Here is a 110,829-nt window from a genome sequence, read left to right as displayed (position 1 = left end):
TTATCGTGGGCATCGTTATTGCCTTCGTCGTTGCCGAACCGATCCTTCAATTCTTGCTCGAACCGATTGAAGCGACATTGCGTGAGCTGGGCGATCCAAGCCCGACGATGCAGTACACCTCTCCGCAAGAATATCTGTTTACCTTGTTCCGAATTTCGATGGTGTTTGGCTTTGTGTTGGCGTTCCCAGTCATCGGGTACCAGCTGTGGCGCTTTGTGGCGCCTGGGCTTTATTCCAAAGAAAAGGGCGCGTTCCTGCCCTTCCTGATCGCATCGCCACTGATGTTCTTGCTTGGCGCATCGTTCGCACATTTCGTCGTCACACCGCTGGCGATGGCGTTCTTCCTTGGCTTTGCGGATGTTCCATCCCTGATTGCCGACCTGATGCGTTCTGTTACAGGCGATCTGCCTGAGAACGTGCCAGAAGCTGCGCCTGTGGCCGAGGGCATTCGCATTACCTTCTTCGGTAAGGTGAACGAAAGCCTCGATATCACGCTGAAATTCATCATGGCCTTTGGCATGTGTTTCCAACTACCTGTGCTGCTAACCCTGATGGGCAAGGCTGGTTTGGTCAGCGCTGAGGGCCTGCGCAACGTGCGTAAATACGCGGTTGTTGGTATTCTGTTGCTTGCCGCATTGGTGACGCCCCCAGATATTATCACGCAGGTGATTTTGTTTGTGGTGGTCTACGGTCTTTACGAAATCTCCATCTTCCTCGTGACACGCGTTGAGAAAAAGCGCGAAGCGAAATTGCGGGCCGAAGGTCTGTGGTTTGAAGACGAAGAAGAGGGCGAAGACATCGATGAAAACGATGAGGCCAACACGTGAACGATGAAGTCTTAGGACGCATTGCAGCGGCGCTGGAGCGATTGGCCCCAGCGCCGGCTGCTGTCCCAGACTTCACTGCTTCTGCCTATGTTTGGCACGCTGGCCCAGACCGTCTACAGCCCGTTGAAACGGTGAACCGTGTTGACCTGTCTTTGTTGGTCGGCATCAACCGATCCCGCGACACGCTTCACGAGAACACGGTGCAATTCGCCAAAGGTTTACCTGCTAACAACGCGCTTCTTTGGGGCGCGCGTGGTATGGGGAAGTCTTCTCTTGTCAAAGCGATACACGGCGACGTTCAGGCGACCCACAAAGACCTGAAGATCGTTGAAGTTCAACGCGAAGACCTGCCCAGCATTGGTCGCTGTCTGGCGCTTTTACGTGGTCGTCCTGAACGGTTCATCATGTTCTGTGACGACCTTAGCTTTGGCCATGACGATGCCCATTACAAATCGCTGAAGGCGGTGCTTGATGGTGGGATTGAAGGGCGGCCCGAAAACGTTGTTCTTTATGCGACCTCCAACCGCCGCCATTTGATGCCGCGCGACATGATCGAGAACGAACAGCAAACGGCCATCAGCACGTCTGAAGCTGTTGAGGAAAAGGTATCCCTGTCGGATCGCTTCGGGCTGTGGTTGGGTTTCCACCCCTGTGATCAGGACGAGTACCTTGCGATGATCCGCGGCTATTGCGATGCGCACGGTGTCACGATTGACGATGAAACCTTGCGCGCGGAAGCCATTGAATGGCAAGCGACGCGAGGGAGTAGGTCCGGTCGCGTCGCTTGGCAGTATTTTGTCGACCTAGCAGGTCGTAAAGGCATTAAAATATAGCCTTGCGGGTCGTAAGGGTGTGTCGATTTAGGGCAGGTAGTCCGCCGGATCGACGCTTTCCAACCCATCACGCACCTCAAAGTGCAGGAAGCTCGGTGAGCCTTCCGCAACAGAGGCCATGCCCTGTCCCTGAGACACGCTATCGTCCTTGGACACAGTCAGATTGCTGACATTCACGTAGACCGTCAGGATGTTTCCTGTGTGGCGGACAACGATAATCTGGGCGCCATTGGTGTTCTGCGTGATCGCGGCAACCGTACCCGCAGCTGCGGCTTTAACGGTTGTGCCAGCTGGCACACCGATGTCGATGCCTTCATTGCGACCTGCATTGTATTCGCGAATGATTGATCCGTTTACCGGCAGAATGAACGGTGCGCTCGTGGCTGGCGACGGGGTCGTCACCTCGCCGATGTCAGGCGCAGGAGGGGCTACTGGCGCAGTTTCCGGCGTTTCTGGTGTCACATCAACGGGCGGTAGTGGCACTACAGCGCTTGGCGGTGTCGGTGTCACGGATCCAGTGCCTGGTGCTTCGACGACGGGGGCCGCTGCGGCTGCAGGGCTAGGTGGTGTTGCACCTGCAACAGGGATCAGCAATTGCTGGCCTTCGCGAACTGTCAGTTCACTGCCAAGACCGTTCCATTCAGCCAAGGCTGCGACTGGCACATCATAAAGACGCGCAATCTGGAAGGCCGTTTCGCCACGTGCAACGCGGTGCAGGCCAGGCTCACGGCCAGTTTGCGGCGCAGGCGTTACAGCAGCAGGCGTTGTCGTTTGCACACCTGCGCGGTCGATCGCGTCAGACGCCAGCGAAGTGACATTCACTTCGGGTGGTTGGATCGGGCCGCTGGTGATCGCGCCCGTCGCAGGGGACGGTTCAGCAACGCGGGCAGGGAGGGCCACAACTTCGTCGCGGCGCAACGGAATGTCGGCATCTACGCCGTTGAAGGCCGCCAATTCATTTGCATCAAGGTTCAAACGACTAGCAATCTGGCGCACGGTTTCACCGCGTTCGGCCACAACCACTTGATAATTCGGATAAGAAATAACGCCGCGATCATCAGGGCGTGGGCGCGCGGCGAGGTTGCGCGCGGCGTCTGTGGTGTCAAACCCACCGCCCAAGTTGCGCATATCCCAGTCAAAATTTTGACCTCGGATGTTGCCGTCTTCATCACATGCGGCAAGCGCCAGTAGCGCGACCGATGCGAACATTACACGCCGTGAATTTGGAAAACGCGGGTTGCCCATGACTTGCTCCTCAAATGTGTCGGGTCTTTTGCCCAACTTTTTCAGCCTTATAACGCTAATTTAGTCTTTTCCCAAGCCCTCAAGCAGGGGAACGAAGCGCACTGGGCGTAATTCCTCGTATTCGAAGCCTGTTTCAGACCGTGTGACGCGGATAAGCGTCTGCACGGAGTCCGACTGGCCAACAGGTAAAACCATAATCCCACCCACCTTGAGTTGAGCCAAAAGTGGTCCCGGTGGGTCCTCTGCTGCGGCTGTGACAAGGATACGATCGAACGGTGCTTGGTCGGGTAGCCCGTGCGATCCATCTGCGGTAAATGCAGTAAGGTTCGTGATATCAAGGGCTTGAAATACATTGCGCGCTTCGTTCATCAGCGTTTTATGGCGATCAACGGTGTAAACGCGCCGTGCAAGGTGGCTGAGGATGACGGCCTGATAGCCTGATCCTGTTCCGACCTCGAGAACTTTGTCACGCGGATTTATCTGCAAGGCCTGCGTCATTAACCCAACCACGGACGGCTGGCTAATCGTCTGGCCACAGGCAATCGGCAGCGGCATGTCTTCATAGGCGCGATCGGCAAAATGGCCCGTCACGAACATCGCGCGGTCGGTTTTTTCCATCGCGGTCAGGACACGTGCATCTGTCACCCCCTTTGATCGAAGGGCGAACAGGAACTGCATCTGAAGTTCGGCGCGGGTGCTCATGGCGTTCATGTCAAACGATCCGTCAAGTCATCAAGCAGGTCATGCGCGGTAAGATCAGCCCGCATCGGCGTGATTGAGGTGTACCCATCAAGGTTGGCAGTGACGTCTGTGCCAGCGCCCGTCGGTTCATCTTGCGGCCCACCGGTAACCCAAAGAAAGCGGCGGCCATTTGGGGCGACATCCGGTTTCATGCCAAAGCGTGTGTTTTCGCGAAACCCTTGGGACGCCACACGCATGCCTTTGACATCGGCGGCTGCGACGGGTGGGAAATTGACGTTGTAGAAGACTTTATAGGCGTCCGTGGTCCAGATGCCTTTGTCTAGAATGGCGCGGACAGTCGCGGCACCATGTTTGGCGGCCGCTTCAAAAGGGTCATCTAGGCCTTTGTTTTCGGGGCCGAAAAACTGGCTGAGGGCGATGCCTTTCACGCCTTGGATTGCGGCCTCGATGATCGCGCCGATGGTGCCGGAATAAAGCGTGTTGTCGGCGGCGTTGTTGCCACGGTTCACACCGGACAGGATCAAATCAGGCTTGGCATCCTTCATCACGTCGTAAAGGCCAGCCAACACGCAGTCAGCGGGGGAGCCTTCGGCGGCATATCGGCGATCAGACAGTTTGGCGATCATGGTGGGGGCGGCGTAGCTGATGCAATGGCCAACGCCGGATTGCTCAAACGCAGGGGCGACTGTCCAGACTTCGCCACTCGGTCCCGCAACCTCATGTGCGATTGCCGTAAGCGTAGCCAGACCTGGGGCGTTGATACCGTCGTCGTTGGTAATGAGAATACGCATGATTTGCCCCTTTTTATGCCTTGTTAAGACAGGGGACAGAGTGCGGCAATGGTCCAACGCAGATAGGATGCAAGCACCCCTAAAGGCGTTGCATCAAAGACTCGCGTTCGACCTATTAGGCGAGGATGTCCGGCAGCAGGCGCGCGGCCTCGGATTTTGGGTCCGCCAAGGGCGCGCGGTCTTCACCGGGGTAAAACCGTGCACGGGTGGCTGTTGGCATCGGATTTGGCGTCAAAACCTGAACCCGTGGGCCGGTTTTGGCGGTTTCGATTTCCCAAGACCGCGCCAGCGCGATTTGCGCGGCTTTCGTTGCGCCGTAGCTGCCGAAAAAGGCTTCACCGCCGCGTGCATCGTCAAAGAAGACGGCCTTACCGTCCGCACCAAGCAACGGCGCGACATAGGAGATCATCCGTGATGTAGACGTGATGTTAATGTCGGTGGATTTGGCGAAATCCTTGGGGTTGATGTGGCTTGCGGGGGTCAGCGGGGCTGCGTGGATGGCAGCGTGTACCCACAAATCAAGGCTGCCCCAGCGATCAAAGATCGAGCGGCACAGCTGTTGCATCGCCGCATCCGTTGAGATGTCCATCGGCGCAAGCGTGGCATCGCCGCCAATGGCCTTGATGCGATCATCGAGGTCTTCGAGCGCGCCTGTCGTGCGGCCAACTGCGATGATGTGGTGAGTAGGGGCAAGGGCTTCCGCCAATGCCGCGCCAAGACCGCGCGATGCGCCTGTGATGAGTGCTGTTTTCATGGCGTCTCATTAGGTGTGTGGGCGGCGCTTTGCAATCCCGCGAGCCGTGTTTAGACGGGCATCATCAGGCGGCGAATAGTCGCGTCTGCGTCCCGCAGCAGAACGTAGGTGTCCGTAATCGCGACGACTTCGCCCAAGGGGGTCGCATCTGCAACGGATGCAGTCGTGATGGTTCCGTCGGGTGAGCGCAGCAATGCACGCGGCCCGTCGCCGCCGCTAAACAACCCCAAAAGTTGGGGTTTGGACAGATCGATCGCATCGAAATGCGTCGCGCTTTGTGCAGTTTCTGGGCTTGTGGTCTCGGTCGACATTGATTTGGCCTTTGATAATCCAAAGGCGCAGGTAATGCTGCGATGCAGCAATGTCGAGCTTTGCAGCTTAACGTCGGCGTAAACTAGCCGATGATGCGGCGCGGTGCGCCATCTGCAGCGAAGCACCCCAGACGCAATCAGGGGCGTTTCAAAGTTAGATTTCTTAGTTAAAGTAAAGGGTTACTCGGCAGCGGTTTTCATCTCAAATCCCTGTTCCAGCATATCTGCCGGCTTCACGGGGTATTCGCCACTAAAGCACGCATCGCAATACTGCGGTGAGGCATTATCGCGTTTGGCCTGACCAACAGCGCGGTACAGCCCGTCGAGCGAGATAAATTTCAGCGAGTCGACACCAAGATGCGTGCGCATTTCTTCCTCAGTCATCGTGGCCGCCAACAGCTTTTCGCGCTGGGGCGTGTCGACGCCATAAAAACACGGCCATGCCGTTGGTGGGGACGCAATGCGGAAGTGAACTTCGGCTGCACCCGCTTCAAGGATCATTTCCTTGATCTTGCGGGACGTGGTGCCACGCACAACGCTGTCATCCACAAGAATGATGCGTTTGCCCTTCACCAGCGCACGGTTCACGTTGAGTTTCAGGCGGACACCCATGTTGCGGATGCTCTCGGATGGTTCAATGAACGTGCGGCCCATATATTGGTTACGGATGATGCCCATCGCGTAGGGAATACCTGATTCAAGACTATACCCGATCGCCGCAGGGGTGCCGGAATCCGGAACAGGGCAAACGAGGTCCGCATCAACGGGGTTTTCTTTTGCCAGCTCGCGTCCAATGTTTTCGCGTGTTTCATAAACAGAACGGCCGCCAAGAATTGAATCTGGGCGGCTGAAATAGACGTGTTCGAAAATGCAGAAACGGGACTTGGCGCGGCGGAATGGGAAGTGGGATTCAACGCCTTTGCTGTTGATAACAACCATTTCGCCCGGTTCAATCTCACGCACGAAGGTGGCGTTGATGATATCCAGTGCGCAGGTTTCAGACGCCAGAACCCAACCATCGCCAAGCTGTCCAAGAACCAATGGGCGTACACCCAACGGATCACGACAGCCGATCAATTTGGTGCGGGTCATGGCGACGACGGAAAACGCGCCTTCAACCTTGCGCAGGGCTTCTTCCATACGATCCGGAATCTTTTTGCCCATAGACCGCGCCATCAGGTGAATGATGCATTCACTGTCAGATGAGCTTTGGAAAATTGAGCCGCGTTCGACCAGTTCTTTACGAAGGGCCAGCGCATTGGTGATGTTGCCGTTGTGCGCAATCGCAGCACCGCCCATGGAAAATTCACCAAAGAAGGGCTGCACGTCGCGAATTTGCGTCGCACCCTTAGAGCCAGCCGTGGAATAGCGCACATGGCCAATTCCGATCGGGCCGGGCAGGGTGGCCATTGTTTCTGCGTCGGTAAAGTTGTCGCGGACATATCCGAAACGGCGCGCTGAACTAAAACCGTGGGCGAAGTCGTGGGTGACAATGCCACCCGCTTCTTGGCCGCGGTGTTGCAGGGCGTGAAGGCCAAGGGCGACGACAGAGGCTGCGTTTTCAACCCCCACGGCGCCGAAGACACCACATTCTTCTTTTAATTTATCGTCATCAAAAGGATGGGCAGGGGGCATTTGGTCGCGAAGGCTCATGGGCACGGGGGCAGCTCCGAATCCGAGGGTTTGCGTTGAGGGGGGTTTAACCCTTTGTCGTGAAAGTGTCACGTAAGGATAAAGAAGAAAGTAACTTGGGCTTGGCTGTTGGCTATTGGCAACGCTAGGGTCACCCAAAAGCAGGAGGTTTTATGCTTGGACTAGTCGTAGCAGCGATCATGGCGGGATCATTTTTCATGCCGTGGATGTCAATTTTCGGGGAAGACATGAGCCCCTACAGCATGCTGGGTGACAAAATTTCGCTCACGGACCTGCCGTGGCGGGGCTGGGCGTTCTTTGCAAGCTTTGCTCTTGCTGGCTTAGCTGCGGTTGCCATTATTTTGCAGCGCTCAGCAGGTGTCTTGATGTTGGTTGCTGGCGGGATCCCATTTGCGCTCATCGCTGAGACCGTCCTGAACGCACGCGGCCAAGCACAAGAAATGGGATTGCCATTGCCAGAAGGCGGCAACCCGATTGAGGCATTTCGCAAAATGCAGGACTTCATCGAACTCGGCGTTCCTGCCTATTTCGTGTCAGCCGCTCTACTGGTTGTGATCGGATTGGCCCGCGCAGTTCGCGGGCGCTAGGCCTTAGTTTTCAGCGGGTGCCGCTTCGACTTCTTCAACAGGCTCACCACATTCACCAACGAGTTGTTCGTATTGCGTTGTGATCCAGCCGAGTGCGGCTTCTGGGTCGCGCTCTTCGATGCTGCCCGTCATATTTGAGAACACTGCAATCGCGCGGCTGTTTTCGACCATTGGGATGTTCTGGCTTTGCAGAACGGTTGAATAGACAAAGAACGCCACAGCGACCAACAAAATGCCGCGCAATGCGCCGAACAAGAACCCGAGGCCCTGGTCCAAGCCGCCCAAAACGGATCGCTGGATCAACGATGAGAACAGTGGCGTAAAGATTGAGACAATCACAAGAACCACAGCGAATACGGCAGCGAAGGCTGCAATCACGCTGAGTTCACAGCTGTCACCGATAAAATCGCCAACAACGGGGATCTGACGCACGAGTGGTGTGACTTGATCCGCAAAGATGAATGCCATGACCGTGGCAACGATCCAGCCCATGATGGCCAGTGCCTCGCGCACGAAGCCGCGTGAATAGGCCAGCAGTGCCGACAGAATAATAACAATGGCGACCACGCCGTCGATGATGGTGAAATCGCCCATGAATTTGTCGCCTTGTCTTGCTGTGCGGGGTTATCTTTCCCCGAATACTTGTTCCACGAAGCTGTGCAAGTCACGCATTTCACGCATCGTTACACCGCTATCCCCGCCACGTTTCGCACGAACCGGAGTAATAGCGGAGGTAAAACCAAGTTTTGACGCTTCTTTCAACCGATTTTCCGTCTGAGGTGCGGCCCGTAGGCCACCAGAGAGGCTTAATTCGCCAAAAACAACACAATCTTTAGGTAGCGCCGCGTCTTCACGGGCGGAAATTAGCGCAGCGGCAACGGCTAAATCAGCCGCTGGTTCGGTTACGCGCATGCCGCCAGCGACGTTTAGGTACACATCTAGGCCGGTAAACGGCACACCCGCACGGGATTCGAGGACAGCGAGGATCATCGCAAGACGCGAACCGTCCCAGCCAACAACCGTACGACGCGGTTGCGAATGGGGGGAGGGCGAGACAAGCGCCTGAAATTCACACAGCATGGGCCGCGAGCCTTCGATGCCTGCAAAGACAACGGATCCCGGTGCTGGGTCGCCGCGTTCTGACAAGAACATCGCAGACGGGTTCTTCACCTCAGCCAGTCCTTTGCCCGTCATTTCAAACACACCGATTTCATCGGCAGGGCCGAAGCGGTTTTTGACAGCGCGTAGAATACGGAACTGGTGACCGCGTTCGCCTTCAAAATAGAGAACCGTATCGACCATATGTTCCACAACACGCGGGCCCGCGATGGTGCCTTCTTTGGTGACATGTCCTACAAGAACCACGGCAATGCCGTTTTGCTTGGCGAATGTTGTCAGCTCATGCGCGGCGGAACGGACTTGGGACACAGACCCCGGCGCAGCCTCAACCGTATCGAGCCACATGGTTTGGATGGAATCGATAATCACGAAGTCGGGCTTTTCAGCTTCGAGCGTCGTGAGGATATCGCGCAGGTTGGTTTCGGACGCCAGTTTCACAGGGCTTTCCGTTAGGCCCAATCGCCGCGCACGCATTTGTACTTGGGATGCAGATTCCTCGCCCGAGATATAAAGCACCTTCAACCCGTTGCGGGCAAACCGTGCGGCCGCCTGCAACAGCAATGTTGATTTCCCGATACCTGGATCACCGCCGACCAAAATCGCTGAGGCCTTAACCAAACCGCCACCCAAAGTGCGGTCCAGCTCACCTACACCAGACAGGGTGCGCGGTGGCTCGGCCTCAAGCGTGGCGAGGTCAGTGAGGTTGATCTGCTTGCCACGCCCGCCACCCATCGCCTTTTTAGACTTCGGGCCGCCAGTCAGGGGCTTAACTTCTTCGATGGTATTCCATGCTTCGCAGCTGTCACAGCGCCCCGACCATTTGGTTGTGGAAGCATTGCACGCGGTGCAGGTGAAGGTGATATCTTTTGCCATGTTCACGTTTTATTCTATTTTAAATGTAACGCAAGAGCGTGGTTGAGATCAGCCTGCGATGTTATCGCGTAGGAATTCCAACACGGTGGGGGATGTCAGTGCAACAAGGTGGTTGTTTTCCGCATCGCGGATATCTGTCAGATCGACGACGCGGAACCCCAAGGCTTCGTAGGCTGCTACGTCGTCTACGTCTGCCCCAACACGGTTTTGGGCTTGTGCCAAGCGCGCAGAGACAAACAACGCACGATCACGGCCCGAAACCACAAGCAGTGAGTTTTTGGGAAGCGGTGAGATATCGTTCACTTGCGCGTTAAACACATCAGGCGCGATATCGGGCTGCAACAGGATCAAGCTGTCCAACACCACGGGTTGGTTTTTCAGGCGCATCCGCACCAAGGCTTCCATTGCCAACATGCAACCGAGCGAATGGGCGACGAGCGTAATCGGCCCGCCCCAAATGCGTCCCAACCGCACAAACAAGTCTTCCAAGGCCGATCGCGATTGCAATGCGCTGTCACGGTCAAACAGGTATCCGCTGGCGGTAGACGCAGATGGCCAAACGAAAGACAGTTGCGGCCCGCGCATGCCGGTATCTTGTACCATCTGGGCCTGCCGATAGACCGCCTCAGCCGACGTGTTGTTAAATCCGTGCACCCAAATCACCAACGGATCGCCGCCAACTGGGCCAAGCGCGCGTTTGATGTCTTGGTCCGACGTCACCTGTCGTTGGCGCGATAGAGCAAAGGCATTTTCGCCCTCGACGGGAACCTCTCCGGGGATGCGGTTACGCGGCACGGCGACATCAAGGTCGTAAAAGTTCAACCCGTCGATATGTTCCGAGCTCTCAAAGGATGCGCGGTTGGTTGCCATCAAGATGGGTTGATTGTCGAACACCCCACCGATGATGGGGGCGGTAAACAACCCGCGCGCGGTGCAACCGGACATCAAGGCAGCCGAGCTCGTGGCGATAAATGCGCGGCGGTTCATCATTGTTGGATCGCTTTAAGGTGGCGGGCCGTGAAAATGGAAATCAGGATCGACGCCAGAACGCAGCCAGTGAACAGATACAGCCCCCAGCCGCCCTCAACCGTCACGCGGCCCGCGCCTTTTACGACAACCACATAGAGCGCGATGAGGAAAATGTCGGCCATCGCCAGTTTTCCCAAGTAGCCCAACACGGGTAGCACTTTGGCCTTCAACAGGTCAAAGTGCACCAAGGCCAAGCCGATGGTCTTTAGGTAGGGCGCGAAGATTGCAAAGAACGTGACGATTAGCGCAAGGATCGCGTCGCTTCCCCAGAGGCTTTGCAAACCTGAGATGACCGAAATCTCGTCCATGCCAAAGATTGGCAGCAGTGCCGCACGCAAAAGCGGGGCGAACCATGCGATTGGAAACAGGATCAGCAGGGCAAGATTGGCGATGCGTAGAATGTTGAGCATGAAGCGTCCTTTGTCGTTGCCGACTATTTGACGGTCTCAGCCCGCGCTCGCAAGGCTTAGTCGTCGGCGCAAGGGATACGATCAGCGGTTTGTGTCCCAAGCACACGGTCCAGCAGGCCTTCACCATCACGCACAGCTTGCTCTGCGCCATCAGAAATCCGCGCGTCTGCCTGCGCACATAGCTTTTCGGCGAGAGATGCTTCGTGGCGTTGGGATGTTACCCCGCTAAAGATTGCGCCAATCACCAAGGCCAAGAAGATGAGCGCCACAATGCCCGCACCGTGACGGGTCGGCGGGGTCGTGACTGGGCCAGCGGTGTGTGCTGGGGCCAGCTCGTCTGGTTTGAAGGCATGCATGGTGGGGTCGGGGTCATAATAGGTGACGTCCCATTCGCTCATCGTTAATCCGACGAGGCAGGCGATTAACGCGAATATGATAACGGGCCATTCGTAAAGCAGGGTCAGCCAAGGTGTGGCAAGGGCGGGCACCGCTGCGCGCATCACGCCGAAAGTCAGATAAATGACCATCACGACCGTTAGTGCGACACCCCAGTTGCGCACGGTTTCCGCGTGGCTGGCGATCCATGTTTTCGAAAATCCGAAACCGATCAAACGCATAACCACGCGCATCACACCGATCGTAAAGCGGATGAAGAGTGCCGCGAGGTCGGCTAGAAATTCCACGCTTTATTCGGCGGCAGGCTTTTGTGGCAGCGGAACGATCTCGGCGCTTTCTTTGCCAAGCGTGTAGCCCAGCGATGGCAGGGTTGCTTCAAGCTGTTCTTCAAGTTGCGACAGTTGGGACGCAACAACGCTTTCTTCCAGCTCAACCTGTTGGGACCATTTGCGAATGTCGCGCAGGTTGTGATGGGCTTCAACAATTAGCTGCTGCTGACGCTCGGCTTCTTCCTGACGCTGGCGCAGGAATGTCTTGGCGCGGCCAACTTTCTCGTCGTTGTAGATGTCGGACAACTCGCGGGACTGATGGGACATCTGCGCGGCAATTTCCAAGACGGATGGCTCAAGGCTGTCCAGATCAGGGTGGTCGCGCAGGTAGGCGAGGCGCTCACGTACAGCGTCAAATTCAGACGACATTGTGAAAATCCCAGAACGGTCCGCAGTGTGGCACAGGTGATAGGCCCGTGCGACGTCTTCCATGCTGAGTTTGAAGTTGCGATGCGACCGTTCAAGAGACATGATGCGACCTGCGCTGGGCATAAAGAAGAACAGCGATGCAAGGATGAAGGTCACAACGATCTGGGTGTACATTCCGGCAAGCGGCACAAAGACATCACCAAACGTGGCAGTGAACGTCAGCCATGGGGCCAAGCCGAATGCGCAAGCGGCAGTATACGCCAGCGCAGCAAGTCCGATCACGAGGATCAGGACCATAGAAATCGAATGCAAAACACGGTGGCCACTTGCCACCAAAGAACGATCAGACACGTTCACCCCCAGGCTGTTATGTCACTACAAAAAAGTTAACGCTATCTTAGGCGGAAAGCTGCCTAGGACCCAAGGGGAAAAACCTGAAAATAGCAGCAGGGTCAGGAAAACCGGAACAATAACAGGTGATTGTGAGGATTGTCTTGTGAAACAAGCTGATTCTGCACGGGGTCGATCAACTGAGAATCTCATGATGATGTAGGTGTGATCGTATGTGTGTCATATATACAGTGTCGCTCACCGTACTTAGTTAAAATGCCTGTTGTGGCGACAATGTTGCGATTCGCGTTTTGGGTGCATCGAACCCTAAGGGGGGCGCCCTCGAGAGCGAGGGATATCAGAACGTTAAGGTTTCATAGACCTAGGTTTGTGTTTGAAAGCTCTATCGCAAAGTAGCCGGCGATCAAGACCAGGATGATACCGAGAATTAGAAGAAGCCCTGGCCATCCGTACTGCCCGGGCGTCTTTCGGCGATACATTCCAATGCCACCGACCAACAGAAAGAAAAGCCCCAAGGGGCCGCCTAAATAAATCACTCCGATGACTATTATTAATCCCATCTAACGCCCTTTCCGCAGGCCTAAAGCGACCAATTAGCTTGCCCCATTACATTGACATACAGGCCGAACGCAACTGCGCCACAAAGAAGGATAACGACACAAAGGATCAAACAAATGCGCGCCCAGCGTTTGCCACGCGGCCACCCTATGTAAATTAGAATGCCCAAGGGGACGATGAGCGCAAGCGTGAGATAGTCCAAGTCCATTAGCGCACGGCCTCAATGGGCCCTTCAGCACGGCCGTGGATGAACTGATCAACGTAGGGATCATCAGACGTATCCATGTCACCGACAGGGCCGGTCCAGCGGATTTTACCCGCGTGAAGCATCGCGATTTTATCGGCGATGGCACGCACGGAGGTCATGTCATGGGTGATCGTGATCGCCGTTGCACCCATTTCGGTCACGATCTCACGGATCAAATCGTTGATCACACCTGCCATGATTGGATCAAGGCCGGTTGTGGGTTCGTCAAAGAAGATGATCTCGGGCTCAGCGGCAATGGCGCGGGCAAGGCCGACGCGCTTTTGCATGCCGCCTGAAAGCTCGGCAGGAAGGCGGTCAGCGACATCAGGTGTCAGCCCAACACGGCGCAGTTTTTCGATCGCGATTTCACGCGCTTCATCTTTAGGTTTCTTCAACGAGCCCCGCAAAAGCCGGAAGGCTACGTTTTGCCAAACGGGAAGGCTGTCAAACAGCGCAGCCCCCTGAAACAGCATCCCAAACCGCGCCAAAAACGCGTCGCGGTCGCCTTTGTTCACGTCCTTACCATCGACAGCGATTGTGCCGGTTTCAGGTGTAACTAAGCCCAAAATCGATTTGATCAGAATGGATTTTCCGGTGCCAGATCCACCGATCACAACCATGCTTTCGCCCTTGCGAACGGACAGGTTCACACCGCGCAGGACGTTGTTAGACCCAAATGATTTGTGGACGTTTGTAAGCTCTATCATGCGGAGAAAAATGCCTCCGTCAGTAGGAAGTTCGCCGCCAAAATCAGGATGGCGGCGGCAACGACGCTAGACTTGGTTGCCCGTCCAACGCCCATCGCGCCACGTTCTGAATTCATGCCGTAGTAACACCCCATCAGGGCTGCGATGAAGCCAAAGACGGCGCCTTTCACAAGCGATGAAATAATGTCGAGTGGTTCAAGAAAATCGGCGGTGTTTTGTAGGTAGGCAGCCGCGTTAAACCCAAGGCGTTCTGTGCCAACGATGAAGCCGCCATAGATGCCAATGATATCGCCAACGCCAACCAGCAGGGGCATCACCAACGTCGCCGCCAAAACGCGGGGCAGGGTCAGGTACTTCATCGGGTGGGTCGAAAGTGTGACCAACGCATCGATCTGCTCGGTCACTTTCATGGTCGCGATTTCAGCCGCGATTGATGACGTAACACGTGCGGCGATCATCAAACCGACTAGAACAGGGCCGAGTTCACGGACCATGCCGATAGCAACGATTTGCGGGACCACGGCCTCGGCACTGAAACGCGCACCGCCGGAATAGATTTGCAAAGCCAACGCGCCGCCTGTGAAAAACGCCGTCAGGCCAACAACTGGAAGAGAGAAATAACCGATCTGCAACAACGCATTACCGAATTCGCGCCCATAAAATGGCGGACGTACCAAATGGCTTACGGTCTGTCCTGTAAATACGGCCAAACGTCCGATTGCGGCCAAGAACCCCAAAACGGCTGCGCCAATTGAGGCCAGAACTGCGCTCATCCGCCAGCGTACCGACGTTGATAGCGTGGGCCGAGCGACGTGAGGATTTCATATCCGATGGTTCCCGCACGTTCCGCCAACGCATCCACAGTTTGATCTTGGTTCAAGACGGACAGGACACCGGGAAGTTCCGGCAAGTCGGTTACGTCTGCAGTGATCAAATCCATTGATACGCGGCCAACCAATGGCACCGCTTGATCGCCATGCCACAGGTTCGCGCCACCAGACAACGCGCGAATTAAACCATCGGCGTAACCACCTGAAACCGTGGCGATTTTTGAAGGCCGTTTCGCCGTCCAAGAGTTTGCATAGCCAACGGTTTCGCCAACTTCGACGTCGCGCACTTGGATCACAGGAAGGTCCAGAAAGGCCACGGGCTGCGCATCCGTAAACGGCGCACCACCGTACAAGCCGACCCCAGGACGGGTCATGTCGAAATGGTATTCAGGGCCTAGCAAAATGCCACCGGTCGCAGCCAAAGAGCGCGGGACTTCGATCCCGTCGGTCATGAGGTGGAATTGCTCAAGCTGTTGGCGGTTCATCGCGTGGTCTGGCTCATCGGCGCAGGCGAGGTGCGACATCACTAGACGGCAATTTTGCGACAGGGCGATTTCGGCAACGGATGCCCATTCCCCAATCTCAAGCCCAAGTCGATTCATGCCGGTATCAAGTTGCACGCCAAACGGGTGTTCGGGCAGGGCTTCAAGGTGGCGGGTTAGCTGGCCGACGGTATTGACCAACGGGGTCAACATCATGTCGCCAATCATGTCGGTGTCGCCGCGCATGTGCCCTGAGAAAACGAAAATTTCCACATTCGGGCCGACGGCTTGGCGCAATTCAACGCCTTCCTCTGCAGCAGCAACAAACAATCGCTTTGCGCCGGCTTTAATCAAAGCGCGGCCCACTTTCGCAACACCCAGACCGTAACCATCTGCCTTTACAACGGCAGCGGTTTCCACGTCTGTCATGCCATCAAGGGCGCGCCAATTGCTGGTCAGCGCATCTAAATCAACTGTTAAAAAACCTGTACTCATAAGCCGTTCATGCCAGCCCGCGCGAAGGGGGGCAAGTGGGGTTTAGAATTCCTGATCGCCGTTCTGCTGCCACGGTTTCACAAGGTTGCCAAAGCGGGTGAATTCCGGCGTGAACGACAGCTCAACCGTGCCAATTGGACCGTGACGTTGCTTGCCGATGATGACTTCGGCCTTGCCGTGCAGTTCTTCCATTTTGGCGACCCAACCGGCCATCGCTTCCATGTTGCTGTCTTCGGGCTTTTCACGCTCGGTATAGTATTCGCCACGGTACACGAACATCACCACATCGGCATCTTGCTCAATCGAACCAGATTCACGCAAGTCACTGAGTTGTGGGCGTTTATCTTCGCGGTTCTCAACCTGACGTGACAGCTGGGACAGGGCGATCACTGGGATTTGCAACTCCTTGGCGATGGCTTTTAGGCCCATCGAAATCTCACCGATTTCCTGCACACGGTTTTCAGACGTACCGCGCACCAGCTGCAAATAGTCCACGATCAGCAAGTCCAAACCATGTGTCCGCTTTAGGCGGCGCGCGCGGGCGGACAATTGGCTGATCGGAATGGCGGCTGTGTCATCAATATAAAGGGGGCAAGATTCCAGCTGTTTGGCGGCATCCACGAAGCGGCGAAATTCGCCTTCGGTCATGTCACCTTGGCGGATCTTGTGGGATGAAATTTCGGATGCTTCCGCGAGGATACGTCCGGCAAGCTGTTCGGCCGACATCTCGAGTGAAAAGAACCCGACAACGCCGCCATCAACGGACCCTTCAGTGCCATCGGCCAGTTTGCCCTTTTTATACGCCTTAGCGACGTTGTAGGCGATGTTGGTGGCCAGCGACGTCTTCCCCATAGAGGGACGACCGGCGAGGATCAGAAGGTCAGATTTGTGTAACCCACCGAGTTTATTGTCCAAATCGATAAGGTCTGTGGCAACACCCGCCAAACCGCCATCACGCTGATAGGCAGAGTTAGCGACGTTTACGGCATCTGTGACGGCCTTAAGGAAAGACTGGAAACCGCCTTCGGTGCTGCCTTGCTCGGCCAGCTTATAAAGCGCTTGTTCGGCTTCAACGATTTGTTCTTTGGGTTCGCTATCAACGTCGACTTTACCGGCTTTGGCTGCAATGTCTTGGCCAACGGTGATCAGCTCGCGGCGCACCGCGAGGTCGTAGATCATTTGCGCGTAGTCACGGGCCGCAAAGGCGGAAATCGCCGCACCCGCAAGGCGCGCGAGGTAGGCTGGGCCGCCAAGTTCTTTCAGGCCTTCATCGTCTTCAAGAAACGCCTTGAGTGTTACAGGGGAGGCGAGGTTGTTTTTGGCAATCCGTGCCGCAGCCGTTTCAAAAATGCGGGCATGGACGGGGTCATAAAAATGATCAGGCCCAACAATCGCGGACACGCGGTCAAAGATGTCGTTGTTGGTCAGGATCGCACCCAGAAGCTGTTGTTCAGCCTCAATGGAATGGGGGGCGGAATCGACATTGGCCTCAAGCGTGCCTGTCGCATTAAATGTCGAAATCTCGTTCATTTTTGTCCCCTCAACCCGCGATGCGCCGCTCGGGTGTCATACAAAACGCGTGGACCCAGCGCAAATTGTATAAAGCTGTGGATAGGATGTGAGAGCGACAATGCCACAAAATGCAGTCCGCGCAAAGCGCAGACCGCAAGATATTGTGGTTGGTTGTCCAGAATTTCCGTTAACTCTTTTGCAAGAATTAAGCGTGTGCTGCCGACCATGCTGCTGGATCACGCAAGTAGGCTTCGACTTCGGTCAATGTTGCCGCGTCGAAAGATTCGGATGCCTTGGCTTCCGCCAGCACGTCCCACCATGTGCACAGGTGTAGCAATTGCACACCATGATCGGCGAGGTTTTGTTCAACGCCTTCAAAGATACCGTAATAGAAAATGACGGCCGTCGCGTTACAGGTCGCGCCAGTTTCACGGATCGCGTCAACGAACGACAGCTTTGAGCCGCCATCGGTGGTCAGGTCTTCAACCAAAAGCACGCGCTGGCCCTCAGACATGACACCTTCGATACGCGCATTGCGACCGTAACCCTTTGGTTTCTTGCGCACATATGTCATCGGCAATGCCAAACGTTCTGCCATCAACGCGCCAAACGGGATGCCAGCCGTTTCACCACCAGCGACGTTGTCAAATGCCTCAAATCCACATTCACGCATGGTTGTGACGGTCAGAAAATCCATCAAAGTGCTGCGGATGCGCGGGAAAGAAATCAGCTTGCGGCAATCCACATAGGTCGGGGCCTTCTTTCCGTTCGAGTGGGTGAACGGTTCTGCGGAATTGAAATCAATCGCGCCGATTTCGATCAACATACGTGCAGTCAGGCGGGCAATTTCGGCTTTGTCGGGAAAGGATGTAGGGATCATGTCAGTCTCTTCAGGTAAGAATTATTCGACGCGCCAATGCAGCGGGAAGCCGGGGTTAAACACGGTGACTGGGCCGTCAGCCGTATCAACGTGATCTGGGTAGTCGACAGGATCGCCCTTAACCAAGGTTACAGTGTCCTCGTTCGGTTCTAACCCGTAGTAGCGCGGACCGGCGAGGGATGTGAAGTTCTCAAGCTTGTCCATTTTTCCAGCTGCATCAAAGACTTCTGCGAGGCAGGACATCGTGTTGATGGCTGTAAAACAACCCGCACAACCACATGGCAGCAGCTTGTTGGCGTCTGTGTGTGGCGCTGAGTCCGTGCCAAGGAAGAAGCGCTTGTCGCCAGAAATCGCGGCCTGAACCAGTGCGATGCGGTGCTTTTCACGTTTCGCAACGGGCAAGCAATAGTAATGCGGCTTGATCCCACCCGCGAGGATGTGGTTGCGGTTGATGATCAGGTGGTGCGTCGTGATCGTCGCGGCAAGGTTGGATCGACTGTCGCGCACGTAGTCCACAGCGTTCTGCGTCGTCACGTGTTCCATGATGACTTTCAGGTCGGGCACCTTCTTGCGGATAGGCTTGAGGACTTTGTCGATGAACACGGCTTCTCGGTCAAAGATATCAATGTTCGGGTCCGTTACTTCGCCGTGTACGCACAGGGGCAGTCCCATGTCGGCCATGCGTTCTAGCACGGGGCGCACTTTATCAAAGTCGGACACACCAGAGGCCGAGTTCGTGGTCGCACCTGCAGGGTAAAGCTTTACGGCGGTGATGATGCCATCGCGGTGCGCGATTTCCAGATCATCAGCGTCGGTTTCTTCCGTCAGATAACAGGTCATCAACGGGCGAAAGGGCGTGCCATCGGGCAGGGCGGCCATGATCCGTTCGCGGTAGGCGGCGGCTTGCGCACCTGTCACCACGGGGGGGACAAGGTTTGGCATAATGATCGCACGGCCAAAATGGTTTGCTGTATGGGGCGCGACGGCCTGCATCATGGCACCATCACGAAGGTGGAGGTGCCAGTCGTCAGGGCGCGCAATCGTTAGGCGGTCTGGGCTTTGCTTGGACATACTGCCCATTACACCGCGAAGGGGGAACTGACCAGAGGGTTCCCCTTGCCAAAACCGCACCGGTTTGCAACAGCAGTATCAACACCACTATATAACGGAGATAGAAATGTTCGGTTTTTTGATTGCAGTCGTCGGGGGCGCCGTAACGCCAATGATCGAAGCACCCTTGGCGCGCCCAGTGGCACGCATGATGGGTGAAAGCTTTGATGTGAAAGACACAGAGCTGCGCACGTTGGCCTTTATGATCGCGATGATCATTGCTGGCGTTCTGTGCGCAGTCTTCAGTTCAGGTTCCGCGCTGGGCCTCGCGGTTGGTGGCGCGCTTGGATATTTTGGCATGCGCCTTTTGCGGACTGCGCAGCGAATGATCGAAAACAAGCGTAGCTAAACGCTCACGCCTCGCGCCTCGAGTTCGGCAAGCTTTTTGCTGAACGCGGGGCGCCCGCCCACTGCATCCATATGGCGGCACAGTCGCATGAGTAAGCTCTCGTGTTCTTCATCTGCATCCAAGCGATGCATAATGGTCCGCAGATAGGGGCCATAGCTTTGCCGCGCGCGCCATAGAGTTGCGAAGGTAGCCTGGTTCAATTCATTTTCCATCGCCAGCTCGATAATTTCGGGCAGTACGTCCATCGCGTTCAACGCGCGATCGGCATTTGGGCCGAGGTACGGGCAGGAAAGGTGCGTGGTGTTTTCACCTGGAAAGAGCGAGGCGTGCATCGCGTCTTCGATGATAGACGGATCATGAATGATCGATACCGTCTCTGCAGTTTCCACCATCATCGGCGCGTAGCCAAATCGGGTTTTGAAATCTAAACGACGTGCTTCGATATAGCGCTGGTCCCAACGGGCAAGCGATGGATCAAGTGTGGCTTGCGGCTGAATAGCCAGAACACGTGCATCAGGTGCAGCTACGGAATAGGCCGCGGCCGCATAGCCAGCTGCGCCAGATCCATAAAACAAGATCTGATCAAAATCATCAAAGAAGCCATCGTCGATCATGCGGTCAAAATAGCCAAATACGGCTGGGTGGCGGAACCAATCGGGCCCAGCTTCCGCGAGCAATGTAAGGCTAGACCAACCGTGGCTTTGCACGAAGCTCCAGCCCAGTGGGGCGCTGTCATCGTTGTTTTTACGCACAGTTGCGACCGTTTCAAACGTCACCAGCAAGGTGCGGCCTGCATCGATCAAAACCGCGGTATGGTTTGGTCCAACAGATTCCACATGGCCGAATTCATCGGCGACTGTCTCAAGCTGAACCGTCCATTCCGAGCGGTCCAAATTGTTGAGATTATAGTCAAATGCTGTAGCTAGATCTTTCATTCAGGCAACTCAGTCAAAGGGTGGTCCCACACACTGGGTTGCGTGTTAGGGGCGCATTGCGGCGCAAATTGGAAAGGGTTTGGGCGAATATGAGAAGTCATTAGAAAAACGCCTGTAGGCCGGTTTGGGCACGTCCAAGGATCAGTGCATGGACGTCGTGGGTGCCTTCATAGGTGTTCACGGTTTCTAGGTTCACCATATGGCGCATGATGTGGAATTCGTCTGAAATTCCGTTGCCGCCGTGCATGTCACGCGAAGCGCGGGCAACGTCCAACGCTTTGCCGCAGTTGTTGCGTTTCATCAGGCTGATCATTTCTGGTGCTGCTTTACCTGCATCCATCAAACGACCTAGCTGCAAAGCTGATTGAAGCCCGAGTGTGATCTCGGTCTGCATATCCGCGAGCTTTTTCTGGAACAGCTGGGTTTGCGCCAAGGGCTTGTTGAACTGCTTGCGATCCAGTCCGTAGGTGCGCGCTGCGTGCCAGCAGAATTCAGCAGCCCCCATCACACCCCACGCAATGCCGTAGCGGGCGCGGTTCAGGCAGCCAAACGGACCTTTCAGACCCTGAACATTTGGCAACAACGCGTCGTCGCCAACCTCAACACCGTCCATCACGATCTCGCCCGTTACAGACGCGCGAAGCGACATCTTACCTGCGATCTTTGGTGCACTCAGACCTGTCATGCCTTTTTCAAGGACAAAGCCACGGATTTTGCCGTCGTGTTCTTCCGACTTGGCCCAGACCACAAAGACGTCCGCGATAGGGGCGTTTGAAATCCACATCTTGGAACCGGTGATCTTGTAGCCATTCGCCGTTTTCACTGCGCGGGTTTTCATACCTGCGGGGTCGCTCCCCGCGTCAGGTTCGGTCAAGCCAAAGCAACCGATTAACTCACCAGACGCCAAGCCTGGAAGATACTTTTTACGTTGCTCTTCTGATCCATAGGCATGGATCGGATACATCACGAGGGACGACTGAACCGACATCATGGACCGGTAACCACTGTCCACGCGCTCTATCTCACGTGCGACCAAACCGTAGGTGACATAGCCCGCGCCCAAGCCGCCGTATTCTTCGGGGATCGTCAAGCCAAGCAGGCCAGCATCGCCCATCTCACGGAAGATACCAGCGTCGACAGCTTCGTCGCGGTAGGCATCGCGGACCTTAGGTTGAAGCGTGTTTTGTGCGAATTCAGCTGCCGCATCGCGCAACATACGTTCGTCTTCTGTCAGTTGGTCTTCAAGACGCAACGCATCTGTCCAATCAAACGCAGACAGGTCAGGGCCATGCCCTGCATTTACTGCTGACGACTCATTCATTTTTAACCTCACCCCAGTTAAGAATTAACTTATCGCGCCAATTTGGTCCGGACAATGAGCACGTCGCGTGAGCAAGAAAACAAATGGAAATTTGAAACAATTACGAGGGATTCCTCGGTTTGGGCCCAATTTGGAAACAATTATTTTGCAGCACACACCCTTAGCGTGTGGGAGAGGCTGGCAAAGCCTCTCTTGAGCTACTAAGTAAACAAGCCAGTTTAGAAGAAAGCTATTTATGCGCGGTCTGACCAAAACATCTGAAAATCTCGACGGTACAAAAATCCAAGGATTGAACGTTATCAAACGCGTCGTTCCGTACCTGTGGCCTGATGACCAACTTTGGGTGAAGCAACGTGTTGTTGCCGCACTTTCGGTGCTGTTTCTTGCTAAGTTGATCGCCGTTGGTACGCCGCTTTTGTATAAAGGCGCGGTTGATGCGCTTGCGGGCGAGGGCTCTGCGTCGATGTTGGCGATTGGGGCCGTAGGCCTGACGCTGGCTTATGGCTTCGCGCGTTTGATGAACGTGGGCTTTCAGCAATTGCGCGATGTGATTTTTGCGAAGGTCGGGCAGCGGGCGCTGCGGGCGCTGGCGCTTGAGACATTCACGCATATTCACCGCCTGTCGATGCGTTACCACATCACGCGTAAAACCGGCGGGCTTAGCCGGATCATTGAGCGTGGTGTTAAGGGCGTTGAATTCCTGCTGCGTTTCTTGTTGTTCTCTATCGGGCCGTTGTTGATCGAACTCGTTATGATCGCGGTGGTTCTATTTTTCTTGTTTGATGTCTGGTACTTGGCAGTCGTCGTCGGGACCATTGCTCTCTACATCTGGTTCACCTTCACCGTTACGGAATGGCGCGTGAAGATCCGCAAGGTCATGAACGACCAAGACACGGACGCGAACCAAAAGGCTATCGATAGTCTGCTGAATTTTGAAACGGTTAAGTATTTTGGCGCGGAAAAGCGTGAGGCGGATCGCTATGACGGCGCAATGGAGCAATATGTGGATGCAGCTCTTAAAACCTCCTACTCATTGGCGTTCCTAAACTTTGGGCAATCGGTTCTGATTACGGGCGGCTTGGTCGCTGTGATGGTGATGGCTGCGATGGGTGTCGAAAGCGGGGCTTTGACGGTCGGTGACTTCGTTATGGTCAACGCCTACATGATCCAGATCACAATGCCGCTGAACTTTTTGGGCACCGTTTATCGTGAAATTCGACAGGCCTTGGTCGACATGGGTGCCATGTTCGATTTGTTAGAACAACCGAGTGAAGTGACCGACAAACCGGACGCAAATGTTCTAAATGTGCAAGGCGGCGAAGTGGTTTTTGATGGTGTTTTCTTCGGATATGACGCGGAACGCCCGATCTTGCGCGGGGTTGATTTACCTATCGCGGCGGGACAGACGGTTGCGATTGTTGGATCATCGGGTTCGGGGAAATCAACCATCGGGCGGTTGCTGTTCCGCTTTTACGATGTCGGTGATGGTGCGATCCGTATTGACGGGCAAGATATCCGCGATGTGACCCAAGTCAGCCTGCACGAACAGATCGGCGTGGTGCCGCAAGACACCGTGCTGTTCAATGACACGATCCGCTACAACATCGCCTATGGGCGTGAAGGCGCAAGCTTTGAAGAGATCAAAGCGACAGCGAAGGCGGCCAAAATCCATGACTTTATCGAAAGCCTGCCGGATGGGTATGAGACCACCGTCGGGGAACGTGGGCTAAAGCTGTCGGGCGGCGAAAAGCAGCGTGTCGGCATTGCGCGCACATTGCTAAAAGACCCGCCAATCCTGATTTTGGACGAAGCGACAAGTGCGCTCGATACTGAAACCGAGATGGAAATTCAAAATGAACTCAAGGGTTTGGGTCATGGACGAACCGTTCTAACCATCGCGCACCGCCTGTCCACCATCGCAGATGCCGACCGCATTGTGGTTCTTGAGAACGGTGTCGTTGTGGAACAAGGAACGCATGACGACCTTCTCGCCAAGGGCGATCGCTACGCCCATCTTTGGAACCGCCAGCAACAGGATGAAGACGCGGCTTAAGCGGCGATCACCCTGATCAGCTCGCGGTGATGCGTGACATTTTGTAACCGGCGTAAAGCAATGCGGTTCCGGCTGTTTTGTTGACCGTTGCGATGATCCAACCGGGCATAGTTCCGCGTGTCAACCGATCTCCGAGCAACCCATAAGCGGCATAAATCGCCAGGTCGATGCACAAAGTTACGCCACCCATGATCAGCAATTGCCAAATCAATGGGCGGTCGACGTCGATGAATAGCGGCAGGATCGCCGCGAAATAGAGCAGTGCTTTGGGGTTGGCGAACTCAATGATAAAGCCTTGCAGATAAAGTGAATAAACGGTTCTCGGTTTGCCAGACTTAACAACCAATCCGCCTGATTTTGACAATAGCGCCATGAGGCCAAGGTAGATCAAATACGCCACGCCGACCCATTTAATGATCGAAAATACAGTATGGGATGCCACAATCAGGGCGGCGATGCCCGTGGCAGACAAAGCGAAATAGACGACATTTGCGGAGGCGATCCCTGCCGCACCAGCGATTGATTTCAGGGCCCCGTTTGATGCGCCCTGACTGGCTGCCGCCACTGCAGCGGCGCCGGGGGCCAGCACAACAAGGACAGTTGTGATAAAAAACAACGTAAAAGTCTCAAACGCCACGCCCGTCTCCTGATTGAGGTACCAGGATAGGTTAGGAGCTATGTCAGAGCGCTGCAATCATGCGCACCATGACGAATTGTTATGTCAACTATTCGGCGGCTTTTAGGGAGGCTTCAACCGGAACAGGCAGAGCATCCGGATCATCCCAGATAATCTCTGGCGCTTTAACCCGTTTGGCCTCACGTGACAGTGCCCAGTCTTGTGCGGCACGGCTTTGGCGCCCCATTGAGAGTTTGGACAAAAGCTGTGCACCCCAACGTGCATATGTCGTGATCCAGACTCGTAGCGCCAACATGGAAGGCGTGAACACTAGCGTCAGAACCGTTGCGATACCAAGGCCGAACACAACGGCCGTGGCCAATTGCTTCCACCAAAGCGACGTCGGGCTGTCGATGGAAAAGCCACCGCCAATGAAGTCCAAAGATAGACCGAACATCATCGGTGCAAGGCCCGCCATGGTGGTGATGGTCGTCAGCAGAACAGGCCGAATACGATCTTCCGCGGTGCGCGTGATCGCCTCGGTGCGTGGCATGTAACGTTCATATTCTTGGTAGGTATCAATCAGCACGATGTTGTTGTTCACAACGATCCCCGCCAAGGCCACGATGCCTGTACCCGTCATAATGATCGAGAACGCCTGATCCATAACCAACATCCCGATCAGCACACCTGTGGTGGACAAGATCACCGCCAGCAGAACGAGGACCGAATTATAGACCGAGTTAAACTGTGCCAGCAAGATGATGAACATCAGCCCCAACGCACCTGCAAAGGCTTGCATAAGAAAGGCTCCGGATTCGGCTTGGTCTTCCTGATCGCCTGTCCATTCATAGTTTACGGACGCGGGGAGCGGGTTGGTTTCGAGCCATTCGGTGAGGAGTTCGATACGTTCGTTGCCGTTCACGGCGACGGGTGTCGCATCGCCATCGGTGATCGCTGTTTGAACGTCTGCGATGCTGGCCGCATCAAGCAGTTCGACCAGTTCAAATAGAGTACCGTCAGATGCTTCTATTGTGCGCGCGGCATCAACGGTGCTCTCACCGTCTTGTACTTCGCGGAACAGGCCGAGCACGGATAGGGTTTCGCCTTCGCCAACTGTGAATTTTGTAAGGTTCGCTTCAACATCCGCCTTCACATCAAAGTAGCGGTTCTGGTCGATCCGGTCGATCTGGGCCAGTTCCGGCACGGGGGTGCGGGTGATGAAGTTAGACAGCGGCACGAGGCCGGACGTGGTGCGCACACGCAAGCTGTCGAGCGTGGATAGCACGCGGTCCGCTTCAGGCAAACGCACGCGGATTTCGATTTCCTCATCCGAGGTGTCCACCCGCATCGTGTCGAGTAAAATACCGCGTGTCACAAGTTGCACCATGCCGCCAACAGTTGCGACGTTGGCACCGTAACGGCCTGCCTTTTCAACATCGACCGTGATTTCCCAATCGATGCCGGGCAGGGGGCGGCTATCCTCAATGAGGGTCAAACCGGTCGTGTCGTCGAACTGCGCACGCACGGTGGCAGCCGCAGATTGGAGGTCGTCCCAGTTGCCGCTAGTCAGGCGCAGATGAACGGGTTTTGCCGCACCGGGCCCACGCGACAGGTTGAGGATTTCAGTGCGAATTCCGGGGAGAGTTTCAAGTTCCGCCTGAAGACGCGCCATGATGACGTCACCGTCCAAGGTCGCCAGATCAATGTCATTGGCACGGGCAAAGGCGGGGCGATCGTCCCAAGGAACGAGTTCCAATTGCAGCTGGCCGATGGTGTCTTTAGGGCTTTCGCCGCCGCCAGTGTTCTGGTTCAACCCGCCTGCACCAGCAAAGGCAAAGACGGACTGTATACCCGGTTCGGCAAGGGCCATCGCCTCGGCTTGTGCGACGAGAATATCCTTTTCCGCAATGCTAAGGTTGCCACGTGCTTGGACGTAAACAATGGCCTGTTCAGGTTCTGAATCAACGAAGAATTCAACGCCATTATTGTTGGCCCCAAAGAAGCCGAACACTGACATCACGATGAAAACGATCCCTGCAATCGATACGATTGGCATGATCGGATTGCCCGCAATGAAATGAATAAAGTGCCCAAAGATCGAACGACGGTATCCAGCTTTAATGTTCTTGGCGGGGCGCTCGATCTTGGATGCGCCGACAGTGATGGAAACCGCAATGCCACCCAGAAGGAACAAGATCATTCCGGGAAGGGAGGCAAAGAAGCCACCGTCGTTAATCTGTGCGCCTGTCAGATAGCCAGGGTTCAATGTCATCATCGCGCCGATGAACACCATCATGATCGCAGGGAAGATCAGAGCGACATTCACCAACCACGGCAAACGTGCCTTTAGAAGGTCAGAAGTGTTGCCAAATGCGCGGCTCATCCGGCCTGTGACGCCACCCAGAACGGGAAGGTAAATCAGTGCAACGACAAGGGATGCGGACAACACGAAAATGATCGTGACAGGCAGCATGCCCATGAATTGTCCCGGAATGCCGGGCCAGAATAGCATTGGTAGGAAGGCACACAGCGTGGTGGCTGTGGACGATACGATGGGCCAGAACATGCGTTTGGCAGCGTCCGTGTAGGCTTCCATCGGGCCTGCGCCCTCTTTCATGCGCTTATCGGCGTATTCCACCACAACAATTGCGCCATCCACCAGCATCCCCACAGCAAGGATCAAACCAAACATGACGATGTTTGAGATGGTGATTTCCATCACGGCAAGGAACGCGAAGCACAGTAAGAACGACGTCGGGATAGCAAAGCCAACCAGCAGCGCTGGGCGTGTGCCAAGGGCGGCAAGCACCACGATCATTACCAGTGCAATCGCCGTCAGAACTGAGCCCTCAAGTTGACGTACCATGGAATCCACGTTGCGCGATTGGTCGTTGGACACGCCAACCTGTACTGAATCGCGCAGGTCTTGAGGCCATGTGGCAAGTTCCGCGTCAATCACATCACGGACTTCTTGCGCCGTATCAATCAGGTTGAAACCACGACGTTTCACGACCTGAAGCGCCACTGTGGTGGTTCCGTTAAACCGCGCGGTGCTGCTGCGGTCTTCAAACGTCAGGCGGATTTCTGCAAGATCGCCAAGGGTGATCACGCTGTCACCGTTGGTCTTGACGGGCAGAGTGTAGATGTCGCGTGGCTCATCAAAGCTGGACGGGATTTTGACAGCGAAGGACCCTTGCGCCGTTTCGACTTCGCCCGCCGCGATCAGCAAGTTGTTCTGCGTCACAACGTTGATCAGCTCACCCGCGGTGACGTTGTAGGCCTCAAGCTTAAGCGGATCGATGATCACTTCGATCATCTCATCGCGCTGGCCGGTGAGGGAAGCCTCAAGCACGCCGTCGATACCTTCGACCACTTCTTGCAAGTCTTCGGCCACGCGCACAAGCGTGCGTTCAGGAACGTTGCCCGTCAGGTTAACGATAACGATTGGGAACTCGGAAAAGTTGATTTCGTTGATGGAATAGGTGTCAGCACCTGAAGGGAACTGACCTTCAGCGGCGTTCATCGCATCGCGGATGTCGGCCATCGTGTCTGTCTTGTTCCAGCCGAAATCGAATTCCAGCGCAACGCCTGCATATCCTTCGGCGGCAGTTGCCGTCATATTTTCAAGACCATCTAGGTCTTGCAGCTGCGCTTCCATTGGTTTGACAAGCAGCGTCTCGGAATCCTCGGCGGAAATGCCGGGGAAGGGGACCGAAACAAATACGATTGGGATTTCAATGTCTGGCTCACCCTCTTTGGGCAGACCGAAATAGGCGAGGCTACCTGCCAAAAGCGACAGGATGATAAACGCAATGACCATCCGCGCACGCGCGGCGGCGACGTCGATGATTTGTATCATCCGTCAGCCTCCTGCATCGTCGGTTCAACCGGCACGCCGTCGGTCACGTATTCTTGGCCAACGACGATGACATCAACCGTTTCGGGCAGGCCTGTGACCCAGATGCCATCAATCGTGTCGCGCATGACGCTAATTGGAAGGAAACGGGCGATGTTGCCTTCACCCACGACGCGCACGCCAATGTTGCCGTCATTATCCAACGTCAATGCAGAGCCAGGAAGCAGGTGCGCTTTGCGCCCATCGGACGCCACAAGGATCTCAGCCGTCTGTCCATCACTGATGTGAAGGTCAGCGTTGGGAACGCGAACTTCAACGCGGAAGGTGCGGGTCAATTCATCTGCTGAGCGCGACAAGAACGTCACTTCGCCAACGACCTCTTCACCTGTCGCAAGGCGTGCGCCGGCCATCGCACCAACGGTTATCTGGCCTACGTTGGTCTCTGGAACGAAACCAACCAGTTTGATCGGGTCGAGTTGGATGATCGTCGCGCATGGCGCACCGGGCTGCATGAGCGAGCCGATTTCAGTCGTGTCGCTTTCCAGCAATCCAGCAAACGGGGCGGAAATGTTCAGACGCTCAATCTCGCGCTCGGCGGCGGCGACACCGGCTTGCGCGGCCTCAATCCCAGCTTGAGCGGACGTGACGGATGTAGATGCCCGTTGAACGCCTGCGTTTGCGGCTTCGAGTGCGGCCTCGGCAGAAATAAGGCGGGTTTCGGATGCGAATCCGTCTTCGCTAAGCTGGCGGGCGACGTTAACGTTTATCTCTGCTTCGCGAACACGCGCGTTTGCTTCGATAACGGTGGCCTGAGCTTCTGGCACGCGCCCCTGTGCTTCGGCCAGACGAGCGCGTGCTTCGGCAAGGGATGCAGCACGCGTGCCAGGGTCGAGCTGGCAAAGCAGTGCCCCTTCTTCAACGAATGCGCCTTTGCGGATCGGTTCTGAAATCACGAGGCCGGAGGTTTCAGACGCGACTGTCACCTGACGCGCGGCTTCGGTGCGACCCCGCAAAATAACGGCGCTATCCACTGTTTCAGCAACGGACGTCATCGTGACGACAGAGATGCGATTAACCACTTCTTCTTCAGTTTCAATGTCAGTTGCACTTGGGTCGACTTGGGCAAAGACCATCAATGCCTCGCGTTCGAAAACGAGAGCATAAAGCGCGACCGAAACGACAGTCGCTGTAATCAGGGGCATGAAACGCATTGGACTCTTTCGTAGTGTGGGGTGACTCGCGGTATGAGAATTATGGTCTGAATTGTCTGAACTAACCAGTTCAGATTAGTGAAAGATTGACGCACCGACAAGCCTGAAATGTTAAGGGTCGTTACTTTTGTGTGCAACCTTCTGAATAGTCCGTATTTCCGCATGATTAGGGCAAGGTTCACGCGGGCCTCTTGTCCCCGCTTAGCCCTTCGCGATAAGAGGGGCGGGAAACTGCGTGAGGGCACTATGAGCAATTCTGAAAGCTTCATCGAAGAAGTCACCGAAGAGGTCCGTAAGGATCAACTGTTTGGCTATATGCGCAAGTATGGCTGGATCGCGGTATTGGTCGTTTTGCTGATCGTTGGCGGCACGGCCTATTCCGAATTCCGCAAGGCGCAGGTTACGAATGCGGCTGAGGCTGCTGGTGACGAAATCCTTGCCGCATTGGAAATTGACGACGACGCAGAGCGCGCCGCTGCCTTGCTGGCAATTGAGACAAGTGGCCCTGCTGCGGCTGTGACGGGCCTTTTGGTTGCGTCTAACCTCACAGAAACGGGTGACGTCGCAGGGGCTGCCGCTGCCCTTGAAGCGGTTGCTTTGGATGAAGAGGCTCCGCAGGTTTACCGTGACCTCGCCGCGCTGAAATCCGCAATGGTGCAAAGTGGCACGCTTTCAATTGAAGAACGTCGTGCGATGCTGTCCGGATTGGCCGTCGCGGGCGCACCGTTCCGTCTGGTTGCCCAAGAACAACTGGCATTGCTCAGCGTAGAAGAAGGCGACATCGAAGCTGCGACGACGCAATTTCTTGCGATCGCACAAGACGCTGAAACCACACGGGGCTTGCGTGAACGCGCGTTCAGCATGATTGTGGCGATGGGCGGTGACATTGATGCGCTTCTCGGCGATAGTGCGGCAAGCGACGCGCAAGACAATTAAGAACCCTCCAAAGGGCCCGAAAAGGGGAACGATGTGACAGGCAAGATTGTAACCGGTTTCAAAGCAAAGACGCTTATGGCGTTGGCCCTGACGACGTCTTTGGTCGCCTGTGGCGAGAAAGACGTAATTTTACCGGGCGAGCGGCTCGATATTCGTGGTGAAGCTGCCGAAGCGATTGTTTTTGTAAACGAAGCGCGCCCGATCTCATTGCCTGCTGCATCATTGAACACATCTTGGACGCACCGGAACGGCAACCCGACGCACCGCATTGCACATCCGGCATTGGGCGCGGCACTGTCGCCGTTGTTCGCCGTAAATATCGGGGCAGGCGACAGCCGCCGCCTTCGTATCACTGCTGATCCAGTTGTGACGTCCAACGCGATTTATACACTGGATGCACAAAGCCAAGTGGTCGCGACATCGCCAGCGGGCGCAACCCTTTGGTCGCGCAGTGTCATTCCTGCATCCGACAATCCGCGTGATGCATCTGGTGGCGGTTTGGCCGTTGCTGGAACTGTTTTGCTGGCGACCACTGGTTTTGGTGAAGTCGTCGCACTTGACGCGGCCTCTGGTGGTGAACTTTGGCGTCAGGATCTTGATGCTCCGGGTACGTCTGCGCCGACCATTCAAGGCGATCTGGCCTATGTCGTGGCCCGTGATGGCCGTGCTTGGGCGCTTGAGCTGACCTCAGGCCGTATCCGTTGGACACAAAACAGCACGCCGCCAACGTCTAACTTTGCCGGTGGTGCTGGCGCCGCGGTAAACAGCGAGTTCGCGATTTTCCCATTCCCGTCAGGTGAAGTCCTCGCGGCGTTCCCTGAAGGCGGCTTGCGTCGCTGGTCGACTGTCGTGACGGGCCAACGTCCGGGGCAGGCGGCATCAAACATATCTGACATCGCTGGTGACCCTGTGATTGATGGCAACCGCGTTTACGTCGGTAACTTTTCTGGCCGTGTTGTGGCGTTGGAAATTGCCAACGGGGGCCGTATCTGGACGGCGACAGAAGGGGCCGTTGGCCCTGTTTGGCCTGCTGGTGATTCCGTCTTTATGGTCAATGACCTTGGTGAATTGCTGCGTCTGGACGCAGACGATGGCACCGCGATCTGGCGTGTTGAGCTTCCCGGCTTTGAAGAAAACCGCGAACGCCGTCAAAAAACCCGTTTCGCACACTACGGCCCGATCCTTGCGGGGGGACGTTTGATCGTGGCCTCCTCTGATGGGCTAATTCGTCAGTTTGACCCAACGTCGGGCGCGCTGGTTGGCACCATTGAAATTCGTGGCGGGGCTGCGTCTAACCCTGTTGTCGCAAATGGTACGCTTTACGTTGTGTCCAAGCGCGGTGAATTGCTGGCTTTCCGTTAAGCGTTAAACGGTGTAGTGCGCGTCTCTAACCTTATAGAGTCGTATTCTCATGTCTTTCACACTCGCCATTGTCGGCCGCCCGAATGTTGGCAAATCCACGTTGTTCAACCGCCTTGTCGGTAAGAAGCTCGCGCTGGTCGATGACCAACCCGGTGTCACGCGCGATTTGCGCGAAGGGCCTGCGCGCCTTGGCGATCTGCGCTTCACGGTGATTGATACCGCTGGTCTGGAAGAGGCGACGGACGAATCCTTGCAAGGCCGCATGCGCCGCCTGACGGAACGAGCTGTCGAAATGGCCGATGTCTGCCTGTTCATGTACGACGCGCGCACGGGCATCATGCCTGCGGACGAAGTGTTCGCGGATATTCTACGCAAGAAGAACGCCAACGTGATCCTCGCCGCAAACAAATCCGAAGGCAAAGCCGCTGATGCGGGCGTGATTGAGGGGTTCAACCTTGGTCTTGGCGAACCCATCCGCCTGTCTGCTGAACACGGCGAAGGTTTGGGTGAGATGTATGATGTGCTGATGCCGCTGTCAGATGCGTTTGAAGAGCGCGCAGCCGCTGATGCACCGGAAACCGACGTTGATGTGGATGATGAAGACGAAGACGGTCCGCGTATCCCGACCAAAGCCAAGCCTTTGCAAATCGCCGTCGTTGGCCGCCCGAATGCGGGTAAGTCCACGCTGATTAATCAAATCCTTGGCGAAGATCGATTGTTAACTGGGCCAGAGGCGGGCATCACCCGCGATGCGATTTCCGTTCAGATGGACTGGGCTGCTGGCGAAACCAGTGTGCCTGTTCGTATCTTTGACACAGCCGGTATGCGTAAACGCGCTAAGGTTCAGGAAAAGCTTGAAAAACTGTCGGTAAGCGATGGCCTTCGCGCCGTAAAGTTCGCCGAAGTTGTCGTCGTTTTGCTCGACGTGGAAATCCCGTTTGAGCAACAAGATTTGCGCATCGCTGACCTCGCCGAACGTGAAGGTCGCGCCGTGGTTCTTGCGGTGAACAAGTGGGATGTCGAACCAGAAAAGCAGGCCAAGCTAAAAGAGCTGAAAGAAGAATTCACACGTCTTCTGCCACAGCTTAAGGGCGCGCCGCTGATTACTGTTTCTGCGAAAACAGGTCGTGGTATTGATCGCCTTCAAGAAGCGATTTTGCGGGCCCATGAAGTTTGGAACCGTCGCGTAACCACGGCAAACCTGAACCGTTGGCTGATGGGCATGACCGAAGCGCACCCGCCCCCTGCACCGGGCGGTCGTCGCATCAAAATGCGCTATGCAACACAGGTAAAAACGCGCCCACCAGGATTCGTTGTAATGTGTTCCCACCCCGACATGCTGCCGGAAAGTTATTCGCGCTATCTGGTAAATGGGCTGCGTCTTGATTTTGATATGCCAGGGACACCGATCCGCCTGCATTTCAGATCACAGGCCGATAAGAACCCGTATAAAAACAACACGAAATCAACGCCATCTCGCCTGCGTAAGCACTTGGGTAAGGCGCCAGCTGATCAGAAAAAGCGGTTCCGCGGGAATTCTTAAGGTCAGGTTTAGCTGACTTGACGTAAGGGTAAGTGCACTTCAGCCTAAGGGTAAGCTGAAGAGGGCAAGCCGATGAAACGCATCGCTATTTTTATTGATGGAACGTGGAACAGACCGGATGCAAAGCATCCGACGAATGTTGTGCGCCTGTCGCGCTGCGTTGCGTCCCATGCCGTTGGCGGGATGCCGCAGGTGGTTTTGTATTCGCCTGGTGTTGGATCTGGTCGCGGCAACAATTGGGCTGCGCGACGGATGGATCGGCTGCTGGGCGGGGCGCTTGGTTGGGGGCTGACGGACATTATCGAGGAGGCGTATCGCAACCTCGTGTTTCTGTTTGAACCGGGCGATGAGATCATGGTGTTCGGGTTTTCGCGTGGTGCGTTTGCAGCGCGGTCTTTGGTTGGGCTGATCCGGTCGTGCGGTATTCCCGCGCGTGACAAGCTGGCTGAAATCCCTGAAGCGATGCGGCGATACCGCAGCCGTGCGCCTGAAACGCACCCTGATCATCCCGAAAGTCTGGCGTTTCGCGCCGCGTTCGCACCGAACGTTTACGTGAACGAGACCGAGGCCAAATGGCGGCGCAAGAATGGAGCGCCGATCAATGATGCCGTGCGCCTTGGCATTGCCTATTTGGGTGTTTGGGACACGGTCAGCGCCCTTGGGCTGCCCGCATTTGCCCCTTTCGCGACGCGGTTTAATGCGCAGTACCGGTTTCATGATGCAGCACTGACCAGCATGGTTCTGGCGGCACGTCATGCGATTTCAATTGATGAACGCCGCAAGACATTCCCCAGTTACCCGTGGTCAAACATGCTGGATTTGAACGTTAAATATGAAAGAGAATTGATCCCGACCCACATGCAACAATGGTTTCCGGGCAATCATGGATCAGTTGGGGGCGGGGGCTCGCGCGTTGGGCTGAGCTCGATTTCGTTGAACTGGGTGGCCTTGGGGGCGCAGGCAGCAGGTTTGCGGTTGGATTGGTCTGAAATGGACCGTGTCGCGCCGCGTTTTGATGTGACCGAACGGCTGGACAACAAGTTTGGACCGGTTGGTCTGTCTGGCGCGTTGATGAGTGCGATTTCAAAAGACAGGGACGGACCGTCTGGTTTGGATGAGCTTTCTATGGCCGCGCTTGATCGCTGCGATGCCGAGCCAGAGTATCAACGCAACGCAACATTGCGCCAGATTTATCATGAAGTTCATGGTGTTGACGACGCGCAGCGTGACGCTATCCGCAATGCACGAAAGTGGGCAGACGGGGGCTATACCCATCTGCCCGACGAAATTTTGCGCCCACATCAGTGGCTTAGCTAAGGGAGCCGTCAGCGTTGATGTTTGTCTTGCCACCCATATAGCCGTGCAAGGCCTTGGGGAGCACGACCGAGCCGTCTTCTTGCTGGCCGTTCTCAAGAACCGCAATCAAGCAACGCCCGACCGCAAGGCCCGAACCGTTCAACGTGTGAACGAATTGCGGCTTGCCACCATCTGCTGGTTTGAAACGTGCGTTCATGCGGCGGGCTTGGAATTCGCCCGTCGTAGAAACCGAGCTGATCTCGCGGTAAGCATTCTGTCCCGGAAGCCATGCTTCGATGTCAAAGGTGCGGCGTGCGCCAAAGCCCATGTCACCGGTGCAAAGCAGAACGGTTCTGTAAGGAATTTCTAGACGTTCCAGCAAATCTTCTGCGCAACGCAGCATGCGTTTTTGCTCAGCATCGGATTCGTCAGGATGCGTCACAGACACCATCTCAACCTTTTCAAACTGGTGCTGGCGCAACATGCCTGAGGTGTCACGACCCGCACTGCCCGCCTCGGAGCGGAAGCAAAGCGAATGCGCGGTGTAGCGGCGGGGAAGGTAGGATTCATCGATGACATGGTTCGCCGCGATATACGTGAGCGGGATTTCAGACGTGGAAATCAGCCACATGCCCTCAGTCGTTTGGTAGCTGTCTTCAGCGAACTTTGGCAGCTTGTCGGTTCCATACATCGCGTCATCACGCACAAGGACGGGCGGGTTCACTTCGGTCAATCCGTTCTCAAGCGTATGAATATCCAACATAAACTGCGCGAGTGCACGATGAACGCGTGCCACGGCACCGGACATCAGCACAAAGCGACTGCCAGAAATTTTCGCGGCCGTTTCAAAATCCATGCTGGGTTTGACGCCAGCAATTTCAAAGTGCTCAACCGGCTTGAAATCAAACTCGCGCGGGGTGCCCCACGTCGAGATTTCAGAGTTGTCGTTTTCATCCGCGCCCATTGGCACATCATCGGCTGGCAGGTTGGGGATCACGGCAAGGCGCTCGGTCAAAGCCGCATCTTGTGCTTTGGCTTCGTCGTTCAGTGCGGAAATTTCCGCTTTCTTTTCAGATACAAGGGAACGCAGGCGTTCGAATTCGGCCTCATCACCACGCCCTTTCGCAGCGCCAACCTCTTTGGCGGCTTTGTTAGCTTCGGCTTGCGCGGCTTCCGCTGCACCGATCTTTGCGCGGCGCGCTTCGTCCATGGCCAACAGCTCAGTCGACAAAGGCGCATCGCCGCGGCGGGACAAGGCCGCATCAAAAGCTGCGGGGTTCTCTCGGATGGCGCGAATGTCGTGCATGGGACTGGTCCTTGATTACGGTTTAAGAAGGGTCATATGGCGTAGAGAATGCGTACACAACCTGTACACAGAGCGTATGTACATTTCATCGCCCTGTTCGCGCGGGATCACGTTGCGAATCTTGCGGCGCAAACGTAGTGTGCGGCAAATTGCGAGGGGGGTGCCTTCGCGTGCAATTAAGGAAACGACGTCATGGAAGCTTTCGCTCAATTTATCCCACTCATTCTGATCTTCGGTATCATGTATTTCTTGCTGATCCGTCCACAGCAACAAAAACTGAAACAGCATCAGGCGATGGTCGAAGCGCTGCGTCGTGGTGACCAAGTTGTGACGGCTGGTGGCCTGATCGGCAAAGTGTCCAAAGTTAAAGATGACGGCGAAGTTGAAGTCGAACTTGCCAGCGACGTGAAAGTCCGTGTTGTGAAGTCCACAATCGCACAGGTCCTGAACAAGACAGAGCCAACAGACGCATGATCCGAAGCGCGCTCATAGCCCTCGGGCTAAGCGCGGGCGCTGCTGGCGCCCAAGGAATGGTGCCAACAGCGCCAGTCGTGGACTCCTGTGGCGGCAACCGTTTGGTGCTTGCTGCAAGCTCAAACGCGAATGTCGGTGAATTGGAACACGCAGCCGAAGTTATAAGTGCGCGAATTGGCGGGCTTTACGGCGGCGTGTTCGATTTCACGGATGTTGTTGACGACAAGATCACTGTTTCAATTCCGTCAGGCATGCCGCTGGATCGGGGCGCGCTTGAGCCGCTTTTGGAGCAGGTTGAATTCGGTTTTTTGTCAGTTCTTGAATTGTCAGTTCTTGAAAGCGTGTCGCATAGCGAGATAATCGTTGCCCCCGAAGGGCATTCAGTGCTGCGCCAAAAGGGTAGCCCGTCCTTGGTGTATGTCGTCAAAGACGACCCTGTGTTGGATGGAACCGCAATTGTAGCGGCCGAACCATCGTTCGATCAAAACGGCGCGCCTGCCGTTATCTTTCGGTTTTCTGACGCGAGCAGCCAAACGTTTGGTGAATACACGGCTGAACATATCGGCGAACCTTTCGCGATTGTACTGCGTGGCGAAGTCATTTCTGCCCCGACAATCCAGTCAGCGATTTGGGGTGGCAGCGGTATTATCAACGGACTTTTCACCGTCGAAGAGGCTGAGCAGCTGGCAACGTTGATGCAAGCGGGCGTATTGCCGTTTGGGTTAGATATCCTGTCCGAGGACAGCGTTGACGGGTCCGACCCGAGTGCGGATTTCTGCCCCTAGGTAGCTCGCACGTTCGAATTTCACGCCTGCGAAGCAGCGCGTAACCCCATAATATTATGAATAAAACGCCGCGATGCGGTTGAGACAAAAGACAGGACGCCCACATGTTGAAGATTGACCTTTGGAAACGCACCGCGATTTGGCTGGTGGTTGCTTTTGGCATTATGTTTGCTTTGCCCAACGGGTTTTACAGCAAGGTTGAAACCTCAAATGATGCTGAGGCGATCTTGGCGGTTGAAGGGGCGACATCCACGCCCGAGCTTGAGGCGGATGCCGGTCTGTGGCCGTCGTTCCTGCCAGATGGGTTAGTGAACTTGGGCCTCGATCTGCGCGGCGGTGCACAGCTGTTGGCAGAAGTTAAGGTCGAACAGGTTTACGAGTCGCGGATGCGTTCCATGTGGCCAGAGGTACGCGATGTTTTGGCGGAACAGCGCGATATCGTTGGATTTGTCACTGACGAAAGCAACGTTGAAGGTGAGCTTCGTGTTCGTATTTCCGATGCTGCTGGAATGGATCGCGCGTTGGAATTGGTACGTGGTCTCGCACAGCCGGTCGTGAGTGTGACGACTGTTGGCGAGGTGGACATCGTTGTTACGCGCATGTCCGACACGGATTTGATGGTCGCGCTCACGGATGTGGAAAAGGTTGCTTCAGACGATCGTACAGTGCGTCAAGCCCTTGAAGTCGTGCGTCGCCGCATTGATGAAGTCGGGACGCGCGAGCCCTCGATTCAACGTCAGGGCGATACACGTATTTTGATTCAAGTGCCGGGAATTGGCTCAGCGCAAGATGTCAAAATATTGATTGGTGAACAGGGCGAGCTTGGGTTTCATCCTGTCGTGGGTTCCACCGCTGATCCCGAAGCGCGAGCCGGTGCGGGTAATATACTGCTACCATCACTTGACCAAGAAGGCCTGTATTACATCCTTGAACGCACAGCTGTGGTGACAGGTGATGATCTTGTCGACAGTCAACCAACATTTGATGAAAATAACCGGCCTGCGGTGACATTCCGGTTTAACCCATCAGGTGCGCGTCAGTTTGGCGACTATACCCTCGACAATATCGGATCGCCCTTTGCGATTGTTTTGGATGGTAAAGTGGTTAGCGCGCCCAACATTGCAGCCCATATTTCCGGTGGATCGGGTATTATCACAGGCAACTTTGACATTGCAGAATCCACGAACCTTGCCGTGCTGTTGCGTGCTGGCGCTTTGCCTGCTGAGCTCGATTTCCTTCAGGAACAGACTGTTGGGCCTGACCTTGGGCAAGACAGCATCAACGCGGGCGCGATTGCCTGCCTTGTCGCATTTGCGCTGGTGCTGATCTACATGGTGCTTAGCTACGGTTTGTTGGGGGTGTTTGCGAACGTCGCCTTGTTGGTGAACGTGGCGCTGATCTTTGCGTTGTTATCCTTGATTGGCGGTACGCTGACACTGCCTGGTATTGCGGGGATCGTGTTGACGATTGGTATGGCGGTGGATGCCAACGTGCTGATCTTTGAGCGTATCCGCGAGGAAAGCCGAACGGCCAAAGGGCCAGCCCGCGCGATTGAACTTGGCTACGAAAAGGCGCTGTCGGCAATTATTGATGCGAACATCACCACTTTCATCACAGCGGCCATTCTGTTCGCAATGGGGGCAGGGCCAGTGCGTGGTTTTGCGATTACCCTTGGTCTAGGGATCATCACATCCGTCTTTACGGCGATCTTTGTGACCCGTCTGTTGGTCGTGATTTGGTTTGAACGCAAACGTCCCAAACAGGTTTTTGCCGGCAAATACCTGCGCCTTGTGAAGTCTGAGACGGCGTTTGACTTCTTTAAGCGTGCTAAGATGTGGCTTGGCTTGTCGGGCATCATGGTCGTCGTGGCGTTTGTGTCCTTCATGGCGCAGGGGCTGAATTTTGGTATCGACTTCAAAGGCGGCACAACGCTGCGTACGGAAAGCACGCAAGTGATTGATGTAGCAGAATACCGTTCTGTTGTTGAAGCATTGGACTTGGGCGAGGTGACAATCACCGAAGTGTTCGACCCAACCTTCGGCGACGACAAGAATGTCGCGACTGTCGCGATCCAGACACAAGACGGCGAAGAGGCTGTGAGCAACGAAACCATCCAAGCGGTTGAGGGCGCGTTGCGTTCCATTGATCCGAATATGGCGTTCCCAGCAACGGAATCCGTCGGTCCGACCGTGTCCGGTGAGCTTATCCAAAGCGCGATCATCGCCGTTGTCTTGGCGATTGGCGCGGTGTTGGCCTACATCTGGATGCGGTTTGAATGGCAGTTCGCATTGGGTGCGGTTGCTGCGTTGATGCACGATGTGTTGCTGACGATCGGTATTTTCTCTGCGCTGCAAATCCGTTTTGATCTTGCGATTATTGCGGCCTTGCTGACGATTGTTGGTTACTCGCTTAACGATACGGTGGTTGTGTTTGACCGTGTTCGCGAAAACCTGCGTAAGTATAAGGCCAAAGACCTTAAGGACGTGTTGAACCTGTCTATCAACGAAACCCTTAGCCGGACGTTCATGACATCCTTCACCACTTTGCTGGCGTTGATTTCGCTTTATGTTCTGGGTGGCGACGTGATCCGTGGGTTCGTCTTTGCTATGATTTGGGGCGTGATCATCGGGACCTACTCGTCGATCTTCGTGGCCTCGACAACATTGCTGGTCTTGGGCGTAAAGCGTGACTGGTCCAAAGAAGCCAACAAGGTCGGCGGCCAATACGCCAACATTGACGCCTAAAGGAGCACAGCCATGCGATTGAACGAGGTTGTTTATACCGATGCCAAGCCCGTTGATGGGTATGGGGAAGGGTTTTTTCGCATTGGCGGTGAGGTCTATGAGGGGGCGCTGCTGGCGCTCCCGACGGGCATCACGCTTTGGGGCGGCTATGAGGATGTACAAACGTTGATCGATGCTGCCGGTGACATTGATGTTGTTTTTGTCGGGACGGGCGCAGAGATCGCGTATATCCCGTCCGAGCTGCGCAAAACGCTCGAGGACGCGGGGGTGGGGGTTGAGGTCATGTCGTCGCCCACAGCTTGTCGTACCTATAACATCGTATTGTCCGAAGGACGGCGCGTCGGTTTGGCGCTTTTGCCGGTCTAGCAGTTAGGCTAGCGTTGCATCATGGAATTAGCGGTTACAGATTTATCGGTTGCACGCGGTGGTGTGCCAGTGCTTTCAGACGTGTCTTTTGACGTCAAAGCTGGCGAAGCGTTGGTGCTGCGTGGCGTGAATGGCATCGGTAAAACGACGTTGTTGCGAACCTTAGCGGGCTTGCAGCCAGCGCTGTCTGGCACGGTTGATTTCCCCGAAGATACGGGCGCTTATGCTAGCCACGCGGACGGAATCAAAACCCAGCTCACCGTCACCGAGAACCTCGCGTTTTGGGCGGATGTGCATGGGGCTGATTTACCGGACAGCGTGTTCAAAACCTTCGATCTGGAAGACCTGCGCACCCGTTTGGCAGGAACATTGTCCGCAGGCCAAAAGCGCCGTGTCGGCCTTGCACGTCTAGGCGTCATTGGCCGCAAAGTGCTGTTCTTGGACGAACCCACCGTCAGCCTTGATGCGTTCTCGGTTAAGATGTTTGCCAGCTGGCTGCGGGATGAACATTTGGCACAAGGCGGCATTGCCGTGATCGCCACGCATATTGATTTGGGTCTGGACCTGCCTGAACTAGAACTTGAACCCTACAAGGCCGCTGCAGATGCAGGTGGCGGGTCCGACGAGGCGTTCTTGTGATCGCTTTGCTGCGCCGTGACCTCGCGCTAGCGGTGCGGGCAGGGGGCGGCTTTGGCCTTGGGCTGGCGTTCTTTCTGATTGTTGTCGTGCTGGTGCCTTTTGGCGTCGGACCGGAAGCCGAGGTGTTAACACGTATCGCACCCGGTATCCTTTGGGTCGCGGCGTTGTTGGCTGCGCTTTTGTCGTTGGACCGTATTTTCGCGCTGGATTTTGAGGACGGTTCATTGCCGTTGCTTGCCACATCACCACTACCACTAGAAGGCGTGGCGTTGGTAAAGGGCATCGCGCATTGGATCACAACAGGATTGCCGCTGACATTGGCGGCACCCGCGCTGGGGTTCTTGCTGAACCTCGCACCGACCGCCTATCTGTGGCTGCTCCTCTCCCTCGCGCTTGGCACACCTGCTCTGTCGATGATCGGCACGTTCGGGGCCGCCCTTACTGTGGGCCTGCGCCGTGGTGGTTTGCTGATGTCCTTACTTGTGCTGCCACTTTACGTCCCAACGCTGATCTTCGGCGCTGAGGCCGTGCGACGCGGCGCGGATGGCCTCGACCCTAGCACCTCGCTCCTCATGCTCGCGGGCATCACGCTGGGCAGCTTTGCCTTGCTGCCCTTTGCCGCATCGCTTGCGCTGCGCGTCAACCTTAGGTGAGTGGTATTGTTCATGCGCAAACAGCAGGGTAGCTAACGGATATGTCGATCTGGGAATATGCCAATCCAAAGAAGTTCATCGCGACCACGACGCCACTGGTGCCGTGGGTGATGGGGCTTGCGATTGCCTGCCTTGTTGTTGGGCTTGTGTGGGGGTTTTTCTTCACGCCGGATGATTTTCGTCAGGGATCAACCGTTAAGATTATTTACCTGCACGTGCCATCCGCGCTGATGGCGATCAATGCGTGGTTCATGATGCTGTTGGCATCCCTAATCTGGCTGGTGCGCCGCCACCATGTCAGCGCATTGGCCGCCCGTGCTGCGGCACCCATCGGTATCGTTATGACGCTTATCGCATTGATAACAGGTGCTATTTGGGGTCAGCCGATGTGGGGGACATGGTGGGCATGGGATCCACGTTTGACGTCGTTTCTGATCCTGTTCTTGTTCTACCTCGGCTACATCGCCCTGTGGGAAGCGATTGAGGACCCTGATACCGCTGCTGATTTGACCAGCGTTTTGTGCATCGTTGGGTCCGTCTTTGCGGTACTATCGCGCTACGCCGTTAACTTTTGGAACCAAGGGCTGCACCAAGGCACCAGCGTGCCTGTCGCTACGGGCGAACGCTCTGTGTCGGACGTGTTCTTCGTGCCCTTGCTCATCTGCATGGTGGGCTTTGGCATTTTGTTCCTTGGCCTTGTGCTGATCCGTACACGAACAGAAATTCGCGCCCGTCGGATGAAAGCGCTTGAAGCAAGGATGCGGTCATGATGCCTGATCTTGGAAATTACGCGACCGAAGTGATGACCGCATATGCGCTGTCAGTCGGGCTTCTGGTTGGCTTGCTTGCGCTTTCCTTACGTCGTTCGCGCAAAGTGCGTGCGCAACTGGCTGATGTTGAAGCCCGTCGGGATCGCGCCAATGTCTAAGCTGATGCTGGTTCCTGTTGTAACGTTCGCCGCAATCGGTGGCGTCTTCGCGGCCGGCATGTTTTTCGGGCAGGGCGAAGAGCTACCTTCAGCCTTGATCGGGCAACCAGCCCCAGCAGTGGAGGTCGCGGAAATCGACGGCCTTACGCCGTTCACAGACGCAATGCTACGCGACGGCGAGGTGAAGATCGTGAATTTCTGGGCCAGCTGGTGCGCCCCCTGCCGTATCGAGCACCCTAACCTTGAAACCTTGGCGGATGAGGGCATCCCGATCTACGGCGTGAACTACAAAGATTTTGATGCCAACGCAGTCGCGTTCCTCAACGATCTTGGCGACCCCTACGCCGCCGTTGGCGCGGACCCGCGAGGGGATCACGCGATTGATTGGGGCGTTTACGGCGTGCCGGAAACCTTCCTAGTAGACGGTGACGGCACGATCTTGTTGCGTATGGCATCACCCGTAACGCAACGCGAATTGGCGAACCGACTGCGCCCAGCACTGGACGCAGCCTTAGCTAATTAGCGGCTATAGCGAAGTGACATGCAGCTGAGGCCACCATCCACAAGCGCGGCTTGGCTAGTGTTCAACACCTTCAAAGAATAGCCCGCCTTTTCCAGCTTTTCAGCCGTTTTCGGATGGCCTGCTGACAAGAACACAAAATCATTCACGCGGATCGCGTTGGCTGCGGCTTCTTCGCCCGCAACGGTTTCAATGACGTTCAATCCTTTGAAAGCACCGGACGCGGCGAGGGCGGGTGTGGCCAACACAGTTCCTTCGTCCAAAAGCGAGCTTTCGGTTTTGAAGTGCAGGATTTCAGGTGGCGTTTGCAGAACCTCAAGCGTGTAACCCAAGCTCTCAACGATTGGGCGCAGGTCTTCGGCCCCTTGCACATTCGTGCGTGCCGACAACCCCAACAAAACGCGGTCATCCGTGCACAAAATGTCGCCGCCATCGACATACCCATCTGTCTTTAGATCAACGACATCGTTCATATGTTCCAAAAGCGCGGGCCGAAGCGCTGCCGCTTCGCCAAGGCGGGTTTCTGCACCCGGTCGCAGGACAATCGCTGTTCCGTTCAACACCAAGGCAGGGTCTTCGATAAAGACAGAATCGGGGAATGCTTCATCGGAAGGCAAAACATTCACGACGCAACCGGCCTCACGCAGGGCCGCGATATAGGCCCCGTGTTCAGCCGCAAACGCCATCGGGTCTGGATCGCCTTGATCGCTTGCACGTAGCCCATCAGTAACCGACTGGGCAGGAACACGGCTTAGCGCGTGGGTGAATTCAAAACTTGGGTGCGTCATCGAGTAAACCTTTTAAGATATGCCATTCAGTCAGGCTTCTTTGGCGAGATTACGCAGAACATAGTGCAAGACGCCACCGTGTTCGATGTATTCAATCTCAATCGCGGTATCGATCCGGCATTTGAGGGTGATGGCTTTCACCGTTCCGTCCGCCATCGTGATCGTTGCGGGAACTTCTTGCAGGGGGGTAACCGCATCAAGACCAGAGATCGAAACCGTTTCTTCACCTGTCAGGCTAAGGGTCTTGCGGCTGTCACCATTGGTGAATTCAAACGGGATGACCCCCATGCCAACGAGGTTTGAACGGTGGATACGCTCAAAACTCTCGGCAATCACGGCTTTGACGCCCAGAAGGTTGGTGCCCTTGGCAGCCCAGTCGCGCGATGATCCTGCGCCGTATTGTTCACCGCCGAAAATGACGGTCGGTGTGCCGGCCGCTTGGTAGGCCATTGCCGCGTCAAAGATTGACGTTTGTTTACCGTCCGGCCCTTTGGTGTAGCCGCCTTCGACGCCGTCCAGCATTTCGTTCTTGATGCGGATGTTGGCGAAGGTACCGCGCATCATGACCTCGTGGTTGCCACGGCGCGACCCATAAGAGTTGAATTCGCGCACGGGCACCTGACGTTCAATCAGGTACTGCCCCGCCGGTGAACTTTCGGCGAAAGACCCAGCAGGTGAGATGTGGTCGGTCGTGATCATGTCGCCCAAAACGGCCAGTACCTTGGCATCGTTGATGTTGGAAATAACACCCGGGTCTTTGGACATGCCTTGGAAGTAAGGCGGGTTCTGGATGTAGGTGGATTGGGCAGGCCAGTCGTAGGTTTCGGCGTCTGTGGTGTCGACGCTTTGCCACTTTTCGTCGCCCTTGAACACGTCCGCGTATTTGGATTGGAACGCCTCGCGGGTGACGGTTTTTTCCACCAGTTCAGCGATTTCAGCGGTCGTAGGCCAAATGTCCTTCAGGTAGACGGGGTTGCCGTCTTTGTCGTCGCCCAAGGGATGAGACGCGAGGTTGATGTCCATCGTCCCCGCTATGGCATAAGCCACAACGAGGGGCGGCGAAGCGAGGTAGTTGGCACGCACATCAGGGGAAATGCGTCCTTCAAAGTTGCGGTTACCTGATAAAACGGATGTCGCCACGAGGTCACCTTCATGGATCGCCGCGCTGATTTCCTTTTGCAGCGGGCCCGAATTGCCGATGCAGGTGGTACAGCCGTAGCCGACAAGGTTGAAGCCAAGTGCGTCGAGGTCGGTTTGCAGGCCTGCGGCCTCAAGGTATGCTGACACGACTTGCGACCCTGGCGCGAGGGAAGTTTTTACCCAAGGCTTTCGCGTCAGACCCAATGCTGCCGCTTTACGTGCCACAAGGCCCGCGCCGATCATGACGTAGGGGTTGGATGTGTTGGTGCAGGACGTGATGGACGCAATGACGACCTTGCCGGATTCCATCGTGTAATCTTCGCCCGTGACGGGAACTTCTTTGTCTAACGGGCGCTTGAATGTTTCTTCCATTTCGCGCCGAAACTCGACCTGCGCTGTGTCTAGTGCCACGTAGTCTTGTGGACGTTTTGGGCCAGAGATCGCAGGGACGATGGTGCCCATGTCCAGTTCAAGCGTTGAGGTATAGACAGGGTCGTAATCTGCCCCGCGCCAGAACCCGTTTTCCTTTGCGTAGGTTTCGACCAATGCAATGCGGTCCTCGTCGCGGCCTGTGTTGCGCAGGTAGCGAAGGGTTTCATTGTCGATCGGGAAGAAGCCACAGGTCGCGCCGTACTCCGGTGCCATGTTTGCGATTGTCGCGCGATCGGCAAGCGGTAGGGTATCCAAGCCATCACCGTAAAATTCGACGAATTTGGATACAACGCCGTGGGCACGTAGCATTTCAACGACTTTTAGCACCAAATCCGTGCCTGTCGTGCCTTCCATCATTTCACCCGTCAGCTTGAAACCAACAACTTCAGGGATCAGCATTGAAATCGGTTGCCCAAGCATTGATGCCTCGGCCTCGATCCCGCCGACGCCCCAACCCAGCACAGCCACGCCGTTAACCATTGTCGTGTGGCTGTCCGTGCCAACAAGCGTGTCAGGATAGGCCACTTCAACGCCGTCTTGGTCCATATCGGTCCAGACGGTTTGGCTGAGGTATTCGAGGTTCACTTGGTGGCAAATACCCGTACCGGGTGGCACCACGCGGAAGTTTGAAAACGCGGACTGGCCCCATTTCAGGAAGGTGTAGCGTTCGAGGTTGCGTTCGTATTCGCGGTCCACGTTCATCTGAAACGCACGCGGATTGCCGAATTCGTCAATCATAACGGAATGGTCGATAACCAAATCAACAGGGTTCAAAGGGTTGATCTGCTGCGCATCACCGCCAAGCGCCACAATCCCGTCGCGCATCGCGGCGAGGTCAACAACTGCTGGAACGCCCGTGAAATCTTGCATCAAAACGCGGGCAGGGCGATAGGCAATCTCGCGAGGGTTCTTGCCACCCTGTGCGCCCCATTCTGCGAAGGCTTTGATGTCATCCACAGAAACCGTTTTGCCATCCTCAAAGCGCAGCATATTTTCCAACACCACTTTCAGCGCGGCGGGCAGTTTGGAAAAGTCACCAAGACCTGCATCCGTCGCCGCAGGAATAGAATAATACGCAAACGACTGGTCCCCAACCTTAAGGGTTTTGCGTGTCTTTGCGCTGTCGTGTCCAACTGTGATGGGCATTTGTTATCTCCGAATGAAAATGCGGACGTGATTATGATGCGGATCGGTAGGTCAATTCGTGCCGATTAAGCGTTGTTTTGCTCGATCTTATTGGGGTTTTGCTGCAAATCAACCTTAACGTGCGTGTTGCTTTTTTGCGATTGTAACAGACCCATCGCAAACGCTTGATTGGCCAGAAGCCGCTGGCTGAGTTAGGCAAGGGTAACTTTGACAGGAAACCCGATGCGCCAGACCTTCTTTGCGACTTTGTCCGCTTTCGCTACATGCCTCACGATGGCGACCCCTGCAGCCGCAGATGGCCCAACAGTCGTTGAACTTTACACATCGCAAGGCTGTTCCAGCTGCCCGCCAGCGGATGAAATTTTGCATGATCTGGCCGGGCAATCTGATGTCATCGCGCTCGCGCTTCATGTTGATTATTGGGATTATATCGGTTGGGCGGATATCTTTGCCGATCCGTCGCATACACTGCGCCAGCAAAATTATGCACGCGTCGCTGGCGCAAGTTCAATTTACACACCGCAGATGGTCATTGGCGGGGAGGATCACGTAATTGGCACAAAGCCGATGGATGTGGCCAACCTGATCCGGAGACATAGCGCGAGCGAAACGGGAACCCGCATTTCGTTGCAACGTTCTGGTAATCAGTTGCAGATAACAGGGCAGACAGCGCGGGCTTTGCGCAATGGAACTGTTGTACAGGTTATTCGTTACAGTCCTGAGGAAACCGTGGACGTTCGCCGCGGTGAAAACGCGGGACGTTCGCTGACGTATTCCAACATCGTGACCCAATGGAGCGCGGTTGGTGAGTGGAGTGGGTTGGGCGACCTCAACATGAACGTCAGAATTTCCGGCAATTCGCCTGTCGTTGTGATCGTCCAAGAGCCTGGACCGGGGGCTGTTATGGCCTCAGCCATTCTACGCTAAGGCGCTTTTGCTACGCCCGTGCCGATCATGCTGTCGCGTGTGACGAGGGCGACAAGCTCATCTTGTGACATATTTTCAGTACCTTGCGGGCGCTTTGGGATGACGATGTAGCGCATATCTGCAGTGCTGTCATGAACGCGAACTTTAGTAGAGTCGGGCAAAGATACCCCAAATTCCGCGAGGACTGAGCGCGGTTCACGAACCGTACGGCTGCGGTAGGCGCGGGATTTGTACCAATCGGGCGGCAGGCCCAGCAGGTTGCGCGGGTAGCATGAGCACAGAGTGCAGACGATCATGTTGTGAATATCGCCTGTGTTTTCGACCGCGATGAGTTTCAAGGGGCCAATGTCAAAACCCATCTCGCGGGTCGCAGCAGCGGCGTCTTTCATGAGGGCTGCGTGAAAGTCAGGGTCCGCCCACGCGCGTGCAACAACCTTTGCGCCATTGCTTGGGGTGCGGGCGTCCATCGTTTCGATTTGATTGGCGATTTCCGTGGGGGTGGTGATGTCTTTCTCAACCAATAGCTCGCGGACGGCGATTTCCATGGTTTGCCAGTAGCTTAGATCGGTATCGTCATCGGCGCGGAAGGGGTGGCCGGACGGACTGAGGTGGTCGTGGTCGTGGTGATCATGTGGCATCGGCAGGCTCCAACCAATGTGCGTAGATTTCTGCATCAAGCGTATCGCAAGGGTTTTCCGCGTCAGCACCCCAGACTTCGTCCATCGTGAACCGCACACGGTGGAGCGGTTTTGCCGTGGCGGGCAACCCGTAGGCGAGGTCCTCGGGGTTTGGAAACTCTCCGAGGGAGCGTTCAATCACACCGATCTTTCCACGCAGGTAGATTGGCGTGCGAACATGGCCTGGTGGCATCATCGATTTAACGCGGACGGCTTGGGTCATGTTGGGCTGCTCGCGTCGCCGTAGGTTTCGCCACGCGCTGTAATTTCGGCCATTTTTTCGGCGAGATCGGCGGTTGTGTAGGCGCCGCCTTCGATTAGGTTTTGGTTAATCGATGCGATCCAACGTTCGTAATAGGTCATCTTTTCAAACGCGTCTTCGCCCATGTCTTCAAGGACCCGGCGTAAACCGTCGACGGTGAAATATCCTTTAGCGGCCCCGATAATCATCAGGGCGTCCACGCGTTTCTCCCACAGGGAAAAGTCATGGTTTTCGTTCGGCGTTTCCATCTCTGGAATTGGGCCGGCGGTGTCGCCACCCATATCATGCCAACGGCGAGCGGGGTTTTTCGGATCTATCATAAAGCGATGCTAGGCCTGTGATCCGCGCGAGGCCAGCACTTTAATCTTCTTCGTCTGCAACGACCAGATTGATTGTCCCTGCATCAGCGGCTGCACGAATGGCAGTGACCACGGCTGTTTGCGCATTTTCACCATCTGATGGTTTGACTTTACCAACTTCATCCATTTCTTCGCGCAGATTGTCGGCCATGCGGGTCGACATGTTTTCAAGAAGATGGGTGGCGGAGGCCGCCAATTCCCCACCGGTTTCTGTGGCGGATGCCAGTGCGCGCACGAGGTCCGCTTGGTCAATGTCGCGCAGGACTTTGGGAACGTCAGGCATTGCGAGGCGGGCAGGGATATCTGCAAAGGTAAAGATTGCCTTGCGCACGCCTTCGCCGAAGGTTGCGTCTTGGGACAAGAGGCCTTCGAGTACCTGATCGCGTGTCGTTGCGGGCGTTGAGTTTAGGATCGCGCCGATGCGGGATTCCGCACTGTCGGTAAATGCAGGCAAAGACGCACCGCAATAGTTGCTGGCAAGACCGGCGCCAATACGCACGATGGCATCTGCTTTGATATTCGTGGTGCGTGACATCGCAAACGCAATGTAGCGCGCGCGATCTCCTGGCATGAGACCCAAGAGAGTGGCGGCCTTTGGCGTCGGTAATTTTGAAAGAAGTATGGCGCAGATTTCGGGGCTTTCCGCTTCGGTTATGGGCAGCATTTCCTCAGGTGTGAGGTCAAGCACGAGGTTCCACGGATCACTTCCTGCTTGCGCGGCGGCTTCTTCGCGAAGGCGTGCGACAGTGCTGGCGGAAATACGGCCGTCGAGGGATTTTAGCGCTGCTTCAAAGCTGCCCGGGGCTGTGAGGGCGACATCGGACAGCTCGCGGGCAAATTCCTTTGCCACGCTGTTTAGCGTAGCCTTGTCTATGATATTGAGGGCACCAAGCTCACGGGTCAGGCGGGCTTGTGCCGCTTCAGGCAGTTGGGACAGGGGTAAATCCCCGCCTTCGCGCAACAAGAGTTGCACAACCATTGCAGCCTTACGGGATCGAGGGAGATCACTGACTGCGAGGGACGACGTTTGACCGGCCATAAAAGCACGCTCCTTTAAGGGGTGATCCCCTGATTAGGTGCTTAAGATGAAGAGGCGATTAATGGCGATTTGTTTGCGGCGGCTTTCAATGGAACCGGCCTAAAAGACGTCACACGTGCTGAAACCGGAAAACTCAAATCCGTAAAGAGCATACTAGGGTCGCCACATAGTTGTGGTTAACGTGCAAGGTTTGACGCGAGCGTTAGCAGCTCTTCGCGCAATTCAGCGTCCATACCGTCGTGCGCCGTGGTTAGCTCGTGGAGGGATTGCGTACACTGGGTCAATTGAGAAATTTCAGCGTCTGTGTATTCGCGATCCGGGCGCGAATAGCCGGCCATGCTTCGGCTGTTGTCCGATTCGACGGCAATTGCGACGCCGTAAGTCATACCGTAAGTAGCCGATTGCATTAAAATGTTCTGTTCGTCTTGTTCGCTTAGCTCTGACCAACGGATTGAGCCGGTCTCGGTGAACCCCCAACGCACAATAGGGTCAACCATTACGAAACCTTTTTCGGAATAGATGTCAGTCCATGCCTTTGGATATGTTTGGAACATTAATTCGGGGGATGTCAGTTTAATATGGAATGCGATTGCAGAACCAGACACCGCCAGTTTTTCAACGCTTTCCAAAAGCGTTTTGATCTTGCCAATATCTGCCATCTCGCCCTCAACTCGCTTTATGGTTGCCTGCCCCGTCCTACAACGATTAAGTAAGGCAACAAGCTTGTAACCGTATGTAAGCGAGTTGTCGTTGTAAAAACAAGATTGTTTAACCTAGCCTGCCGCTGAAAGGGCCATGCGTGTTAGAGCTGAAGTCTACGGAGGACGTTCATGAGATAGCCAAGTCAGGCTATTATATCGCGTTGCGTGTAGGGTTCGCATTTCCACAAGAAGAGGTGAACGCGCTTCCGACGCCTTGGGTCGATCATTACACCACCCACCGTTTCATGTTGCATGACCCCGTCATTCGCTGGAGCTACGCCAACACTGGCGCGGTTGCTTGGAGTGGAATTGACTTGCCTGACCCGATGCGTGTTTTACAACAAGCGCAGACGTTTGGATTACGGTATGGTGTTGCTGTTGCGTGCTTTGATGGCAACCGCGAAGGGCAACGTTCGTTTGGCACATTTGCGCGGCCGGACCGCGAGTTTGAGCAAGACGAAATGAATGCGTTGCACGCTTATGTATCGAAGCTACACCGTGAAAAAGCACCCCCTACGAATCTGACAAACGCTGAACTTGAAGCCCTGAAAATGGTAAAAGAGGGCCAACGGCTAAAGCAAATCGCCCATACATTGGGAGTTTCGGAAGGGGCGGTGAAGCAACGCCTAAGGAACGCGAAAACCAAGCTGGGTGCACAGACATCAGCGCAAGCCGCTGCAATGGTTAGAGAATTTGGCTTGATTTGAACCGGTTGAATTCGTTGCCAAAACGCTAACTTTCACGGTCTTTTGGGTTTCGTTAATTTTTTTTCCGTTGCTGGTTCGGTTTATTAGTTAACAACAGATTGATCCCGGCGCTAAATGGACTCTCCAAATAGGAGAGTACCAATGGAAAATATCACGTTTGAATTGTCGCATGTTCACCAGCACGGATCCGCATTTTTTGATTACCTGAGTTTGCGTAAAAAGTTTTTTGTTGACGAGTTACACTGGCAAATCCCGCATAATGCTGATGTCGAAATGGACCAATACGACAACCCGATGGCACGCTATTCGCTTGTTCTTGATGATGATGGACGGGTGCTTGCGGGTGCGCGTGCTATGTCCACTTCGGCGACATGGGGCGACCATACTTATATGCTTAAGGATGCGATGTCAGGAAAGCTTGAAACTATTCCGACCAATTTGTTGGATGATGTGATCGACAGCCCAAAGGTCTGGGAATGTACGCGCTTGGTGATTTCGCCCGAGGTTAAATCCATGCGGGTGCGCATACAGTGCCTTGATTTGATCGTCGGTGGGTTGATTGATATGGCCAACAAAGAAGGTGCAGATACGTTGATTTCATTATCAAATCTGTGGCTTCTACGTGCTCTTAAGCGGCTTGGTTACGGTGCCGAATTGCTGGGTGAGCCATACCAGAACGATGATGACGGGCATAAGTATGCGGTTATGTCGATTGAGGCGCGCCATAAGCAATCTACGGTCCAAGTTCCGCAAATGACAGCCGCCTAATCAAGCGACCATCTATGGGCCCTTGGGGGGCCCATAGAGGTTTTACTTTAGGACTTCGGCGTTTAGCCGAACACACGCTTGAAAATCGTGTCGACGTGCTTGGTGTGGTAATCGAGATTGAAGTTCTCGTTGATCGCTTCAACACCAAGTGCCGCGACGACCTCTTTGTCAGCGAGCAGTTCTTCACGGAAGTCTGTGCGTTCTTCCCAGACTTTCAACGCATTGCGTTGAACCATCGCGTAAGCATCTTCGCGGGATGTGCCAGCCTGTGTCAGGGCCAAAAGCACACGCTGGGACATCACCAAACCTGGGAACTTGTTCATGTTGTCGAGCATGTTGTCAGGGAAAATCAACATCTTGTCGATCACGCCTGTCAGACGGTTCAGCGCGAAGTCGAGGGTGACAGTCGCGTCTGGGCCAATGCCGCGTTCCACGGAGGAGTGCGAGATATCGCGCTCGTGCCAGAGGGCGACGTTTTCCATCGCAGGGATCACTGTCATGCGCACAAGACGCGCCAGACCTGTCAGGTTTTCTGTCAGGACTGGGTTCTTTTTGTGCGGCATCGCGCTGGAACCCTTTTGACCCATTGAGAAGAATTCCGCGCCTTCCAACACTTCGGTGCGCTGCATGTGGCGGATTTCAGTGGCGACGTTTTCGATAGAGGACGCAATCACGCCGAGTGTCGCAAAGAACATTGCGTGACGATCGCGCGGGATAACCTGTGTGCTGATCGGTTCTGGGGACAGGCCCAGCTTTTCGCAAACATGTTCTTCCACGCGTGGATCGATGTTGGCAAATGTACCAACTGCGCCGGACACGGCACCGGTTGAGATTTCGTCACGCGCAACTTTCATACGGGCAAGGTTGCGATCCATTTCCGCGTAGAAACGTGCAAACGTCAGGCCCATGGTTGTGGGTTCAGCGTGGATTCCGTGGGAGCGGCCAACACGTACTGTCATCTTGTGTTCTATCGCACGCTTCTTCAGCGCGGCGAGGAGGGCTTCGAGGTCGGTGATCAAAAGGTCAGCGGCACGCACGAGCTGGACGTTGAAGCAGGTGTCCAGTACGTCAGAGGACGTCATGCCCTGGTGAACAAAGCGCGCTTCGTCAGAACCAACGTGTTCGGCAAGGTGCGTTAGAAACGCGATAACGTCGTGTTTTGTAACGGCTTCGATTTCATCAATACGAGCCACGTCGAATTCTACATCCTTGGCTTTCCAGACCGCATCCGCGTTTTCGCGCGGGATCACGCCGATATCGGCCATCGCGTCACAGGCGTGCGCCTCGATCTCGTACCAGATTTTGAATTTGGTGGCAGGTTCCCAGATGTCAGTCATCACGGAGCGGGCATAGCGGGGGATCATTGGCGTGGCCTTTTCTATAGGTACAAAAGCAGATGGGGGCGTCATAAAGGGACTAGGCATTGGTCACAAGGGACGGCAGGGAATTGCGCAAGTTAGAAGACTTTATTGGCATGTATGATGTGTCACGCACCATTGAAGACACGCGCGCGGGCGCGACGTCGCGATTTGAAGGGCAGGCGGAGATCACATTGACCCAAGATGGGGCGTTGTATTCAGAAACGGGCGCCTTGATCATCTCAGATCAACGTTTTGAAGCCGAACGGCGGTATTTGTGGGCTGAAGAGCACGGGAAGATATTGGTCAGCTTTGAGGATGGCCGCGCATTCCATGATTTTGATCCGAATCTCGGCGGGCAAGCGAGCGAACACCTGTGCGGAAAAGACATGTATCGCGGCGGGTACGAGTTTTCCGAGTGGCCGCGTTGGGCGTTGCATTGGCGGGTTCAAGGCCCTCGCAAGGACTACGTTTCAACGACATGGTACGTAAGGTGCTAGCGTTATCATTTGCTTCGCACTTGCAGAAAGACTGCCGCTAGGGCATGTCTATGCACGAATTTGACAAAAGGAGCCGCGACAATGGCCATGACGATGAATAACCAAGCCTTGGCAGAAGCCTTTGGCCCAAGCGAGGGTACAGCCCTTCGGATCAAACAGGCAGTTCTGGTGGTGCTCGGCATCGCGTTTCTTGCGATTGCAGCGAAAATCAAAGTTCCGATGTTCCCATCCCCAGTTCCGATCACACTTGGCACATTTGCTGTGCTGACGGTCGGTGTATCCTACGGCCCACGTCTTGGTCTTGTGACGATCTTTGGCTACATGCTGATTGGTGCGCTAGGATTTGACGTTTTCGCGTCCTCGTCTGCTGAAAAGAATGGCCTTACGTACATGATGGGCGGCACTGGCGGCTATTTGGTCGGCTACGTTCTGGCTGTTCTTTACCTCGGTTGGGCTGCACGCCGCGGCATGGACCGCACAATTGAAGGCATGGCCGGCGCAATGCTGATGGCAAACGTATTGATCTACGTTCCGGGCGTCTTCTGGCTGCACCAGTTCACATCCGGTCTTGAACAGACAATGGAGTGGGGCCTGACGCCTTATGTTATTGGCGATTTGATGAAGCTGGCATTGGCCGCACTTTTGATCCCAACTGTTTGGAAGCTTGTCGGCAAGGCCCGCGGCTAAATCAACCTAACGGTTAGAAAATAGTGAGGCGCGCAGCAAAAGCTGCGCGCCTCATTTCGTTTGTTGGGTGTGTTTGTTTGGCGTGAGCCTATCGCGGGACATGCAGCGTTTGTTTTGATCGGCCCTTCGGGGAGGATATTTGAGAAACAAAAGCAAAGGCTAGGCGAGTTTGGTAATGATGTGGTTGCTGCGTTCTAAGGTTTGGTGAACGGGGCAACGGTCCGCGATTTCAAGCAAGCGTTGGCGTTGTGCATCGTCGAGATCGCCCGTCAGCGTGATTGCGCGGGTGAAGCTGTCGATTTTGGTTTTGGTTTCAGACCCGGCGTCTTGGCCGTGGACCTTATCATGTGTGACATCGACGCTGACAGAGGTCAGCGGCCAGCCTTTGCGGCGTGCATACATACGGATCGTCATTGATGTACAAGCGCCCAAACCGGCCGACAAAAGGCCGTAAGGGGTAAGGCCCTTGTTGGTACCGCCGTAGGCTTCTGGTTCGTCCGCGAGCAGGTGGTGAGGGCCGGATTGAACGTCTTGCAGGAACCCTTTGGGGTCTGCTTCGGAAACACGCAACACGCCTTCGGGAGTGCCTATGGGCGGCGCGGGACGGCGCAATGAAATGTAGCGTTTGGCCCATGTGGCGATGACATCGGCGGCGTATTCTGCGTCTTCGGCATTCGAGAGCAGGTGGTCAGCGTTGTCCAATGTTATAAAGCTTTTTGGATGTTTGGCAGCGAGGAAAATCTCGGATGCGTTGTCGATTGAAACGGTTGCGTCGCGAGGGCCGTGCAGTACCAAAAGGGCCGCGTTAAGAGTCGAGATCGCGGAGGTGAGTTTACCTTTGGCGACGTCTTGTAAGAAATCGTTGGAGATGCGGAACGGACGGCCGCCCAAGCTGACCTCGGCAACGCCATCGCGCATGATTTGGGGCAGGGCGTGGGCGAAATTATGGGTCACGTGTTCTGGATCAAACGGCGCGCCGATGGTGACGACCGCATGGATGTTGTCCAATTCCGAAGCGGCCTTCAACACCGCAGCGCCGCCAAGAGAATGGCCGATCAACAAAGACGGGGCCATGTTGCGTTTCGTAAGTTCTGCACTGGCTGCCGCGAGATCTTGCACATTTGTGGTGAAGTTTGTGTTTTCAAACTCGCCCTCGGAGTGTCCCAAACCCGTGAAATCAAATCGCAAAACGGCGATACCCATAGAGGACAGGCGACCTGCGATGCGGCGCGCTGCGGGAATGTCTTTGGAACAAGTGAAGCAATGGGCGAACAGGGCCGTTGCGAGGTGGGGCCCTTCGGGAAGGTCGAGGCGGGCGGACAGGTTTTGACCATCATGGCCGGGGAAGGTGAAGCGTTCGGTTGGCATATAGAATCCTTTGGTTGAGACAAAGGTGGACCTGCGTCATAGAACGCGCAAGAGATGTGACGGTGGCGTCACGGGAAGGTGAGAAAATGCTTAAGGTTATGGGCCGGGTATTGGTCGTTTTGGCGGCTTTGGTTTTGGCGGCTTCTTTTGCGGGGGACCTGCATGGGGTCGGGGACAGTCTGGCTGTGTTTCGATTGGCGATTCTCGTGGGGGCACTTTTTGTCTCAGCATTGGTCTGGCGTTGGCGTTGGGCGAAAGTGCTGGCCCTTGTTGCTTTCGCCATTGGGGGCATGCAAATGGCGGACGGTGCGTTTGCCTCTGTGCCGGATACGCCCGATTTTGTTCTCTATCAGAAGAATTTACTGTTCCGTGAGCGGGACCGGACCGAGTTCATCAACGATGTTCTGGCCTCAGGCGCGGATGCTGTAACCTTGCAAGAAGTCGGCCCGGCCAATGAGGCGGTTCTTGAGACGTTGCGCGAATGGTATCCATATCAATTGCTGTGCAACGACGTCAGGTTGCGCAGAATGGCGATTGTTTCGCGCACACCGTTTGAGGTGGAGGAGTGTTTCGAGCAATCTGGTGCGGCGCGTGTTGTGACGCAGGTTGGTGGGCGTTCAGTTCAGGTTTATTCGCTGCATTTGTATTGGCCTTATCCGTACCCGCAGGCGCGTCAGGTCGCGGCATTGGCCCCTATATTTGAGGCGCAAGAAACGGATTTCACGGTTGTAGGCGGTGATTTTAATATGGTCGCGTCAGGACGTAGCGTTGCGGCAATTGAAGCGGCCACTGGCACCGAGCGGGTCGGACGGGCTGCTGCGACGTATTATCTTTATGGTTACCCGCTTGCGATTGACCATGTTTTGGCCACAGGTGGCGCAGGAGCGCTCGAAACACGTGACAAGATGGGATCAGACCACCTTGGTTTGGTGGCCTCAATCGTGTTTCCTTAACGCCCCATCAACGCGTCGTCATGCGGGTAGGTGGTGAGGTTTTCGAACCCGTCATCCGTAATCAAGACCTGATCTTCGAGCTTGATTGAGAAATCCCCGCCTTCGGGTGAGACTAAGGCTTCGACGCAAAGCACCATGCCGGCTTCAAGTTCATGATCAAACGCGCCTTCGACCATTTTGTCGGGGTAGGCGACCAAAGGCCATTCATCGCACAGGCCAACACCGTGCATTAGGCAGCCGTATTTCTGTTTTTGGTATTTGTCGTGCAGCACGTGGGTATTGCGAGATAAGTCCTGAATATTCACCCCAGGTTTAAGCATTTGCATATTGGTTTCAATATGTTCCACCGCGTGCTTCATCGCCTCAATCATGTCGAGACGAGGCTTTTCATCACCAATCCACCATGTGCGTGAGATGTCGATGCAGATGCCATAGGATCCGATCAGATCGGTATCGAATGCCAGGATTTCATTGGGTTGCGTGATGCGTGGACCGCATTCTTGGAACCACGGATTGGTGCGCGGGCCGGTGGCAAGAAGGCGGGTTTCGATCCATTCGCCACCGCGTTTGATATTCTCTGCGTGTAGGATCGCCCAGATGTCATCTTCAGTGGTGGTACCGTCGCCAGCGTTTGCACGGGCGAAGTCTTCCATTGATTTGCACGCCGTTTCGCAGGCGTGATTGGCACACCGCATGGCGAGGATTTCATCAGGTCCTTTTACGGAACGTGCGTGTTCGGTGACTTCTTCGCCTTCCTCAACGGTGAACCCTCGGGCTTCAAGGGCACGCAAACCATCCACCATGATCTTATCAACGGCGAGGCGCATATTGGTGCCGGCATGGCTGCGCATGAGGTCTTTTATCTCGTCCGCAAAAGTGGACGCTGCTTGTAAGCCTTTGTTACCGTTAGAAAAGTAGAACATCGAGGCACCGGAACGTTGTTCGGCGACGAGGGGATTAAACTCACTCAGGAAGGGGGCGTTTTTGTAGTCCCACATAACCATGTGGCCATCGGCGCACAGCAGCACCGCGCGAAACGGATTGTGGGTGTTCCAAAGCTGCATGTTGGTGCTGTCAGTGGCGTAACGAATGTTGAGTGGGTCAAACATCAGCAAGCCGCCAAGGTCACGATCAACGATGTGCTGGGTTAGGCGTTTCCAACGATATTCACGCATTGCTTCAAGTTTGGGGAGGATCAGACCCGCATTAGCCCACTCATTGAATGCCAATTGCGTTGGTCCAATTTCTACGCGGTTATTGTCGTTGGGGCTGCCGTCACCAAGGGTCATTCCCTTGGTCGGGTCGATCTTTCGCGTGTCTCGAAATGGGGAATCCATGGCCAACCTCCTGTTCGTGAGGCCAGCGTGAAGGGGGAATTTCTAGCTGTCAGGTCAAAAAACGACATCTTTCAGTACGTCGCCTGCCAGCTGGATTAGCTGATGATGGCCAAAACTGCGATGCACAGAAGCGCGCCAAAGACAATCTTGCGCGGCATTGTTCTCAAAACCCGGCGAAATGGTGCAGCGATAACCTCAGCAATGCTTTGAGTGGGGGCACCGTTCTTGGAACCGCCAATTTGACTTGGCGCGTTTCGAGTTTGCCACGCACTCGGCATGGAGCTAGCGCCTGCGCGGATCGCGGAGGCGGGGAAGTCCAATTGGCGGTGAGTGCCAAAACTCATCGTTGATGAGCTGCGTTTGGACGTTTGAGCGGGTTTATAAACAAATGTACTGGTCATGTTGGCATACTTACCCATGATTTGGTCAACTAGAGGTTAACGCTGGGGAAAGTTAGCGCCCGAAGTTAGGCAATACAGTGGCAGATTGAAACTTTTGAATATCCCTACCTCACGCGTTCGCCCGCATGTTGTCCGGCTTTGAGAGATCAAAAATACGCAAATAACGAAAAAGGGCGCTCCGAAGAGCGCCCTTTCAAACCATCTAACCTATTGAATTAGCAGCTGTAGTACAGCTTGAATTCAACTGGGTGAGGTGTGTGTTCGTATTCGTACACTTCTTCCCATTTCAGATCCATGTAGCCCTGAAGCTGGTCTTTTGTGAACACGTCGCCCTGCAAGAGGAAGTCCATGTCTTTTTCCAGCTCTTCAAGTGCTTCGCGCAAGGAACCACAAACTGTTGGGATTTCTGCGAGCTCTTCTGGTGGCAGATCGTAAAGATCTTTGTCAGAAGCAGGACCTGGGTCGATCTTGTTCTTGATGCCGTCAAGGCCAGCCATCATCAATGCCGCGAAGCAAAGGTATGGGTTGGCTGCTGGATCAGGGAAACGTGCTTCAACGCGCTTGGCTTTCGGGGACTCTGTCCATGGAATACGTACGCAACCGGAACGGTTGGACGCAGAGTAAGCGCGCAGAACTGGAGCTTCAAAACCCGGGATCAAACGCTTGTATGAGTTTGTGGATGGGTTTGTGATCGCGTTCAGTGCTTTAGCGTGCTTCAGGATACCACCGATGAAGTACAGAGCTTCCTGAGACAGGTCAGCGTATTTGTCGCCTGCGAACAATGGCTTACCATCTTTCCAGATGGACATGTTCACGTGCATGCCTGTGCCGTTATCACCAGCGATTGGCTTTGGCATGAATGTAGCGGACTTGCCGTAAGCCTGAGCTACGTTGTGAACAACGTACTTGTACTTCTGAAGCTCATCAGCCTGCTTTGTCAGCGTGCCGAAGATCAAGCCCAGCTCGTGCTGGCAAGACGCCACTTCGTGGTGGTGCTTGTCGACCTTCATGCCGAGGCGCTTCATTGTGGAGAGCATTTCAGAACGGATGTCCTGCGCGTCATCGATTGGGTTTACAGGGAAGTAGCCGCCCTTAACGCCAGGACGGTGGCCAGTGTTGCCCATTTCGTACTGTGTATCTGTGTTCCAAGACGCGTCGATCGCATCGACTTCGTAGCCGACTTTGTTGATGCCAACAGAGTAGCGCACGTCGTCAAACAGGAAGAATTCAGCTTCTGGCCCCCAGAAAGACGTGTCACCGATACCTGTAGATTTCAGGTAGGCTTCTGCGCGCTCGGCTGTGCCGCGTGGATCGCGCTCGTAGCCTTCGCCTGTGTCAGGCTCAACAACGGAACAGTGAATGCAGAGTGTTTTCTCAGCATAGAAGGGGTCAAGGTACGCGCTAGAAGCATCCGGCATCAGTTTCATGTCGGATTCGTTGATCGCTTTCCAACCTGCGATGGAGGAGCCGTCAAACATGAAGCCTTCTTCGAGGAAGTCTTCGTCAACTTCGTCAGAAATCAATGTTACGTGCTGCAGCTTGCCGCGCGGGTCAGTGAAGCGGATATCGACATAATCGATGCCCTCATCTTTGATCATCTTCACAACGTCTTTGTTGGTTGTCATGTCATCAGTCTTTCGGTTGGTAGGTTGAATTAGAAAGTGTTTGGCGCAGGCTTACAGTGCTTCGTCGCCTTCTTCGCCAGTACGAATACGGATCGCCTGGCTAACATCGGAGACGAAAATCTTGCCGTCACCGATTTTGTCTGTTTTTGCCGCGGTAATGATGGCCTCAATGGCACCATCTACTTGATCATCGGCCAACACGACCTCGATCTTCACCTTTGGCAGGAAATCCACAACGTATTCAGCGCCGCGGTAAAGCTCGGTATGGCCCTTTTGGCGTCCGAACCCTTTGACTTCAACAACGCTTAGTCCTTGAATGCCTGCGTCTTGCAACGCTTCCTTCACTTCGTCCAGTTTGAACGGCTTGATGATCGCTTCGATCTTTTTCATAGCTGCGACTCCTCATTGCAGACGTGGTCTTGCTTGCACCAACCACTTTTGCGCCACGGCTACAATTCTTGACGCTGAATTCAACCCGCGACAAATTGGAATCAAACTGAGCTGCCTAAAAAATAGGCAAAGTGGCGCGTATATGTGCGAAATTGAATCGCCCCTGGCGCCACGCGATTCTTACCCTTCTTTGGCTCTGAAATACTCATTCTGCTCACGCGGATTGAGGCGGCGTGTCGGGCGAAAGGGGCTATTCATAAAGAAAAAACGCAGCTCCGTTAAGGAACTGCGCTCAAAATGGCTTTCTAGCGTGCTGGAGAAATCAACTAAATAATCGAATGCGTGTAAGCGCCCGACTAGGTCGGGTCAAACAGCGGTGCTGGCGACTTCGAGGCCGTCTGCGTAAACAATGTGCTGCTTTTCGAAAATCAGCTCATAAACGGTCATTGTTTTGGCTTCGACTTCTGAAACGAATTCACCGTCGATTAGGCGCTTCGCTTTTACGGTCGCAACATCAGCGCCAAACAGCGCCTTTGCGCGCCAATCGCGGATGTGAACCAATGTGTCTGGGCCAACGATCATGTCGTCTTCCGGGCGCGTGTGGCCCAAAGAGCCCGCTTTGATCTGGATAGACGCCACGTGAACCTTTTGGCTACGTGTCTCGCGCAGGATCGCCATTCCGCTGTCGCGGGTGATGATCCGGTCGCCGGCTTTTAGTGTTTCAACGGCTTTTTCACCGTCCAGCGTCATAACAGTGGTTCCTGCAGCAAGCCCAGCGACGTTGGCGGGCAGGGCGGTAACAGCGGCGCGGTCTTTGAATTCTTGTGTATTTCCCAGGTGCATGGCGTTTCTCGCTCTCAGCTAAATTGTCTGCCTCAATGTTTTGCCGTGAAATATGTCAACAAAACGTTACGGGTGGGACAATAATCGCGTCATTGCAGGGCAACGTTGGAATGTGAGTCTTTTTCGCCACGGCGACCTTTGTTTTGCCCCCTTGTGCGAAAGCCCTAAAAAATAACGTGAAATACCCGCGAATGAGGTGCGTTTTCCTCTCGCATCCTCCAGAACACTTTGCTAGGAAGCGCCCAACTTAAAGGGAGGGCTGTGCCTTCCCTTTATAACGAAATGCGGGTGTGGCGGAATTGGTAGACGCACCAGATTTAGGTTCTGGCGCCGCAAGGCGTGGGGGTTCGAGTCCCTTCACCCGCACCATATACTTGTCCCGACGGGGCTGATTGAGAACAAAAGATCGTCCCCTAGGGCGTTGTTGGAAAAGGAAATATCATGTCGGTCAAAGAGACCCTGAACGAAGGCCTGAAGCGCGGCTACGAGATAATTGTAACCGCAGCTGAGCTTGAAGCGACAGTTAACGACAAGCTCAAAGAGGCGCAGCCTGAAGTTGAGATGAAGGGTTTCCGCAAAGGCAAAGTGCCTATGGCGATGATGAAAAAGCAGTTTGGCCCAAAGGTTCTTGGCGAAGCGATGCAAGAATCAGTCGACGGCGCGATGAACAAGCATCTCGAAGAATCCGGCGACCGCCCTGCGATGCAGCCAGAAATGAAAATGGCGAACGAAGACTGGAAAGAGGGCGACGATGTTGTCGTGACTGTTTCTTACGAAGCACTTCCTGAAGTTCCAGAAGTCGACTTCTCCGGTATCAAGCTTGAGAAGCTGGTTGTTAAAGCTGACGACGCATCTGTTGAAGAAGCTTTGGCTTCCCTCGCGGCAACTGCGCAGAACTTTGAAGACCGCAAAAAGGGCTCCAAGGCGAAAGACGGCGACCAAGTTGTATTCGACTTCCTTGGTAAAGTTGACGGCGAAGCATTTGAAGGCGGCGCGGCTGAAGGCCACGCACTTGTTCTTGGTTCCGGCCAGTTCATCCCAGGTTTCGAAGAAGGTCTTGTTGGCGTTAAAGCTGGCGAAGAAAAGAACGTCGAAGTTACGTTCCCTGCTGAATACAACGCTGAGCACCTTGCAGGCAAAGCGGCTGTGTTTGAATGCAAAATCCTCAACGTTCTTGAGCCTAAAGCGGCTGAGATCAACGACGAGATGGCAAAGCAGTTTGGCGCAGAAGACCTTGCTGGTCTGAAGGGTCAGATCACTGAGAAGCTGCAGGAAGAATACGCCGGTGCAGCACGCGCTGTTACGAAGCGTGGTTTGCTGGATGCGCTGGACAAGAAAGTTTCCTTCGAGCTTCCACCATCCCTTGTTGAAGCTGAAGCGGGCCAGATCGCGCACCAGCTGTGGCACGAAGACAACCCAGAAGTCGAAGGCCACGATCACCCTGAGATCGAAACAACTAAAGAGCACACTAAGCTGGCCGAGCGCCGCGTTAAGTTGGGCTTGTTGTTGGCTGAAATCGGCCAGAAAGCTGAAGTTCAGGTTTCTGACGCTGAGTTCACACAGGCTGTGATGAACCAAGCACGTCAGTACGGCGACCAAGCGCGTCAGTTCTTTGAATTCGTTCAGCAGAACCCACAGATGCAGCAACAGATCCGCGCACCTTTGTTTGAAGACAAAGTTGTGGACCACGTTCTTGAAGCCGCTTCTTTGAAGGAAAAAGAAGTGTCCAAGGACGACCTGCAAAAGGCGGTCGAAGCACTCGAAGAAGAGTAAGCTTAACCACCTTCACGACATTTGGGCCGCTCCTTTGATTAGGGGCGGCCTTTTTCGTGCGCTGGTGGTTTCAAAAGGTCAGGTAAACCTGACCAAATGATCAAATTTTTGGGCTGGAACTGATTAATGGATAAGCTTACCCTTACGTCACATATATAACGGGGGACGATATGAGACTTTTCTTAATAGCAGTAATTGGTTTTTTTGGTTTTGCAGGGGCAGCACAGGCCTGTCCTGATTTTAGAATTTGGGGCAACGAGAGCTATAACGCCAGTGGGTCGCAGTTGCGTCAGCGTCAAGATTTCCGCGTTGTTGCGGGTGGCGAAAACTACGTTTGGGATTGCCGTAACATCAATCCTGGAACGGACCGCGGAGCAGGCTATTTCACCACGACGCCTGATTTCTCGTTCGATCTAAGCAACATGGGTGGCCTGCAACTGGTCATTTCCGTCACCAGCCGTTGCGATGCGGCACTGTTGATCAACACAGCGTCCGTGAACTGGTACTATGACGATGATGACAACGGGAACCTTGACCCGCGCATTGTACTGACACGGCCCGCCAACGGGATCATCGATATCTGGGTTGGGACCTATGATGGTGAATACTGCGACGCTGTTTTGTCACTTGAGACCTTCAGCCGCTAAATCCATTGACCTGTGAAATCGAAAGGCCGCTCCAGACTGGGGCGGCCTTTTACGTTTGTTGACGAGATCGTGTTTGCGCGTGGGTTCGCGGGCGCGATTTGCTGCGCTACGCTTTGTGGATGAAATACCTAATCCCTTTGCTTTCGGTGTGTGCGACACCGGTTTTCGCTGATTGCCCTGATCCGTCGATCGATGGACCTGAGTTTTCCGTGACAGGTGCCGAGTTGATCGCGCCGCAGTCATGGGACGTGCAGGCGCACGGGACGCATGTCGCACCCTGTGCTGGGTGGGATGGTGCATTTATTCAGACGGATCGTGTGGCTGGTTTCTTACCGATTGCCCCGACTGCGCAGTTCCAAATGGATGAAATGGGCGCCTATATATTGATGGTTGTTGTGCAGGCGGCTTGCGACCCTGTTTTGGCAGTGCGCAGTCAGGATGGGTTTTGGGAGTTTGGTGAAACGGCCAATGGGCGGCAAGAGGCCGTGCTGTGGGGCGCACCCAATGGCGGATTGCAGGTTTGGGTTGGCTCCGCTGAACGCACCAGTTGCGATGCGACCGTGACGTTGGAAACGTTTGATCGATAACATGTGACGGTTGACTGATTAGTAAGTCATCGCTTACACGTAAGTCATGACTTACGAATCTGCCCTTACAGCTCTTGGCGATCCGACACGTCGGAAAATCTTTGAAGCCCTCTGGAGCGCTCCGAGCACTGTTTCGGATCTGGCAAAAGGGCAGTCGGTAAGCCGCCCAGCGGTTTCTCAACATTTGAAAGTACTAGAGGCCGCAAACATGGTCAGCGTTACGCCCCAAGGGCGCAGTCGGCTATATGCGGTGCGTCCAGAAGGGTTGGACGGCTTGCGCAGTTATATTGATCGGTTCTGGGGTGATGTGCTGGGCGCTTATGGTGCCGAAGTCCGCCGCCGCACTCTCAAACATTGAAGGAAACGTTATGCTTGATCCCGTCATCAAAACCATCGAAGTGCCGTGCGGCCAGCAACAGGCCTTCGACATTTTCTGCGACATGGCGACATGGTGGCCGCTTGAAAAACGGTCCATGTCGTTGATGCGGGCAGGTGGCCCGGCGAAAGGCTTGAGCGTCGAGGCGCGTCTTGGCGGGCAGATCGTTGAGACCGCGATCGATGATGATGAACACCATTGGGGAACATTTACAAAGTTTGATGCCCATCACCATCTACAATTGGATTTCCACATGGGGCTGCCACCTGAACAGTCAGGGCAGGTTGATGTGACGTTCACACCGTTAAGCGCAACGACGACACGGGTGGAGTTGGTGCATAGCAACTGGGAAGGCTACGGCGACATGGCTGAAATGATGCTCAACGGGTACGGCAGCAGCTGGGGGTTGTTGTTCGAAGAGGCCTACGCTGGGGCATGCAAATGAACGAGCGTGCTATAAAGGGTGTTCTCGTGGCCGTGATTGGCGTGCTGGTTTTTCTGGCGTGCTCGTCAGGGGCAGCGAAAATCATGGCGATGGAACATGACGTCGCGTTTTTTGGAAAGTACGGCGTGAGTAGAACGATGTTGATCTGTTACGGCGTCGTTCAGTTTATTGCTGGTGCGCTGATCCTTCTGCCGCGCACGCGGTTCTTTGGGGCAGGGGTGGTCGCGGTGACGTTTGCCCTGTCGTTGGTGATGTTGGTGATTGAGGGCAGCGTTGGCTTTTCGGCAATTACCGTTTTGTCGTTGGTTCTGTTGGGTTGGGTGATGGTGCGCAGCTACAGAACCTGAGGTTGCATGATGCGCGAACGAAAAAGGCCGCTCCTGTAACGGAGCGGCCTTTCTATTTGGTGATCTGGAAGAGGTTACTCTTCGTCAGATGCTTCCTCGGAAGGTGCTTCAGCAGCAGGAGCTGCGTCGTCATCGCCGAAGTCGTCCATGCCAGCAGCGCCGAGATCGTCGAACAGTTCCTGAATTTCGAATTCAGCTTCTGCCTCAGCTTCAGCAGCCAGTTCAGCAACGGACTTGCCAGCAGCCTGAAGCTCAGCTTCTTCAGCAGAACGTGCAACGTTCAGCTTGATGGTCGCTGTAACCTCTGGGTGTAGCTTAACCAGCACGTCGTGGATGCCGAGTTCTTTGATCGGGTCGATCAAAGCAACCTGCTTTTTGTCCACTGTGAAGCCAGCTGCTGTTGCAGCTTCTGCGGCATCGCGTGTTGTTACGGAACCGTAAAGGTTGCCGCCATCGGACGCAGAGCGAATCACGACGAATGTTTCGCCGTCCAGCTTTGCAGACAATGCGTCGGCTTCTTTTTTGGTTTCGAGGTTGGTTGCTTCGAGCTGAGCTTTCTGTGCTTCAAACGTTGCCATGTTGGCCGCGTTGACGCGCAGTGCTTTTCCTTGTGGAAGCAAGAAGTTGCGTGCGTAGCCCTGTTTCACAGAGACGACGTCGCCCATCTGACCCAGCTTCGCAACGCGTTCTAGAAGGATGATATCCATGATGTCTGTCCTTTACTTAACGGCGTAAGGCAACAGAGCAAGGAACCGAGCGCGTTTGATCGCACGTGCCAAAGCACGTTGGTTCTTTGCACCGACTGCGGTGATGCGGGATGGAACGATTTTGCCGCGCTCAGAGATGTAGCGCTGCAGTGTACGTGTGTCTTTGTAGTCGATCTTTGGAGCGTTCTCGCCCTCAAATGGATCGGACTTACGGCGACGGAAAAATGGTTTAGTAGCCATGACTTATGGTCCTTTCTTGATCTAAGTGATTAGCGGCGTTCGCGGCGTTCTGGACGCTCGTCACGCTTTTGCATCTGCACGGAAGGACCTTCTTCGTGTGCATCAACTTTAATCGTCAGAACGCGCATTACGTCTTCGTGCAAACGCATCAGACGCTCCATCTCTTGCACGGCTGGTGCCGGTGCATCAGAGCGCAAAAAGGCGTAGTGACCTTTGCGGTTCTTGTTGATCTTGTAGGCCATCGTCTTGACGCCCCAGTACTCGGACATAACGACTTTACCGTCGTTGTCAGAAAGCACTGTGGAGAAGTGTTCGATGAGGGCTTCTGCTTGCGTGTTGGACAAGTCCTGACGCGCAATCATCACATGCTCATATAAAGGCATGGGAACTCCGTTCATATCTATCAGCGCATTTCATAGGGCGGGGATTGAACCTTGCGCTCCCGCCCACGAGAGACTGCGCAGTTCATAAAAAGCTGCACAAGGTGGGGGCCTTATACGCACGGGGCGCGTTTGCGCAAGTAAAACACGACATGCATTGGGCGCATCCGAGAACACGTAACCCACGTGATGCTGGGGGTAGGTTTGTTAACGATGGTTATCAAAAAGTTAAAATTCCCCGCATTCACCACTTGGTTGCCCTGTTTGTGCCCCAGTTCGCCTCGAGATTGTGCTCAACAAATGGAGAAACTCATGACTGCACAGCCTCAAATTTCAGAATTCACGAACCCGCGCACGTCGACATTGAAGCAACCCGTTTTCATGCGCGCAAATGTGACTGAACATTTTTGGGGCTTTGAAGTGCGTCCAAACGAACACGTTTTTGATGTTGCTGTTTTGATGCGGGCGATGACGGGCTTTTTCGCGGGGACGGCGTTTATCGCAGCCTTGGGCGTTTGGCTTTTGCCATCCATGGCGTTTGCCACTGCGGCGTTCAGCTCTAAGTTGATCGTTTCTGGTTTGTTGATGTTCGCAACTGTAATGCTTGCGCGTGTTGCGGCACGTGGCACGCAGGTACGGGTTCAATTCGACACCTCAACTGGTGAACTGCGTGAAGTGGTCGACGGCGCCTTCGGTGGCAGGCTGGTTTTGGCGACGCATGGGTTGGACGCGGTAGAGGCTGTTCAGGTTGTGGAATCCCGCGAAAACCGTGGCTTCGGGCAGGTGCAAATTCGGGTCAAAGGGGCCGGTGCTATTTCAGCAGGGGACGGTGCGGTATCTGCGTTGGCTGTGTTGCGTGACCGTATCGCCAGCGATTGCGGACTAGAGGCGTCTGGTCCTGTTCGTGAAGCTGTTTGGGGCGGTCCGTTGGTTGCATAATACGCACTTGAAGTTACCTAAAACAAGCGGTCCCTTTGTGGGGCCGTTTTGCGTATTAGTGGGCTGCCTTTGTGCAGGTGTCTTGTGTGCATGGCGTGGTCGCGCTAACCCTGAGTAAAGCAAACAACAGGGGCAACCATGAGAGCATTCGTATTTCCAGGCCAAGGCGCACAGACCATCGGGATGGGGCAAGCACTGGCTGAAAGTTATTCTGCGGCGAAGGCCGTGTTTGATGAAGTCGACGATGCCTTGGGTGAGAAACTGTCCGATCTGATCTGGTCCGGCGACATTGCCGACCTGACGCTGACTAAGAACGCGCAACCTGCGCTGATGGCGACGTCATTGGCGGCGATGAAGGCGCTTGAGGCCGAAGGCGTAGGCATTGATGCGGCGTCTTATGTGGCGGGTCATTCGTTGGGTGAATATTCCGCATTGGCAGCGTCTGGTGCGTTTAGCATTGCTGATACAGCGCGTCTTTTGCGTATTCGCGGTGAAGCGATGCAACTGGCCGTGCCTGTGGGCATCGGTGCGATGGCTGTGCTTTTGGGCATGGATTTCGAGGCGGCACAGGCTGTTGCGGCGGAAGCGGCGCAGGGCGAGGTTTGCCAAGCGGCCAACGACAATGACCCATCACAGGTTGTCGTGTCCGGCCATAAGGCCGCTGTTGAACGTGCCGTTGAGATCGCAAAGGCCAATGGCGCGAAACGCGCGATGTTGTTGCCTGTGTCTGCGCCGTTCCACTCAAGCCTGATGGCGCCTGCTGGGGATATCATGGCGGCGGCTCTGGCGGATGTGTCTATGAACGCGCCAAAGGTCCCGCTGATCGCGAATGTGCGCGCAGAGGCTGTGGACGGGTCTGACATCAAGGATTTGTTGATTGAGCAGGTGACAGGATCTGTGCGCTGGCGCGAAAGTGTAATGTGGATGGCGGGTGCTGGTGTGACCGAAGCATGGGAAATCGGCGCGGGTAAAGCGCTGTCTGGTATGGTGAAACGGGTGGACCGTTCTATCGCGACGCGCGCTGTTGGCACGCCTGATGATGTGAAGGCGGCTGCTGAAGCGTTGAATGCATAAGCCGTCGCAGGGCGAGAATAGGAGCACCACATGAGCAATTGGAAACCGTCGACGTTGTGGACGATAGGTATTCTGGCGGGATGGCTTTTGCTTTTATTGATCGCCCAAACAGGCATTCTGAATGAGCAAGGCAAAAGCAACGGCAACAAATACGGGCTTGTTATTGCCTTTCTATATTTAGGTCCACTGGTCGCGTTCGGCAATTGGATCTACATGCGCAAACAAGAACAAAAAGATAATGGCGAGGAGTGAGATATGTTTAACTTAACTGGTAAAAATGCACTGATTACAGGTGCTTCTGGTGGCATTGGTGGCGAAATTGCCAAGACGCTGCACGGTGCTGGCGCGACTGTTGGTCTGTCTGGCACGCGGGTTGAACCGCTTGAGGCATTGGCCGCTGAGCTGGGCGAGCGCGCCCATGTGCTGACATGTAACCTGAGCGACGGTGAAGCCGTTGATGCGCTGCCAAAGCAGGCTGCGGATGCGATGGGATCCGTCGATATTCTGGTGAACAATGCCGGTATCACGCGCGATCAGATTTTCATGCGGATGAAGGACGACGAATGGGATGATGTGATTAACGTCAACCTGACATCAACAATGCGTCTGTGTCGCGGTGTTATGCGTGGCATGATGAAAGCGCGTTGGGGCCGTATTGTGAACATTAGTTCTATCGTTGGTGCCACTGGTAACCCAGGACAGGCTAACTATGCTGCATCTAAGGCTGGTATGGTCGGCTTGTCCAAGTCCATTGCTTATGAGGTCGCAAGCCGTGGGATTACGGTGAACTGTATTGCCCCAGGGTTTATTGCGACAGCCATGACCGACAAGCTGACGGATGAGCAAAAAGACAAGATCAACGTGCAAATTCCAGCTGGTCGCATGGGCAATCCGGACGAAATTGCAGCGGCTGCGCTATATCTTGCGAGTGAGCAGGCAGCCTACGTCACGGGCACGACTTTGCATGTCAATGGTGGTATGGCGATGCTGTAACCCCTATATCGGGCGTGTTCGAAAGCGTTTGCCAAGCGGGGAAACTCTGCTAAAGGGGGCGCAGAATTGGAAATTGTGACCCTACGTCGCAAAATCTAGAGGTCCTGAGCAGGGCCAAATAACAGCCTAAACTGCGCAAGCAGGGCGGGTAACCAACGGGTCCTTGGCCCTGAACTATGTAAGGAATTTAACATGAGCGATGTCGCAGACCGCGTACGTAAGATCGTTGTAGAGCACCTTGGTGTTGAAGAAGATAAAGTTGTTGATGGCGCGTCCTTCATCGACGATCTGGGCGCAGATAGCCTCGACACAGTTGAGCTCGTGATGGCGTTTGAAGAAGAATTCGGTATCGAAATCCCTGACGACGCTGCTGAAACTATTCAGAGCTTCGGCGACGCGACGAAGTTTATCACTGCAGCTTCCTAAGAGAGCTTACAGTTTGATTTGAGAAGGGCGGTGCCAGCGATGGCGCCGCCCTTTTTCGCTTAAGGGCTTGATGGCTGGTTTGAGCCCAATTTGACTGCAACTGTGCAAGTCCTACAGTTGAAGGTGGATATGATCGTCATGGCGCGCCGCTCTGCACCCTTGGAAACGAATTTTAGAGCTCTGAGCTTGAAAACGTGATGCTAAATGCGGCTCGATGAAGACTTTCCCTACCCGTTCATCTGCGCTCAACAACTGTAAAGCCATTGCCATGCGTCGCGGTTCTAAATGATAGTCTGGCCAAAGCCTTTGCAGCCAAGAAAAATTCCATCTCAGGGTGAACATGTTCTCAGGACAGTCGGTTGGACCGTCTTCAAACGCGAAATATCCGATTGGTGATCTTGTGACGTTCGGTAGGAAACCACCATCGTTTCTGTAAAAAAATGCAAGATCAACTTTACGCCCGTCGTCGTGCGACAGGTGGGGAAGCAAGGGGAAACCCGAAATAAATGGAAAATTTGCGTCTAGGACCAAAGTTGTTGTTTGTGGAAATTCATCGCTCATTGCGATTGAGAAGTCCTGCAACACTGCCTCAAGTTCAGGTGTGACGTATTGCCTGTTTAACGCGCAATACAATGTAGATTTCATTCTAAAGGTGTCTTCGGAAAAGCAGGGAATTGGTTCGCGCCCAAACATTGGAGCGACCACGAGCGCGCTGGTTGATAACGCCACGTAGGCAACGGCAAAAACGAGAACACGCTGCCGAAAGCAAATAGCAAATAGCCATGCTAGACCTCCGAGCTGTGTCAGTAGCGTAAGAAATACAATGATGAGCGAGTGAAACGTTATTCGGACCATGGAACATTTCTGCAGCAATTACTCGCGCTTCGAAAGCAAATTCCTAAGGTCTTCTTAGTCCGCAAAGCGGACATCGACCACTGTATTCGCTGGATCGGCTTTTTGACGCCACCCGCTCTTGCCCCTGTCCCCTTGCACGCGGTATTAGGGCTTCAATAAATGCAAACGTGAGGGCTAGAGCATGCGTCGAGTAGTTGTGACTGGGTTGGGTCTCGTGACCCCACTGGCCGATGGTGTTGAAAAAAGCTGGGAACGCATTTTGGATGCACAGTCGGGTGCTGGGCCAATTACGCGGTTTGACCCTGAAGGGTTTGGAACCACCTATGCTTGCGAAGTGCCATATGGCGACGGCACGGATGGCACGTTCAATCCTGATACATACATGCACCCTAAAGATGCCCGTAAGGTCGACACGTTTATTCTGTTCGCCATGGCTGCGGCTGAACAGGCTGTCGCTGATGCAGGCTGGAAGCCGGAAGACGTTGCTGACCTTGAGCGCACAGGCGTTTTGACGGGGTCTGGTATTGGTGGGCTTCAGTCTATCGCCGAAACTGCGATCATGATGAAAGAAAAGGGACCGCGCCGCGTGTCGCCGTTCTTTGTTCCGGGTGCTTTGATCAACCTGATTTCCGGCCAAATCGCGATTAAGTACGGCTTTAAGGGCCCGAACCACGCGGTTGTGACGGCCTGTTCCACAGGTGCGCATGCGATTGGCGATGCGACCCAGTTGATTAAAGCAGGCCGTGCGGATGTGATGATTGCAGGCGGGGCGGAAGCCACGATTTGCGAGATCGGCATCGCGGGCTTTAACGCCTGTAAAGCGCTGTCCACCAAGCGTGCGGATGATCCAAAGGCGGCAAGCCGTCCATATGACGCGGACCGTGATGGTTTTGTGATGGGCGAAGGCGCGGGCATGGTTGTGCTTGAAGACTACGATCACGCGGTTGCACGTGGTGCCAAGATTTACGCCGAGGTCATCGGTTACGGCCTGACGGGCGATGCACACCACATCACAGCACCGTCTGAGGACGGCGAGGGCGGTGAGCGGTCCATGCGTATGGCGCTTGGTGACGCGGGGCTTGAGCCAGCGGATATCGATTACATCAACGCACACGGCACATCCACGATGGCCGACACGATTGAACTTGGTGCGGTGGAGCGCATGATGGGCGACGCAGCATCCAAGGTGACGATGTCATCGACCAAATCTGCTACAGGCCACCTTTTGGGGGCCGCTGGCGCGATTGAGGCGATCTTCAGCATTCTTGCGATCCGCGATCAGGTGGCACCTCCAACGATCAACCTCGACAACCCTGCGGTTGAAACGAAGGTCGATCTGGCGGCTAACAAGAAGGTTGAGCGTAAGATTGATGTCGCACTGTCCAATTCGTTTGGGTTTGGCGGCACCAACGCCTCTGTGCTGTTCGGGAAAGTCAAATAAATGTGGAAGCATATCGCGGCGAACGCGCTGACGTTTCTTATTGTCGCGATGTTTCTGTTTGGTGGTGTGATCGTTTGGGGAACCAACGAATACAGCGCTGAGGGCCCGCTTGACCAAGCGATTTGCCTGCAGGTTACGCCTGGATCAAACATGCGGATCGTGAGTGAAAGCCTTGCTGAACAAGACGCGATTTCTTCGCCGTCCATTTTCCGGATGGGGGTCGATTACTCAGGTAAAGCATCTGCGTTGAAGGCCGGTAGTTTTCTGGTGCCTGAAGGGGCGTCCATGTCGGAAATCGTGGATATCGTGACGCAGGGCGGGCAAAGCACATGTGGTACTGAGATCGTGTACCGCGTTGGTGTGACGCGTGTTGTGGCGCAGGTCCGTGAGTTGGACCCAGCAACAGGGCGCTTTGTTGAATTGGCGAGTTTTGAGCCATCTGAGGTGGAAGAAACGCCAGCAGAATACACCGAAACACGCGAAGCGAATGACACGCAGTACCGTGTGGTGATTTCTGAGGGTGTGACCAGCTGGCAGATCGTTCAGGCGTTGAATTCATTGGAGTTTATGGACGGGTCGGTGTCTGAAATTCCGGCGGAAGGCATGTTGGCGCCGAATTCTTACCAAGTACGGCCTGGGGATTCGGTGGCTGAATTGTTGACGGATATGGAAGCTGCACAGGCGCGAATTCTGGCGACTGCATGGGCTGAACGCGCGGACGGGTTGCCGTTGGCGTCCCCTGAAGAGGCGTTGATTCTGGCGTCTATCATCGAGAAAGAGGCGTCCACATCGGATGAGCGGTTTGACGTGGCATCGGTGTTTGTGAACCGTTTGAACCAAGGCATGCGCCTACAAACTGACCCGACGGTTATTTACGGTGTGACGCAGGGCCAAGGCGTGCTTGGGCGTGGGTTGCGCCAAAGTGAACTTCGCGCGGAAAACCCTTGGAATACTTATGTGATTTCCGGTTTGCCTGCGACGCCGATTGCCAACCCTGGTGCGGATACAATTCGTGCGGCGCTGAACCCGGCGGATACGGATTTCATCTTCTTCGTAGCGAAAACGCTGAACCCGCGCGACGGGCATAATTTTGCTGTCACGTTGGACGAACATAACGCCAATGTGGCGATTTATCGTGAGCTTGAGGCCGCGCGAGCGGCGTCTGAAGGCAACTAAAACGTTAAGATTGTGTTTGCGCTAAGTGCGCTAACGTCTTGGTAAGATTTGGTAAAATTTCTGGCTTGGCGTATCCCTAACGCGCTGGACAAAAGCAACTACGGGCTTTGGACACAGTTCCAAGGCCCGTTTTAGTTTTTGGTATTGGGCGGAGCAACCCTTGGGAGGGGACCTTCGCAATGAGCAAGCAAAACGGTGGGACAACCACCGATCAGAAATCGGCCGCTGAACGTATCGAGGAGGCTAGGCGGCTTTATGAAACCATTGGCGAAACATTGAGCACGGTGCTGGAGCTTGTGAAAGCAGGCGACTTCAAGGACATCGATTTGATGCCCAAACAGATGACACGTCTGACCGATGCGATCGCCGAAGTCCGTAAACGGGAGGCGGAATTCAATGACAGACATGGAACGGGACTTAGCGAAGGGGACGTCGACTTTGACGAGCTCAGACGTGAGATCGGGTGCCGCCTTGGTCGCATCCGCAGATGTTGCAGATCGTAAGGCGTTTTTACGCGGGCTTTCGGGCCCGCAACTAAAAGCGCTGCCTTATCTGTTTGATTTCTGGGCATTGGAGCACCAGCTGGCACCGGAGGGTGACTGGCGGACGTGGGTTATTTTGGGGGGCCGCGGCGCAGGTAAAACGCGCGCGGGGTCCGAATGGGTCAGGTCAATGGTGGAGGGATCGCGTCCGCGCGATCCCGGCGTAGCGAGACGCGTGGGTTTGATCGGTGAGACGATGGAGCAAGCGCGTGAAGTGATGGTGTTTGGCGAGAGCGGGATATTGGCGTGTTCCCCGCCTGATCGTCGACCGACGTGGATTGCAGGACGTCAGATGCTGGTGTGGCCGAATGGGGCGGAGGCGCGGCTTTATTCTGCGTTCGACCCAGAGCGCCTGCGTGGGCCACAATTTGATGCTGTTTGGGCGGATGAATTTGCGAAATGGCCCAAAGCGCAAGAGACATGGGACATGATGCAGTTTGGGTTGCGTTTAGGCAAGAAACCCCGTGCATGTGTGACAACAACACCAAAAAATGTTGAGATATTGAAAGATCTTTTGGCGCGAAGCAGCACGGTTCAGACCCATGCGAGCACGCAGGACAACCGTGCTTATCTGGCGGATGGATTTCTGGAAGAAGTGCAGGAACGCTACGCGGGAACGCGGTTGGGGCGTCAGGAGCTGGATGGGGTGTTGTTGGCAGATGTTGACGGGGCGTTGTGGACATCGGCGCGGCTGGAACGGTGTCGGGTTAACAAAGCCCCGCAGTTGGACCGTATCGTAGTGGCGGTGGACCCACCCGCGGGGGCGTCTGCGAAGTCGGATGCTTGTGGAATTGTTGTGGCAGGTATCGTCAGCCAAGGGCCAGTGTCTGACTGGAAGATCTACGTGCTGGAAGACGCGTCCGTTCAGGGGGTGTCGCCAAATGAATGGGCGGCGGCGGCGATTGCAGCGATGGACCGCCATGGTGCAGATCGGCTGGTGGCTGAGGTGAATCAAGGCGGCGCGATGGTTGAGACCATTGTGCGGTCCATTGATCCGGCTGTGCCGTATCGCGGAGTGCATGCAACGCGCGGCAAGGCGATGCGGGCTGAACCTGTGGCGGCTTTGTATGAGCAGGGGCGGGTGCGCCATGCATTCGGGCTTGGCGCGCTAGAGGATGAGATGTGCCAGATGACGGCCGAAGGTTATGCGGGGACAGGGTCACCGGACCGTGTGGATGCGCTGGTTTGGGCGTTGACGGATTTGTTTTTGGAACCGGCAAAACGCTGGCGTGCACCACAAGTTCGCACCCTCTAGCTATATAAATAAAGGCGTTCGCAATGTGTTGCGCGGCCATCGAACGGTGGGTTTTCATCTTCGTAAGACATTTAGTTGAAATTGTATCGTGTTGGATCGGACGCCACTGAACAGGCGGCACCAGAGGGGATTTGAATGTTTGATTTTCTGAAGCGGCAAGATGCGGCGCAGGCCGATGTGCCTGAAGTAAAAGCGTCTGCCACGGGTAAGGTTGCGGCGTGGGGGTCTGTGGGGCGCTCTGTTTGGGGCGCGCGGGACAGCGCGACGTTGACCCGGTCTGGCTTTACGTCAAACCCAGTGGGCTTTCGTGCGGTGAAGATTATTGCCGAAGCTGCGGCGGCATTGCCGTTGGTTTTGCAAGACGCTGAGCGCCGTTATGACACGCATCCAGTGTTGGACTTGATCCAGCGCCCGAATGGGGCGCAGGGGCGTGCGGAATTGTTTGAAGCGCTGTTTGGACAGTTGTTGTTGACGGGTGACGGATATGTTGAGGCCGTAGGGGGCGAGGATACGCCACTTGAGCTGCATGTGCTGCGTTCTGATCGCATGACACTGGTTCCTGGCGCGGATGGTTGGCCTGTGGCCTATGATTATACGGTTGGCGGACGTAAGCACCGTTTTGCCGTGGGCGAGGGGGCGTCGCCGATTTGTCATGTGAAATCGTTTCACCCGCAAGATGATCATTATGGGTTGTCCCCGATGCATGCGGCGGCGACGGCGTTGGATGTGCATAACGCGGCTTCGCGGTGGTCGAAGGCGCTGCTGGACAATGCTGCGCGGCCTTCTGGGGCGATCATTTACAAAGGCGCGGATGGCCAGAGCCAGCTTTCAACGGATCAATATGATCGTTTGTTGATGGAGATGGAGACGCAGCACCAAGGGGCCAAGAATGCGGGGCGTCCGATGTTGCTGGAAGGTGGGCTTGATTGGAAGCCGATGGGTTTTAGCCCGTCAGATATGGAGTTCCAGAAAACCAAAGAAGCAGCTGCGCGTGAGATCGCGATTGCCTTTGGGGTGCCGCCGATGCTGCTGGGGATTACTGGGGACGCGACATACGCGAATTACCAAGAGGCGAACCGTGCGTTTTATCGTTTGACGGTACTGCCATTGGTGACCCGTGTGGCCGGCGCGATTGCGGATTGGTTGGGGGACTTCACCGGAGAGCGGTTCGATTTGAAGCCGGACCTAGACCAAGTCGCCGCATTGTCTGTTGAGCGGGATGCCCATTGGAAACGTGTTGCTGGGGCTGCGTTCCTGACGGATGCGGAGAAGCGCAACTTGCTTGGCTTGCCGAGCCTTGAGGTTGGCGATGGCTGAGGTGCGCGAGACGTTTGAGTGCGGACCAAGCCTGCGCATTGATGCGCAAGAGCGGATGTCGGCGCTGCAGTTTGCCCAACTCAACACGCAGCTGGGCAAGATCGAAGCGATGATGGAACGGCTGGAGAGACGGTTGTGGTTGACGGTTTATGGCGTGGTGGGCGTGATTTTGGCCCAAGCGTTTCAATCCGTCCTGACCGTAACGCCCTGAAAGGAATTGAGATGACTTTGGAACATAAATTTATCGCCCTTGGTGATAGTGTCGCCGTTGAGAACGGCATTGAGATCAGCGGTTATGCGTCGCTGTTTGGTAAGGCGGACCAGGGCGGCGATGTGGTTGAGACTGGCGCATATGCTGCGTCATTGGATCGTCTTGCGGGCAAAGGTGGCCGTGTGAAAATGCTGTGGCAGCATGATCCGGCGCAACCGATTGGCGTGTGGGATGAGGTGCGCGAGGACGCGGCTGGCCTATACGTTAAGGGACGCATTTTGCGCGATGTCGAGAAGGGTCGAGAGGCCGCCGCCCTGATTGAGGCGGGCGCGATTGACGGCTTGTCGATTGGCTACCGCACGGTGCGGGCCACAAAGAACACTTCGGGCGGACGCCTGTTGTCAGAGCTGGAGCTATGGGAGGTGTCTTTGGTGACCTTCCCGATGCTGCCGGATGCGCGGGTGGGGGCGAAGGGGGACAACCCTGTAGACCACGCCATGCGCGAATTAGCGGGGGCGTTTGAGGATGCCCGCGCTGTGCTGGGCCAACGTTAAGGCGCGGCGTTTCCACCCATAGATCAAAAGGATCGAGATATGACTAAACCTGAGTGCAAGGCTCGGGACGGGGAAGGTGCGCCCTCTCCGGCCCATGAGTTGAAGGCCGCGATGGCGGGCTTTGTGAGCGACTTCAAAGATTTCACGACTGATATTCAAACCAAGCTGAAAGAGCAGGACGACCGTATGACCAAACTTGACCGTAAATCCATGATTTCTGGCGCACGCCCTGCGCTGGCCACTGCTGCGTCTGTTGAGGCGCCACACCAAAAGGCGTTTGAAGCCTACCTGCGTTCTGGTGAGGACGATGGTCTGCGTGATCTGCCAATGGAAGGTAAGTCCATGTCCACGGCAGTGGCTGCTGACGGTGGTTACCTTGTGGATCCGCAGACCTCTGCGACGGTTCAATCCACGCTGGCTGCGACGGCATCTATACGTGCGATTGCCAATGTGGTGAACGTTGAAGCCACGTCCTACGATGTACTGATCGATCACACTGAAATGGGTGCAGGTTGGGCGACTGAAAACGACCCGAGCACTGAAACTGGCACGCCGCAGATTGATCGTATTACGATCGCCCTGCACGAGCTTTCTGCGCTTCCAAAAGCATCCCAGCGTTTGCTGGATGATAGCGCGTTCAACATTGATGAGTGGCTTGCGGGCCGTATCGCAGACAAGTTTGCACGTTCCGAAGCGGCTGCATTTGTGAATGGTAACGGTGTTGATAAGCCGACTGGTTTCCTGACAGCGCCACAGGTCGACAATGACGTATGGGTTTGGGGTAACCTTGGTTACGTCGTGACGGGCGCTGATGGCGATTTCAATGGTGCCGATAGCCTGATCGACCTCGTCTATGGCCTCGGTGCGGAATACCGTGCGAATGGTACGTTCGTGATGAACTCCAAGACAGCGGGCGCTGTGCGCAAGCTGAAGGACAATGACGGTCGTTTCTTGTGGTCCGATGGTCTGGTCGCTGGTGAGCCTGCACGTCTTCTTGGCTACCCAGTGCTGATCGCGGAAGACATGCCTGATATTGGGACAGACGCGACTGCGATTGCGTTTGGTGACTTTGGCGCGGGTTACACCGTGGCTGAACGTCCTGACCTGCGCGTCCTTCGTGACCCGTTCAGCGCCAAGCCACACGTGCTGTTCTATGCAACCAAGCGCGTTGGTGGTGCGGTGTCTGACTTCGCAGCGATTAAACTTCTCAAGTTCGGCCTTTCCTAAGGGCTGAGGGGGACGGACGCGGGGATACCCCTCGCGTCCGTGGTCCGGACGTGTGCGTGACGTGAGTTAACCCTTGCGTTGTCCAGCTGCTTCCTTCCGTCCGAGCAATGCGAGGGCTGGCATACGTCCGGGCATTTTGACGAATTTTCAAGCCGATTTCGGAGTTAATCCATGATGTTGATCGAAGAAACCACAGTGCCAACGGGCGCCTTGCCGGTTGCCTTTTTCAAAGAACACCTGCGCCTTGGATCGGGGTTTTCCGATGATGGATTGCAGGACGACCTATTAGAAACATTCCTACGCTCGGCGTTGGCCGCGATTGAGGCGCGCACGGGTAAGGCATTGATTGAACGTACCTTTAGCTGGAGCGTGACCCAGTGGCGCGATGCAAGCGCACAGGCGCTGCCGATTGCCCCAGTGAGCGCGATTGTTGATGTCGTGATGGTGGATCGCGGCGGTGCAGAAAGCCCGGTTGATCGTGAAGCGTATTACTTGCGTGCAGATATGCAGCGTCCTGTGATGGCGGCGGTTAGTGCGTCTTTGCCAAGCATTGGCCAGACGGATAGCGCACGCATTCGCATGCTTGCTGGTTTTGGCCCTGACTGGAGTGATGTGCCTGCAGATTTGCGTCAGGCGGTTTTGTTGTTGGCGGCCCATTACTACGAATTCCGTCACGAGGTTCAGTATGACGGCGGCTGCATGCCATTTGGCGTAAGCGCGTTGATTGAGCGTCACCGCACGCTTCGCCTATTGGGTGGAGGGGCCAACTGATGGCCCCGCGTTTAAACCGCCAACTGGTGCTAGAGGCCCCGACGCAGGCCAGCGATGGCGCGGGGGGATACACCCAAGGTTGGACGGCGCTGGGCACGCTCTGGGCTAGCGTTACGGCACGCAGCGGGCGTGAGGCGGCAGGCATTGCCGCACCGCTAAGCCGCGTGGCCTACAAGATAATCGTGCGTGCGGCCCCGCCGGGTTCAGACGCGCGCCCTTTAGCAAACCAGAGATTTCGGGATGGCGACCGGACGTTCGTGATTTTGGCCGTGGCCGAAGACGATGCGGATGCGCGTTACCTGAATTGCACAGCGCAAGAGGAGACAGTGGCATGAGTTACGGAGTTTCAGCGGCACTGCAAACGGCGATCTATCAGGCGTTGGTTGCGGATGCGACGTTGGCCGGATTGGTCGGAACAGACATTTACGATGCTTTGCCAACGGGCACTTTGCCATCGCTTTACGTGGCCCTTGGGCCTGAGTTGGTGAAGGACATGTCCGACAAAACCGGCGGCGGTGCGGTGCATGAATTCACCGTGTCAGTGGTGACCGATAACGCAGGGTTTGCAACGGCGAAACAGGCGGCGACCGCAGTGTCTGACGCGCTGGTGGATGCTGATTTTCCGTTAAGCCGCGGCACGTTAGTTGCCCTGAATTTTTACCGCGCAAAGGCGGTGCGCGTTGGCACGGCGGACGAGCGACGGATTGATTTGACGTTCAAAGCAATCGTTCAAGACACGTAGATCGCGTTCCTTAGGAGCGATTAATTTTCAAACACTTACGGAGTATTTCTCATGGTAGCGCAAAATGGCAAGGATCTGTTGATCAAGATCGACATGACAGGTGGTGGCCTGTTTGAAACAGCAGCAGGACTGCGTGCGACACGAATCAGTTTCAACGCGGAAACCGTTGATGTGACGTCGTTGGAAAGCACAGGCGGCTGGCGCGAAGTGCTGGGCGGTGCAGGCGTAAAGACTGCATCGATCAGCGGGTCTGGCGTGTTTAAGGACGACAGCACGGATGAGCGTGTGCGTCAGATTTTCTTTGATGGTGAGACGCCAGACTTTCAGGTGATCGTGCCAGACTTTGGCACCATTGAGGGGCCGTTCTTGGTCAGCTCGATCGAATATGCGGGTTCGCACAACGGCGAGGCCACCTACGAGATGTCGCTGACATCTGCAGGCGAGATCACCTTTGTGGCCTTCCCGTAATGGAAGCGAGCACGCCGCATAATCCCCCTCACAATCCATGGGCGGGCGAGGTTTCGCTGGTTGTCGATGGGCAGGCTTACGCGTGCAAATTGACGCTGGGTGCCTTGGCCGAACTGGAAGCGGCGCTTGGGGCGGACACGCTGGTTGAGCTGGTCAAACGGTTCGAAAGCGGCGCGTTTTCCACCCGTGATGTGTTGGCACTAATCGTTGCGGGTTTGCGTGGCGGCGGTTGGCAGGGATCTGCGCGGGACATGGTTGGTGCGCAGATTGAGGGCGGCGTTGTGCGGGCGGCTGAAGCTGCAGCGCAATTGCTTGCCCGCGCGTTTGCAGCCCCATGAATGGGTTTGATTGGCCCGGATTAATGCGTGCTGGAATGTGCGGGTTGGGGCTGAAACCCCATGAATTCTGGGCGCTTACCCCGGCGGAATTGTGGCTGCTGCTCGGGCCTGAAGCGGGCGAGATGCCGATGAATCGTGGGCGGCTGGATGATCTGGCTTCGCGGTTCCCTGATCAAGAAAGTGGAGATGAGGATGGATGATATTGACGGTTTGGACGCGCTGGAATCCGAGGCTAAAGCACTCGAGCAAACGTTGGGGTCGGTCACGGCAATGACGGATGCGTTTGACGTGCAACTGGGGCGCATGAAGGCGACCTTGGGTGATACGACGCGCGATTTGGGCAATCTGGAGCGCGGGTTTTCGGGCGGATTGCGTAAAGCCTTTGACGGGTTGGTGTTTGATGGCCGGTCTTTGTCGGATGCATTAGCGACGGTGGGCGAAGCGATGTCGCGCACGGTTTACAACAACGCGTTGAAGCCTGTGACGGATCACTTTGGCGGGCTTTTGGCGGGGGGCGTGAACTCCCTCGTTTCGAGCATGATGCCGTTTGAGCAAGGCGGTGCATTTAGCCAAGGCCGCGTGACGCCGTTTGCAAAAGGCGGTGTTGTGTCGGGGCCGATGAATTTTCCGATGCGCGGTGGCATGGGGCTGATGGGCGAAGCAGGGCCGGAGGCAATTATGCCACTGACGCGGGGCGCTGACGGAAGCCTAGGCGTGAAGGCGCAAAGCGGGCAGGCCGTGAACGTCACAATGAATATCAGCACACCAGATGCGACGAGCTTTAAGCGCAGCCAGAGCCAGATCGCGGCATCGATGAGCCGTGCTTTGGCCAGTGGCCAACGCAACCGTTAGGAAGGATTTTGACGATGAGTTTTCATGAAGTTCGGTTTCCGACGAGTTTGAGTTTTGGCGCTTTGGGTGGCCCTGAGCGACGCACGGAAGTGGTGACGCTGGCCAACGGGTTTGAAGAACGCAATACGCCCTGGGCGCATTCGCGTAGGCGGTATGATGCGGGGATGGGATTGCGATCTTTGGACGACGTTGAGGTGCTGGTGGCCTTCTTTGAGGCGCGTCAGGGGCAGATGTTTGGGTTCCGCTGGAAGGACTGGTCTGATCACAAATCCGCAGTGCCGAGCCGAGCGAATACGGGTGACGACCAGTTGCTTGGGATGGGCGACGAGGAGCGTACAGAGTTTCAAATCGTCAAGAACTACGCCTCTGGGACCGCGAGTTATGCGCGTCCGATCACCAAACCTGTGTTTGGAACTGTGCTGGTATCCGTAAGTGGTGATCCGCAAGTTGAGGGTGTCGATTATAGCGTTGATATCAACACAGGGATCGTGACGTTCACCCATCCGCCGGACCATCAGGCAGAAGTAACCGCAGGGTATGAGTTTGACGTGCCGGTTCGTTTTGACGCTGACAGCATTGTAACATCAATGGCGACGTTTAAGGCAGGCGAAGTCCCCGATGTGCCTGTGGTTGAGGTGCGGGTATGAGCGCGTTTCAAGACCATTTGGAAACGGGTGTCACGACGCTTGCGCGGTGTTGGGCCGTGGTGCGCCGTGATGGGCGCGTGTTCGGGTTTACCGACCATGACCGCGCATTGAGCTTTGACGGAATGACGTTCAAGGCGGATGCAGGGATGACAGCGCGCGCGATTATGTCGGGGACTGGTTTGTCGGTCGATAACTCTGAGGCGATGGGCGCGTTGAGCGATGCTGCTATCACGGAGGCCGATATCGAGGCGGGCCGGTTTGACGGTGCCGAGGTGAAAGCGTGGATGGTGAACTGGGCGGATGTGGAAACGCGGACGTTGCGGTTTGCGGGCACGATCGGTGAATTGCGTCGATCTGGTGGCGCGTTTCATGCGGAATTGCGTGGGCAGACCGAGCTGCTCAATCAACCGCAAGGGCGGGTGTATCAAACGCCGTGTTCGGCCATTTTGGGCGATACTGCTTGTGGGCTTGATTTGGGCGCTGACGGATACTCGATTGAGGTGCCTGTTGAAGCACTGATCGAACAGCGCCGGTTTACCTTCGCGGATCTGAACACGTTTGAACCCGCATGGTTCGAGCGCGGGCGTTTGCGAGTGTTGAGCGGTGCGGCCGAGGGGCTTGTTGGGTTGATCAAACGGGACAGGTTTGTTGACGGCGTTCGCGAGGTTGAAGTTTGGGAGGCGTTTCGCACGGCGATTGAGGCGGGTGATACGATCCGGATTGAGGCGGGGTGTGACAAGCGTTTTGAAACCTGTCGCACGAAGTTCAACAACTTGCTCAACTTCCAAGGTTTTCCGGACATTCCTGGGGATGACTGGCTGGTCAGTGCTCCGATTAGTAGTGGTCAGAACGCGGGTGGCAGTCTGCGGCGTTGGTCGTGAGCGTGGCACAGGTAGTGACATTGGCGCGCGCGTGGATCGGGACGCCTTACGTCCATCAAGGGGCGCGGCGGGGGGCGGGGTGTGATTGCCTTGGATTGTTGCGTGGCGTCATGGCGGAGGCGAGAGGCAAGCCGTTGCAATCGGTACCAGCCTACACGCCCGACTGGTCGGAACCGCAAGGCGACGAGGTGCTATGGACCGAGGCGGCGCGCCAACTGATCGCCAAGCCGATTGAACACGCCGAGGCGGGCGATGTTTTGTTGTTTCGTATGCGGCAGGGCGCAGTCGCCAAACACGTTGGGTTGCAGGCTGAAATTGGCCTGAGGTCTACATTTATTCATGCATATCAGGGTCATGGCGTGCGAGAGAGCGCGTTTTCCACGCCTTGGCAGCGGCGCCTTGTGGCGCGGTTCGCGGTTCCTGATTTCACCTAGAACAAAGGCTTTTCATCATGGCAACGATTGTACTTTCAGCGGCAGGTATGGCGCTTGGCGGAACTATGGGCGGCACCGTTCTGGGGCTTGGAATGGGCGCGATTGGGCGTGCGGTGGGTGCCACATTGGGGCGCGTGATTGATCAGCGCATCATGGGCGCTGGCAGTGAAACCGTTGAAACGGGCCGCGTTGATCGCTTTCGTTTGACGGGCGCCAGCGAGGGGGCTGGCATGTCGCGACTTTACGGGCGCATGCGGATCGCTGGACAGGTCATTTGGGCGACGGAGTTTGTTGAAACCTCCACCACGACGGGTGGCGGGAAGGGCGGTTCGAGCACGCCTGCGACGAAGACCTTCAGTTATACAGTTTCCCTCGCGATCGCGTTGTCTGAGGGCGAGATTTCACGTGTTGGCCGCGTTTGGGCGGACGGGGTTGAGATCGCCCGTGATGATCTGAACATGCGCGTTTATTCGGGCGCGGACGACCAGTTGCCTGATCCAAAGATGGAAGCGGTTGAAGGCGCGGGGCAGGTTCCGGCCTATCGCGGAACGGCCTACGTCGTGTTGGAAGATCTGGAGCTTGGGCAATTCGGAAACCGTGTGCCGCAATTCTCGTTTGAGGTGATGCGCCCCGGGCAAGGGGACGATGCGGTTCATTCCGATCTTGGTTCGCTTGTGACGGGTGTCGCGTTGGTTCCGGGGACGGGGGAGTATTCACTCGCAACGACTCCTGTGACGATTTCCAAAGGCTTTGGGCAAGTTGAGTCCGCGAACGTCAACACGCCGTCGGGGAAAAGCGACTATTCGGTGGCTGTTGAGGCGTTGGAAGAAGAGCTGCCCAATTGTGGATCGGTAACAATGGTGGTGTCGTGGTTTGGCGATGATTTGCGTTGTGGTGATTGCACGATCAAGCCAAAAGTTGAACAAACCACAGCGGATGGCACGGAAATGGCGTGGTCGGTTTCGAGTGTTGCACGCGCGGCAGCCGAGGTAGTGCCGATGGAGGCCGGTCGTCCTGTCTATGGTGGCACCCCTGCGGATGACGCGGTTGTGGAGGCTTTGCGCGATCTGTCTGCACGCGGGCAAAAGGCGGTGTTCTATCCGTTCATTTTGATGGAGCAACTGGACGGGAATACCTTAATCGATCCGTGGACCGGAAGTGCAGGGCAGCCGCGCCTTCCTTGGCGCGGACGGATTACGACGTCTTTGGCTCCGACACAGGCGAACACACCGGACCAAACGGTAACTGCTGATGCAGAAGTTGCGGCGTTTTTTGGCGCTGCGCAGGCCAGTGATTTCGCCACTGTCGGCGACAAAGTTGTCTACAGCGGTCCGAATGAGTGGTCCTATCGTCGCTTCATTTTGCACTACGCCCACTTGTGCGCATTGGCAGGAGATGTTGACGCGTTTTGCATCGGGTCTGAGATGCGATCTTTGACGCAAATTCGCGGGGCATCTGGGTTTCCTGCGGTGCAGGCGTTGATTGATCTGACGGCAGATGTGCGGACGATATTGGGGCCGGACGTCAAGATCGGCTATGCGGCAGATTGGTCGGAATATCACGGCTACCAGCCTAGTGGCACGGCGGATAAATTGTTCCACCTAGACGCGCTTTGGGCGGACCAAGAGATTGATTTCATTGGTATTGATAACTACATGCCACTGTCTGATTGGCGCGAGGGCGAAGACCATTTGGACGCGGATTATGGGTCCATCTACAACCTTGATTACCTTGGTGCGAACGTTGAGGGGGGCGAAGGGTATGATTGGTATTACCACTCATCCGAGGCTGCAGATGCACAAATTCGCACGCCGATTACCGACGGTGAAGGGGAGCCTTGGATCTGGCGCCATAAGGACATCCGCAACTGGTGGATGAATGCTCACCATGAACGGGAAGGGGGCGTAAGGGCAGCATTGCCGACCGCATGGGAACCGGGTTCAAAACCAATTTGGTTTACCGAGGTGGGGTGCGCAGCGGTTGATAAGGGCACCAATGAACCCAACCGTTTCGTTGATCTGAAGTCATCAGAGTCCGGGCTGCCACGGGCGTCAAACGGTATCCGTGACGACTACATTCAGATGCAATACCTGCGCACGTTGTTTTCCCACTACGCTGACCCTTCGTTGAACCCGACATCACCCGTGACGGGCCTGCAAATGGTCGATCCTGAGCGTATCCATGTTTGGGCATGGGATGCGCGGCCGTTTCCGGCGTTTCCGGGCAACGGGGAACTGTGGTCTGACAATGTTAACTATGCACGCGGACATTGGATTAACGGACGTGCAGCGTCGCGACCATTGTCGTCTGTGGTGGCTGAGATTTGCGAAAATGCGGGGGTTACGGCCTATGACGTTAGCGCGTTGCATGGCGTTGTGCGGGGCTACGGTGTCGAGGATGTGGCGACAGCGCGGTCCGCCTTGCAGCCACTTATGGTGGCTTATGGTTTTGATGCGATTGAGCGGGACGGGGTGTTGGTGTTCCGCACCCGTGGCGCGCGCTTGGACGCTGACATCGATGCAGGGCAACTGGTTTATGAGGATGACGCCGAGGGCGCGATTGAGCTAACGCGCAGCCAAGAGGCCGAGGTATCGGGCCGCGTGCGTGTCGGGTTTGTTGAATCGGATGCTGATTATGAGGTCCGCACGACCGAGGCCACGTTCCCTGATGAGGAGGGGCAGACGACGTCCACCTCAGAATTGCCGCTGGTTTTGACCAGTGCCGAGGGCCAACGCATTGCAGAACGTTGGTTGTCTGAGGCGCGTGTGGCGCGGGATACGGCACGGCTGACCCTGCCGCCGTCCATGATGAGTGTGGGCGCTGGGGATGTCATTCGTCTACCGGACGAGCATGGAGATGGGCTGTTTCGGGTTGATCAATCAGACCAAACGGATCGCCAAGCGCTTGAAGTCGTGCGGATCGAACCTGCGATCTATGAACCCCAAGACGTTACTGAAACGAGCTTCGATTTGCGCAGCTTCGTGCCCCCAGTCCCAGTTGAAATGATGTTGATGGAACTGCCTTTACTGAGCGGCGACGAAGACCCAGTTGCACCCTACGTAGCGGCGTCTGGTGTGCCGTGGCCTGGCAGCGTGGCGCTTTACTCTGCCACGCAAGATTCCGGTTACGGGTTGAACCGATTGCTGACGTCGTCGTCCACGATTGGGTTGACGCAAACCGATTTGCCCAAAGCCTGCGTAGGTCTTTATGACCGCGGGCCTGCGTTGCGAGTGCAAACCATTCGCGGAGACTTGCAGTCGGTTTCACTGGATCAAGTCTTAGGCGGTGCGAACTTTGCCGCGATCGGGGATGGCAGCAGCGACAATTGGGAAGTTTTCCAGTTTGCAGAGGCCGAAATCGTGGATGAAAACACCTTTGAGGTGAGGATGCGATTGCGTGGGCAGGCAGGGACGGGTGGTCTGATGCCGGATCAATGGCCGGCGGGGTCAGTGTTTGTGTTGCTGAATGGCGTGCCAGAGCAGATCGAACTGGCGAGTTCTGCGCGCGGGGTCACGCAACATTTCCGCTATGGTCCCGGAACGCGTCCGCTGAGCGACCCGAGTTACCAGCACCGCGTTGATGCGTTTTCTGGCGTTGGATTGCGCCCTTATAGCGTTGCGCATTTGCGGGCCGCGACAGATGGCGGCGCGCTTGATGTAACATGGGTGCGCCGCACGCGTCTGGAAGGCGACAGCTGGGAGACTGAGGATGTACCGCTGTCGGAGGCATTTGAGCGGTACCGAGTACGTGTGTTCAAAGACGGCGTGCAGGTGCGGCAAGTGACAGTAAGCCAACCGAACTGGACCTACACGGCTTTCATGCAAGCACTCGATGGTGCCGGCGAGACCTATATTGAGGTTGCTCAGGTGTCGGAAACTTATGGCGAAGGGCTGGTGAACGGGCTCAGGCTGGGGGCGTAATGCGCAGTGTTGGGCTAACGGACTTGGACCTTGCTACAAGGGCTTTACTGGCTGTGCCACGCACTGCTTGGGCGGAATTGGCTGCTGAACTGATCGCGGACGCGCATACTGCCGACCTGTGGCGCAAACGGTTTAGAAACGCGCACCCAAATGGTGGGACAGGCTCGCTTTATGCGCAAGCGAGCCTTTATCCGCGCGCGGGGAGCGCCCAAAGTAGCGCGTTGTATTGTGCCGCGCTCAGTACGATTTTGTGCGCGCTCGATGCGTGGCGCAAACGCCTTCATTCGCAATTGTGATCTTTCATTTCACGGGTTTATTCTTGGAGATTCCACACTAAATAGCGTATGAGAAACATGAAAGTGAGGTGCGCTATGGCCCAGACGAACCCAAAATTGACGACAGTTGATCCCGTTTGGCAGCGCATTTGCACCGAAGCGGAACAGGCGATCCGTGATGAGCCGCTGATCGGTGGCTTCGTACACAGCTCCGTTTTACACCACTCATCACTTGAGAACGCGCTGGCGTATCGTATCTCAATGAAATTGGCGTCCTCTGAGATGTCCGATCAGATGCTGCGTGAGATTGCGGACCGTGCTTACAACGCTGAACCTGCACTTGCTGACGCTGCGCGCGCGGACATCGTGGCGATTTTCGATCGTGATCCTGCTTGCCTGCGTTTTCTGCAACCTTTGTTGTTTTTCAAAGGCTTCCAAGCGATTCAGGCGTTCCGTCTTGGCAATTTTCTCTGGAAAGAAGGCCGTAAAGATTTGGCCTATTACGTGCAAATGCGCGTGTCCGAGATTTTTGGCGTGGATGTGCACCCCGGTGCGACCATCGGCAAAGGCCTGATGATCGACCATGCCCATTCCATCGTGATCGGCGAGACGGCTGTTGTTGGTGACAACGTATCGATGCTGCATTCCGTGACATTGGGTGGTACCGGTAAAGAAGAAGAAGATCGCCACCCCAAGATCGGCGATGGTGTTTTGATCGGCGCTGGAGCGCATGTGTTGGGCAATATTAGCATCGGACATTGCAGCCGTATCGCAGCAGGATCCGTGGTCTTGGACGATGTTGAACCGATGAAAACCGTGGCTGGTGTGCCTGCGAAAATCGTTGGCGAAGCTGGGTGTTCGCAACCGTCGGTAACGATGGACCAATTGTTGGTTGGTTGTGGCGGCTGCAAGTAATCCGGACGTCTGAGTTTTGGCAGGGATCGAATTTACTTCGTAAATCCGACCACGTGGGGGCTAGCCCCGTCCTGCGGACTCCCCCATGATATTTATAAAACAAGAGCAAACGAAAAGGCCGCGCGGTTTGAACCGACGCGGCCTTTTTGAAGTTTAGGTCTGCGGGGGCGTACCGCATATCAACCTTGTTTTACGCAAGCATACCCATCGGGTTTTCAAGGTTCGCTTTGATCGCGTTCAGCAGGTTCGCACCCAACGCGCCGTCAATTACGCGGTGATCAACGGAAAGGGTCGTGGACATTACTGTCGCAACTTTGACCTCTCCATCCTCGCCAACGACAGGCTTCTTCGTGCCAGCACCGACGGCCAAAATCGCGCCGTGTGGTGGGTTGATGATCGCATCAAAGTTATCGATGCCAAACATGCCAAGGTTGGAGATTGCGAACGAGCCGCCGACATATTCATGTGGGGCCAGTTTGCCATCTCGTGCACGCCCTGCGAGGTCTTTCATCTGTGCTGACAAGGCAGAAAGCGATTTAGTTTCAGCGTCTTGCAGGACAGGTGTGAACAATCCACCCTCAACAGCCACCGCAACGGCCACATCGGAAGCAGAGAACTTCAGCGTGCGGTCACCGGCCCAAACTGCGTTGGCCTCAGGGACCTCTTGTAGTGCCAAGGCGCAGGCTTTGATGATGAAGTCGTTGACCGACAGCTTTACGCCGCGTGGTTCAAGCGTCTTGTTGAGCTGGCTGCGGAATTTCAGCAGTGCGTCCAGTTCAATGTCGCGGCGCAGGTAGAAGTGCGGCACGCTTTGTTTGGCTTCTGTCAGACGTGCGGCAACTGTTTTGCGCATGCCGTTGAGGGAAACTTCCTCAAAATCACGACCGTCATACATTTTGAGGACTTGGTCAGTGCTTGGCCCGGAAGCCAACGCGCCACCCTTGGCAGCGGGCGCAGCTGAAGCCGCCGTTGCCGCAGCAGGTTGTGCAGTCGCGTTTTCAACGTCGGATTTAACGATACGACCGTGTGGGCCTGAACCTTTGATGGTCGCAAGATCGAGGCCTTTGTCAGCTGCGATGCGGCGTGCCAGAGGTGTCGCAAACAAACGCGAACCATCTGACGCAGCAGGCGCTGCCGGAGCAGGTGTTGGCGCAGCAGGCGTTGCAGCGACGGCAGGTGCCTCAGCCGGAACAGCGGCAGCAGGGGCCGGAGCAGCGGACGCAGCACTCATGTCTTCGCCTTCTTCGCCGATGATGCAGATCGGCGTGTTCACTTTCACGCCTTCTGTACCTTCGGCCACAAGGATTTTGCCCATGATGCCTTCGTCGACGGCTTCAAATTCCATCGTCGCTTTGTCGGTTTCAATCTCTGCGATCAGATCGCCGGAATTGACTGTGTCGCCCTCTTTGACGAGCCATTTTGCCAGTGTGCCTTCCTCCATCGTGGGGGACAGCGCGGGCATGAGAATTTCGATAGCCATGGTCTGTTCTCCTTAACGGTAGGTGACTTGTTTAACAGCGGCGATCACTTCGTCGGTCGTGATCAGCGCGTGTTTTTCAAGGTTGGCAGCATAAGGCATCGGAACGTCCTTGCCTGTGCAGTTGATGACCGGTGCATCGAGGTAATCAAACGCCTCTTGCATGATTGTCGCGCCCAGGTGGTTGCCGAGGGAACCGACAGGCCAGCCTTCTTCAACTGTTACGCAACGGTTTGTTTTCTTTACAGATTCAAGGATCGTTGCATAGTCAATCGGACGCAAGGAACGTAAGTTGATAACTTCGGCTGAGATACCGTCTGCAGCCAGCTTTTCAGCCGCTTCGAACGCGTATTGCATGCCGATACCGAAGGACACGATTGTCACGTCGGAACCGACGACTTCAACCTTGGCCTTACCAAACGGAATGGTGAAATCATCCATCACAGGGACTTCGAAAGACCGACCATAAAGGATTTCGTTTTCAAGGAAAATCACTGGGTTGTTGTCACGAATGGCCGTCTTCATCAGACCTTTCGCATCCGCAGCGGAATACGGCATCACGACCTTAAGGCCGGGAACCTGTGCATACCATGCAGCGTAACACTGCGAGTGTTGTGCACCTACGCGTGCAGCGGCACCGTTGGCCCCACGGAACACCATTGGCGCACCCATCTGACCACCAGACATGTACAGCGTCTTAGCCGCAGAGTTGATGATTTGGTCAATCGCTTGCATCGCGAAATTGAATGTCATGAATTCAACAATCGGGCGCAAACCACCGAATGCCGCACCAACTGCGATACCCGTAAAGCCGTGTTCGGTGATTGGCGTGTCGATCACGCGCTTGTCGCCGAACTTGTCCAGCATACCTTGGGAGATCTTGTAGGCACCTTGGTATTCGCCGACTTCTTCACCCATCAGGAACACGTTCTCGTCGCGTTCCATTTCTTCTGTCATGGCTTCGTTGAGGGCCTCACGGACCGTCATTGATTTCATCTCTGTGCCCGCAGGCCAATCAGGGGATGTGTCGGATGGTGCAAATTCGATGGCGCTGGCCGTTGCGACAACAGGGGCGGCGGGTGCAGCCTCCGCGGGGGCGTCCGTTGCAGCGGCTGCTGGGGCAGGGGCCGCGGACATGTCCTCGCCTTCCTCACCGATGATGGCGATTGGTGTGTTCACCTTGACGCCCTCGGTGCCTTCAGCGACCAGAATTTTGCCAACGATACCTTCGTCGACGGCTTCAAATTCCATTGTGGCTTTGTCCGTTTCAATCTCGGCGATGATGTCGCCAGATTTCACTTCGTCGCCTTCTTTGACGAGCCATTTTGCGAGTGTGCCTTCTTCCATCGTTGGGGAAAGCGCGGGCATGAGTAGTTCAGTCGCCATTATGCTGTCTCCTGCGATGTGTTTTCGGCGTAAATATCTGTCCAAAGCTCGTCGAGGTGCGGTTCTGGGCTTTCTTTAGCGAACTCGGCACTCTCGTTGACGATCGCTTTGATGTCTTTGTCGATAGCCTTGAGGTCTTCTTCTGTGGCGTGCTTGCCGGTCAGAAGTGTCGCTTTAACTTGTTCGATCGGATCACGCTCTTCGCGCATTTTCTGCACTTCATCACGTGAGCGGTACTTGGCAGGGTCAGACATAGAGTGACCACGGTAACGGTATGTTTTAACTTCCAAAACATACGGGCCTTTGCCAGAACGGCAGTGTGCGACGGCTTTCTCAGATGCTTCTTTCACGGCCAGAACGTTCATACCGTCGACCAGCTCACCTTTGATGCCAAAGGCTTCGCCGCGTGTGTAAAGGTCAGGCGTGGATGTTGAGCGTTCTTGGCTCGTACCCATTGCGTATTGGTTGTTTTCAATCACGAAGATCACCGGCAGGTCCCAAAGGGCGGCCATGTTGAACGTTTCGTAGATTTGGCCTTGGTTGGCCGCGCCATCACCGAAGTAGGCGAAGGTGACGTTGTCGTTGCCCTTATATTTGTCGGAGAACGCAAGACCCGCACCAAGTGGCACCTGAGCGCCAACAATACCGTGGCCGCCGTAGAAATGCTTTTCAGCAGAAAACATGTGCATCGAACCGCCCTTACCAGCGGAATATCCGCCGCTCCGGCCTGTCAGTTCTGCCATCACGCCCTTAGGGTCCATGCCGCAAGCCAACATGTGGCCGTGGTCACGGTAGGAAGTGATGCGCTTGTCGCCCTCTTTGGTCGCGGCCTCTAGGCCAACAACAACGGCTTCTTGGCCGATATAAAGGTGACAGAAACCGCCGATGAGACCCATGCCATATAACTGGCCTGCCTTTTCCTCGAATCGACGGATAAGAAGCATTTCACGGTAGTACCCGAGCAATTCTTCTGCAGAAACGTTTGGTTTCTTTGATGTTTTCTTAGCGGCCATGGGTCCTCCCTAGGGGTGGCGAAAATATAGTTTAGTATTAAACTATCTCTTACAGTGGTAAACATGAAAAATCGACTACGATATTGACGTTGGGGCAGATTTGGGGTGATTTCCTGACTTGCGCTGAGCGCATAGGAGAGGCAAGTTGCTGAAATGAAGTGGAAAATTAGACAAGAACAGGAGGGTGACGAAGCGGTGATCGCTGACGTTACCCGTATCGCATTTGAACCCAAAGCATTTTCGGATGGCACTGAAGAGACACTACCGGCAAAATTGCGCGAAGCTGGGGCACTGATTTTGTCCTTGGTTGCGGTGAACGGAAAGACAGTCATCGGCCATGTCGCGCTTTCACCTGCAAAGGTAGGTGACGCGAAATGGCTTGCGGTTGGGCCGGTCTCTGTTTTGCCAGACCATCAAGGCAAAGGCATCGGGTCTGCGCTTGTGAACCATGCAGTTGCAGTGGCGCAGGCCTACGGTCGTGGTGGAGTCGTTCTGGAAGGGGATCCGGCGTTTTACGGGCGTCTGGGGTTCGTGCAATCCGACGCTCTGACCCATCAGGGCAAACCGTCTCGCCACCTGCAAGCCATCACATTTGATGGCGACGCAGAAGGGGATGTCGAATTTCATCCGGTGTTTAGCGGATAACGATCTCGTCTGCGCGCACCATGCCCAGCATGTCGCGGGCCTGCTCATCCAGCAGGTCCAGATCAAGGTAGTTGTCAGACAGGCGGCGTGTCAGGTTTTCCATCCGTGCAACTTCAGACTGCAACACAGCCAGCTCAGCAGTAAGGGCGCGGTTCTCTGCTTCGATCTCGGCACGTTTGAACACGCCAAAGTCGCCCTGCACAGCAGCAAAGGTGAAATAAAGGCCAAGCATCAATGCGCCAGCGAAATATAGAAGCACGCCCAAAGGCGCGCGTTTTGCTCTGTTCATGTGTCTGCCTCACGTTACGGTTTCTGACGAACCGCTTTGAGAGAGAATCGCACATCTGATTCGCGAAGGGAATCCCCTTTATGTAGGGGATTCACCAGTAATTTTGCGTATATGCGGATTTTTAGACAAAGTTGGTCGGCAAATACGCCCTATGTGATGGACGCGGTGTAGATGCTGTCGATCGTGCGGGCGAGGGTGCTGTTGAACGCGCTATCGGATTGTGGGGCTGTCAGACCTTCGGTCAACGCGCGGCTAAAGCTAGCGATGATGGACGGGTTTTGAGACAGGCGCTCGTTGGCTTCGTCACGGGAATAGCCACCAGACAGAGCTACAACTTTGAGGCATGCAGGATGGTCCGCAACTGCCTTATATTGTCCAGCAACTTCGGGCAGGGACAGCTTCAACATGACCTGCTCGCCGTCGGGAAGTGTGTCGAGGTGGCGCAACAGCGTGTCGCGCAGCATGTCTTCTGCTTCGGCTTTATCTGCGATTGTGATGTTGATCTCGGGCTCCAAGATCGGCATCAACCCGTGGCTTTTCACCTGCGCGCCCAATTCGAATTGCTGTGCAACGATGGCTTCAATGCCCGTGGCAGACGCAGCATTGATGACTGAGCGTTCTTTGGTGCCGAAAATGCCATGGGCAACCGCGCGTTCCAGCAAGTTGTCGAGGTTCGGGATCGGTTTCAGCATTTGCACGCCATCCGCTTCGTCTTCCAAGCCTTTGTCAATTTTCAGGAATGGAACAACGCCGTTGTCCTCCCAAAGCGCGGCGGCGGATGGCTTGCCGCCAATCATACGTTCCATCGTCATCTCAAACAGGATCGCGCCGATCACTTTTTCACCTGTAAAGCTGGGCGCATTCACGATGCGGGCCCGCATTTCGTGGATCAGGTCGAACATTTGATCGTCGTTAGAGTAAGCATCTTCAGAAACGCCGTAGGCTTTTAGCGCCTTAGGGGTAGAGCCTCCGGATTGGTCCAATGCAGCGATGAAGCCTTGGCCGTTGCGGATCTTGTCCGTCATTGCGCCTTTTGCAGATGTCATGTCCAGCATTCCCTATACTCCTATGAAAGCGGGCAATTCGCCCATTTCCATTGCTCATAGGTCAGCTGCCAGAGAGCGGCAATTCTGGTTACGCTAACGGTTGCGCTAACAACTGGTATTCTAGTATTCTGATAGCGCAATCATGGAGGAATGCCGAAAAATTAGCCCCCAAGCGCAGCAACTCCGGGAAGGGTTTTGCCTTCCATCCACTCTAAGAACGCGCCGCCCGCTGTTGAGATATAAGTGAAATCATCCGCCGCATCTGCTTGGTTCAGTGCGGCTACGGTATCACCACCACCGGCAACGGTGATCAGTTTGCCAGCCTTGGTGAGATCAGCCGCAGCTTTGGCCGCTGCAAAGGTCGCGGTGTGGAACGGTTCAATCTCAAACGCGCCGAGTGGCCCGTTCCAGATGACTGTCTTGGCCGTTTCAAACAGCGCTTTGATTTGGCCCACGGACTTTGGCCCCGCATCAAGGATCATCTTGTCGGCGGGGCAGGCATCTGCAGCGACTGTTTCATTGGCAGCACCTGCTTTGAATTCAGCGGCAACAACAACGTCGCTTGGCAACAGTAGGGTGCAACCTGCGGCTTCGGCTTTGGCCATGATATCACGCGCGGTGTCTGCAAGGTCGTGTTCGCACAGGGATTTGCCGACATTGACGCCTTGCGCCGCAAGAAATGTGTTGGCCATGCCGCCGCCAATCACAATCGCATCGACTTTGGAAATCAGATTGCCCAGCAGGTCCAGCTTGGTGGACACCTTCGCGCCACCCACAACAGCCACAACAGGGCGCTGCGGTGCGCCAAGCGCCTTTTCCAACGCGCCCAATTCTTCGGCCATCAGACGGCCCGCACAGTTTGGCAGCAGCTTCGCGACACCCTCGGTTGAGGCATGAGCACGGTGCGCGGCAGAGAACGCATCGTTGCAGTAAATGTCACCCAAGGAGGCAAGGAAGCCCGCCATTTTCGGGTCGTTGTCGGTTTCCATCGCAGAGAAACGCGTGTTTTCGATCAGGATCACAGACCCGGCAGGGGCGGCATCAATGGCTTCGCGATCAGGGCGTTCAATGAAGGTCACTGCGTGGCCCAAAACCTTTTCCAAAGTCGGTACCGTTACGCGCAAGGACATCTCAGGTACGTATTCACCTTTAGGGCGGCCAAAGTGGGCCAGCATCACAGGCTTACCACCTGCGGCGAGAATGTCGGTCACTGTGGGCTTAATACGTTCGATGCGTGTGGCGTCGGTGACTTCGCCGTTTTCAACAGGGACGTTGATGTCCACCCGTGTCAGCACAACTTTGCCATTCAGGTCCATGTCGTCGAGTGTATTCCAGCCCATGATCGTCTCCTTATGTTTCGCTGTTCATGGGCAATCCCGCTTATGGCGTCAACCGCGTCTTGGAATCCCGCCGATTGCGGACTAGATAACGCGCAACGTATTTAGTGAAGGAGCCGACAGATGGCTGATATCAAAGACCCAGAAAACACGATCCTGATGGAATTGACTGGTGGCACCGTGACCATCGAATTGCTGCCAGACGTTGCACCAAAGCACGTTGAGCGCATGAAAGAGCTTGTCCGCTCAGGCGCATATGACAACGTTGCGTTCCACCGCGTGATTGACGGCTTCATGGCGCAAACGGGCGATGTGGCAAACGGCAACATGGAAAACGATTTCAACATCGGCCGCGCTGGTACAGGTGGTTCTGACATGCCGGACGTTCCTGCTGAATTCTCCAAGATCCCGCACGCACGTGGATCGATTGGCGCTGCACGCTCTGCGAGCCCGAACTCAGCCAACAGCCAGTTCTTCATCAACTTTTCCGACAACGACTTCCTGAACGGCCAGTACACCGTTTACGGCATGGTTTCTTCCGGCATGGAACATGTTGACGCGATCACACGTGGTGAGCCGCCAATGAACCCAGACCGCATGATCTCAATGAAGGTCGCAGCCGATGCTTAAGTCAGCAACACTCATTGCGACACTTCTCGCGGGCGCAGCCTCAGCCAATGGCATCGAAATCGTCATCGAAGGCGAAGCCAACGGTACCGTTGTCATTGACCTGTTTGAAGACATCGCACCAGCGCACGCTGAGCAAATCAGCGCGTTGGCAGCGTCTGAAGCCTACGACGGCGTGGTGTTTCACCGCGTAATCGACGGCTTCATGGCGCAAACAGGCGATGTTGAGTTCGGCAAAGTTGGCATGGACATGCGTCGTGCCGGCACAGGTGGCTCTGAGTTGCCTGATATCGCACTTGAAGCCACAACCGAGCGGTCCTTTACCCGCGGCATGGTTGGCATGGCCCGTTCGCAAAACCCGAACTCGGCCAACAGCCAGTTCTTCATCATGTTCCAAGACGGTGCATTCCTTGATGGGCAGTACACCATCATTGGTGAAGTTGTGTCCGGTATGGATGTCGTTGACGCGATCAAGCTTGGCGCTGGCGCAAACGGGGCCGTTATCGGCGAACCTGACGTAATGACAGACGTGAATGTGGTTGAGCTGCCTTAATACACGGGACGATCACAATACAGTTGGGGGGCTATGCAACGTTGCATGGCCCCTTTTACGTTAGGGGGGTGAAAATAGGAGATCCCCATGTTGCGCATCGCCGCCGTCCTGACGCTTATCGCGAACACTGCTGTTGCTGACCCCAATTTCTGGAAACACGAATGGCCGAATACGGACTTTGAAACCACCAGTGTCGAAAATTGGGTTGAAGTCCTTTCTGGTGGCCCGCCACGTGATGGCATTCCCGCACTTGATGATCCGACGTTTATTGATGCATCCACTGAGAACCGCATTGAAGACCGCGAGCCCGTTATCACCTTGGAATTGCAGGGCGAGGTGCCGCGTGCTTATCCGATCCGCTATCTAATGTGGCATGAAATCGTGAATGACGAGGTGGCTGGACGCCCGATTGCGGTGACGTTTTGCCCGCTGTGCAATTCCGGTATCACGTTTGATCGCCGCGTTGGGGATCAGGTCTTAACGTTTGGCGTGTCCGGCAAGCTGCGCAATTCGGATATGATCATGTTTGACCGTGAGACCGAAAGCTGGTGGCAACAGGCCATTGGCGAAGGGATCGTTGGGGAATTGACAGGGGTTGAGCTGCAAACCCTCCCAAGCTGGATGGAAAGCTGGGCCGAATTTAAGGCGCGCAATCCTGACGGGCTGGTGATGGATCAACCTAACCAACGCCGCAACTACGGCGCCAACCCTTATGTGCAATACGACAGTTCGCATCGCCCGTTTCTGTATTCAGGCGATGTGCCACCCCACGGCATTGAACCGCTCGCCCGTGTTGTAAGGGTCGGGGATGCAGCATGGCCGATGACGCGGATCGCGCAGGAAGGCGTTATTTCCGAAGAGGGCGTGGTTCTCAGCTGGACGGCTGGGCAAGCCTCGGCGTTGGATACGCAGAACATCGGGCAGGGGCGTGATGTTGGCACTGTGCGGGTGCGCGACGCGGCTGGCGTAGATCAGGCCCACGACGTAATGTTCGCCTTTGCGTTTCATGCCTTCTGGCCAGATGGCACTTGGATGCTGGCTGAGTAGACATGAGTATTTTTGAGCCAAAGAAGGGCTAGGTTCCGCAGAACGTTTGGTGGACTTTCTCAGCCTCTTTGGGCGGTTGCGCGTAGGCTGCATTCGGGGTGAACGGGCTTTTGACTGCGTCGAGCATTTCGTGAAACGGATCAAAATCACCATGCGTGGCGGCTTGAATGGCTTGTTCAATTTTGTGCGTGCGCGGAATGATTTGCGGGTTGGTCTTTTGCCACAAAGCATCGTCAGGCGCGGCAGCGCGCCAGCGGGCGTGCCAATCCGGATAGAGGGTTTGCGTTTCATCCAAGGTGCTGAATGTATTGGTGAAATCCGCACCCTTTTCGGCCATGAGCGCAAGCAAGTCCTTCGCAAGAAGGGTCGTTTCGTCTGAGGGCGCGAGGCCAAGTTTTGGAGCGAAGGCTTTGGCCCATTCATCTTCAAACAACGCGGGGAAGCGATCCAGAATGGCGGTGAAATCGGCAATCGCTTTGTCCGTATCAGGCAAGATTTGCACGAGGGATGTCGCGAGTTGTGCCAAGTTCCAATGGGTTATCGGGCCTTGGTTCGAGTAGGCATAGCGCCCTTGGCGATCAATTGAGCTAAACACAGTGTCAGGATGGTAGACATCCATGAACGCGCAAGGGCCGTAGTCGATGGTTTCGCCTGCAATCTGCACGTTGTCCGTATTCATCACCCCGTGGATGAAGCCGACGGACATCCATTTGGCCACCAATGTTGCCTGTTTCTGCATCACCATTTCAAACAGTTGCAACGGATCGGTGGCATCTGGGTAATGGCGTTGGATGGTGTAATCGGTCAGCAAGTGCAGCGCTTCGACATCGCGTTGTGCTGCGAAATACTGGAACGTGCCAACACGAATATGGGACGCCGCGACACGCGTGAGCACGGCACCGGGAAGCCGGCCTTGTTCACGCAGAACCGGATCACCCGTTAGCACAGCTGCAAGCGCCTTTGTCGTCGGAATATCAAGGGCCTGCATTGCACAGCTCATCAAATATTCACGAAGGACGGGGCCAACCCAAGCGCGTCCGTCGCCGTTGCGCGAGTAGGGTGTAGGACCTGAGCCCTTAAGCTGGATATCAACGCGACCCGCTGGCCCGTCAATTTCGCCCAGATGCATCGCGCGGCCATCGCCAAGGCGCGGCGAGAACCCACCAAACTGGTGACCCGCATAAACTTGCGCGAAGGGGACGGCATTGCTGGGCACGTCGTTGCCCGAAAAGATGTTCGCGGCGTCCGCATCAGACATGTCTGCGATATCCAACCCCAACTCAGTGGCGAGGTCTCGGTTGAAGGCGATCAACTGGGGCGCGCTCGCAGGGGCGGCGGCAACTTCTGAATAAAAACGATCTGGCAGAGACAGATAGGTCGTATCAAACGGGATAGTCAGGGGCATATCAGTGCCTTTCGATGCGACAATTGCAGAACCTATGCCTTGATATGGGTCAGAGAACCCTTGTCATCAAGCTGTAGCGATCACGTAGTTTGAAATGCGCACGCGAATAAAGCCGCTGGGTGGCTTCATCATCGCGGTCGACCTCAAGGTGCAGGGCTTGCACGCCGACATCTGACAAGCTTGATGAAATCGCGAGCAACACCTCAGACGCGATGCCGCGTTTGCGTACCGGAGGGCGGATATAAAGCTCATCGACAAAGGCATCCATTCCACCCATTTCCATTGACCATCCAAAAGTGATGATCGTGTAGCCAGTCGGCGCCTTAGCGGGGCCGAACAACCACGCGGCACCCAAGGGTGAACCTTGTAACAATGGCATCAATGCCGCCTCACGCTGCTCATCGCTTCGCTCAATTCCGTATTCAGAATGGAAGGCTGCGATAAGGGGTAGCAGGCGAGGGGCGTCGTCCGGTGTGGCAAGGTGGATTGCAGTTGTCATGGAAGAGGAAGCCTTTGGATCAGTATGCGGCCTTCATAGGAGAGTTGGCATATGAAAGTACAGGTGTAGCGCACGGCTGCTTTGAGCCCATAGTTTCAAATGCTGCAGCATGCATAAATGGCGGCTCACGATCTATTGACATCTATATTGTCATTGTGACAATATAGATGTCATGATAGACACTAAACAACTCTACAAACTCATTTGGATGTCACGCCCCTTGATGCAATCTGCTGAAGCTGCAGTTGAACGAGGTTTAAAGGGCAGTGGATTGACGGTCAGAACTCGGGCTGTTCTCGAAGTTCTTCAAGCAGATAATGAAGCAACCGTTCCAGATATTGCCAAAAAGCTGGAGATTAAACGGCAATATGTTCAGCTGATGGTGAATGAAACCCTTGCGGAAGGTTTAACCGTTAAACGGGCAAACCCACGCCACAAGCGGTCCACCCTAATTGCTTTGACACAAAAGGGGCAAACGTTGATCGAAGATGTCGTTCAGCGTGAAATGAAGCTCGTCAGATCGATTGGAGAAGGGCTGAACGCCGCCGATATCGAAACTGCTCTCAGAGTCGTTACGACGCTAACGGAAAACCTTAAAACAGAATTTGGAAGTGATTGAAATGAGTTGGATAATGCTTGCCCTTGTGGTTCTTGGTGTGGCCGCTTGGCTCGTAAATGGTATCAGGCAGATCGGTGCTATCAGTGCAGGCGAGCCTATCCGAGAGCAATCAGGAACAGCTTTGCTGATGATAGACCTTCAAACCGTTTTCTGGGATGCAAGCACGTTCACCCAAGTTGCAAAGGCCGAAGCTAAGACGCAGATCTTGGCTGAAGTGGATGCCGCCAGATCAAACGGGATACCAATCATCGCGATCCGCCAAGAATGGTCCATCCCTTCGACGAAAGCTGTCGCGAGATTGCTGATGAAGGGGCAAGCGGTCGAAGGAACATCGGGCACTGAACTTGCGGCACCGTTTAGAGACGTCGCCGACCATGTTACGATAAAACGTGTTCAGGACGCGTTTGAAACCAAAGAACTTGATGCGCTTCTTGCGCAATTAAACGTGGGAAAACTTCTCATCGTTGGTCTGGATACGAACTACTGCATCGCCAAGACCGCACTCGCAGCCCGCCAGCGGGGGTATGACGTTGAAATCGTTGAGCAGGGTGTTTTGTCCGCTGCCCCAGAGACCGCAAAGAAAACTTTAGTCATGCTTCGTGGTGAGCAAGTGATCATTCGCTAAAGTCGGGCCCCTTTGCTTTAAGCAGCCATTGGCGCAGCCGCAGCGAACGGCAGCAAAGTCCGCATTGCGGACCTCATCCCAACCGCGCTAACCGCTCGGTTAGCAGGGCAAAGAACCCATCTGCATCGATATCACCCATAAAGGTACAGTTCGGTTCGCGCCCTGAAACACGCCACCAATCAGCGACTGTCATGCCCATCGTCAATTCCGATTGGGTTTCGATCTCAACGTTGATGTGGCGGCCGGTGAATAGGTCCGGCTTGATCAAGTAGGCGATGACGGTCGGGTCATGCAGTGGCGCGCCCTCTGATCCATACTTTTCTTTGTCGAAGCGCTCGAAAAAGTCGGTCCACTCGGCGGTCATGCGACCAACTTCAGTGCCCATGTTGCGAAAGGCGTCAACGCGCGGGCGGGTTGTCAGGGCTTTATGTGTCACATCCAATGGCATCACCGTCAGGGGCACGCCGGCCTTAAACACGATATCGGCGGCCACAGGGTCCACATAGATGTTAAACTCGGCCGCAGGAGTGATGTTGCCGCCTTCAAAATAACCGCCGCCCATCAAAATGATTTCCTCAATCGCAGCCTTTATCTCGGGCGCGCGCGTCAGTGCCGTGGCGATATTCGTCAACGGTCCAAGCGGGCAGAGCGTTACAGATTTTTCAGGCGCCGCACGCAGCGTGTCGATGATCCAATCGACAGCGTGCTGTTCTTGCAAAGGCATTGTCGGGTCGGCCAGTTGCGGCCCGTCGAGGCCAGTTTTGCCGTGCACATGCTCTGCAGTCACCAATGGACGGTTCATCGGTGCATCACACCCTGCAAATACCAATGTCTCAGGCTTGCCCGCCAATTCGCACACGATGCGCGCGTTCTTTTGGGTCAACGCCAGTGGCACGTTGCCTGCAACTGTTGTGATCCCCAGTACATTCACTTCTGGTGAGGCGAGCGCCAGCAGAATTGCGACCGCGTCGTCTTGGCCGGGGTCCGTGTCGATGATGATGTTGCGCGCGCTCATGCTAAATCCTGTCCTAAATCACACCTACGAAACACTTAGCGACCACGACATCCAAGTGAAAGCCATTCTGCATTTGCTATTGTTTTAAAAGTATCACGGGGGAGCGAAGCGGGGGCTGGCCCCCTCAACGCCTCTGCTAGACACGGCCGTGTTCAGCAAGGCGCGCGTGCAAACTGGGCGTGTCATCATGTCCAAGTTCTAAAGCAAAGATATAGGCGTGGGTTAGGTAAAAGCACGCTGCGTCAAGGTCGAGTGCTTCATCTGCGGCCTGCGCGTACAGCCTTACAAGGGCGGGCTTGTTACCGCGTGCGTGAGCGTTCAGAAGTTTGTGGTCGAGCGTACTCACCCGTCTGCCTGTGCGCCCATTTTCGCGGCGACCCAGTCGTGGAAACAATGTGTCGGGCTGTCCATAACGGGCGAGAACCGTCCACCATCAAACCCAGGTGCTGCGCGTCCCCTTTGCATACCTTCCACAACGCCGATGTCTTCTTCGAAGATTTCCTTCCATTGCGCTGTGTTCTTGCGCCGCAAAATGTCGTCAGTACTGGGCGATGCATAGTAGATGTGGACGTGCTCAACGGTGCGGTTGATGCCAGCAGGCTCTAGCAATATCGCATAAGCGTGCTCACGTTGCGCCGCGAGCAGGACGTTGGGGTAGAGGCATACGTATTCCGCGCCCTCATTCCATTTATCTGACAGGCCTTCAAAATCTGGAAAGACTTCGCCAGCCTCGCCCGTCAGTTGACGGTACACCAACGTGCCTTGGCCACTAAACGCGCCCTTTGTCGGGTCGGTGAGGGGGTGTTCGATGTGGTAGTGGTCCTCAAGCCGTGAATAGCTGTTCAGGCCGGGGTGGATCCACGGCAGATGGTAGCTTTCAGCGTAGTTTTCTACGGCGAGCTTCCAGTTACACTTCACATCCAACGCAAATTTGCTGTCTTCGCCGCCGTGATACATCGGGGCGGTGTTTTCGTTCCACCGTTCAATCAAGTCAGCATTCACAACTTCAAACGGGCCCGCGTCGCCATCCAGATTGATGAACACGACATCACGCCAGATATGGCTACGTACTTCGATCAACCCGAGATCATCGCGCACAATGTCTTCGTGGGTATTATGACCTGGTCCACCAACATGCGGCGTTGAAACCAGATCGCCTTTGGTCGAGTAGCACCAAGAATGGTAGGGACAGCGTATCGCGCCCTCAATTTTTCGCGGTGCGTCTACCAAAATCATGCCGCGATGACGGCAGATATTTTGGAAAACACGCACATCGCCGTCTTTGTCACGCAGCAGCAACAGGGGAATGCCAAGAAATTCGATCGGTTTGGCATCGCCGTTTTCCGGCACATCCGCGCCAACAGCCAATCCTGCCCATGATGTATGCAAAACAGCTTTGCTTTCCGCTTCAAAGACTTGCGGGTCTAGGTAGTGCTCGTTTGGCAGCCCGTTTGCATTTGCAACTGGGCGGCGCACGTTTGCGAGATCGGAGACGTTGTAATCCTTAGCCATAAGACGTGTCCCTTGCTTGTGATGGGGCAAGCGTAGCGCCATGTAAGGAACGATTCAGGTGATTTGGCGACACGGACTTTTCTCACCACGACATCACGAACAGGGATATCTGGCGCAATTGCGCGGCGCATTGCCAGTTGTGAAGGTCGCTGTGCGCTAGGTTCAGCGCATCCCTGTATTGCGGCGTTGCTCCGCCGAAGGGCGCGCGCAAAACACGCGTCCCATTGCGCATTTCTGCCGCTTCGTCGGGTCGGAATGGATCGTAAAGTCGGGCGGCCATACTCCTCATGTCACGGGATGCCAGCGTGCATCCCTCCATGTCCAAAGGAGACAAAACTATGTTGAAGTTTACTAAACTGAGTGCAGCCGTTTTCGTTCTGATCGCAGGTGCAGCAAGCGCCCAAGAGGCAGATCCGAACATCGACGTAAACGGTGATGGCTTTTACAGCTACCCAGAAGTTGGTGCGGTTTACCCTGAACTGACCGACGCTGAGTTTACTGTCATGGACACCACGGGCGATGGCCTGCTGGATATGGCTGAAGTGATGGCCGCGCAGGAAGCAGGGCTGATGCCTGCGTCCTAATGGGCACCTAACGACAACCCTTATCCCTAGATACGAAGACTTTCGTTGTCGGGTTGGCTGATCGCTCCGCTCAGCCCGATGCGTTAGCGCCTGGCGCGTTCCCCAAGCGTGCTATGGGTGTTGCCCCTCAGTTCCAGTAACTGAGGGGCATTTTTTCGGCAGTTATTTAACGTTGCGCAGCTGGCGCGCCGTGACAAAGGACACCAAGCGGCGGCTACCCGTGTCCCACAGGTTTAGGCGTGCGGACTTAAAGCTTTGGCGTAGGGTTAGACGGCTGCAATCCACCAGCTCTTCGTGGTCATTTAGAACCTCGCGCAAGCGGTAGAACGGGATGCGGCTGTAAAGATGGTGCACATGGTGGATACCGATATTGGCCGTAAACCAACGCAGGATCGGCGGCAGGTCATAGTGTGAGCTGCCGTGAAGGGCGGCATCGTGTAACTGCCAGTCCTCGGTTTCTTCCCAATGGGTCGTTTCAAACTGATGCTGAACGTAAAACAGCCAAACCCCAACGGACGCGGCGATGATCGTTGACGGGAGGAAGACCAAGAACAGGGCCTGCCATCCGCCAAAGTAAACGATAGCTGTCAGGATGGCGGCGAGGGCGGCATTGGTGCCCATGGCGGAAATCCAATACTTGCGGCCTTGGTCCATACAGCTGAGCGGTAGGCGGTGCTGCAGCAGGAACAAATAAGTCGGACCAATGCCAAACATCACAATCGGGTGGCGGTAGGCGCGGTAAAGGAATCGGCCAAACGGTGTGCGTTGGTGGTACTCTTCTGTGGTAAGGGTCATCACATCGCCAATGCCGCGAAACCCGAGGTCGCCTGCGTGGCTGTGGTGGATAGAATGGGTCCGACGCCAAACGTCATAGGGTGTCAGCGTCACGACGCCCAAAACACGGCCAACCCAGTCAGAAACGTTGCGGTTGTCATAAAACGACCCGTGGCCGCAATCGTGTTGGATGCAGAAAAGACGCAGCAAAAACATGCCGTTAACCGCCGAAATCGCAAAGGCAGCTAGGTAGCTGTATTGCGCGATGTAGCATGCCAAAACCCACAACATGATGAACGGAACCGCACTGACTGCCAGCTCAAAACTGCTGCGCATCGCATCCGGTTCACGGTATTTCGCTAAAACACGAACCCAATCGCGGGCAGCCATATTCGTCGAGTCAGTCTCGGGGAGAGGGTTTGTCATTGAGATGTATCGCGCCTGTTGGTTTTTGTTGGTTGCGACGTAGCTATAGCAATGGACCCGTTAAGCAAATGCGCATTCGTCGCAGCGGGCTATGCGCGATAAGAAAAGGGGTGGGATTTTGTCGCAAGTTTGCGAGGGTTCAGCCTGTGATTGCAGTATTTGCAACTGGAGCGCTCTCAGAGTTGAATTGGAAAGACGGCAATGCGGGACAGGGCTGCCGTTCGTAACTTTGGAACGAATGGCTGCTTTCTCTACAACGCATTTGCAGCGGAACTTGACATCGGCGAAAAGAGGCCACTTGCGGGCAAGTGTAAGAATACAATCCCGATATGATGAAGCGTACGTTCGTTCGAAGCGATGAGCCGCCCCAAACAGAACTTAACTCGGTTCGAACGCTGTGTCATTGCGACCGCCTCAACACGAGTGGCTTGCAAGTGTAGGCTCCGTCATCAGTCCTAACGGGACAAAAATGCGCTCGTATGGCGACATTACCTTTGTGATCGCCTGGCATCCCGCGGCCCCGCCAAGTTAATGTACATGTAGACTTCCTGAGCAGGTTCGGTCGAAGATCTGTTGGCGGGTCAGATTGCGACAATGTTCACGGGGCGATTGTTGTTTAATCAATATGGCGCTCAAACGCTTCAAACGCCGCTAGAATATCGCGCCGAGACTTGCGTCTTCAGATGTCGCTTAAAGTCGGTTGCCAACGAGGTTTCGGTGCGACTCACCAATGATATCGCATTGATTTCCAACTCTTGGCTTGGAATTCTGAATTTGGCCACCGTCAGGCCGTCCGAGCCGTCCGGCCGTATCGCATACCTTGGCAAGACCGTAAGGAAATTTGTCACCCGTAGAAGCTCTAGGACCGCCTCCGCGGATCCGCTTTGGCAAGCAACCGCCGGATTTATCACCCCGATCTGCCTCAAAGAGGCTTCCATGTCGGCTCTCAGCGTACTCTTCTCAGAATGCCCAACCCATGTAGCATCGGAAAACTCGGTCGTGGAGGTGCATGCGGCTTGAAGTAGCGGATGGTCTTTGCGGCCCACGATAACGTTGCGGTCTTTGAAGAGCGGATCGAGGATCAAGTCGGTATCACCTTCGGCAACAAACTTTGATGGCCCCACAGCGATGTCGACTTGATTGAGATAAACCCGCTCCATCAAGCCAACTTGATAGTCGGGTATGAGGTCGATCCGGACATTTGGGCGAGCAGATAGAAAACTTGCGATGGCTTCGGACATGAGATTTTTGCACAGGAAAGGGGGTGCCCCGATCTTGAGAATACCCAAGTAGCCACGCGCACCAAGGTCGACGACCTCGGCCGCGCGCAATCGTGCGGTCCTGATAGAACGACCTTGCTGAGCCAATTCTAGCCCAATTGGCGTAGGTTTGATTGGGCGGGTGCTGCGCTCGAAGAGCGGTGTTTCGATCCGCTTTTCTAAATTGCTGATCATGCGGCTGAGCGCGGGTTGTGACGTGCCGATCTTCACGGCAGCCAACTGAAGCGTGCCAACATCAATGATGACGGCGAGATGTTCCAGGTGTCGAGGATCTATCAGCATATCGAAACCGCATGTTAATGTGATCAATGAGTATTGGACTGATATAGTTTTATAGCTCTAAGTTAGTCAAGTTTAGTGCCCCGACGGGGGTCAGGAAGCCGTAGAATTGGATATGTCAGTTGCCTGAAATCGAATCTAAAGACACCAGCCTCAAGTCTCTGAGGGGCTTGCACCTTTGGCACGCTCCGATGTCCAGCTGTTCACAGCGGGTTCGGATCGCGATGGCTGAAAGCGGTAAAAACTTCGAGAGTAATGTGATCCGGCTTGAGCAGGACGAGCACGCAACGCCCGAGTATCAACGCATTCACCCAAAAGGGTTGGTGCCTGCGTTGGTCGAGGACGGTCGGCTTTACATCGAGAGTATAGATATCATCGGGCAGGTTGCAGGCGCAGATACGCAACTTGCCGATGTCAGCGACCGGACCATGTTGGAGTTGGCCGATGCAGCGCAACTTGATCTCAAGCTGCTGACCTTTGAATTTCTGTTCCGTTCTAACCCGCCACCTCCTAAGGAAGTTGTCGAAGCCTTCCAGAAAGGCCACAAGAACGAGTGGTTGCTTAAGTTCCGCGAAGATTTCGCGCGTGGATTTGACCCTGATAAGATCAACGCCGCTATCGCCCGCACTGGTGATGGGTTTGAGCAGTTGAATGCGCGGCTTGCGGACGGGCGAACCTTTCTTGAGGGCGAACACTTTACCCTTAGCGATATCGCTTGGATGCCCAATGTGCATCGCTTCCGTTTGATGGGGTGGCCGTTTGAGGAAGCCAAGCATTTGTTTGCCTGGTTCCAACGCGTATCGGCACGAGAAAGCTATCAAAAGGCACTGTTGGATTGGCAGCCAGATCCCGTCGTTGAAGGATTTGAAGCCTACACCAGAACGCGACAGGCCGCTCAATCGGACATTCAGTCGTATCCATATTTCACTTCCAGATCAGAAGGTTAGCACATGGCTAATGTCAAAAACATATTGTTCATCATGGCCGACCAACTCCGTTGGGATTTCCTTTCGTGCTATGGTCATCCGCATCTCGACACACCAAATATCGACCGACTTGCCGGTAAGGGAGTACGATTTGATCGTGCCTATGTTCAGTCGCCTGTTTGCGGGCCATCGCGTGCCTCATGTTACACGGGGCGGACGGTATTTAGCCACGGCTCCACTTGGAACCGCGTTCCGCTCCCAATTGGGGAGTTAACGTTAGGGGACTATTTGCGCCCGGCAGGTGTGACAACTGCCGTTGTTGGCAAGACCCATATGGTGCCAGATGCTGAAGGCATGGCCCGCCTCGGCCTGAACCAATCTACTGATATTGGTGTCAAGATCGGCCAGCCGGGTTTCGATCCCTATGAACGCGACGATGGTCTTCACCCAACGCCGCTTTTGCGAAAAAGGCCGAAGAATTTACGCTACAACGAGTGGCTGAATGAGCAAGGCTATGAGGGTGAAAACCCTTGGAATGACTATGCAAATTCCGCCGAAGGGCCGGACGGCGAGTTGCTTTCCGGCTGGTATCTGAAGAATTCGAACTTGCCTGCTCGGATTAAGGAAGAGCATTCTGAGACCGCTTACATGACAAACCGCGCGATGGAATTCATCGAAGAACAGGGCGACAAACCGTGGCTGTGCCACCTGAGTTTCATTAAACCGCACTGGCCTTATATCGCTCCGGCCCCCTACCACGACATGTATGGACCAGAGACATGGCAACCGGTCCAGCGACGCTCCGAAGAACTTGAGGATCCGAACCCAGTTTACAAGGCCTTCACTGGAGCTCGCGCAAGCGAAGCCTTCTCCCGTCAGGGTGTACGAGAAACAGTCATGCCCGCCTATATGGGTCTGATCAAACAGATCGACGATCATCTGGGACGTCTCCTTGATTGGCTGGAAGAGACGGGCCGCGCCAAGGACACCATGATTGTCGTCACTTCGGATCACGGCGATTACCTTGGAGATCATTGGATGGGGGAGAAAGAACTCTTCCATGAGTGTTCCGTCCGGGTTCCTTTGATTGTCTATGATCCCCGACCCGAGGCCGATGCAACGCGTGGCACAGCGAGCGATGCTCTGGTGGAGGCGATTGACCTCGTCCCGACCTTCGTGGAGGCCGTGGGCGAAACGCCTGCCTATCATCGCCTTGAGGGTCAGTCCTTGTCGCCATTGTTGCACGGAAAACCCGAAGCCGAATGGCGCGACGCTGTATTTTCAGAGATCGACTATGCATTCTATGGCGCACGCGAGGCATTGGGCACCGGAACGGACGACAGCCGTGGCTACATGATCCGGACTGAGGATTGGAAATACGTACATTTCCTGGGTTTTCCGCCGCAACTGTTCGACCTTCAAAATGACCCGGATGAGTTCAACGATCTGGGAAGACATCCCGACTACGTGGAACGACGTGCAAAGATGCACCAGAAGCTATTCGACCGCCTAACGGCACGAAAGAACCGCATTACGCTCTCCCAAGAACAAATCGATGCCGCGAGCAACAAGGAGGAAGAGAGCGGAATTCTGATCGGCTATTGGGAGTAGCCGACACCAAAACTCGGACAACACTGGGAGGTACTATGTCCTTAATATCAAAATTCACCCTAACACTCGCCGTCAGCAGCATCTGCGCATCAATTGCGTCCGCACAGACGAACCTGATCGCGGAAACCGCCGCCCCAACCGGGGTGCCGGGGACTTCCGTTCTGACACTTGCCGAAGTCGCCAGCTTGGAAGGCGTGGCGGATTTGCAGGTCAGAACCGGCCAGACGCTGACAAACTCTTTGCAAAACCTAGCCGAAGGCAACATTGATATCGCTGCGGTGCCGTCATTGTTGCCATTCTTGATGTCTCGTGGCGCGGGCCCATACGCAGCACTTGGCCCAGAAAATGGGGCGGAGTTGGCTGACAACGTGGCCATGCTCTACACCTACCGGCTC

General features: G+C 55.3%; 122 protein-coding genes and 1 tRNA gene (2 of these 123 cut by a window edge). 67 read left to right on the top strand and 56 right to left on the bottom strand.

Annotation, left to right across the window (positions count from 1 at the left end):
• Window positions 1–827, top strand: the 3' portion of a protein-coding gene (gene tatC, locus OSB_RS10035; protein ID WP_049834871.1) for a twin-arginine translocase subunit TatC. It extends 106 nt beyond the left edge of the window; the window shows 827 of its 933 coding nt (coding positions 107–933); its start codon lies off the left edge, out of view; it ends in the stop codon at window positions 825–827.
• Complete coding sequence (locus OSB_RS10030; protein ID WP_049834870.1) at window positions 824–1,660, top strand: ATP-binding protein; 837 nt, start codon at window positions 824–826, stop codon at window positions 1,658–1,660. Before tatC ends, OSB_RS10030 begins: the two co-directional genes overlap by 4 nt.
• Window positions 1,661–1,687: 27 nt before the next feature.
• Here OSB_RS10030 and OSB_RS10025 read toward each other — a convergent pair whose 3' ends face one another.
• From OSB_RS10025 to purF, 6 genes are all read right to left on the bottom strand, one after another.
• The gene (locus OSB_RS10025) at window positions 1,688–2,905 is read right to left on the bottom strand and encodes a peptidoglycan DD-metalloendopeptidase family protein (protein WP_049834869.1); all 1,218 of its coding nucleotides are present in this window, start codon (window positions 2,903–2,905) and stop codon (window positions 1,688–1,690) included.
• Window positions 2,906–2,965: 60 nt separating this feature from the next.
• Window positions 2,966–3,607 carry a protein-L-isoaspartate(D-aspartate) O-methyltransferase gene (locus OSB_RS10020; protein WP_200802542.1) on the bottom strand — a complete coding sequence of 214 codons (642 nt, stop codon included), beginning with the start codon at window positions 3,605–3,607 and terminating at the stop codon, window positions 2,966–2,968.
• Between the two features lie 5 nt (window positions 3,608–3,612).
• Complete coding sequence (gene surE, locus OSB_RS10015; protein WP_049834867.1) at window positions 3,613–4,398, bottom strand: 5'/3'-nucleotidase SurE; 786 nt, start codon at window positions 4,396–4,398, stop codon at window positions 3,613–3,615.
• 115 nt (window positions 4,399–4,513) lie between these two features.
• Window positions 4,514–5,152, bottom strand: coding sequence for an SDR family NAD(P)-dependent oxidoreductase (locus tag OSB_RS10010; protein ID WP_049834866.1), 639 nt, complete (start codon window positions 5,150–5,152; stop codon window positions 4,514–4,516).
• Between the two features lie 50 nt (window positions 5,153–5,202).
• Window positions 5,203–5,463, bottom strand: coding sequence for a hypothetical protein (locus OSB_RS10005; protein ID WP_049834865.1), 261 nt, complete (start codon window positions 5,461–5,463; stop codon window positions 5,203–5,205).
• 180 nt (window positions 5,464–5,643) lie between these two features.
• Window positions 5,644–7,116: an amidophosphoribosyltransferase gene (gene purF / locus OSB_RS10000; protein WP_074202221.1), complete on the bottom strand. Its 1,473-nt coding sequence runs from the start codon at window positions 7,114–7,116 to the stop codon at window positions 5,644–5,646.
• 152 nt (window positions 7,117–7,268) lie between these two features.
• On the opposite strand from purF, the gene OSB_RS09995 reads away from it, so the two are divergent.
• Window positions 7,269–7,703, top strand: coding sequence for a hypothetical protein (locus OSB_RS09995; RefSeq protein ID WP_049834864.1), 435 nt, complete (start codon window positions 7,269–7,271; stop codon window positions 7,701–7,703).
• Between the two features lie 3 nt (window positions 7,704–7,706).
• On the opposite strand, the gene OSB_RS09990 is transcribed toward OSB_RS09995, so the two are convergent.
• The 12 genes from OSB_RS09990 to pyrC all read right to left on the bottom strand — a co-directional run bounded on the left by OSB_RS09990 (window position 7,707) and on the right by pyrC (window position 19,361).
• Window positions 7,707–8,297: a CvpA family protein gene (locus OSB_RS09990; protein WP_049834863.1), complete on the bottom strand. Its 591-nt coding sequence runs from the start codon at window positions 8,295–8,297 to the stop codon at window positions 7,707–7,709.
• A gap of 30 nt (window positions 8,298–8,327) precedes the next feature.
• On the bottom strand, window positions 8,328–9,695 hold the full coding sequence (gene radA, locus OSB_RS09985; RefSeq protein ID WP_049834862.1) for a DNA repair protein RadA: 1,368 nt from the start codon (window positions 9,693–9,695) through the stop codon (window positions 8,328–8,330).
• Window positions 9,696–9,743: 48 nt separating this feature from the next.
• A complete protein-coding gene (locus OSB_RS09980) occupies window positions 9,744–10,685 on the bottom strand; it encodes an alpha/beta hydrolase (protein ID WP_049834861.1) in 942 nt (313 codons plus the stop codon).
• Window positions 10,682–11,134 carry a paraquat-inducible protein A gene (locus OSB_RS09975; protein ID WP_049834860.1) on the bottom strand — a complete coding sequence of 151 codons (453 nt, stop codon included), beginning with the start codon at window positions 11,132–11,134 and terminating at the stop codon, window positions 10,682–10,684. Before OSB_RS09975 ends, OSB_RS09980 begins: the two co-directional genes overlap by 4 nt.
• A gap of 56 nt (window positions 11,135–11,190) precedes the next feature.
• Window positions 11,191–11,817, bottom strand: a complete 627-nt coding sequence (locus OSB_RS09970; protein WP_074202220.1) for a hypothetical protein — start codon at window positions 11,815–11,817, stop codon at window positions 11,191–11,193.
• Window positions 11,818–11,820: 3 nt separating this feature from the next.
• The gene (locus OSB_RS09965; protein WP_082166526.1) at window positions 11,821–12,579 is read right to left on the bottom strand and encodes a DNA repair protein; all 759 of its coding nucleotides are present in this window, start codon (window positions 12,577–12,579) and stop codon (window positions 11,821–11,823) included.
• 765 nt (window positions 12,580–13,344) lie between these two features.
• Window positions 13,345–14,091 carry an ABC transporter ATP-binding protein gene (locus OSB_RS09950; RefSeq protein WP_049834856.1) on the bottom strand — a complete coding sequence of 249 codons (747 nt, stop codon included), beginning with the start codon at window positions 14,089–14,091 and terminating at the stop codon, window positions 13,345–13,347.
• A complete protein-coding gene (locus OSB_RS09945) occupies window positions 14,088–14,864 on the bottom strand; it encodes an MlaE family ABC transporter permease (protein ID WP_049834855.1) in 777 nt (258 codons plus the stop codon). The genes OSB_RS09950 and OSB_RS09945 overlap by 4 nt, the downstream gene beginning before the upstream one ends.
• The gene (alr, locus tag OSB_RS09940) at window positions 14,861–15,898 is read right to left on the bottom strand and encodes an alanine racemase (protein ID WP_049834854.1); all 1,038 of its coding nucleotides are present in this window, start codon (window positions 15,896–15,898) and stop codon (window positions 14,861–14,863) included. The genes OSB_RS09945 and alr overlap by 4 nt, the downstream gene beginning before the upstream one ends.
• 42 nt (window positions 15,899–15,940) lie before the next feature.
• Window positions 15,941–17,428 carry a replicative DNA helicase gene (locus OSB_RS09935; RefSeq protein WP_049834853.1) on the bottom strand — a complete coding sequence of 496 codons (1,488 nt, stop codon included), beginning with the start codon at window positions 17,426–17,428 and terminating at the stop codon, window positions 15,941–15,943.
• Between the two features lie 187 nt (window positions 17,429–17,615).
• A complete protein-coding gene (locus tag OSB_RS09930; RefSeq protein ID WP_049834852.1) occupies window positions 17,616–18,290 on the bottom strand; it encodes an orotate phosphoribosyltransferase in 675 nt (224 codons plus the stop codon).
• A gap of 21 nt (window positions 18,291–18,311) precedes the next feature.
• The gene (gene pyrC / locus OSB_RS09925) at window positions 18,312–19,361 is read right to left on the bottom strand and encodes a dihydroorotase (protein ID WP_049834851.1); all 1,050 of its coding nucleotides are present in this window, start codon (window positions 19,359–19,361) and stop codon (window positions 18,312–18,314) included.
• Between the two features lie 106 nt (window positions 19,362–19,467).
• On the opposite strand from pyrC, the gene OSB_RS09920 reads away from it, so the two are divergent.
• Complete coding sequence (locus OSB_RS09920) at window positions 19,468–19,749, top strand: hypothetical protein (protein ID WP_049834850.1); 282 nt, start codon at window positions 19,468–19,470, stop codon at window positions 19,747–19,749.
• On the opposite strand, the gene OSB_RS09915 is transcribed toward OSB_RS09920, so the two are convergent.
• A complete protein-coding gene (locus tag OSB_RS09915; protein ID WP_049834849.1) occupies window positions 19,746–20,684 on the bottom strand; it encodes a hypothetical protein in 939 nt (312 codons plus the stop codon). The genes OSB_RS09920 and OSB_RS09915 overlap by 4 nt on opposite strands.
• Window positions 20,685–20,784: 100 nt before the next feature.
• Complete coding sequence (locus tag OSB_RS09910; protein ID WP_049834848.1) at window positions 20,785–22,005, bottom strand: acyl-CoA dehydrogenase; 1,221 nt, start codon at window positions 22,003–22,005, stop codon at window positions 20,785–20,787.
• 235 nt (window positions 22,006–22,240) lie between these two features.
• Between OSB_RS09910 and OSB_RS09905 the strand changes: the two genes are divergently transcribed.
• Window positions 22,241–24,058, top strand: coding sequence for an ABCB family ABC transporter ATP-binding protein/permease (locus OSB_RS09905; protein WP_049834847.1), 1,818 nt, complete (start codon window positions 22,241–22,243; stop codon window positions 24,056–24,058).
• A gap of 16 nt (window positions 24,059–24,074) precedes the next feature.
• On the opposite strand, the gene OSB_RS09900 is transcribed toward OSB_RS09905, so the two are convergent.
• The 3 genes from OSB_RS09900 to OSB_RS09890 form a co-directional block, all read right to left on the bottom strand.
• Window positions 24,075–24,695 (bottom strand): LysE family translocator, encoded by a 621-nt coding sequence (locus tag OSB_RS09900; RefSeq protein ID WP_049834846.1) that lies wholly within the window; start codon window positions 24,693–24,695, stop codon window positions 24,075–24,077.
• Window positions 24,696–24,783: 88 nt separating this feature from the next.
• Window positions 24,784–28,536, bottom strand: coding sequence for an efflux RND transporter permease subunit (locus OSB_RS09895; protein ID WP_049834845.1), 3,753 nt, complete (start codon window positions 28,534–28,536; stop codon window positions 24,784–24,786).
• On the bottom strand, window positions 28,533–29,744 hold the full coding sequence (locus OSB_RS09890; RefSeq protein WP_049834844.1) for an efflux RND transporter periplasmic adaptor subunit: 1,212 nt from the start codon (window positions 29,742–29,744) through the stop codon (window positions 28,533–28,535). The genes OSB_RS09895 and OSB_RS09890 overlap by 4 nt, the downstream gene beginning before the upstream one ends.
• Before the next feature lie 246 nt (window positions 29,745–29,990).
• Here OSB_RS09890 and OSB_RS09885 point away from each other — a divergent pair, with 246 nt between their 5' ends.
• The 4 genes from OSB_RS09885 (at window position 29,991) to OSB_RS09870 (ending at window position 34,902) form a co-directional block, all read left to right on the top strand.
• Window positions 29,991–30,680, top strand: a complete 690-nt coding sequence (locus tag OSB_RS09885) for a tetratricopeptide repeat protein (RefSeq protein WP_049834843.1) — start codon at window positions 29,991–29,993, stop codon at window positions 30,678–30,680.
• Between the two features lie 33 nt (window positions 30,681–30,713).
• Window positions 30,714–32,042: a PQQ-like beta-propeller repeat protein gene (locus tag OSB_RS09880; protein ID WP_082166451.1), complete on the top strand. Its 1,329-nt coding sequence runs from the start codon at window positions 30,714–30,716 to the stop codon at window positions 32,040–32,042.
• A 49-nt stretch (window positions 32,043–32,091) separates the two neighbouring features.
• Window positions 32,092–33,585 (top strand): ribosome biogenesis GTPase Der, encoded by a 1,494-nt coding sequence (gene der, locus OSB_RS09875; RefSeq protein WP_049834842.1) that lies wholly within the window; start codon window positions 32,092–32,094, stop codon window positions 33,583–33,585.
• Between the two features lie 72 nt (window positions 33,586–33,657).
• Window positions 33,658–34,902 carry a phospholipase effector Tle1 domain-containing protein gene (locus OSB_RS09870; RefSeq protein ID WP_049834841.1) on the top strand — a complete coding sequence of 415 codons (1,245 nt, stop codon included), beginning with the start codon at window positions 33,658–33,660 and terminating at the stop codon, window positions 34,900–34,902.
• Here the strand turns inward: OSB_RS09870 and serS are convergent.
• The gene (gene serS / locus OSB_RS09865) at window positions 34,895–36,187 is read right to left on the bottom strand and encodes a serine--tRNA ligase (protein ID WP_049834840.1); all 1,293 of its coding nucleotides are present in this window, start codon (window positions 36,185–36,187) and stop codon (window positions 34,895–34,897) included. The genes OSB_RS09870 and serS overlap by 8 nt on opposite strands.
• A 192-nt stretch (window positions 36,188–36,379) precedes the next feature.
• On the opposite strand from serS, the gene yajC reads away from it, so the two are divergent.
• From yajC to OSB_RS09825, 9 genes are all read left to right on the top strand, one after another.
• Complete coding sequence (gene yajC / locus OSB_RS09860) at window positions 36,380–36,661, top strand: preprotein translocase subunit YajC (RefSeq protein ID WP_049834839.1); 282 nt, start codon at window positions 36,380–36,382, stop codon at window positions 36,659–36,661.
• On the top strand, window positions 36,658–37,446 hold the full coding sequence (locus OSB_RS09855; RefSeq protein WP_049834838.1) for a preprotein translocase subunit SecD: 789 nt from the start codon (window positions 36,658–36,660) through the stop codon (window positions 37,444–37,446). The genes yajC and OSB_RS09855 overlap by 4 nt, the downstream gene beginning before the upstream one ends.
• Window positions 37,447–37,550: 104 nt before the next feature.
• Entirely contained in the window at window positions 37,551–40,190 is a 2,640-nt protein-coding gene (gene secD, locus OSB_RS09850; RefSeq protein ID WP_049834837.1) for a protein translocase subunit SecD, read from the top strand.
• A gap of 12 nt (window positions 40,191–40,202) precedes the next feature.
• Complete coding sequence (locus tag OSB_RS09845) at window positions 40,203–40,556, top strand: Mth938-like domain-containing protein (RefSeq protein ID WP_049834836.1); 354 nt, start codon at window positions 40,203–40,205, stop codon at window positions 40,554–40,556.
• 21 nt (window positions 40,557–40,577) lie between these two features.
• The gene (ccmA, locus tag OSB_RS09840; RefSeq protein ID WP_049834835.1) at window positions 40,578–41,195 is read left to right on the top strand and encodes a heme ABC exporter ATP-binding protein CcmA; all 618 of its coding nucleotides are present in this window, start codon (window positions 40,578–40,580) and stop codon (window positions 41,193–41,195) included.
• Window positions 41,192–41,848, top strand: coding sequence for a heme exporter protein CcmB (ccmB, locus tag OSB_RS09835; RefSeq protein WP_049834834.1), 657 nt, complete (start codon window positions 41,192–41,194; stop codon window positions 41,846–41,848). The genes ccmA and ccmB overlap by 4 nt, the downstream gene beginning before the upstream one ends.
• Before the next feature lie 41 nt (window positions 41,849–41,889).
• On the top strand, window positions 41,890–42,618 hold the full coding sequence (locus OSB_RS09830) for a heme ABC transporter permease (RefSeq protein WP_049834833.1): 729 nt from the start codon (window positions 41,890–41,892) through the stop codon (window positions 42,616–42,618).
• On the top strand, window positions 42,615–42,776 hold the full coding sequence (gene ccmD / locus OSB_RS16510) for a heme exporter protein CcmD (RefSeq protein WP_074202219.1): 162 nt from the start codon (window positions 42,615–42,617) through the stop codon (window positions 42,774–42,776). The genes OSB_RS09830 and ccmD overlap by 4 nt, the downstream gene beginning before the upstream one ends.
• Entirely contained in the window at window positions 42,769–43,299 is a 531-nt protein-coding gene (locus tag OSB_RS09825) for a DsbE family thiol:disulfide interchange protein (RefSeq protein WP_049834832.1), read from the top strand. The genes ccmD and OSB_RS09825 overlap by 8 nt, the downstream gene beginning before the upstream one ends.
• Here OSB_RS09825 and OSB_RS09820 read toward each other — a convergent pair.
• Both OSB_RS09820 and acnA read right to left on the bottom strand, forming a co-directional pair.
• Window positions 43,296–44,084, bottom strand: coding sequence for a dimethylarginine dimethylaminohydrolase family protein (locus OSB_RS09820; protein ID WP_049834831.1), 789 nt, complete (start codon window positions 44,082–44,084; stop codon window positions 43,296–43,298). The two genes, OSB_RS09825 and OSB_RS09820, sit on opposite strands and share 4 nt — an antisense overlap.
• Before the next feature lie 30 nt (window positions 44,085–44,114).
• Window positions 44,115–46,802, bottom strand: a complete 2,688-nt coding sequence (gene acnA / locus OSB_RS09815) for an aconitate hydratase AcnA (RefSeq protein WP_049834830.1) — start codon at window positions 46,800–46,802, stop codon at window positions 44,115–44,117.
• Window positions 46,803–47,024: 222 nt separating this feature from the next.
• Between acnA and OSB_RS09810 the strand changes: the two genes are divergently transcribed.
• Window positions 47,025–47,729 carry a DUF1223 domain-containing protein gene (locus tag OSB_RS09810; RefSeq protein ID WP_049834829.1) on the top strand — a complete coding sequence of 235 codons (705 nt, stop codon included), beginning with the start codon at window positions 47,025–47,027 and terminating at the stop codon, window positions 47,727–47,729.
• Here the strand turns inward: OSB_RS09810 and nthA are convergent.
• From nthA to OSB_RS09785, 5 genes are all read right to left on the bottom strand, one after another.
• Window positions 47,726–48,367, bottom strand: a complete 642-nt coding sequence (gene nthA, locus OSB_RS09805; protein ID WP_049834828.1) for a nitrile hydratase subunit alpha — start codon at window positions 48,365–48,367, stop codon at window positions 47,726–47,728. The two genes, OSB_RS09810 and nthA, sit on opposite strands and share 4 nt — an antisense overlap.
• The gene (locus OSB_RS16960; RefSeq protein ID WP_049834827.1) at window positions 48,357–48,629 is read right to left on the bottom strand and encodes an SH3-like domain-containing protein; all 273 of its coding nucleotides are present in this window, start codon (window positions 48,627–48,629) and stop codon (window positions 48,357–48,359) included. The genes nthA and OSB_RS16960 overlap by 11 nt, the downstream gene beginning before the upstream one ends.
• On the bottom strand, window positions 48,626–48,988 hold the full coding sequence (locus tag OSB_RS16955; RefSeq protein WP_049834826.1) for an SH3-like domain-containing protein: 363 nt from the start codon (window positions 48,986–48,988) through the stop codon (window positions 48,626–48,628). The genes OSB_RS16960 and OSB_RS16955 overlap by 4 nt, the downstream gene beginning before the upstream one ends.
• Window positions 48,989–49,028: 40 nt before the next feature.
• Window positions 49,029–50,066, bottom strand: coding sequence for a FliG C-terminal domain-containing protein (locus OSB_RS09790; RefSeq protein WP_074202218.1), 1,038 nt, complete (start codon window positions 50,064–50,066; stop codon window positions 49,029–49,031).
• Window positions 50,067–50,242: 176 nt separating this feature from the next.
• Window positions 50,243–50,725 carry an autoinducer binding domain-containing protein gene (locus OSB_RS09785; RefSeq protein WP_049834825.1) on the bottom strand — a complete coding sequence of 161 codons (483 nt, stop codon included), beginning with the start codon at window positions 50,723–50,725 and terminating at the stop codon, window positions 50,243–50,245.
• Window positions 50,726–50,865: 140 nt separating this feature from the next.
• Here OSB_RS09785 and OSB_RS09780 point away from each other — a divergent pair, with 140 nt between their 5' ends.
• Both OSB_RS09780 and OSB_RS09775 read left to right on the top strand, forming a co-directional pair.
• On the top strand, window positions 50,866–51,474 hold the full coding sequence (locus tag OSB_RS09780; RefSeq protein ID WP_049834824.1) for a helix-turn-helix transcriptional regulator: 609 nt from the start codon (window positions 50,866–50,868) through the stop codon (window positions 51,472–51,474).
• A gap of 141 nt (window positions 51,475–51,615) precedes the next feature.
• Window positions 51,616–52,242, top strand: coding sequence for an acyl-homoserine-lactone synthase (locus OSB_RS09775; RefSeq protein ID WP_049834823.1), 627 nt, complete (start codon window positions 51,616–51,618; stop codon window positions 52,240–52,242).
• Between the two features lie 62 nt (window positions 52,243–52,304).
• Here OSB_RS09775 and purB read toward each other — a convergent pair whose 3' ends face one another.
• Window positions 52,305–53,606 carry an adenylosuccinate lyase gene (gene purB, locus OSB_RS09770; protein WP_049834822.1) on the bottom strand — a complete coding sequence of 434 codons (1,302 nt, stop codon included), beginning with the start codon at window positions 53,604–53,606 and terminating at the stop codon, window positions 52,305–52,307.
• Window positions 53,607–53,689: 83 nt separating this feature from the next.
• On the opposite strand from purB, the gene OSB_RS09765 reads away from it, so the two are divergent.
• Window positions 53,690–54,100, top strand: coding sequence for a DUF6314 family protein (locus OSB_RS09765; RefSeq protein ID WP_049834821.1), 411 nt, complete (start codon window positions 53,690–53,692; stop codon window positions 54,098–54,100).
• Window positions 54,101–54,181: 81 nt separating this feature from the next.
• Window positions 54,182–54,787 (top strand): biotin transporter BioY, encoded by a 606-nt coding sequence (locus tag OSB_RS09760; protein WP_049834820.1) that lies wholly within the window; start codon window positions 54,182–54,184, stop codon window positions 54,785–54,787.
• Window positions 54,788–54,946: 159 nt separating this feature from the next.
• Here OSB_RS09760 and OSB_RS09755 read toward each other — a convergent pair whose 3' ends face one another.
• Window positions 54,947–56,155 carry a bifunctional alpha/beta hydrolase/OsmC family protein gene (locus tag OSB_RS09755; protein ID WP_049834819.1) on the bottom strand — a complete coding sequence of 403 codons (1,209 nt, stop codon included), beginning with the start codon at window positions 56,153–56,155 and terminating at the stop codon, window positions 54,947–54,949.
• An 86-nt stretch (window positions 56,156–56,241) separates the two neighbouring features.
• Here OSB_RS09755 and OSB_RS09750 point away from each other — a divergent pair, with 86 nt between their 5' ends.
• A complete protein-coding gene (locus OSB_RS09750; RefSeq protein WP_049834818.1) occupies window positions 56,242–57,108 on the top strand; it encodes an endonuclease/exonuclease/phosphatase family protein in 867 nt (288 codons plus the stop codon).
• Here the strand turns inward: OSB_RS09750 and dddP are convergent.
• The 5 genes from dddP to OSB_RS09725 all read right to left on the bottom strand — a co-directional run bounded on the left by dddP (window position 57,105) and on the right by OSB_RS09725 (window position 61,704).
• Window positions 57,105–58,445 (bottom strand): dimethylsulfonioproprionate lyase DddP, encoded by a 1,341-nt coding sequence (gene dddP, locus OSB_RS09745; protein ID WP_049834817.1) that lies wholly within the window; start codon window positions 58,443–58,445, stop codon window positions 57,105–57,107. The two genes, OSB_RS09750 and dddP, sit on opposite strands and share 4 nt — an antisense overlap.
• 95 nt (window positions 58,446–58,540) lie before the next feature.
• A complete protein-coding gene (locus OSB_RS16610; RefSeq protein ID WP_143831245.1) occupies window positions 58,541–58,846 on the bottom strand; it encodes a hypothetical protein in 306 nt (101 codons plus the stop codon).
• 215 nt (window positions 58,847–59,061) lie between these two features.
• A complete protein-coding gene (glnA, locus tag OSB_RS09735) occupies window positions 59,062–60,471 on the bottom strand; it encodes a type I glutamate--ammonia ligase (protein WP_049834815.1) in 1,410 nt (469 codons plus the stop codon).
• 51 nt (window positions 60,472–60,522) lie between these two features.
• Window positions 60,523–60,861: a P-II family nitrogen regulator gene (locus tag OSB_RS09730; RefSeq protein ID WP_049834814.1), complete on the bottom strand. Its 339-nt coding sequence runs from the start codon at window positions 60,859–60,861 to the stop codon at window positions 60,523–60,525.
• A 366-nt stretch (window positions 60,862–61,227) separates the two neighbouring features.
• The gene (locus tag OSB_RS09725; RefSeq protein ID WP_049834813.1) at window positions 61,228–61,704 is read right to left on the bottom strand and encodes a Hint domain-containing protein; all 477 of its coding nucleotides are present in this window, start codon (window positions 61,702–61,704) and stop codon (window positions 61,228–61,230) included.
• Between the two features lie 284 nt (window positions 61,705–61,988).
• On the opposite strand from OSB_RS09725, the gene OSB_RS09720 reads away from it, so the two are divergent.
• The 7 genes from OSB_RS09720 to OSB_RS09690 all read left to right on the top strand — a co-directional run bounded on the left by OSB_RS09720 (window position 61,989) and on the right by OSB_RS09690 (window position 65,879).
• Window positions 61,989–62,073, top strand: a tRNA-Leu gene (locus tag OSB_RS09720).
• A 72-nt stretch (window positions 62,074–62,145) separates the two neighbouring features.
• Window positions 62,146–63,477, top strand: coding sequence for a trigger factor (tig, locus tag OSB_RS09715; protein WP_049834812.1), 1,332 nt, complete (start codon window positions 62,146–62,148; stop codon window positions 63,475–63,477).
• Between the two features lie 170 nt (window positions 63,478–63,647).
• Entirely contained in the window at window positions 63,648–64,124 is a 477-nt protein-coding gene (locus tag OSB_RS09710; RefSeq protein ID WP_049834811.1) for a hypothetical protein, read from the top strand.
• Between the two features lie 119 nt (window positions 64,125–64,243).
• On the top strand, window positions 64,244–64,711 hold the full coding sequence (locus OSB_RS09705) for a hypothetical protein (RefSeq protein ID WP_049834810.1): 468 nt from the start codon (window positions 64,244–64,246) through the stop codon (window positions 64,709–64,711).
• A 46-nt stretch (window positions 64,712–64,757) separates the two neighbouring features.
• Window positions 64,758–65,069 (top strand): ArsR/SmtB family transcription factor, encoded by a 312-nt coding sequence (locus OSB_RS09700; RefSeq protein ID WP_049834809.1) that lies wholly within the window; start codon window positions 64,758–64,760, stop codon window positions 65,067–65,069.
• Window positions 65,070–65,079: 10 nt separating this feature from the next.
• The gene (locus tag OSB_RS09695; protein WP_049834808.1) at window positions 65,080–65,532 is read left to right on the top strand and encodes an SRPBCC domain-containing protein; all 453 of its coding nucleotides are present in this window, start codon (window positions 65,080–65,082) and stop codon (window positions 65,530–65,532) included.
• Window positions 65,529–65,879 (top strand): hypothetical protein, encoded by a 351-nt coding sequence (locus OSB_RS09690; protein WP_143831241.1) that lies wholly within the window; start codon window positions 65,529–65,531, stop codon window positions 65,877–65,879. The genes OSB_RS09695 and OSB_RS09690 overlap by 4 nt, the downstream gene beginning before the upstream one ends.
• A 74-nt stretch (window positions 65,880–65,953) precedes the next feature.
• Here the strand turns inward: OSB_RS09690 and rplI are convergent, their stop codons facing one another.
• From rplI to rpsF, 3 genes are read right to left on the bottom strand one after another with little or no spacing between them, the layout of a single operon-like run.
• Window positions 65,954–66,586: a 50S ribosomal protein L9 gene (gene rplI, locus OSB_RS09685; RefSeq protein ID WP_049834806.1), complete on the bottom strand. Its 633-nt coding sequence runs from the start codon at window positions 66,584–66,586 to the stop codon at window positions 65,954–65,956.
• Window positions 66,587–66,598: 12 nt separating this feature from the next.
• Window positions 66,599–66,826 carry a 30S ribosomal protein S18 gene (rpsR, locus tag OSB_RS09680; RefSeq protein ID WP_049834805.1) on the bottom strand — a complete coding sequence of 76 codons (228 nt, stop codon included), beginning with the start codon at window positions 66,824–66,826 and terminating at the stop codon, window positions 66,599–66,601.
• A 29-nt stretch (window positions 66,827–66,855) separates the two neighbouring features.
• The gene (gene rpsF, locus OSB_RS09675) at window positions 66,856–67,209 is read right to left on the bottom strand and encodes a 30S ribosomal protein S6 (RefSeq protein ID WP_049834804.1); all 354 of its coding nucleotides are present in this window, start codon (window positions 67,207–67,209) and stop codon (window positions 66,856–66,858) included.
• 309 nt (window positions 67,210–67,518) lie between these two features.
• Here rpsF and OSB_RS09670 point away from each other — a divergent pair, with 309 nt between their 5' ends.
• The 5 genes from OSB_RS09670 (at window position 67,519) to OSB_RS09650 (ending at window position 70,638) form a co-directional block, all read left to right on the top strand.
• Window positions 67,519–68,145: a hypothetical protein gene (locus OSB_RS09670; protein ID WP_049834803.1), complete on the top strand. Its 627-nt coding sequence runs from the start codon at window positions 67,519–67,521 to the stop codon at window positions 68,143–68,145.
• Window positions 68,146–68,283: 138 nt separating this feature from the next.
• The gene (gene fabD, locus OSB_RS09665; RefSeq protein WP_049834802.1) at window positions 68,284–69,219 is read left to right on the top strand and encodes an ACP S-malonyltransferase; all 936 of its coding nucleotides are present in this window, start codon (window positions 68,284–68,286) and stop codon (window positions 69,217–69,219) included.
• Window positions 69,220–69,249: 30 nt separating this feature from the next.
• Window positions 69,250–69,471 (top strand): hypothetical protein, encoded by a 222-nt coding sequence (locus OSB_RS09660; RefSeq protein WP_049834801.1) that lies wholly within the window; start codon window positions 69,250–69,252, stop codon window positions 69,469–69,471.
• Window positions 69,472–69,474: 3 nt separating this feature from the next.
• Complete coding sequence (gene fabG / locus OSB_RS09655) at window positions 69,475–70,212, top strand: 3-oxoacyl-[acyl-carrier-protein] reductase (protein WP_049834800.1); 738 nt, start codon at window positions 69,475–69,477, stop codon at window positions 70,210–70,212.
• A gap of 192 nt (window positions 70,213–70,404) precedes the next feature.
• Window positions 70,405–70,638, top strand: coding sequence for an acyl carrier protein (locus OSB_RS09650; RefSeq protein ID WP_049834799.1), 234 nt, complete (start codon window positions 70,405–70,407; stop codon window positions 70,636–70,638).
• A gap of 111 nt (window positions 70,639–70,749) precedes the next feature.
• Here OSB_RS09650 and OSB_RS09645 read toward each other — a convergent pair whose 3' ends face one another.
• On the bottom strand, window positions 70,750–71,493 hold the full coding sequence (locus OSB_RS09645; protein WP_049834798.1) for a hypothetical protein: 744 nt from the start codon (window positions 71,491–71,493) through the stop codon (window positions 70,750–70,752).
• A gap of 181 nt (window positions 71,494–71,674) precedes the next feature.
• Between OSB_RS09645 and fabF the strand changes: the two genes are divergently transcribed.
• The 21 genes from fabF to cysE all read left to right on the top strand — a co-directional run bounded on the left by fabF (window position 71,675) and on the right by cysE (window position 89,459).
• Window positions 71,675–72,934, top strand: a complete 1,260-nt coding sequence (gene fabF / locus OSB_RS09640; protein WP_049834797.1) for a beta-ketoacyl-ACP synthase II — start codon at window positions 71,675–71,677, stop codon at window positions 72,932–72,934.
• Window positions 72,935–74,110 carry an endolytic transglycosylase MltG gene (gene mltG / locus OSB_RS09635; protein ID WP_049834796.1) on the top strand — a complete coding sequence of 392 codons (1,176 nt, stop codon included), beginning with the start codon at window positions 72,935–72,937 and terminating at the stop codon, window positions 74,108–74,110. It abuts the gene before it with no gap.
• A gap of 179 nt (window positions 74,111–74,289) precedes the next feature.
• Complete coding sequence (locus tag OSB_RS16700; RefSeq protein ID WP_049834795.1) at window positions 74,290–74,613, top strand: hypothetical protein; 324 nt, start codon at window positions 74,290–74,292, stop codon at window positions 74,611–74,613.
• Complete coding sequence (locus OSB_RS09625) at window positions 74,507–75,907, top strand: DNA-packaging protein (RefSeq protein ID WP_082166449.1); 1,401 nt, start codon at window positions 74,507–74,509, stop codon at window positions 75,905–75,907. The genes OSB_RS16700 and OSB_RS09625 overlap by 107 nt, the downstream gene beginning before the upstream one ends.
• Before the next feature lie 135 nt (window positions 75,908–76,042).
• Window positions 76,043–77,224 (top strand): phage portal protein, encoded by a 1,182-nt coding sequence (locus OSB_RS09620; RefSeq protein WP_049834793.1) that lies wholly within the window; start codon window positions 76,043–76,045, stop codon window positions 77,222–77,224.
• Window positions 77,217–77,435, top strand: a complete 219-nt coding sequence (locus tag OSB_RS09615) for a GTA head formation protein, RCAP_rcc01685 family (RefSeq protein ID WP_049834792.1) — start codon at window positions 77,217–77,219, stop codon at window positions 77,433–77,435. Before OSB_RS09620 ends, OSB_RS09615 begins: the two co-directional genes overlap by 8 nt.
• A gap of 11 nt (window positions 77,436–77,446) precedes the next feature.
• Window positions 77,447–77,989 (top strand): HK97 family phage prohead protease, encoded by a 543-nt coding sequence (locus OSB_RS09610; RefSeq protein WP_049834791.1) that lies wholly within the window; start codon window positions 77,447–77,449, stop codon window positions 77,987–77,989.
• Window positions 77,990–78,028: 39 nt separating this feature from the next.
• On the top strand, window positions 78,029–79,216 hold the full coding sequence (locus OSB_RS09605; protein WP_049834790.1) for a phage major capsid protein: 1,188 nt from the start codon (window positions 78,029–78,031) through the stop codon (window positions 79,214–79,216).
• Window positions 79,217–79,387: 171 nt separating this feature from the next.
• The gene (locus OSB_RS09600) at window positions 79,388–79,987 is read left to right on the top strand and encodes a head-tail connector protein (RefSeq protein WP_049834789.1); all 600 of its coding nucleotides are present in this window, start codon (window positions 79,388–79,390) and stop codon (window positions 79,985–79,987) included.
• On the top strand, window positions 79,987–80,322 hold the full coding sequence (locus OSB_RS09595) for a head-tail adaptor protein (RefSeq protein WP_049834788.1): 336 nt from the start codon (window positions 79,987–79,989) through the stop codon (window positions 80,320–80,322). Before OSB_RS09600 ends, OSB_RS09595 begins: the two co-directional genes overlap by 1 nt.
• A complete protein-coding gene (locus OSB_RS09590; RefSeq protein WP_049834787.1) occupies window positions 80,319–80,729 on the top strand; it encodes a DUF3168 domain-containing protein in 411 nt (136 codons plus the stop codon). The genes OSB_RS09595 and OSB_RS09590 overlap by 4 nt, the downstream gene beginning before the upstream one ends.
• A 51-nt stretch (window positions 80,730–80,780) precedes the next feature.
• A complete protein-coding gene (locus tag OSB_RS09585; RefSeq protein ID WP_049834786.1) occupies window positions 80,781–81,197 on the top strand; it encodes a phage major tail protein, TP901-1 family in 417 nt (138 codons plus the stop codon).
• On the top strand, window positions 81,197–81,535 hold the full coding sequence (locus OSB_RS09580; RefSeq protein WP_049834785.1) for a gene transfer agent family protein: 339 nt from the start codon (window positions 81,197–81,199) through the stop codon (window positions 81,533–81,535). The genes OSB_RS09585 and OSB_RS09580 overlap by 1 nt, the downstream gene beginning before the upstream one ends.
• Window positions 81,532–81,735 carry a rcc01693 family protein gene (locus OSB_RS09575; protein ID WP_049834784.1) on the top strand — a complete coding sequence of 68 codons (204 nt, stop codon included), beginning with the start codon at window positions 81,532–81,534 and terminating at the stop codon, window positions 81,733–81,735. Before OSB_RS09580 ends, OSB_RS09575 begins: the two co-directional genes overlap by 4 nt.
• Window positions 81,728–82,387 carry a phage tail tape measure protein gene (locus OSB_RS09570; RefSeq protein WP_049834783.1) on the top strand — a complete coding sequence of 220 codons (660 nt, stop codon included), beginning with the start codon at window positions 81,728–81,730 and terminating at the stop codon, window positions 82,385–82,387. The genes OSB_RS09575 and OSB_RS09570 overlap by 8 nt, the downstream gene beginning before the upstream one ends.
• A 14-nt stretch (window positions 82,388–82,401) precedes the next feature.
• Window positions 82,402–83,034 carry a DUF2460 domain-containing protein gene (locus OSB_RS09565; RefSeq protein WP_049834782.1) on the top strand — a complete coding sequence of 211 codons (633 nt, stop codon included), beginning with the start codon at window positions 82,402–82,404 and terminating at the stop codon, window positions 83,032–83,034.
• Window positions 83,031–83,915, top strand: coding sequence for a DUF2163 domain-containing protein (locus OSB_RS09560; protein WP_049834781.1), 885 nt, complete (start codon window positions 83,031–83,033; stop codon window positions 83,913–83,915). Before OSB_RS09565 ends, OSB_RS09560 begins: the two co-directional genes overlap by 4 nt.
• 2 nt (window positions 83,916–83,917) lie before the next feature.
• The gene (locus OSB_RS09555) at window positions 83,918–84,349 is read left to right on the top strand and encodes an NlpC/P60 family protein (RefSeq protein WP_143831239.1); all 432 of its coding nucleotides are present in this window, start codon (window positions 83,918–83,920) and stop codon (window positions 84,347–84,349) included.
• 17 nt (window positions 84,350–84,366) lie between these two features.
• Complete coding sequence (locus tag OSB_RS09550) at window positions 84,367–88,269, top strand: baseplate multidomain protein megatron (RefSeq protein WP_049834779.1); 3,903 nt, start codon at window positions 84,367–84,369, stop codon at window positions 88,267–88,269.
• Window positions 88,269–88,565: a DUF7742 family protein gene (locus tag OSB_RS09545; protein ID WP_049834778.1), complete on the top strand. Its 297-nt coding sequence runs from the start codon at window positions 88,269–88,271 to the stop codon at window positions 88,563–88,565. Before OSB_RS09550 ends, OSB_RS09545 begins: the two co-directional genes overlap by 1 nt.
• Window positions 88,566–88,640: 75 nt before the next feature.
• Window positions 88,641–89,459, top strand: coding sequence for a serine O-acetyltransferase (gene cysE / locus OSB_RS09540; RefSeq protein WP_049834777.1), 819 nt, complete (start codon window positions 88,641–88,643; stop codon window positions 89,457–89,459).
• 190 nt (window positions 89,460–89,649) lie between these two features.
• Here the strand turns inward: cysE and OSB_RS09535 are convergent, their stop codons facing one another.
• From OSB_RS09535 to pdhA, 3 genes are read right to left on the bottom strand one after another with little or no spacing between them, the layout of a single operon-like run.
• A complete protein-coding gene (locus OSB_RS09535; RefSeq protein WP_049834776.1) occupies window positions 89,650–90,939 on the bottom strand; it encodes a pyruvate dehydrogenase complex dihydrolipoamide acetyltransferase in 1,290 nt (429 codons plus the stop codon).
• 12 nt (window positions 90,940–90,951) lie between these two features.
• Window positions 90,952–92,322, bottom strand: coding sequence for a pyruvate dehydrogenase complex E1 component subunit beta (locus tag OSB_RS09530; RefSeq protein ID WP_049834775.1), 1,371 nt, complete (start codon window positions 92,320–92,322; stop codon window positions 90,952–90,954).
• Window positions 92,322–93,335, bottom strand: a complete 1,014-nt coding sequence (gene pdhA, locus OSB_RS09525) for a pyruvate dehydrogenase (acetyl-transferring) E1 component subunit alpha (RefSeq protein ID WP_049834774.1) — start codon at window positions 93,333–93,335, stop codon at window positions 92,322–92,324. The genes OSB_RS09530 and pdhA overlap by 1 nt, the downstream gene beginning before the upstream one ends.
• 153 nt (window positions 93,336–93,488) lie before the next feature.
• On the opposite strand from pdhA, the gene OSB_RS09520 reads away from it, so the two are divergent.
• Window positions 93,489–93,980 carry a GNAT family N-acetyltransferase gene (locus OSB_RS09520; protein ID WP_049834773.1) on the top strand — a complete coding sequence of 164 codons (492 nt, stop codon included), beginning with the start codon at window positions 93,489–93,491 and terminating at the stop codon, window positions 93,978–93,980.
• Here the strand turns inward: OSB_RS09520 and OSB_RS09515 are convergent.
• The 3 genes from OSB_RS09515 to OSB_RS09505 form a co-directional block, all read right to left on the bottom strand.
• On the bottom strand, window positions 93,970–94,269 hold the full coding sequence (locus OSB_RS09515; RefSeq protein ID WP_049834772.1) for an FtsB family cell division protein: 300 nt from the start codon (window positions 94,267–94,269) through the stop codon (window positions 93,970–93,972). The genes OSB_RS09520 and OSB_RS09515 overlap by 11 nt on opposite strands.
• Window positions 94,270–94,418: 149 nt before the next feature.
• On the bottom strand, window positions 94,419–95,324 hold the full coding sequence (locus OSB_RS09510) for a fructose bisphosphate aldolase (protein WP_082166448.1): 906 nt from the start codon (window positions 95,322–95,324) through the stop codon (window positions 94,419–94,421).
• A gap of 152 nt (window positions 95,325–95,476) precedes the next feature.
• Window positions 95,477–96,655 (bottom strand): phosphoglycerate kinase, encoded by a 1,179-nt coding sequence (locus tag OSB_RS09505; protein WP_049834771.1) that lies wholly within the window; start codon window positions 96,653–96,655, stop codon window positions 95,477–95,479.
• Window positions 96,656–96,775: 120 nt separating this feature from the next.
• Between OSB_RS09505 and OSB_RS09500 the strand changes: the two genes are divergently transcribed.
• From OSB_RS09500 to OSB_RS09490, 3 genes are all read left to right on the top strand, one after another.
• A complete protein-coding gene (locus OSB_RS09500; protein WP_049834770.1) occupies window positions 96,776–97,282 on the top strand; it encodes a peptidylprolyl isomerase in 507 nt (168 codons plus the stop codon).
• Complete coding sequence (locus OSB_RS09495; RefSeq protein ID WP_049834769.1) at window positions 97,275–97,832, top strand: peptidylprolyl isomerase; 558 nt, start codon at window positions 97,275–97,277, stop codon at window positions 97,830–97,832. The genes OSB_RS09500 and OSB_RS09495 overlap by 8 nt, the downstream gene beginning before the upstream one ends.
• A gap of 87 nt (window positions 97,833–97,919) precedes the next feature.
• Window positions 97,920–98,879 carry a DUF3179 domain-containing protein gene (locus tag OSB_RS09490; protein ID WP_049834768.1) on the top strand — a complete coding sequence of 320 codons (960 nt, stop codon included), beginning with the start codon at window positions 97,920–97,922 and terminating at the stop codon, window positions 98,877–98,879.
• Window positions 98,880–98,907: 28 nt separating this feature from the next.
• Here OSB_RS09490 and OSB_RS09485 read toward each other — a convergent pair whose 3' ends face one another.
• Entirely contained in the window at window positions 98,908–100,284 is a 1,377-nt protein-coding gene (locus tag OSB_RS09485) for a protein adenylyltransferase SelO (protein WP_049834767.1), read from the bottom strand.
• A gap of 49 nt (window positions 100,285–100,333) precedes the next feature.
• A complete protein-coding gene (locus OSB_RS09480; RefSeq protein ID WP_049834766.1) occupies window positions 100,334–100,783 on the bottom strand; it encodes a GNAT family N-acetyltransferase in 450 nt (149 codons plus the stop codon).
• Between the two features lie 172 nt (window positions 100,784–100,955).
• Between OSB_RS09480 and OSB_RS09475 the strand changes: the two genes are divergently transcribed.
• On the top strand, window positions 100,956–101,402 hold the full coding sequence (locus tag OSB_RS09475; RefSeq protein ID WP_049834765.1) for a MarR family winged helix-turn-helix transcriptional regulator: 447 nt from the start codon (window positions 100,956–100,958) through the stop codon (window positions 101,400–101,402).
• Window position 101,403: 1 nt separating this feature from the next.
• Window positions 101,404–102,027 carry a cysteine hydrolase family protein gene (locus tag OSB_RS09470; RefSeq protein WP_049834764.1) on the top strand — a complete coding sequence of 208 codons (624 nt, stop codon included), beginning with the start codon at window positions 101,404–101,406 and terminating at the stop codon, window positions 102,025–102,027.
• Between the two features lie 73 nt (window positions 102,028–102,100).
• Here OSB_RS09470 and OSB_RS09465 read toward each other — a convergent pair whose 3' ends face one another.
• The 4 genes from OSB_RS09465 to OSB_RS09450 form a co-directional block, all read right to left on the bottom strand.
• A complete protein-coding gene (locus OSB_RS09465) occupies window positions 102,101–103,042 on the bottom strand; it encodes a nucleoside hydrolase (RefSeq protein WP_049834763.1) in 942 nt (313 codons plus the stop codon).
• Window positions 103,043–103,178: 136 nt separating this feature from the next.
• Window positions 103,179–103,388 (bottom strand): hypothetical protein, encoded by a 210-nt coding sequence (locus OSB_RS09460; RefSeq protein ID WP_049834762.1) that lies wholly within the window; start codon window positions 103,386–103,388, stop codon window positions 103,179–103,181.
• Window positions 103,385–104,554 (bottom strand): aromatic ring-hydroxylating oxygenase subunit alpha, encoded by a 1,170-nt coding sequence (locus OSB_RS09455; RefSeq protein ID WP_049834761.1) that lies wholly within the window; start codon window positions 104,552–104,554, stop codon window positions 103,385–103,387. Before OSB_RS09455 ends, OSB_RS09460 begins: the two co-directional genes overlap by 4 nt.
• Window positions 104,555–104,636: 82 nt before the next feature.
• On the bottom strand, window positions 104,637–104,834 hold the full coding sequence (locus OSB_RS09450) for a hypothetical protein (protein WP_049834760.1): 198 nt from the start codon (window positions 104,832–104,834) through the stop codon (window positions 104,637–104,639).
• 58 nt (window positions 104,835–104,892) lie between these two features.
• Here OSB_RS09450 and OSB_RS09445 point away from each other — a divergent pair, with 58 nt between their 5' ends.
• Complete coding sequence (locus tag OSB_RS09445) at window positions 104,893–105,138, top strand: EF-hand domain-containing protein (RefSeq protein ID WP_049834759.1); 246 nt, start codon at window positions 104,893–104,895, stop codon at window positions 105,136–105,138.
• A gap of 162 nt (window positions 105,139–105,300) precedes the next feature.
• On the opposite strand, the gene OSB_RS09440 is transcribed toward OSB_RS09445, so the two are convergent.
• Window positions 105,301–106,338 (bottom strand): fatty acid desaturase, encoded by a 1,038-nt coding sequence (locus tag OSB_RS09440; protein WP_049834758.1) that lies wholly within the window; start codon window positions 106,336–106,338, stop codon window positions 105,301–105,303.
• Window positions 106,339–106,979: 641 nt separating this feature from the next.
• Window positions 106,980–107,900 (bottom strand): LysR family transcriptional regulator, encoded by a 921-nt coding sequence (locus OSB_RS09435; protein ID WP_049834757.1) that lies wholly within the window; start codon window positions 107,898–107,900, stop codon window positions 106,980–106,982.
• 119 nt (window positions 107,901–108,019) lie between these two features.
• Here OSB_RS09435 and OSB_RS09430 point away from each other — a divergent pair, with 119 nt between their 5' ends.
• The 3 genes in view from OSB_RS09430 to OSB_RS09420 are tightly spaced (at most 35 nt apart) and all read left to right on the top strand, a layout consistent with a single transcriptional unit that may run on beyond the window.
• A complete protein-coding gene (locus OSB_RS09430; RefSeq protein WP_327196174.1) occupies window positions 108,020–108,844 on the top strand; it encodes a glutathione S-transferase family protein in 825 nt (274 codons plus the stop codon).
• Between the two features lie 3 nt (window positions 108,845–108,847).
• Complete coding sequence (locus OSB_RS09425; RefSeq protein WP_049834755.1) at window positions 108,848–110,434, top strand: alkaline phosphatase family protein; 1,587 nt, start codon at window positions 108,848–108,850, stop codon at window positions 110,432–110,434.
• Between the two features lie 35 nt (window positions 110,435–110,469).
• Window positions 110,470–110,829, top strand: partial view of a TAXI family TRAP transporter solute-binding subunit gene (locus OSB_RS09420; protein ID WP_074202215.1) — the 5' end (the start) only. 690 nt of this gene lie beyond the right edge of the window; 360 of the gene's 1,050 nt are visible here — the first part of the coding sequence; the start codon lies at window positions 110,470–110,472; its stop codon lies beyond the right edge, outside the window.

The organism is Octadecabacter temperatus (genome assembly GCF_001187845.1).
Lineage (GTDB): Bacteria > Pseudomonadota > Alphaproteobacteria > Rhodobacterales > Rhodobacteraceae > Octadecabacter > Octadecabacter temperatus.
Note: the sequence above shows the minus strand (reverse complement) of the source record. Positions and strands in the feature narration are given on the sequence as shown.

Excerpts from the sequence above, each read along its gene's own strand:
- OSB_RS09855 (WP_049834838.1), top strand. The coding sequence starts at position 36,658 with ATGATCCGAAGCGCGCTCATAGCCCTCGGGCTAAGCGCGGGCGCTGCT.
- serS (WP_049834840.1), bottom strand. The coding sequence starts at position 36,187 with ATGCACGACATTCGCGCCATCCGAGAGAACCCCGCAGCTTTTGATGCG.
- OSB_RS09610 (WP_049834791.1), top strand. The coding sequence starts at position 77,447 with ATGACTTTGGAACATAAATTTATCGCCCTTGGTGATAGTGTCGCCGTT.
- OSB_RS09660 (WP_049834801.1), top strand. The coding sequence starts at position 69,250 with ATGAGCAATTGGAAACCGTCGACGTTGTGGACGATAGGTATTCTGGCG.
- OSB_RS09440 (WP_049834758.1), bottom strand. The coding sequence starts at position 106,338 with ATGACAAACCCTCTCCCCGAGACTGACTCGACGAATATGGCTGCCCGC.
- yajC (WP_049834839.1), top strand. The coding sequence starts at position 36,380 with ATGGAAGCTTTCGCTCAATTTATCCCACTCATTCTGATCTTCGGTATC.
- OSB_RS09650 (WP_049834799.1), top strand. The coding sequence starts at position 70,405 with ATGAGCGATGTCGCAGACCGCGTACGTAAGATCGTTGTAGAGCACCTT.
- OSB_RS09550 (WP_049834779.1), top strand. The coding sequence starts at position 84,367 with ATGGCAACGATTGTACTTTCAGCGGCAGGTATGGCGCTTGGCGGAACT.
- OSB_RS09445 (WP_049834759.1), top strand. The coding sequence starts at position 104,893 with ATGTTGAAGTTTACTAAACTGAGTGCAGCCGTTTTCGTTCTGATCGCA.
- radA (WP_049834862.1), bottom strand. The coding sequence starts at position 9,695 with ATGGCAAAAGATATCACCTTCACCTGCACCGCGTGCAATGCTTCCACA.
- OSB_RS09755 (WP_049834819.1), bottom strand. The coding sequence starts at position 56,155 with ATGCCAACCGAACGCTTCACCTTCCCCGGCCATGATGGTCAAAACCTG.
- pdhA (WP_049834774.1), bottom strand. The coding sequence starts at position 93,335 with ATGGCCGCTAAGAAAACATCAAAGAAACCAAACGTTTCTGCAGAAGAA.
- mltG (WP_049834796.1), top strand. The coding sequence starts at position 72,935 with ATGTGGAAGCATATCGCGGCGAACGCGCTGACGTTTCTTATTGTCGCG.
- OSB_RS09645 (WP_049834798.1), bottom strand. The coding sequence starts at position 71,493 with ATGGTCCGAATAACGTTTCACTCGCTCATCATTGTATTTCTTACGCTA.
- OSB_RS09930 (WP_049834852.1), bottom strand. The coding sequence starts at position 18,290 with ATGATCCCTACATCCTTTCCCGACAAAGCCGAAATTGCCCGCCTGACT.
- OSB_RS10020 (WP_200802542.1), bottom strand. The coding sequence starts at position 3,607 with ATGAGCACCCGCGCCGAACTTCAGATGCAGTTCCTGTTCGCCCTTCGA.
- OSB_RS09560 (WP_049834781.1), top strand. The coding sequence starts at position 83,031 with ATGAGCGCGTTTCAAGACCATTTGGAAACGGGTGTCACGACGCTTGCG.
- OSB_RS09515 (WP_049834772.1), bottom strand. The coding sequence starts at position 94,269 with ATGAACAGAGCAAAACGCGCGCCTTTGGGCGTGCTTCTATATTTCGCT.
- OSB_RS09935 (WP_049834853.1), bottom strand. The coding sequence starts at position 17,428 with ATGAACGAGATTTCGACATTTAATGCGACAGGCACGCTTGAGGCCAAT.
- OSB_RS09595 (WP_049834788.1), top strand. The coding sequence starts at position 79,987 with ATGGCCCCGCGTTTAAACCGCCAACTGGTGCTAGAGGCCCCGACGCAG.
- OSB_RS09870 (WP_049834841.1), top strand. The coding sequence starts at position 33,658 with ATGAAACGCATCGCTATTTTTATTGATGGAACGTGGAACAGACCGGAT.
- OSB_RS09785 (WP_049834825.1), bottom strand. The coding sequence starts at position 50,725 with ATGGCAGATATTGGCAAGATCAAAACGCTTTTGGAAAGCGTTGAAAAA.
- OSB_RS09790 (WP_074202218.1), bottom strand. The coding sequence starts at position 50,066 with ATGGCCGGTCAAACGTCGTCCCTCGCAGTCAGTGATCTCCCTCGATCC.
- OSB_RS09825 (WP_049834832.1), top strand. The coding sequence starts at position 42,769 with ATGTCTAAGCTGATGCTGGTTCCTGTTGTAACGTTCGCCGCAATCGGT.
- OSB_RS09670 (WP_049834803.1), top strand. The coding sequence starts at position 67,519 with ATGACTGCACAGCCTCAAATTTCAGAATTCACGAACCCGCGCACGTCG.
- fabD (WP_049834802.1), top strand. The coding sequence starts at position 68,284 with ATGAGAGCATTCGTATTTCCAGGCCAAGGCGCACAGACCATCGGGATG.
- OSB_RS09485 (WP_049834767.1), bottom strand. The coding sequence starts at position 100,284 with ATGCCCCTGACTATCCCGTTTGATACGACCTATCTGTCTCTGCCAGAT.
- OSB_RS09705 (WP_049834810.1), top strand. The coding sequence starts at position 64,244 with ATGAAATACCTAATCCCTTTGCTTTCGGTGTGTGCGACACCGGTTTTC.
- OSB_RS16955 (WP_049834826.1), bottom strand. The coding sequence starts at position 48,988 with ATGATAGATCCGAAAAACCCCGCTCGCCGTTGGCATGATATGGGTGGC.
- pyrC (WP_049834851.1), bottom strand. The coding sequence starts at position 19,361 with ATGTCCAAGCAAAGCCCAGACCGCCTAACGATTGCGCGCCCTGACGAC.
- OSB_RS09975 (WP_049834860.1), bottom strand. The coding sequence starts at position 11,134 with ATGCTCAACATTCTACGCATCGCCAATCTTGCCCTGCTGATCCTGTTT.
- OSB_RS09690 (WP_143831241.1), top strand. The coding sequence starts at position 65,529 with ATGAACGAGCGTGCTATAAAGGGTGTTCTCGTGGCCGTGATTGGCGTG.
- OSB_RS09500 (WP_049834770.1), top strand. The coding sequence starts at position 96,776 with ATGGCTGATATCAAAGACCCAGAAAACACGATCCTGATGGAATTGACT.
- OSB_RS09510 (WP_082166448.1), bottom strand. The coding sequence starts at position 95,324 with ATGCTGGACATGACATCTGCAAAAGGCGCAATGACGGACAAGATCCGC.
- dddP (WP_049834817.1), bottom strand. The coding sequence starts at position 58,445 with ATGGATTCCCCATTTCGAGACACGCGAAAGATCGACCCGACCAAGGGA.
- OSB_RS09885 (WP_049834843.1), top strand. The coding sequence starts at position 29,991 with ATGAGCAATTCTGAAAGCTTCATCGAAGAAGTCACCGAAGAGGTCCGT.
- OSB_RS09910 (WP_049834848.1), bottom strand. The coding sequence starts at position 22,005 with ATGAATGAGTCGTCAGCAGTAAATGCAGGGCATGGCCCTGACCTGTCT.
- OSB_RS09830 (WP_049834833.1), top strand. The coding sequence starts at position 41,890 with ATGTCGATCTGGGAATATGCCAATCCAAAGAAGTTCATCGCGACCACG.
- der (WP_049834842.1), top strand. The coding sequence starts at position 32,092 with ATGTCTTTCACACTCGCCATTGTCGGCCGCCCGAATGTTGGCAAATCC.
- OSB_RS10025 (WP_049834869.1), bottom strand. The coding sequence starts at position 2,905 with ATGGGCAACCCGCGTTTTCCAAATTCACGGCGTGTAATGTTCGCATCG.
- OSB_RS09620 (WP_049834793.1), top strand. The coding sequence starts at position 76,043 with ATGTTTGATTTTCTGAAGCGGCAAGATGCGGCGCAGGCCGATGTGCCT.
- rpsR (WP_049834805.1), bottom strand. The coding sequence starts at position 66,826 with ATGGCTACTAAACCATTTTTCCGTCGCCGTAAGTCCGATCCATTTGAG.
- OSB_RS09625 (WP_082166449.1), top strand. The coding sequence starts at position 74,507 with ATGACAGACATGGAACGGGACTTAGCGAAGGGGACGTCGACTTTGACG.
- OSB_RS09810 (WP_049834829.1), top strand. The coding sequence starts at position 47,025 with ATGCGCCAGACCTTCTTTGCGACTTTGTCCGCTTTCGCTACATGCCTC.
- secD (WP_049834837.1), top strand. The coding sequence starts at position 37,551 with ATGTTGAAGATTGACCTTTGGAAACGCACCGCGATTTGGCTGGTGGTT.
- OSB_RS09605 (WP_049834790.1), top strand. The coding sequence starts at position 78,029 with ATGACTAAACCTGAGTGCAAGGCTCGGGACGGGGAAGGTGCGCCCTCT.
- OSB_RS09565 (WP_049834782.1), top strand. The coding sequence starts at position 82,402 with ATGAGTTTTCATGAAGTTCGGTTTCCGACGAGTTTGAGTTTTGGCGCT.
- glnA (WP_049834815.1), bottom strand. The coding sequence starts at position 60,471 with ATGACAACCAACAAAGACGTTGTGAAGATGATCAAAGATGAGGGCATC.
- alr (WP_049834854.1), bottom strand. The coding sequence starts at position 15,898 with ATGAGTACAGGTTTTTTAACAGTTGATTTAGATGCGCTGACCAGCAAT.
- OSB_RS09505 (WP_049834771.1), bottom strand. The coding sequence starts at position 96,655 with ATGGGCTGGAATACACTCGACGACATGGACCTGAATGGCAAAGTTGTG.
- OSB_RS09730 (WP_049834814.1), bottom strand. The coding sequence starts at position 60,861 with ATGAAAAAGATCGAAGCGATCATCAAGCCGTTCAAACTGGACGAAGTG.
- OSB_RS10005 (WP_049834865.1), bottom strand. The coding sequence starts at position 5,463 with ATGTCGACCGAGACCACAAGCCCAGAAACTGCACAAAGCGCGACGCAT.
- OSB_RS09480 (WP_049834766.1), bottom strand. The coding sequence starts at position 100,783 with ATGACAACTGCAATCCACCTTGCCACACCGGACGACGCCCCTCGCCTG.
- cysE (WP_049834777.1), top strand. The coding sequence starts at position 88,641 with ATGGCCCAGACGAACCCAAAATTGACGACAGTTGATCCCGTTTGGCAG.
- OSB_RS09455 (WP_049834761.1), bottom strand. The coding sequence starts at position 104,554 with ATGGCTAAGGATTACAACGTCTCCGATCTCGCAAACGTGCGCCGCCCA.
- nthA (WP_049834828.1), bottom strand. The coding sequence starts at position 48,367 with ATGCCACATGATCACCACGACCACGACCACCTCAGTCCGTCCGGCCAC.
- surE (WP_049834867.1), bottom strand. The coding sequence starts at position 4,398 with ATGCGTATTCTCATTACCAACGACGACGGTATCAACGCCCCAGGTCTG.
- rplI (WP_049834806.1), bottom strand. The coding sequence starts at position 66,586 with ATGGATATCATCCTTCTAGAACGCGTTGCGAAGCTGGGTCAGATGGGC.
- OSB_RS09470 (WP_049834764.1), top strand. The coding sequence starts at position 101,404 with ATGAGTTGGATAATGCTTGCCCTTGTGGTTCTTGGTGTGGCCGCTTGG.
- purB (WP_049834822.1), bottom strand. The coding sequence starts at position 53,606 with ATGATCCCCCGCTATGCCCGCTCCGTGATGACTGACATCTGGGAACCT.
- OSB_RS16700 (WP_049834795.1), top strand. The coding sequence starts at position 74,290 with ATGAGCAAGCAAAACGGTGGGACAACCACCGATCAGAAATCGGCCGCT.
- purF (WP_074202221.1), bottom strand. The coding sequence starts at position 7,116 with ATGAGCCTTCGCGACCAAATGCCCCCTGCCCATCCTTTTGATGACGAT.
- OSB_RS09820 (WP_049834831.1), bottom strand. The coding sequence starts at position 44,084 with ATGACGCACCCAAGTTTTGAATTCACCCACGCGCTAAGCCGTGTTCCT.
- fabG (WP_049834800.1), top strand. The coding sequence starts at position 69,475 with ATGTTTAACTTAACTGGTAAAAATGCACTGATTACAGGTGCTTCTGGT.
- ccmA (WP_049834835.1), top strand. The coding sequence starts at position 40,578 with ATGGAATTAGCGGTTACAGATTTATCGGTTGCACGCGGTGGTGTGCCA.
- OSB_RS09750 (WP_049834818.1), top strand. The coding sequence starts at position 56,242 with ATGCTTAAGGTTATGGGCCGGGTATTGGTCGTTTTGGCGGCTTTGGTT.
- OSB_RS09600 (WP_049834789.1), top strand. The coding sequence starts at position 79,388 with ATGATGTTGATCGAAGAAACCACAGTGCCAACGGGCGCCTTGCCGGTT.
- OSB_RS09465 (WP_049834763.1), bottom strand. The coding sequence starts at position 103,042 with ATGAGCGCGCGCAACATCATCATCGACACGGACCCCGGCCAAGACGAC.
- OSB_RS09890 (WP_049834844.1), bottom strand. The coding sequence starts at position 29,744 with ATGCGTTTCATGCCCCTGATTACAGCGACTGTCGTTTCGGTCGCGCTT.
- OSB_RS09545 (WP_049834778.1), top strand. The coding sequence starts at position 88,269 with ATGCGCAGTGTTGGGCTAACGGACTTGGACCTTGCTACAAGGGCTTTA.
- OSB_RS09425 (WP_049834755.1), top strand. The coding sequence starts at position 108,848 with ATGGCTAATGTCAAAAACATATTGTTCATCATGGCCGACCAACTCCGT.
- OSB_RS09435 (WP_049834757.1), bottom strand. The coding sequence starts at position 107,900 with ATGCTGATAGATCCTCGACACCTGGAACATCTCGCCGTCATCATTGAT.
- OSB_RS09950 (WP_049834856.1), bottom strand. The coding sequence starts at position 14,091 with ATGATAGAGCTTACAAACGTCCACAAATCATTTGGGTCTAACAACGTC.
- acnA (WP_049834830.1), bottom strand. The coding sequence starts at position 46,802 with ATGCCCATCACAGTTGGACACGACAGCGCAAAGACACGCAAAACCCTT.
- OSB_RS10010 (WP_049834866.1), bottom strand. The coding sequence starts at position 5,152 with ATGAAAACAGCACTCATCACAGGCGCATCGCGCGGTCTTGGCGCGGCA.
- OSB_RS09980 (WP_049834861.1), bottom strand. The coding sequence starts at position 10,685 with ATGATGAACCGCCGCGCATTTATCGCCACGAGCTCGGCTGCCTTGATG.
- OSB_RS09575 (WP_049834784.1), top strand. The coding sequence starts at position 81,532 with ATGAATGGGTTTGATTGGCCCGGATTAATGCGTGCTGGAATGTGCGGG.
- OSB_RS09895 (WP_049834845.1), bottom strand. The coding sequence starts at position 28,536 with ATGATACAAATCATCGACGTCGCCGCCGCGCGTGCGCGGATGGTCATT.
- OSB_RS09700 (WP_049834809.1), top strand. The coding sequence starts at position 64,758 with ATGACTTACGAATCTGCCCTTACAGCTCTTGGCGATCCGACACGTCGG.
- OSB_RS09990 (WP_049834863.1), bottom strand. The coding sequence starts at position 8,297 with ATGGGCGATTTCACCATCATCGACGGCGTGGTCGCCATTGTTATTATT.
- OSB_RS09495 (WP_049834769.1), top strand. The coding sequence starts at position 97,275 with ATGCTTAAGTCAGCAACACTCATTGCGACACTTCTCGCGGGCGCAGCC.
- OSB_RS09585 (WP_049834786.1), top strand. The coding sequence starts at position 80,781 with ATGGTAGCGCAAAATGGCAAGGATCTGTTGATCAAGATCGACATGACA.
- OSB_RS09615 (WP_049834792.1), top strand. The coding sequence starts at position 77,217 with ATGGCTGAGGTGCGCGAGACGTTTGAGTGCGGACCAAGCCTGCGCATT.
- OSB_RS09535 (WP_049834776.1), bottom strand. The coding sequence starts at position 90,939 with ATGGCTATCGAAATTCTCATGCCCGCGCTGTCCCCCACGATGGAGGAA.
- OSB_RS09915 (WP_049834849.1), bottom strand. The coding sequence starts at position 20,684 with ATGAAAGATCTAGCTACAGCATTTGACTATAATCTCAACAATTTGGAC.
- OSB_RS09695 (WP_049834808.1), top strand. The coding sequence starts at position 65,080 with ATGCTTGATCCCGTCATCAAAACCATCGAAGTGCCGTGCGGCCAGCAA.
- OSB_RS09995 (WP_049834864.1), top strand. The coding sequence starts at position 7,269 with ATGCTTGGACTAGTCGTAGCAGCGATCATGGCGGGATCATTTTTCATG.
- OSB_RS09530 (WP_049834775.1), bottom strand. The coding sequence starts at position 92,322 with ATGGCGACTGAACTACTCATGCCCGCGCTTTCCCCAACGATGGAAGAA.
- OSB_RS09475 (WP_049834765.1), top strand. The coding sequence starts at position 100,956 with ATGATAGACACTAAACAACTCTACAAACTCATTTGGATGTCACGCCCC.
- OSB_RS09845 (WP_049834836.1), top strand. The coding sequence starts at position 40,203 with ATGCGATTGAACGAGGTTGTTTATACCGATGCCAAGCCCGTTGATGGG.
- OSB_RS09945 (WP_049834855.1), bottom strand. The coding sequence starts at position 14,864 with ATGAGCGCAGTTCTGGCCTCAATTGGCGCAGCCGTTTTGGGGTTCTTG.
- OSB_RS09580 (WP_049834785.1), top strand. The coding sequence starts at position 81,197 with ATGGAAGCGAGCACGCCGCATAATCCCCCTCACAATCCATGGGCGGGC.
- OSB_RS09905 (WP_049834847.1), top strand. The coding sequence starts at position 22,241 with ATGCGCGGTCTGACCAAAACATCTGAAAATCTCGACGGTACAAAAATC.
- OSB_RS09920 (WP_049834850.1), top strand. The coding sequence starts at position 19,468 with ATGTTCGGTTTTTTGATTGCAGTCGTCGGGGGCGCCGTAACGCCAATG.
- OSB_RS16610 (WP_143831245.1), bottom strand. The coding sequence starts at position 58,846 with ATGACCAGTACATTTGTTTATAAACCCGCTCAAACGTCCAAACGCAGC.
- rpsF (WP_049834804.1), bottom strand. The coding sequence starts at position 67,209 with ATGCCTTTATATGAGCATGTGATGATTGCGCGTCAGGACTTGTCCAAC.
- OSB_RS09490 (WP_049834768.1), top strand. The coding sequence starts at position 97,920 with ATGTTGCGCATCGCCGCCGTCCTGACGCTTATCGCGAACACTGCTGTT.
- OSB_RS09725 (WP_049834813.1), bottom strand. The coding sequence starts at position 61,704 with ATGCACCTGGGAAATACACAAGAATTCAAAGACCGCGCCGCTGTTACC.
- tig (WP_049834812.1), top strand. The coding sequence starts at position 62,146 with ATGTCGGTCAAAGAGACCCTGAACGAAGGCCTGAAGCGCGGCTACGAG.
- OSB_RS09450 (WP_049834760.1), bottom strand. The coding sequence starts at position 104,834 with ATGGCCGCCCGACTTTACGATCCATTCCGACCCGACGAAGCGGCAGAA.
- OSB_RS09570 (WP_049834783.1), top strand. The coding sequence starts at position 81,728 with ATGGATGATATTGACGGTTTGGACGCGCTGGAATCCGAGGCTAAAGCA.
- ccmD (WP_074202219.1), top strand. The coding sequence starts at position 42,615 with ATGATGCCTGATCTTGGAAATTACGCGACCGAAGTGATGACCGCATAT.
- OSB_RS09520 (WP_049834773.1), top strand. The coding sequence starts at position 93,489 with ATGAAGTGGAAAATTAGACAAGAACAGGAGGGTGACGAAGCGGTGATC.
- OSB_RS09760 (WP_049834820.1), top strand. The coding sequence starts at position 54,182 with ATGGCCATGACGATGAATAACCAAGCCTTGGCAGAAGCCTTTGGCCCA.
- OSB_RS16960 (WP_049834827.1), bottom strand. The coding sequence starts at position 48,629 with ATGACCCAAGCCGTCCGCGTTAAATCGATGATGCCACCAGGCCATGTT.
- OSB_RS09775 (WP_049834823.1), top strand. The coding sequence starts at position 51,616 with ATGGAAAATATCACGTTTGAATTGTCGCATGTTCACCAGCACGGATCC.
- OSB_RS09590 (WP_049834787.1), top strand. The coding sequence starts at position 80,319 with ATGAGTTACGGAGTTTCAGCGGCACTGCAAACGGCGATCTATCAGGCG.
- fabF (WP_049834797.1), top strand. The coding sequence starts at position 71,675 with ATGCGTCGAGTAGTTGTGACTGGGTTGGGTCTCGTGACCCCACTGGCC.
- OSB_RS09710 (WP_049834811.1), top strand. The coding sequence starts at position 63,648 with ATGAGACTTTTCTTAATAGCAGTAATTGGTTTTTTTGGTTTTGCAGGG.